This is a genomic window from Bradyrhizobium prioriisuperbiae, from assembly GCF_032397745.1.
GTDB lineage: Bacteria > Pseudomonadota > Alphaproteobacteria > Rhizobiales > Xanthobacteraceae > Bradyrhizobium_A > Bradyrhizobium_A prioriisuperbiae.
On the sequence record NZ_CP135921.1, the window covers coordinates 3578634 to 3693976 of the forward strand.

At 62.0% G+C, this 115343-nt stretch carries 98 protein-coding genes, 1 tRNA gene and 3 pseudogenes (2 of these 102 cut by a window edge); 67 read left to right on the forward strand and 35 right to left on the reverse strand.

Annotated features, from left to right (window positions below; all coding sequences use genetic code 11):
• The 6 genes from RS897_RS16840 to RS897_RS16865 form a co-directional block, all read left to right on the forward strand.
• A protein-coding gene (locus tag RS897_RS16840; protein WP_315837646.1) for an ABC transporter ATP-binding protein crosses the window boundary here: on the forward strand, positions 1-721 show its 3' portion. 38 nt of this gene lie to the left of the window's left edge; the window shows 721 of its 759 coding nt (coding positions 39-759); the start codon falls outside the window, past its left edge; the stop codon is at positions 719-721.
• Positions 714-1433, forward strand: a complete 720-nt coding sequence (locus RS897_RS16845; protein ID WP_315837647.1) for an ABC transporter ATP-binding protein — start codon at positions 714-716, stop codon at positions 1431-1433. The genes RS897_RS16840 and RS897_RS16845 overlap by 8 nt, the downstream gene beginning before the upstream one ends.
• Positions 1434-1480: 47 nt before the next feature.
• Positions 1481-2554: an S-methyl thiohydantoin desulfurase gene (locus RS897_RS16850; protein WP_315837648.1), complete on the forward strand. Its 1074-nt coding sequence runs from the start codon at positions 1481-1483 to the stop codon at positions 2552-2554.
• 101 nt (positions 2555-2655) lie between these two features.
• A complete protein-coding gene (locus RS897_RS16855; RefSeq protein WP_315837649.1) occupies positions 2656-3942 on the forward strand; it encodes a Zn-dependent hydrolase in 1287 nt (428 codons plus the stop codon).
• 32 nt (positions 3943-3974) lie between these two features.
• Positions 3975-5591, forward strand: a complete 1617-nt coding sequence (locus RS897_RS16860) for an S-methyl thiourocanate hydratase (protein ID WP_315837650.1) — start codon at positions 3975-3977, stop codon at positions 5589-5591.
• Between the two features lie 58 nt (positions 5592-5649).
• Positions 5650-6510: a DMT family transporter gene (locus RS897_RS16865; protein ID WP_315837651.1), complete on the forward strand. Its 861-nt coding sequence runs from the start codon at positions 5650-5652 to the stop codon at positions 6508-6510.
• 303 nt (positions 6511-6813) lie between these two features.
• Here the strand turns inward: RS897_RS16865 and RS897_RS16870 are convergent, their stop codons facing one another.
• Complete coding sequence (locus tag RS897_RS16870) at positions 6814-7428, reverse strand: hypothetical protein (protein ID WP_315837652.1); 615 nt, start codon at positions 7426-7428, stop codon at positions 6814-6816.
• A gap of 98 nt (positions 7429-7526) precedes the next feature.
• Here RS897_RS16870 and RS897_RS16875 point away from each other — a divergent pair, with 98 nt between their 5' ends.
• From RS897_RS16875 to RS897_RS16885, 3 genes are all read left to right on the forward strand, one after another.
• On the forward strand, positions 7527-8081 hold the full coding sequence (locus tag RS897_RS16875; protein ID WP_315837653.1) for a TetR/AcrR family transcriptional regulator: 555 nt from the start codon (positions 7527-7529) through the stop codon (positions 8079-8081).
• Between the two features lie 2 nt (positions 8082-8083).
• On the forward strand, positions 8084-8620 hold the full coding sequence (locus RS897_RS16880) for a hypothetical protein (protein WP_315837654.1): 537 nt from the start codon (positions 8084-8086) through the stop codon (positions 8618-8620).
• 96 nt (positions 8621-8716) lie between these two features.
• A complete protein-coding gene (locus tag RS897_RS16885) occupies positions 8717-9169 on the forward strand; it encodes an MBL fold metallo-hydrolase (RefSeq protein WP_315837655.1) in 453 nt (150 codons plus the stop codon).
• Positions 9170-9365: 196 nt separating this feature from the next.
• Here RS897_RS16885 and RS897_RS16890 read toward each other — a convergent pair whose 3' ends face one another.
• The gene (locus RS897_RS16890) at positions 9366-10430 is read right to left on the reverse strand and encodes an aldo/keto reductase (protein ID WP_315837656.1); all 1065 of its coding nucleotides are present in this window, start codon (positions 10428-10430) and stop codon (positions 9366-9368) included.
• A gap of 77 nt (positions 10431-10507) precedes the next feature.
• Between RS897_RS16890 and RS897_RS16895 the strand changes: the two genes are divergently transcribed.
• From RS897_RS16895 to RS897_RS16910, 4 genes and pseudogenes are all read left to right on the forward strand, one after another.
• A complete protein-coding gene (locus RS897_RS16895) occupies positions 10508-11107 on the forward strand; it encodes a TetR/AcrR family transcriptional regulator (protein WP_315837657.1) in 600 nt (199 codons plus the stop codon).
• Between the two features lie 274 nt (positions 11108-11381).
• A complete protein-coding gene (locus RS897_RS16900) occupies positions 11382-11924 on the forward strand; it encodes a TetR/AcrR family transcriptional regulator (RefSeq protein ID WP_315837658.1) in 543 nt (180 codons plus the stop codon).
• 64 nt (positions 11925-11988) lie between these two features.
• Positions 11989-12963, forward strand: coding sequence for an SDR family oxidoreductase (locus RS897_RS16905; RefSeq protein ID WP_315837659.1), 975 nt, complete (start codon positions 11989-11991; stop codon positions 12961-12963).
• 117 nt (positions 12964-13080) lie between these two features.
• Positions 13081-13890: pseudogene (locus tag RS897_RS16910) on the forward strand (NAD(P)-dependent oxidoreductase); the annotation flags it as partial.
• A 197-nt stretch (positions 13891-14087) separates the two neighbouring features.
• Here RS897_RS16910 and RS897_RS16915 read toward each other — a convergent pair.
• Entirely contained in the window at positions 14088-14369 is a 282-nt protein-coding gene (locus tag RS897_RS16915) for an ArsR/SmtB family transcription factor (RefSeq protein WP_315837660.1), read from the reverse strand.
• Between the two features lie 235 nt (positions 14370-14604).
• Here RS897_RS16915 and RS897_RS16920 point away from each other — a divergent pair, with 235 nt between their 5' ends.
• From RS897_RS16920 to RS897_RS42430, 3 genes are all read left to right on the forward strand, one after another.
• Positions 14605-15819, forward strand: a complete 1215-nt coding sequence (locus tag RS897_RS16920; RefSeq protein ID WP_315837661.1) for an MFS transporter — start codon at positions 14605-14607, stop codon at positions 15817-15819.
• Between the two features lie 880 nt (positions 15820-16699).
• Complete coding sequence (locus tag RS897_RS16925) at positions 16700-17836, forward strand: reverse transcriptase domain-containing protein (RefSeq protein WP_425476418.1); 1137 nt, start codon at positions 16700-16702, stop codon at positions 17834-17836.
• A gap of 22 nt (positions 17837-17858) precedes the next feature.
• On the forward strand, positions 17859-18173 hold the full coding sequence (locus RS897_RS42430; RefSeq protein WP_425476419.1) for a retA reverse transcriptase: 315 nt from the start codon (positions 17859-17861) through the stop codon (positions 18171-18173).
• A 187-nt stretch (positions 18174-18360) separates the two neighbouring features.
• On the opposite strand, the gene RS897_RS16930 is transcribed toward RS897_RS42430, so the two are convergent.
• Complete coding sequence (locus RS897_RS16930; protein ID WP_315837662.1) at positions 18361-18984, reverse strand: TetR/AcrR family transcriptional regulator; 624 nt, start codon at positions 18982-18984, stop codon at positions 18361-18363.
• A 216-nt stretch (positions 18985-19200) separates the two neighbouring features.
• Here RS897_RS16930 and RS897_RS16935 point away from each other — a divergent pair, with 216 nt between their 5' ends.
• The 3 genes from RS897_RS16935 to RS897_RS16945 all read left to right on the forward strand — a co-directional run bounded on the left by RS897_RS16935 (position 19201) and on the right by RS897_RS16945 (position 22409).
• A complete protein-coding gene (locus RS897_RS16935; protein WP_315837663.1) occupies positions 19201-19494 on the forward strand; it encodes a hypothetical protein in 294 nt (97 codons plus the stop codon).
• Between the two features lie 142 nt (positions 19495-19636).
• A complete protein-coding gene (locus RS897_RS16940; RefSeq protein WP_315837664.1) occupies positions 19637-20878 on the forward strand; it encodes an NADH:flavin oxidoreductase/NADH oxidase family protein in 1242 nt (413 codons plus the stop codon).
• Between the two features lie 76 nt (positions 20879-20954).
• A complete protein-coding gene (locus tag RS897_RS16945; RefSeq protein ID WP_315837665.1) occupies positions 20955-22409 on the forward strand; it encodes a flavin-containing monooxygenase in 1455 nt (484 codons plus the stop codon).
• 492 nt (positions 22410-22901) lie between these two features.
• Here RS897_RS16945 and RS897_RS42290 read toward each other — a convergent pair.
• The 13 genes and pseudogenes from RS897_RS42290 to RS897_RS17010 all read right to left on the reverse strand — a co-directional run.
• Positions 22902-23060: pseudogene (locus RS897_RS42290) on the reverse strand (sorbosone dehydrogenase family protein); the annotation flags it as partial.
• A 200-nt stretch (positions 23061-23260) separates the two neighbouring features.
• A pseudogene (locus tag RS897_RS16955) lies at positions 23261-24198 on the reverse strand (polysaccharide deacetylase family protein).
• A 138-nt stretch (positions 24199-24336) separates the two neighbouring features.
• Positions 24337-25656: an MFS transporter gene (locus RS897_RS16960; RefSeq protein WP_315837666.1), complete on the reverse strand. Its 1320-nt coding sequence runs from the start codon at positions 25654-25656 to the stop codon at positions 24337-24339.
• A 138-nt stretch (positions 25657-25794) separates the two neighbouring features.
• Positions 25795-26589 carry a YggS family pyridoxal phosphate-dependent enzyme gene (locus RS897_RS16965; protein ID WP_315837667.1) on the reverse strand — a complete coding sequence of 265 codons (795 nt, stop codon included), beginning with the start codon at positions 26587-26589 and terminating at the stop codon, positions 25795-25797.
• Positions 26590-26617: 28 nt separating this feature from the next.
• Positions 26618-28090: a M81 family metallopeptidase gene (locus tag RS897_RS16970; RefSeq protein WP_315837668.1), complete on the reverse strand. Its 1473-nt coding sequence runs from the start codon at positions 28088-28090 to the stop codon at positions 26618-26620.
• 80 nt (positions 28091-28170) lie between these two features.
• Positions 28171-29640 carry a sodium:solute symporter family protein gene (locus RS897_RS16975; protein WP_315837669.1) on the reverse strand — a complete coding sequence of 490 codons (1470 nt, stop codon included), beginning with the start codon at positions 29638-29640 and terminating at the stop codon, positions 28171-28173.
• On the reverse strand, positions 29637-29852 hold the full coding sequence (locus RS897_RS16980; protein WP_315837670.1) for a DUF3311 domain-containing protein: 216 nt from the start codon (positions 29850-29852) through the stop codon (positions 29637-29639). Before RS897_RS16980 ends, RS897_RS16975 begins: the two co-directional genes overlap by 4 nt.
• Positions 29853-29972: 120 nt before the next feature.
• Positions 29973-31271, reverse strand: coding sequence for an aminotransferase class V-fold PLP-dependent enzyme (locus tag RS897_RS16985; protein WP_315837671.1), 1299 nt, complete (start codon positions 31269-31271; stop codon positions 29973-29975).
• 110 nt (positions 31272-31381) lie between these two features.
• Positions 31382-32599: an MFS transporter gene (locus tag RS897_RS16990; protein ID WP_315837672.1), complete on the reverse strand. Its 1218-nt coding sequence runs from the start codon at positions 32597-32599 to the stop codon at positions 31382-31384.
• A gap of 2 nt (positions 32600-32601) precedes the next feature.
• Complete coding sequence (locus RS897_RS16995; RefSeq protein ID WP_315837673.1) at positions 32602-34257, reverse strand: class I tRNA ligase family protein; 1656 nt, start codon at positions 34255-34257, stop codon at positions 32602-32604.
• On the reverse strand, positions 34254-35336 hold the full coding sequence (locus tag RS897_RS17000; RefSeq protein WP_315837674.1) for an NAD(P)/FAD-dependent oxidoreductase: 1083 nt from the start codon (positions 35334-35336) through the stop codon (positions 34254-34256). Before RS897_RS17000 ends, RS897_RS16995 begins: the two co-directional genes overlap by 4 nt.
• Complete coding sequence (locus tag RS897_RS17005; RefSeq protein WP_315837675.1) at positions 35329-35670, reverse strand: cupin domain-containing protein; 342 nt, start codon at positions 35668-35670, stop codon at positions 35329-35331. Before RS897_RS17005 ends, RS897_RS17000 begins: the two co-directional genes overlap by 8 nt.
• Positions 35667-36989 carry a lysine N(6)-hydroxylase/L-ornithine N(5)-oxygenase family protein gene (locus tag RS897_RS17010; RefSeq protein ID WP_315837676.1) on the reverse strand — a complete coding sequence of 441 codons (1323 nt, stop codon included), beginning with the start codon at positions 36987-36989 and terminating at the stop codon, positions 35667-35669. The genes RS897_RS17005 and RS897_RS17010 overlap by 4 nt, the downstream gene beginning before the upstream one ends.
• A gap of 403 nt (positions 36990-37392) precedes the next feature.
• Between RS897_RS17010 and pdxR the strand changes: the two genes are divergently transcribed.
• The 16 genes from pdxR to RS897_RS17090 all read left to right on the forward strand — a co-directional run bounded on the left by pdxR (position 37393) and on the right by RS897_RS17090 (position 54335).
• Complete coding sequence (gene pdxR / locus RS897_RS17015; protein ID WP_315837677.1) at positions 37393-38892, forward strand: MocR-like pyridoxine biosynthesis transcription factor PdxR; 1500 nt, start codon at positions 37393-37395, stop codon at positions 38890-38892.
• A gap of 536 nt (positions 38893-39428) precedes the next feature.
• On the forward strand, positions 39429-41444 hold the full coding sequence (locus tag RS897_RS17020; protein WP_315837678.1) for a peptidoglycan-binding protein: 2016 nt from the start codon (positions 39429-39431) through the stop codon (positions 41442-41444).
• A gap of 32 nt (positions 41445-41476) precedes the next feature.
• Positions 41477-42175 carry a hypothetical protein gene (locus RS897_RS17025; RefSeq protein WP_315837679.1) on the forward strand — a complete coding sequence of 233 codons (699 nt, stop codon included), beginning with the start codon at positions 41477-41479 and terminating at the stop codon, positions 42173-42175.
• Between the two features lie 65 nt (positions 42176-42240).
• A complete protein-coding gene (locus tag RS897_RS17030; protein WP_315837680.1) occupies positions 42241-43401 on the forward strand; it encodes a S8 family peptidase in 1161 nt (386 codons plus the stop codon).
• A gap of 129 nt (positions 43402-43530) precedes the next feature.
• Positions 43531-44007: a lipocalin-like domain-containing protein gene (locus tag RS897_RS17035; RefSeq protein WP_315837681.1), complete on the forward strand. Its 477-nt coding sequence runs from the start codon at positions 43531-43533 to the stop codon at positions 44005-44007.
• A gap of 260 nt (positions 44008-44267) precedes the next feature.
• Complete coding sequence (locus RS897_RS17040) at positions 44268-45530, forward strand: EAL domain-containing protein (RefSeq protein WP_315837682.1); 1263 nt, start codon at positions 44268-44270, stop codon at positions 45528-45530.
• Positions 45531-45661: 131 nt separating this feature from the next.
• Positions 45662-46225, forward strand: coding sequence for a MarR family winged helix-turn-helix transcriptional regulator (locus tag RS897_RS17045; protein WP_315837683.1), 564 nt, complete (start codon positions 45662-45664; stop codon positions 46223-46225).
• A gap of 130 nt (positions 46226-46355) precedes the next feature.
• Positions 46356-46877, forward strand: coding sequence for a flavin reductase family protein (locus RS897_RS17050; protein WP_315837684.1), 522 nt, complete (start codon positions 46356-46358; stop codon positions 46875-46877).
• Between the two features lie 28 nt (positions 46878-46905).
• Positions 46906-48381 (forward strand): 4-hydroxyphenylacetate 3-hydroxylase family protein, encoded by a 1476-nt coding sequence (locus tag RS897_RS17055; RefSeq protein WP_315837685.1) that lies wholly within the window; start codon positions 46906-46908, stop codon positions 48379-48381.
• A 35-nt stretch (positions 48382-48416) separates the two neighbouring features.
• Complete coding sequence (locus RS897_RS17060) at positions 48417-48797, forward strand: cupin domain-containing protein (RefSeq protein ID WP_315837686.1); 381 nt, start codon at positions 48417-48419, stop codon at positions 48795-48797.
• Positions 48798-48823: 26 nt separating this feature from the next.
• Complete coding sequence (locus RS897_RS17065; RefSeq protein WP_315837687.1) at positions 48824-49696, forward strand: branched-chain amino acid ABC transporter permease; 873 nt, start codon at positions 48824-48826, stop codon at positions 49694-49696.
• Positions 49696-50544: a branched-chain amino acid ABC transporter permease gene (locus tag RS897_RS17070; RefSeq protein WP_315837688.1), complete on the forward strand. Its 849-nt coding sequence runs from the start codon at positions 49696-49698 to the stop codon at positions 50542-50544. The genes RS897_RS17065 and RS897_RS17070 overlap by 1 nt, the downstream gene beginning before the upstream one ends.
• Complete coding sequence (locus tag RS897_RS17075; protein ID WP_315837689.1) at positions 50541-51311, forward strand: ABC transporter ATP-binding protein; 771 nt, start codon at positions 50541-50543, stop codon at positions 51309-51311. The genes RS897_RS17070 and RS897_RS17075 overlap by 4 nt, the downstream gene beginning before the upstream one ends.
• Positions 51311-52069 carry an ABC transporter ATP-binding protein gene (locus RS897_RS17080; RefSeq protein ID WP_315837690.1) on the forward strand — a complete coding sequence of 253 codons (759 nt, stop codon included), beginning with the start codon at positions 51311-51313 and terminating at the stop codon, positions 52067-52069. Before RS897_RS17075 ends, RS897_RS17080 begins: the two co-directional genes overlap by 1 nt.
• A 21-nt stretch (positions 52070-52090) precedes the next feature.
• Positions 52091-53281: an ABC transporter substrate-binding protein gene (locus RS897_RS17085; protein ID WP_315837691.1), complete on the forward strand. Its 1191-nt coding sequence runs from the start codon at positions 52091-52093 to the stop codon at positions 53279-53281.
• Between the two features lie 163 nt (positions 53282-53444).
• Positions 53445-54335 (forward strand): DMT family transporter, encoded by an 891-nt coding sequence (locus RS897_RS17090; protein WP_484481519.1) that lies wholly within the window; start codon positions 53445-53447, stop codon positions 54333-54335.
• 52 nt (positions 54336-54387) lie between these two features.
• Here the strand turns inward: RS897_RS17090 and RS897_RS17095 are convergent, their stop codons facing one another.
• Complete coding sequence (locus tag RS897_RS17095; protein WP_407654556.1) at positions 54388-55197, reverse strand: dienelactone hydrolase family protein; 810 nt, start codon at positions 55195-55197, stop codon at positions 54388-54390.
• 207 nt (positions 55198-55404) lie between these two features.
• Positions 55405-56463, reverse strand: coding sequence for a GntR family transcriptional regulator (locus RS897_RS17100; RefSeq protein ID WP_315837693.1), 1059 nt, complete (start codon positions 56461-56463; stop codon positions 55405-55407).
• Positions 56464-56560: 97 nt separating this feature from the next.
• Here RS897_RS17100 and RS897_RS17105 point away from each other — a divergent pair, with 97 nt between their 5' ends.
• From RS897_RS17105 to uraD, 10 genes are all read left to right on the forward strand, one after another.
• Positions 56561-57484 carry a dihydrodipicolinate synthase family protein gene (locus RS897_RS17105; protein WP_315837694.1) on the forward strand — a complete coding sequence of 308 codons (924 nt, stop codon included), beginning with the start codon at positions 56561-56563 and terminating at the stop codon, positions 57482-57484.
• 149 nt (positions 57485-57633) lie between these two features.
• Positions 57634-58791 (forward strand): ABC transporter substrate-binding protein, encoded by a 1158-nt coding sequence (locus RS897_RS17110; protein WP_315837695.1) that lies wholly within the window; start codon positions 57634-57636, stop codon positions 58789-58791.
• A gap of 91 nt (positions 58792-58882) precedes the next feature.
• Complete coding sequence (locus RS897_RS17115) at positions 58883-59758, forward strand: branched-chain amino acid ABC transporter permease (protein ID WP_315837696.1); 876 nt, start codon at positions 58883-58885, stop codon at positions 59756-59758.
• Positions 59755-61530 carry a branched-chain amino acid ABC transporter ATP-binding protein/permease gene (locus RS897_RS17120; RefSeq protein ID WP_315837697.1) on the forward strand — a complete coding sequence of 592 codons (1776 nt, stop codon included), beginning with the start codon at positions 59755-59757 and terminating at the stop codon, positions 61528-61530. The genes RS897_RS17115 and RS897_RS17120 overlap by 4 nt, the downstream gene beginning before the upstream one ends.
• Positions 61530-62261: an ABC transporter ATP-binding protein gene (locus RS897_RS17125; RefSeq protein ID WP_315837698.1), complete on the forward strand. Its 732-nt coding sequence runs from the start codon at positions 61530-61532 to the stop codon at positions 62259-62261. Before RS897_RS17120 ends, RS897_RS17125 begins: the two co-directional genes overlap by 1 nt.
• 74 nt (positions 62262-62335) lie before the next feature.
• On the forward strand, positions 62336-63421 hold the full coding sequence (locus RS897_RS17130) for a malate/lactate/ureidoglycolate dehydrogenase (protein ID WP_315837699.1): 1086 nt from the start codon (positions 62336-62338) through the stop codon (positions 63419-63421).
• Positions 63422-63485: 64 nt separating this feature from the next.
• On the forward strand, positions 63486-64262 hold the full coding sequence (locus tag RS897_RS17135; protein WP_315837700.1) for an HpcH/HpaI aldolase family protein: 777 nt from the start codon (positions 63486-63488) through the stop codon (positions 64260-64262).
• A gap of 78 nt (positions 64263-64340) precedes the next feature.
• Entirely contained in the window at positions 64341-65864 is a 1524-nt protein-coding gene (locus tag RS897_RS17140; RefSeq protein WP_315837701.1) for a UxaA family hydrolase, read from the forward strand.
• A 257-nt stretch (positions 65865-66121) separates the two neighbouring features.
• Positions 66122-67057 (forward strand): allantoinase PuuE, encoded by a 936-nt coding sequence (gene puuE / locus RS897_RS17145; protein WP_315837702.1) that lies wholly within the window; start codon positions 66122-66124, stop codon positions 67055-67057.
• Between the two features lie 8 nt (positions 67058-67065).
• Positions 67066-67953, forward strand: a complete 888-nt coding sequence (gene uraD, locus RS897_RS17150; RefSeq protein WP_315837703.1) for a 2-oxo-4-hydroxy-4-carboxy-5-ureidoimidazoline decarboxylase — start codon at positions 67066-67068, stop codon at positions 67951-67953.
• Between the two features lie 130 nt (positions 67954-68083).
• Here uraD and RS897_RS17155 read toward each other — a convergent pair whose 3' ends face one another.
• Positions 68084-69502 carry a nucleobase:cation symporter-2 family protein gene (locus RS897_RS17155; RefSeq protein WP_315837704.1) on the reverse strand — a complete coding sequence of 473 codons (1419 nt, stop codon included), beginning with the start codon at positions 69500-69502 and terminating at the stop codon, positions 68084-68086.
• A 201-nt stretch (positions 69503-69703) separates the two neighbouring features.
• On the opposite strand from RS897_RS17155, the gene pucL reads away from it, so the two are divergent.
• From pucL to RS897_RS17175, 4 genes are all read left to right on the forward strand, one after another.
• The gene (gene pucL, locus RS897_RS17160; protein WP_315837705.1) at positions 69704-70543 is read left to right on the forward strand and encodes a factor-independent urate hydroxylase; all 840 of its coding nucleotides are present in this window, start codon (positions 69704-69706) and stop codon (positions 70541-70543) included.
• Positions 70544-70676: 133 nt separating this feature from the next.
• Positions 70677-71954, forward strand: a complete 1278-nt coding sequence (locus RS897_RS17165) for an allantoate amidohydrolase (RefSeq protein WP_315837706.1) — start codon at positions 70677-70679, stop codon at positions 71952-71954.
• Between the two features lie 80 nt (positions 71955-72034).
• Positions 72035-72778 carry an SDR family oxidoreductase gene (locus RS897_RS17170; RefSeq protein ID WP_315837707.1) on the forward strand — a complete coding sequence of 248 codons (744 nt, stop codon included), beginning with the start codon at positions 72035-72037 and terminating at the stop codon, positions 72776-72778.
• 42 nt (positions 72779-72820) lie between these two features.
• Positions 72821-73444 (forward strand): hypothetical protein, encoded by a 624-nt coding sequence (locus RS897_RS17175; protein WP_315837708.1) that lies wholly within the window; start codon positions 72821-72823, stop codon positions 73442-73444.
• Between the two features lie 20 nt (positions 73445-73464).
• On the opposite strand, the gene RS897_RS17180 is transcribed toward RS897_RS17175, so the two are convergent.
• On the reverse strand, positions 73465-74517 hold the full coding sequence (locus tag RS897_RS17180) for a YcjF family protein (RefSeq protein WP_315837709.1): 1053 nt from the start codon (positions 74515-74517) through the stop codon (positions 73465-73467).
• Positions 74514-75989, reverse strand: coding sequence for a YcjX family GTP-binding protein (locus tag RS897_RS17185; RefSeq protein WP_315838667.1), 1476 nt, complete (start codon positions 75987-75989; stop codon positions 74514-74516). The genes RS897_RS17180 and RS897_RS17185 overlap by 4 nt, the downstream gene beginning before the upstream one ends.
• 227 nt (positions 75990-76216) lie before the next feature.
• Between RS897_RS17185 and trhA the strand changes: the two genes are divergently transcribed.
• Both trhA and RS897_RS17195 read left to right on the forward strand, forming a co-directional pair.
• Positions 76217-76924, forward strand: coding sequence for a PAQR family membrane homeostasis protein TrhA (trhA, locus tag RS897_RS17190; RefSeq protein WP_315837710.1), 708 nt, complete (start codon positions 76217-76219; stop codon positions 76922-76924).
• Positions 76925-76966: 42 nt separating this feature from the next.
• The gene (locus RS897_RS17195) at positions 76967-77761 is read left to right on the forward strand and encodes an SDR family oxidoreductase (RefSeq protein ID WP_315837711.1); all 795 of its coding nucleotides are present in this window, start codon (positions 76967-76969) and stop codon (positions 77759-77761) included.
• A gap of 29 nt (positions 77762-77790) precedes the next feature.
• Here RS897_RS17195 and mdlC read toward each other — a convergent pair whose 3' ends face one another.
• The 6 genes from mdlC to RS897_RS17225 form a co-directional block, all read right to left on the reverse strand.
• Entirely contained in the window at positions 77791-79416 is a 1626-nt protein-coding gene (gene mdlC, locus RS897_RS17200; protein WP_315837712.1) for a benzoylformate decarboxylase, read from the reverse strand.
• A gap of 110 nt (positions 79417-79526) precedes the next feature.
• Complete coding sequence (locus RS897_RS17205; protein WP_315837713.1) at positions 79527-80378, reverse strand: HTD2 family dehydratase; 852 nt, start codon at positions 80376-80378, stop codon at positions 79527-79529.
• Positions 80378-81505 (reverse strand): CaiB/BaiF CoA transferase family protein, encoded by a 1128-nt coding sequence (locus tag RS897_RS17210; RefSeq protein WP_315837714.1) that lies wholly within the window; start codon positions 81503-81505, stop codon positions 80378-80380. The genes RS897_RS17205 and RS897_RS17210 overlap by 1 nt, the downstream gene beginning before the upstream one ends.
• An 8-nt stretch (positions 81506-81513) precedes the next feature.
• On the reverse strand, positions 81514-82677 hold the full coding sequence (locus RS897_RS17215) for an acyl-CoA dehydrogenase family protein (RefSeq protein WP_315837715.1): 1164 nt from the start codon (positions 82675-82677) through the stop codon (positions 81514-81516).
• Positions 82678-82892: 215 nt separating this feature from the next.
• The gene (locus RS897_RS17220) at positions 82893-84161 is read right to left on the reverse strand and encodes a cytochrome P450 (RefSeq protein ID WP_315837716.1); all 1269 of its coding nucleotides are present in this window, start codon (positions 84159-84161) and stop codon (positions 82893-82895) included.
• Between the two features lie 34 nt (positions 84162-84195).
• Positions 84196-85458, reverse strand: coding sequence for a cytochrome P450 (locus tag RS897_RS17225; protein WP_315837717.1), 1263 nt, complete (start codon positions 85456-85458; stop codon positions 84196-84198).
• Positions 85459-85812: 354 nt separating this feature from the next.
• Here RS897_RS17225 and RS897_RS17230 point away from each other — a divergent pair, with 354 nt between their 5' ends.
• Positions 85813-87294 carry a methyl-accepting chemotaxis protein gene (locus RS897_RS17230; RefSeq protein ID WP_315837718.1) on the forward strand — a complete coding sequence of 494 codons (1482 nt, stop codon included), beginning with the start codon at positions 85813-85815 and terminating at the stop codon, positions 87292-87294.
• 148 nt (positions 87295-87442) lie between these two features.
• On the forward strand, positions 87443-88615 hold the full coding sequence (locus RS897_RS17235; protein ID WP_315837719.1) for an isovaleryl-CoA dehydrogenase: 1173 nt from the start codon (positions 87443-87445) through the stop codon (positions 88613-88615).
• A gap of 134 nt (positions 88616-88749) precedes the next feature.
• Here RS897_RS17235 and RS897_RS17240 read toward each other — a convergent pair whose 3' ends face one another.
• Together RS897_RS17240 and RS897_RS17245 are read right to left on the reverse strand one after the other, a co-directional pair.
• Positions 88750-89484, reverse strand: coding sequence for a DUF2927 domain-containing protein (locus RS897_RS17240; RefSeq protein ID WP_315837720.1), 735 nt, complete (start codon positions 89482-89484; stop codon positions 88750-88752).
• Positions 89485-89690: 206 nt separating this feature from the next.
• Entirely contained in the window at positions 89691-90290 is a 600-nt protein-coding gene (locus RS897_RS17245; protein ID WP_315837721.1) for a L,D-transpeptidase, read from the reverse strand.
• Between the two features lie 349 nt (positions 90291-90639).
• Here RS897_RS17245 and RS897_RS17250 point away from each other — a divergent pair, with 349 nt between their 5' ends.
• Positions 90640-92184 (forward strand): acetolactate synthase large subunit, encoded by a 1545-nt coding sequence (locus RS897_RS17250; protein ID WP_315837722.1) that lies wholly within the window; start codon positions 90640-90642, stop codon positions 92182-92184.
• A gap of 55 nt (positions 92185-92239) precedes the next feature.
• Here the strand turns inward: RS897_RS17250 and RS897_RS17255 are convergent, their stop codons facing one another.
• Positions 92240-93472 carry an ABC transporter substrate-binding protein gene (locus tag RS897_RS17255; protein ID WP_315837723.1) on the reverse strand — a complete coding sequence of 411 codons (1233 nt, stop codon included), beginning with the start codon at positions 93470-93472 and terminating at the stop codon, positions 92240-92242.
• A gap of 315 nt (positions 93473-93787) precedes the next feature.
• Between RS897_RS17255 and RS897_RS17260 the strand changes: the two genes are divergently transcribed.
• A complete protein-coding gene (locus RS897_RS17260; RefSeq protein ID WP_315837724.1) occupies positions 93788-93958 on the forward strand; it encodes a Flp family type IVb pilin in 171 nt (56 codons plus the stop codon).
• A 36-nt stretch (positions 93959-93994) separates the two neighbouring features.
• Here RS897_RS17260 and RS897_RS17265 read toward each other — a convergent pair.
• From RS897_RS17265 to RS897_RS17275, 3 genes are all read right to left on the reverse strand, one after another.
• Positions 93995-94069: transfer RNA gene (locus tag RS897_RS17265), tRNA-Val, on the reverse strand.
• 157 nt (positions 94070-94226) lie between these two features.
• Entirely contained in the window at positions 94227-95498 is a 1272-nt protein-coding gene (locus RS897_RS17270) for a coiled-coil domain-containing protein (protein WP_315837725.1), read from the reverse strand.
• Between the two features lie 202 nt (positions 95499-95700).
• On the reverse strand, positions 95701-96270 hold the full coding sequence (locus RS897_RS17275) for a DUF1134 domain-containing protein (RefSeq protein WP_315837726.1): 570 nt from the start codon (positions 96268-96270) through the stop codon (positions 95701-95703).
• 160 nt (positions 96271-96430) lie between these two features.
• Between RS897_RS17275 and RS897_RS17280 the strand changes: the two genes are divergently transcribed.
• Positions 96431-96895, forward strand: coding sequence for a YHS domain-containing (seleno)protein (locus RS897_RS17280; protein ID WP_407654505.1), 465 nt, complete (start codon positions 96431-96433; stop codon positions 96893-96895).
• A gap of 16 nt (positions 96896-96911) precedes the next feature.
• Here RS897_RS17280 and cysQ read toward each other — a convergent pair whose 3' ends face one another.
• The gene (gene cysQ / locus RS897_RS17285) at positions 96912-97733 is read right to left on the reverse strand and encodes a 3'(2'),5'-bisphosphate nucleotidase CysQ (protein WP_315837728.1); all 822 of its coding nucleotides are present in this window, start codon (positions 97731-97733) and stop codon (positions 96912-96914) included.
• Positions 97734-97980: 247 nt separating this feature from the next.
• Between cysQ and chpT the strand changes: the two genes are divergently transcribed.
• From chpT to RS897_RS17340, 11 genes are all read left to right on the forward strand, one after another.
• Positions 97981-98628: a histidine phosphotransferase ChpT gene (gene chpT / locus RS897_RS17290; protein ID WP_315837729.1), complete on the forward strand. Its 648-nt coding sequence runs from the start codon at positions 97981-97983 to the stop codon at positions 98626-98628.
• Positions 98629-98824: 196 nt separating this feature from the next.
• A complete protein-coding gene (locus RS897_RS17295) occupies positions 98825-101560 on the forward strand; it encodes a hybrid sensor histidine kinase/response regulator (protein ID WP_315837730.1) in 2736 nt (911 codons plus the stop codon).
• A 26-nt stretch (positions 101561-101586) separates the two neighbouring features.
• A complete protein-coding gene (locus RS897_RS17300) occupies positions 101587-102057 on the forward strand; it encodes a chemotaxis protein CheW (protein ID WP_315837731.1) in 471 nt (156 codons plus the stop codon).
• A 64-nt stretch (positions 102058-102121) separates the two neighbouring features.
• Positions 102122-102487 (forward strand): response regulator, encoded by a 366-nt coding sequence (locus RS897_RS17305; RefSeq protein WP_315837732.1) that lies wholly within the window; start codon positions 102122-102124, stop codon positions 102485-102487.
• A 52-nt stretch (positions 102488-102539) separates the two neighbouring features.
• Positions 102540-103703 carry a protein-glutamate methylesterase/protein-glutamine glutaminase gene (locus tag RS897_RS17310; RefSeq protein WP_315837733.1) on the forward strand — a complete coding sequence of 388 codons (1164 nt, stop codon included), beginning with the start codon at positions 102540-102542 and terminating at the stop codon, positions 103701-103703.
• A gap of 20 nt (positions 103704-103723) precedes the next feature.
• Positions 103724-104602, forward strand: coding sequence for a CheR family methyltransferase (locus RS897_RS17315; protein WP_315838668.1), 879 nt, complete (start codon positions 103724-103726; stop codon positions 104600-104602).
• Positions 104603-104970: 368 nt separating this feature from the next.
• Positions 104971-106050 carry a sensor histidine kinase gene (locus RS897_RS17320; protein ID WP_315837734.1) on the forward strand — a complete coding sequence of 360 codons (1080 nt, stop codon included), beginning with the start codon at positions 104971-104973 and terminating at the stop codon, positions 106048-106050.
• On the forward strand, positions 106044-106793 hold the full coding sequence (locus RS897_RS17325) for a LytR/AlgR family response regulator transcription factor (RefSeq protein ID WP_315837735.1): 750 nt from the start codon (positions 106044-106046) through the stop codon (positions 106791-106793). The genes RS897_RS17320 and RS897_RS17325 overlap by 7 nt, the downstream gene beginning before the upstream one ends.
• A gap of 131 nt (positions 106794-106924) precedes the next feature.
• Positions 106925-114133, forward strand: coding sequence for an FG-GAP-like repeat-containing protein (locus RS897_RS17330; RefSeq protein ID WP_315837736.1), 7209 nt, complete (start codon positions 106925-106927; stop codon positions 114131-114133).
• Positions 114134-114195: 62 nt separating this feature from the next.
• Positions 114196-114729: a hypothetical protein gene (locus RS897_RS17335; protein WP_315837737.1), complete on the forward strand. Its 534-nt coding sequence runs from the start codon at positions 114196-114198 to the stop codon at positions 114727-114729.
• Positions 114730-114877: 148 nt separating this feature from the next.
• On the forward strand, positions 114878-115343 hold the 5' portion of the coding sequence (locus RS897_RS17340; RefSeq protein WP_315837738.1) for a hypothetical protein. It continues 26 nt past the right edge of the window; 466 of the gene's 492 nt are visible here — the first part of the coding sequence; it begins with the start codon at positions 114878-114880; its stop codon lies beyond the right edge, outside the window.

Consider the following 115343-nt stretch of genomic DNA (forward strand, 5'->3'; position numbering starts at 1 on the left):
CGGTGGCATCAACGCCGTGGACGGCGCGAGCCTTTCGGTCGAAAAGGGCGAGCTGCTTGGACTGATCGGCCCCAACGGTGCCGGAAAAACCACATTCATCAATCTGCTCACGGGCGTCTTGCGTCCCCAGCGAGGTTGCATACGGCTGCGAGGATTAGACATCACCGGTCTCCCGACCGACCAGCGGGTACGCGCAGGCTTGGTGCGCACACACCAGATCGTTCGCCCGTTCGCGCGATTAAGCGTCATTGAGAATGTCACGCTCGCGGCCGGGAAGCGGCGCACCGCTTCAGCTTTGAGGTCCCTGTTTGAGTTCCGCAGAGAACACGAACTCAAGATTGCCCTGGCGATACTTGACCGTCTCGGTCTTGCCGACGTACGCGATCGCAATCCCACCGAGCTGCCGCTCGGACAATTGAAGCGTCTCGAGGTTGCGCGCGCTCTGGCGCTGGATCCTGAGATCATTTTTCTCGACGAGCCTTTGGCTGGCCTGAACCAGCGCGAAGCTTCGGCCCTGGCCCGCACCATCGTCGAACTCAACAAAGGCGGCCTTACCATCGTCCTGGTCGAGCACAACCTTGCCGAAATCCTGCGGATTTCGAGCCGCCTCGCGGTTCTCAACCGGGGAAGCATCCTCGCTGAGGGACCGAGCGACGTCGTGATCAATCTGCCGGAAGTGAGAGACGCCTATATCGGGGAAACAAGGGACGTGCATGCTTGAGCTTACGAATGTCTCGTGCGGTTACGGCCGAATTCGCGCCGTCGAGGGCTTTTCCCTGAAAATGGAAGAGGGAAAGCTGACGGCACTCCTTGGCCCAAACGGCGCTGGCAAGACCTCCCTTATCATGGCGATCATGGGTCACGTCACTGTTCAGGCAGGCCAGATAAGCTGGATGGGCGAGGATCTCGTACGACTGCCGGCTGTCAAGCGCGCTCGCCTCGGCATCACAATCGTTCCTGAGGGCCGATTGCTCTTTCGCGACCTGACCGTTCGCGAGAATCTTGTTGTCGGCGGCTATTCCTATCCGACGTCGCTCGAAAAGCAGACGATGGATGAGGTGTTCGAACTTTTTCCGCGACTGGCGGAACGGCGCAACCAAAAGTCCGGCCTGATGTCCGGAGGCGAACAGCAAATGCTGGCTATTGGACGCGCCTTGATGGCCCACCCCAAGTTACTCATGGTCGACGAGTTGTCCCTGGGTCTCATGCCGAAGAATGTCGAGATATGTCTCGAAGCGTTACTCAAGCTTCGCGCGAAAGGCATCACCATTCTGCTCGTTGAACAAAATACGGGGCGCGCGCTTGACGTCGCGGATGATGTTTGCGTCCTTGCGTCGGGCAGGACCGTGTACTCCGGTTCGCCCGCCGAACTCAAAAGCGATTCCAGCATTTTCGACACGTATCTTGGCGTTTCTGATGCGCACCACGCCTGATCTGTGCCCCCAGAGTCACACCCGCCAATCCCGTTCGGAGAAAGACCATGAAGCGAAAGCTAAGCGAGACCGACCTCCAGCCGGCCTTGATCTCCGGACTTTTCCTGTCAGCGGGCGGCAGCGGTGTCGATAGCATGCTTGAACGCCACGACCTGGCTGGCCAGCTCGCGCTCGGCCTCGCGGAGGTCGAACTGGTATCACTCGATGAGCTCGCGGATGACGCGATCATCATTACGTCGACCTCCGTGGGAGCCCCCGGCTACGCTGAACCAAGACTGGCTTTGCGGGATTACGCCGAAGCCGCAAATCGGCTGGCCGCCGAAATCGGCATAAAGCCCGCCGGGGTTATCTGTGGCCACGTGCCCGGTATCAACGCGTGGCTCGTGGCGGCAACTTTGGGAATACCCTACGTGGATGCTGCGGCAAACGGGCGCGGTCATCCCACTGTCGAGATGGGCGGCATGGGCCTCGCCTCGCGTCCCGATATTCCGATCATTCAGGTCTGTTCGAGTGGCGGCCAGACGAACGGCAGTCCGATCAATGTCGTCGCGAAAGGCGACATCCTGTCGACCTCCGGCCTGATGCGACAGGCCTCGATACTGAACGGGGGCCTCATCGCGGCAGCGCGCGGGCCGATGACGGCATCGTTCGTGCGCGCCAATGGCGCTGCAGGCGCGATTACGTTTCAGATCGAGCTTGGTCATGCCATGCTGTCCGCAAAGGGAGCCGGTCGCGTCCAGAAGACCGTCGACTTCGTCAAAGGCGAACTTCTGGCCGCAGGCAAAGTTGTCTCAAATGACGTCAGCTATGACGCCGGCTTCGATGTCGGACGCGTGGTGGTTCGCCAAGGTGCGAGCGATATAACACTGGGCGTGTACAACGAGTTCATGTTCGCGGATCGCGACGGACAACGAGTTGCGACATTTCCGGACCATGTCGGCTCGCTGGATTTGCGTACCGGCGACCCCATTGCAATTTCGAGGATGACCGTCGGCCGCGAAGTCGCAATCATAAGCGCGCATCGATCCAACTTGCCTGTCGGCAAGGGAGCGCTTGATCCGGCCGTGTTTCCGAAGGTCGAGAAAGCGCTTGGAGCAACACTTCTTGCCTATCTGCAATGAACCTTGATCGCGTGGTGGCTTCAGGGAACCACGCGGTAACGCATCGCGGGTCTGGCATCTCCTTGAAGCAGGCTGGCTCTTAGAATCGTGGTGAAACGCTCGTGAGTGCTTCTACGAATATTCGCGTCGACGGTGAGCGCCTCTGGAGCGACGTGATGGCTTTCGCCGCATTGACGGACCCAGACAAGCCCTACACACGGCGCTGCTTCACATCGCGGTTTCTCGAAGGGCGCGCGTGGCTTGTCCGCCGTTTCGAAGCGGCTGGCCTTTCAACACACGTCGACGAAGGCGGCAACTTGATCGGGCGCCTTGAGGGGAGGGACCCTGGCGCTGGCACCATTCTTATAGGATCGCATAGCGATACCGTTCCCTCCGGCGGGCGGTTTGACGGAATCGCCGGTATCCTTACCGGCCTTGAAGTCGTCCGCGTGCTTCGGGAGCACGGGATGCGACCGCGCAGCTCGATTGAGCTGGTGGATTTTCTCAGTGAGGAGCCAAGCGAGTACGGCGTCTCTTGCGTTGGAAGCCGCGCGATGGTCCGACAACTGCAACCATCCATGCTGGCTCTCAAAGAGCCTGGCGGCGAAGCGCTTGGTGATGCCATTCTGCGGATGGGCGGCGACACCCGCAAACTCGACACCCCAAGCCGCCGGGACATCAGGGCATTTCTCGAACTTCACATTGAACAGGGGAAGGTACTTGAAGCCACCCATACGGATTTGGGGATCATCACCTCGATCGTGGGTATTGTTCGGCTAGAGGTGATCTTTTCAGGAGACGCCGACCATGCCGGCACCACCCCGGTTGGTCTGCGGCGAGACACACTAGTTGCTGCCGCTGCAACGATCACTGCGGTTCGAAGCGAAGCCGAAGGACGGACAGGAAGTCCTTACTTCATTGCAACGACAGGCGTCATCCAGTGTGAGCCGAATGCGGCGAACGTGGTGCCGTCACGAGTACGCATCGTGATCGAGGCCAGGAGCGAAGAACCAGGTCCGTTGGCAGACTTTGTGAAAGCCATCGATCTCGCCAGCCAAAAGGCCGCCCTTGCTGCCAATGTCAGGCGCGACCAGTTTTTCAAACTATCGGAATCCAGGCCTGCGGCATGCGACAAGCGGCTGCGCGGCCATCTCGTGGATGCAGCTACAGATCTTGGTCTTTCGACCCTAACGATGGCAAGCGGGGCCGGCCATGACGCAGCGTTTCTTGCACACATCGCTCCGGTCGCCATGATCTTCGTGCCCAGCCGTGGCGGCAGGAGCCACTGTCCGGAAGAATGGACCGGTCAAGGTCAGTTAGAGGCTGGGTGCGCCGCGCTGTACCAGACGGTTTGCCGCGTCGACGCGGACGAGAACATTGCTTTGGACATAACCAACCCTCAAACGTGACGAACAGGTGGCCGATGGGTTCGAACAGACGCATGCCTATAACTGCGATGCGCGGCACTGAGCTGCGATGCAAAGGCTGGCGGCAGGAGACCATCCTGCGTCTCCTCGAGAATAATCTTGAGAATGCCGAAAACCCGGCGGACCTCGTTATTTATATGTCATGGGCAAAAGCAGCGCGCGATTGGGAGAGCTTTGATAGAGCCGTCTCGGCCCTTATGCGGCTCGAGGAAGACCAGACTCTGGTTATGCAATCGGGCAAGCCGGCCGGTGTGTTTCCGTCGCAGGGGACGACGCCTCTCGTCCTCATGGCGAACGGAAACGTGGTTGGAGCTTGGGCCGGCGACGATGATTTTCGCGCTCTGGAAGCTAAGGGCCTCACAGTTATGCCGGGAATGACGGCGGCTGCCTGGCAATACATCGGAAGCCAGGGAATTCTCCAAGGTACCTTTGAGACGTTCAGCGCAGTTGCGCGGCGTCATTTCGGCGGAACCCTGGCGGGCCGACTGATAGTAACCGGTGGATGCGGCGGCATGAGCGGCGCGCAGCCTTTGGCGGGCAAGCTCGCCGGAGCTGCGATTGTCGTGGTCGAGGCTGATCCGGAACGTATCAATCGTCGCGTTGCAACAGGCTACTGCGAGCGGATCTCATACAACCTTGACGAGGCGCTCGAATGGGCAAATCAGGCGCGGGGTTCGCAGCAGGGCATCTCCATTGGCCTTGTCGGAAACGTCGCAACCGTGCTCACTGACCTGATTGCAAGGGGCGTAACGCCAGATATCGTTACCGATCAGACCATCTGCGATCCGGTTCGTGGATATATTCCTGAAGGTCTAAGCGTCGTTGAAGCCCAGGCGCTACGTGAAGCCGCCCCGCACGACCTTAAGCAGAAGTCGCTGCTCACGATCGCTAAGCATGTCAAAGCCATGCTCACGCTCAAGGGCAGGGGCTCGATTGTGTTCGAATATGGAAATAATCTGCGCAAGCATGCGCTTGAAGCCGGTGTCTCGGACGCCTTCCAGTTCGGCTCGTTCATTGAGCTCTATATCAGACCGCTTTTTTGCGAAGGCATCGGACCCTTTCGATGGGTTGCGGCTTCGGGTGATCCTTCGGACATTCGTCTCATCGATGATCTGGCCCTGGACCTTTTCCCGGCGGATCATCGGCTCTGCGGCTGGATCAGGACTGCTCGTGACCATGTCCAGTTCACAGGCTTGCCGGCGCGCATCGGCTGGTTGGGACATGGCGAACGCAAGCGGCTCGCTTTGGCCGTAAATGAGTTAGTCAAGCGTGGAGCTTTGAAAGCTCCTGTCGCTTTTACGCGTGATCACCTGGATTCGGGCTCGGCATCCTTGCCGCATCGGGAAACCGAAAATATGGCCGACGGGTCAGACGCTATTTCCGATTGGCCGCTGCTGAACGCGCTGCTCAACTGTGCATCGGGCGCGGATCTCGTTGCCGTACATGGCCTTGGCAACTGGGGACAATCCGCCGGAGTCACGACAATCGCGACAGGCACCGAAGATGCTTCGGCGCGACTATCTCGAGTCATGGACAACGATACCGCCATTGGAATCATAAGACACGCGGATGCTGGGTATGAGGTTGCGGCCGAAAGCGCACTGCGCAACGGCCTCGACCGCGCTTCCTGACAATCATCCAATCCCATTCACGTTTTATGAATATCTCGCTTAGCGAGGGGGCGTTACCGTGCTCGATCTTACAACAGGTTCACTGACGGTAGTTGCGCTCTTCTGCTTTGCGGCGAACTCGATCTTGTGCCGCTTGGCACTCGCGCCCAACCTAATTGACGCATCCAGCTTTGCCACAGTCCGCGTTACGGCGGCTGCGGCGATCTTAACGATGCTGGTCGTTCTCAGTCAGCGGCGACTGCCACGCTTCAATACTCATTGCATCTCATCGATTGTCTCACTCTTCGCGTACATCATCTTTTTCTCGCTTGCCTACACTCGGATAAGTACCGGCGTCGGAGCGCTCGTCCTTTTCGGCTCTGTTCAGGTCACCATGATTGGATTTGCCCTATGGCAAGGCGAGCGACTTCCAACAACGTCCTGGGTCGCGTTTGGCGTTGCTATCATAGGGTTGGCATATCTTGTCTCACCCGGAATGTCGGCGCCCGAGCCGATAGGCGCCATTTTTATGATCTTGTCGGGGACGGCTTGGGCGCTCTTCTCTCTCTCGGGCAGGAGTAAGGTTGATCCAATCGATTCAAATGCCGTAAGCTTTATCGGTTGCGTACCGCTCGCGCTCATCGCTAACGCAGTCTTTTCGAAGGACTTCTCCATTACGACTGAAGGCTTTTTGCTCGCCGTTGCATCTGGAGCGATCGCGTCGGGGTTGGGCTATGCGGTTTGGTACGCCGCATTGCGAAAACTTACCATCACTCATGCCTCCACCGTCCAGCTTTTGGTACCCGCGCTCGCAGCCTTTGGTGGAGCTGTTCTCTTATCAGAGCCCATCACCTTTCGTTTACTCTTGGCCTCAGGCGCTCTCTTAGGGAGTGTGGCAGTTATCATTTTGAAGCGCAGTCGGACGGCTACTTCGCATTAGCCCGTAACATTCTTCCACTGCGTGAGGCGCGGCCTTAAGGCATCAGACACCTGATCTACATTCCCGGCAGATCGGCCCTTATGAGACTTTCGCTTATAGAGTACGTCCGAGACGTAAGTCGATCTCGAAGCGGTCAAGAGACGCGCGGTCCTGATTGATTCAAGGTACTTGCCGATATCAAATGGGCCATGTTGTCGATGATACGATGATACAGAATCGCACCTCGAACCTGGATTTCGATTTTTACAAATACGGGATCTGGAAGGACGGGCGATCGGCCCAAAGCTCGGGATGTGCCATGGTTTAGGTGCCGCCGGCCTCCATCATAACTATGCCGGTGACGAGAAATCTGCGTCCATCGCCCGTGGAGTTCGTCGCGTGGATCCGCTGTCTATGAGACGGATTCTCCCTGGTTCGTTTGGGCCGATCGCAGCCGATCAGGCGCCAGCCCTTGTTGTGAGAAGCCAGCCAAGAACCGGCAAACTGACGATTATCATGGGCACGAGGAAAGCCAGGACCTAGCCAAAAAGGCCCCGTTGGAGCGACGGTTATTGGTTCGAGCCGCCGCCGCACGATGACGACCATATCAACCAATGTTTCAACGATGACCGCCCCGGCCAGCCAAGGGCCTGCGGCGCTCCCAAAACTCAGCGCCACGATTGCCGCTGCCGCTATGGCTGCGCCCAGCAGATCGAGCCAGACGATCTCCACGAGGCCTCCATTCGACAGGGGATAACCTCTGCGACGAGCGGCAATAGCGGAAAGCGCGAGGACCCTGAGCAGATGGATCCCGAGCACCCCGGCCATGAGGCGCGTCGGCGCATGCGCCTGCACCAAGGATAGGAGAAGAACCGCCGCGAAGCCCGAAACGATCAGGCTCAGCAACTGCGTCCTTCGGAGTCGAGACAAGCTGGACATGGGTAGGCTCCTATTTTTTGATAGCGATCGCAATTTATATATTGAAAATAGCGACCGCTATCAATACCTCAAGGGGCCAGAGCGAAGGAGCGGACGAGATGAAGGTTTCAAAGGAAAGGGCCGCGGAGAACCGCGAGCGGATCCTCGATGAGGCGTCCCGCCTCTTCCGCGAACGGGGCGTGCAGGGCGTGGGCGTGGATGCACTCGGCGAGGCTGCGGGGTTGACCCATGGCAGTCTGTACAGTCAGTTCGGCTCGAAGGACCGGCTGTTGGCCGAAGCCGTCGGACGTGCTTTCGCGAGCTTCGGCGCCAAGGTCGGCACCATCGACGACGCTGACGCCTATGTTAGCGAATACCTCTCCGCAGCGCATCGCGAAAATCCCGGAGACGGCTGCGCGGTCGCCGCCCTCGGGTCCGAAATGCCCCGCCAGAGTGAGGCCGTTCGGAAGGTTTTCACCGATGCAGTCCTGCGCAGCAGGGCTCGGGTGGCTAGGCTCCTGCTGAAGCGCCGTGGGCGTGAACCCGAAGACGATGCGCTCGCCATGCTCGCGACAATGGCGGGCGCGATGATGCTGGCGCGCGCGGTCGACGACCCGGAGCTTTCGGATCGCATTCTCGAGGTTTGTCGACAGCATCTGCAAAGGGCCGCGTAGATATGTCAGCCGCCGTGAAGCGAAATATCTTCCGCAGCCCTCTTGCCATCCATTTTATCGGTATCGCGCTGCTGATTGGCAGCCGTTTGGCGGTCATCGTGATCGACCGGCAGACATCGCACAGTGGCCTGCAAGTGTTGGCGCTCGGTCAAGATTTTGCGGGCGACATCAACAAGAGCCTTGGGCCGCTTGGGCTGCTGATCATGGTCGCCACGGGCGTGGCGATGTCCTTCCTGCGTTACGGCCGCCGGCCGCCGATCTGGGTGAGGATCAAGGTCGGTCTCAATCTTTTCGCCTTCCTTGGCGTCGCGCTACTCGGGGCGCCTGCTTTTGCCAGAGTCCAGCTCTGGGCCCATTGGAGCGCCGACCACAATCAACTGGCTCCGCAATTCCAGCCGGCAGCCGCCCAGGCCGACCTCTACAGCGTCATCGTCTTCGCTCTGCTCTTGGTCAACATCCCCGTCGCGGTCTGGAAGCCGTTCCTCTCCGCCAAGTCGCCGAAGCTGCATCCGCCCACCCCCACGACGGCTCAGGGCTAGCGCCCGAACCAGCCGTTCGTGGATGTCCGCCGCCGCCGCACCGCCCTCAACGCGAGCAGCTGAACCCACCAAAACCCAGTCACAGGAGTAGATTCCATGACAATCAAAGCAATATCCGCACTCGCCGCGATCATCGCCACCGGATCGATCGCTTGCGCCGCCCAGGCACAGGGTATCGACTATGCGAAGACCTCCTTCACCGCCCAGAAATTGGGACCTAACGTCTACGTGCTCACGGGATCGCCGGACACGGACCCTATCCATCCGGAGGGAGCAGGAGGGCGCATCGGCCTCCTCGTCGGCCCGGACGGGGTGCTCATGGTCGACTCGTCCTACGCCCCGCTCTCGGACAAGGTCTTAGCGGCGATCCGCAAGCTCAGCCCGGCTCCGATCCGATACGTCGTCAATACCCACCTGCATGGGGACCATGTGGGCGGCAATCCCGCCTTCGCCAAGATGGGCGCTGTCATGCTTGCCAGCGAGGAAACCTGGCGTCGAAAAGCTTCAGGAGCGCACCCGAGAGCGATACAAGGAGCGCCCAAATGTTGATCCCAAATATGCCATTTTCCATTCGGCCCAGGGTCCAGTCACGCAGCTAGCTTCGGTATAGCCCTTTCAAGCAATCGCAAGAATCGTTGGTTGCGAGCCCCCGCAACCAATTTTGTATCCTCCCAATTCCGGGCCGCTCTCGTTGAGTGCGCTGTTCGTTCGACAGCCCGTTGTCTCGTGCTTGGAGCGCGTTGGCTTAGCGGCGCAATTGACGGTTCGACACGGACGCCGCCGTGAAGCCGGTCGCGGCTTCAGCGGCTTTGGCTAGCAGCGCCGGCGTGGATATGCCCTGATAGTCGCGGCGTGGCGTGTAAGGCGCCTCCAGCTTCTTCGTCTCATCATCGGTCAACGTGATCGACAGCGAAGCGACCGCATCATCTATGTGCTTGGTTTTGAGCACGCCGACAATCGGCGCGGCGACAACAGGATTGCGGCGGAGCCAGGCCAAGGCGACCTGCGCCTGGCTGACGCGACGGTCCGCCGCAATGGCGGCCACCGCATCGACGATTTTCTGATCACTATCTGCGGTCGCCGACTCTTGCCTGGCACCTTCGGCTTCAGCTTGTGTGCGGGCGGTGGTTTCGCCCCAGGGCCGCGCCAGACGGCCGCGCGCGAGCGGACTGTAGATCATCGTCTGAACACCTTCGTCGGAGCAGAGCGGGATCATCTCGTTCTCTTCTTCGCGGGCGAGCAGGTTGTAGTTATCCTGCATCGAAATGAAACGCGACCAACCATTGGTCTTTTGGAGATGCAGTGCCTTACCGAACTCCCACGCCTTCATCGAGGAAGCACCAAGATAGCGCACCTTCCCCATCTTCACGAGATCGTGGAGCGCTTCCAGCGTCTCCTCCCACGGCGTCAACTGATCGCGACGGTGGATTTGGTAGAGGTCGATGTAGTCGGTGCCGAGACGACGCAGGCTGTGGTCAACCTCCGTCATGATCGCCTTACGCGACAAGCCGATGGCGTTGGGGCCATTGCGTGTCGGGGCGGCGAGTTTAGTTGCGATCACCACGCTATCGCGATTGGTGGAATCCTTGAGCACCTTGCCGACTGTCTCCTCGCTATTGCCGTTCGAGTACATGTTGGCGGTGTCGAAGAAGTTGATGCCGGCATCGAGGGCGTGACGGATCAGATCGCGGCTGGCGGCCTCATCGAGCGACCAAGCCGGATGGCCCTTCGCAGGATCACCGAAGCCCATGCAGCCGACGCAGATGGGAGAAACCTCAAGGCCGCTGTGGCCGATCTTAATGTATTGCATATAAACACCTTTATGCCTATAAGTGGACAGTTCTCCGCTTATATGTACCGGAGAGTTCTCCGTTTAGCAAGCAGGTGATGAGCGACCTGGAAGCCAAGCTGCGCGCCGATGCACAAGCGAACCGCGACCGCCTTCTGGAGGTCGCGCGCGAAGCGCTGACAGCCGATCCGGCGGCTTCGCTGAATTCCGTCGCTAAAACCGCAGGCGTCGGCGCGGGAACGCTCTATCGCCATTTCCCTACGCGCGAGGCTCTGGTCGTCGCTGTCTATCGGAGGGAGATCGACGAACTTGTAAGGCTCGCCGCAAAGCTGCTGGCGGAGAATCCTCCGCTGCGGGCGCTCCTTAAATGGTGCGACCGTCTCGCTAAGGCGGGCCGGACGAAGCAGGGCATCAATGTCGTACTGCAGGCGGCGATCACCGACGAGGATCATAAGGCAACCTATGAGCCGATAATGAAGGCCACCGGGCTCCTGATGGACGCTTGCCGGGAGGCCGGGGATATCGGGGCGGACATCGATGCCCAGAGCTTTCTGATTCTCGTGAGCTTCCTGTGGAAGATGCCGCCGGGCGCCGCCAGTGAGGCACGGGCGAAGCGGCTTCTCGCCTTTGTCTTTCATGGCATGGGTGCGAACAAAGAAGTGGTTCGGGAATTTTTCCCGGTCAGCGCAAGGGTCTGACAGTTTCGTTGCGTGCTGGGTAATTTTCCGGTCGCGAAACGGCGTCAGAGCCGAGCCCGCAGCAGGCCACGGGGCGGCAGGGAGGGAGCAAAGCGAAAAAGCGCTTGGGCATCGCTCTTGCGGAGCGCCGATCTGGTCGCGGTCGGGGGATGAAGGTGGATAGTCGTGTCGCAAGCGAAAATGTTCTGAGCAGAATTTAGTTGACTGACTGGCCACTCTTTTATTATAGTTGGGTATGGCTCGACCACGAAGTGAGGATAAGCGGAACGCGCTCTTGGCGGCGGCAACGCATGTCATCGCGACGCAAGGCCTGAGCGCGCCTACGGCGACGATCGCCCAAGAGGCTGGCGTGTCGAACGGCTCGCTGTTTACTTACTTCGCCACGAAAGGGGACATGTTCAACCAACTCTTCCTGGAGCTGAAGGCTGATATGGCGACCGCCGCATTGGAGGGCCTGCCGGCAGGAGCTGAGCTTCGCAAGCGGACTTTCCACGCGTGGCGCAACTGGATGCGCTGGGCCGTATCGAACCCCGAAAAGCGCCGTGCGCTGGCGCAGCTCTACCTTTCCGAAGAAATCACATCCAGCGCGCCTTCCGCCGGCCGCAAGCAACCCGCGGAGAAAGTCGCCGAACTCGTGGATCTGATGGAACAGTGTCGCTCGATCGGTCCGATGCAGAACACCCCTTTGGGTTTTGTCGCAGCGATCATGAATGCGATGGCAGAAGCGACGATGGATTTCATGGTTCACGACCCGCCGAACGCGGACAGGCATTGTCGGGCGGGTTTTGAAGCCTTCTGGCGAGTTGTGGGCGGATAATTTTTGCGGAATTAATGACTGACTAGACGCTCAATTAAGCGGTCAGAACGAAGGAGATGGCGCAATGCGCGTTTTGGTAACTGGGGCTACAGGACTAATCGGCTTTGCGACCGTCAAGGAACTCCTCGCGGCAGGGCATGAGGTGACGGGACTCGCGCGCACCGAGGCTTCGGGCAAGAAGCTGACCGAAGCTGGCGCGCAGGTGGCGCTAGGCAGTGTGGACGATCTGGATAGTTTGCGCCGGGCCGCAGCGTCCGTGGACGGTGCGATTCATACCGCATTTTATCACAAAATATCACACGCTCCGCTCGGCACGCTGCTTCGCGTGTTCCTGGGCGGCGCTCCTGGCGGAATCTTCATGAGATTCATGAAAGCCGCGGCGGCGGCGGACCGTCGCGCAATCGAGACAATCGCTGCATTACTGCCGGGAAAAGGTAGCCCGCTGGTGGCCACTTTCGGAACATTGGGCATGAAGCCGGGACGGCTTGCTACCGAGGATGATGAGTATGACCACGATTTTACATCCTTCGGACTAGGGCGGGCCAGAACAGAGGATACGCTCAAGGAACTGGTGGCCTCGCGCGGTATTCGCACCTCTGCAATCAGGCTGCCGCCCATCGTCCACGGCCCCGACGCTTACGGCTTGGCCATGCTGCTCATTCCGGCTGCGCGCAAGAAAAAGGAATCGGCATATGTGGGCGACGGTCTGAATCGATGGCCTTCGGTGCATTATCTCGATGCAGCCCGCCTTTTCCGCCTGGCGCTTGAGAATGGGCCAGCCGGGGGGACCTATCACGGTGTCGCCGAGGAGGGCATTCCGTTTCGTGACATCGCTGGGGTGATTGGGCGGCGTTTGAACGTACCCGTCGTCAGCAAACCCGCCTCCGAGGCAGCAAAGCAATTCGGCTTCATCGCGCGGCCCGTTCAGATCGACAATCCCACCTCCAGCAAACTGACGCGCGAACGCCTTGGCTGGACCTCCACAAATATGGGACTTATCACCGATCTGGAACAGACCGACTTCTTTTCCAAAGTTTAGCATCCTTCGGTCTGGCTCAAACCGCGTCGTTGAGGGCTTTTCCATGGAACAACACTCGATTGGAGCTGGGTCACGACGCCGGTCGAGAACCCAGCCTCGCTATGCGGCTTCGATGCCCTCGTCGCGACGCGCGAGCGCACCCGATTTACACCGGAGCTGTTCGACCAGCTTCCCGACGTCCGGATCATCGCCCAGACGGGCAATCATGCCTATCATATAGATCTCGCCGCTGCGGAGCAGCGCGGCATCGTCATCGGCAAGGCGACGGGTGGCTTCTGCACGGCAGCCGGAGAACTTGCGTTTGGATTGATGATGGCGGCGATGCGGCGCATTCCGAATGTCGATCTGGCCATCAAGAGCGGCGGCTGGCCCACGCCGATGACGCGCGTCCTCCGCGGCAAAACACTCGGCATCGTCGGACTCGGCAATATCGGCCGCTATGTCGCTCGGATCGCCAAGGCATTTGATATGAACGTGCTGGCCTGGGGCACGCGCTTGACGGACGAGGCCGCGGCGGCGGCCGGTGCGGAACGGCGCGAGTTGGACGAACTCTTGGGCGCCTCCGACATCGTGTCGATCCATGCGACACTGAGCCCGCAATCGCGAGGCTTAATCGATGAGCGGCGCATCGCGCTTTTGAAGCCTTCCGCCTATCTGATCAACCCGGCCCGGGGGCCGATCGTTGATGAGGCGGCGCTCCATAAATCGCTCCGGGATGGCCGCATCGCAGGCGCCGGTCTCGATGTCTTCGATCAAGAGCCGCTCCCGACAGACCATCCGTTGAGGACGCTCGATAATGTCGTCTTGACATCGCACCTCGGATGGCCAACCGACGAGATGTACGGCCAATTTGCGGATGCCGCCGCTGACGTGCTTCTCGCATTTCGTGACGGACGGGACGTGCCCCGCTTCGTTTCCGAACATTGATGATCGTTGCGCCGCCGACATCGCCGGTGAATGATTGCTCGTGCAATCTCGCGGCAACATCGCCCACGGGGCACGAGCACGGCAAGAATGCCCCAGATCGCCCGTCTTGCCTATGAGAACGCACTTCCCAGTGTGGCGTGAGTGAGCCACAGACAGGTGCCGCAAGAGCCTTCCTCCGCCTGCATCCGGACGGAGTCTCAGCGCCCACCGTTCGATGATCCAGGCTCCCAGCCTGCAACCAATGTCAGCAGCCCCGGGAATCGCTGGTTCAGATCGTCGACACGAACACGACTGCGACGCTCGAGACCATATTGGCGTTGGCGGATGAGGCCTGCTTCACGCAATGCCTTGAAGTGGTGTGTCAGAGAGGACTTCGGGCGATCGAAGCCGAACCAGCCGCAGGTGTGGTCATAGTCCTCCGATTCCAGCAGAAGCTTTCGAACGATGGTGAGGCGCAACGGATCGGCCAGCGCGCCCATCACCGCCTCAAGCCGCAAGGCCTCGGCGGACGGTTCCGGCAAGGGGGACGGCAGAGCCTCGGCGCTTACGTCGAGAGCGGTGAGCTGAGACGGAGGCATGGACTCCGTTTAGCACGCCAGTACGACTTTTGTCGAACCTTTTATGCGACTTTCTTAGAACAACTATATACGACTCTAATCGAACTATGGTATGTACGACAAAACTCGTACTTATCGGTCTGCCTGGAGGCGTATCATGAATGTCCACACCACATCCGAAGGGATCTCCGCAACGCGGGCCGATCCGCCCTGGCGCATGTGGATCGCCGCCTGGCTGATCACAGCCGTCTTCATCCTCTCGAATTCCGCGACGCCCCTCTACATCCGCTGGCAAGCCGAAATCGGCTTCACGTCCGGGACGCTCACGACCATTTTCGCCGCCTACATTTTCGGTCTGCTGGTGACCCTGCTTATCGCGGGCCAGCTCTCCGACCGGTATGGACGCAAAGTCGTTCTGATACCGGGGTTGCTTTCCGCCATTGTCGCCTGCTTCCTCTTTGCGACCGCTCATGACGTCACGATGCTGGTCATCGCGCGGCTCCTGTCTGGCGTCGCCGTTGGCGTCATCGTTTCGGCAGGCATGGCCTCGGTTGTCGACCTCGGCGGTCCCGAGCGGCGCAAGCTGGCCTCGCTGGTCGCCTCGGTGGCGATGGTGCTTGGCGCGGGCCTCGGCCCTCTGCTCGCCGGCGCCTTGGCGCGGACGCTGACCCAGCCGATCGTCCCGATCTTCTCCGTGGAGTTGCTCGTTCTGGTGAGCGCCCTCGCTATCGCGGCCCTCCTGCCGCTGAAGCGTCCACCACGCAAGGCGGGTGACGCGTGGCGGCTGCATCTGCCCAGCGTCCCGCATGCGAACCGCCGGCATCTGGCCTTGGGCATCGCAGTGTTCGGCCCAGGCATCACGGCGACCTCCTTCGTCCTCTCGCTGGGCCCATCGCTCCTGTCGCGGCTGCTCGGCGTCACCAGCCCGCTCATCGCCGGCGGCATGGCCTGCGCGATGTTCCTGACGGCGACGGGCGTCCAGTTCGCGGTGAAGAGCCTCCCCATACGGACAATCTTTCTTCTCGGATCGATCGCTGCGATCCTCTCGATGCTCGGCGTCATTCTCGCGGTGAACGCATCGATCGCGGCTGTTTTGATCATCGCGGCTTTGCTTGCAGGCGCCGCCCAAGGATTGGGGCAACTGGGCGGCCTGACGCTCATCGGCTTGCATGTGCCGACGCATCGACGGGCGGAGGCGAACTCGGTTCTCAATTTCGGCGGCTACATTCCCGCCGGGCTGCTGCCGGTCGCCACTGGCTATCTCATCGACAAGACCGGGCTCGCGATTGGCGCGAGCAGTTTCGCTGCGGCGCTGGGTGCCTGCGCCGTGATAGCGGCAATCTTTGTCGCCGACAGCCTGAAGACCGAGTGATCCTTCCCCAGACTTTCGCAAAAAGGGGCGGCGGTGGGACAGAGCGTCAACGATACAGCCGGGGGGGGGCGCGGCCTCGGCTAACCCGTGGCTATGCAGCGAGCTTGGGAATGGATCGTTCGACCAATCGCAAGAATCGGGTGTTGCGAGCCCCCGCAACCAACGATTCTTGCGAAACCTCCGCCGGCCCCGCCGCGGAGGTTTTTGCATTTTCAGACCCATTTCGCAGGGACCGGGTGTTGCGTGTCCCCGCAACCAAACTTCGATACTCCCATAGCGCAAGCTGCTGGAGTTTTTCGTTGTACTGGACCGCTGGCCAATCATGAGAGTGGAAAGCTCGGCACGGCATCTGGCCAGGGCCAGCATTTCACCGTGATCACATCCTGAATTGCCGGCTCAACAGACCTCTCCCATCACCTCAAAGCGGCAGTAGGGGAGATTGGCAGCCAAAGCCCGTTCAAACCTGAGTCTCGTCATCGTCGGACTTGAAGCGTGCGAGCGCGATAGGTTTAGTGCACTGTCAGAGCGCCGGGAGACCGGCAAGGAGTAGGTGGTGGAAGTCCACTACGATGAAGGAGTAGCGAACCACATCGGCCCCGAGCCGTGCGTCGCTGTCCGCGAGGACAGAGGCGAAGCGTCGGCAGGGGTGAGCATAGGCCAGCCATTGAGCCGCGAAAGGCATTTCCCGAGCGCCGACGCCGTTGACAGCGCGGAAGGCAACATGGACGGGCGCGGTATCGCGAGCGCCCGTCCAGCTCGGCGTGGTCGCAGACCCTGGCATGTGCAGAAGGTCCTTGCTCGGGAACCGGGAGGTCCCACGCCCGACCGCCGCAAGTATGCTTACGACGGTCCGCATCGGGAAGGCGAGGAGCCGTAGCCGATGGTGCACGTGCGTGGGAAGTCTGACTCCGCCATAGTAGCTGTGAAGCCGGTGAACAAGGCGGAGCAATCCGCTGCGGAACTGGTGGAGCCAAGGGTGGAGACCGAGGGGAAGGCGGATCAGCAAAGCACGTTCCGGGCGCAGAACCGGGCAGACGTGTCACAGGCGCTGGAACGCCTACGGCAAGCAGCAAGACAGAGGAAGAAGGAGCGGTTCACCGCGCTCTTCCACCATCTCAGCATCGAACTGTTCGGGGAGGCCTTCTTCGATCTGAAGAAGAATGCCGCCTCCGGCGTGGACGGACTGACATGGCAGGCCTACGAGGCAGACCTTGAGCGCAAGCTCGAGGACTTGCATGCACGGGTCCAAAGGGGAGCGTATCGGGCGCTGCCGAGTCGGCGGGTCTATATTCCCAAGCCGGACGGTGGACAACGTCCGCTCGCGGTTGCCGCACTGGAGGACAAGATCGTTCAACGGGCGACGGCTGCGGTGCTGAATGCGATCTACGAGGAAGACTTCCTCGGGTTCTCATATGGCTTCCGGCCCGGACGCAGCCAACATGATGGGTTGGATGCGCTCGTTGTCGGGATCACCAGCACGAAGGTGAACCTCATTCTGGACGCCGATATCCGAAGCTTCTTCGACACGGTGAACCAATCATGGCTCATCCGTTTCGTGGAGCACCGGATCGGCGATCAGCGCATCATCCGCCTGATCCGCAAATGGCTCAAGGCGGGCATCCTCGAAGACGGGGTCGTGACGATCGGTGATCAGGGAACGGGACAGGGATCGGTGATTTCACCGTTGCTTGCCAATATTTACCTGCACTATGTCTTCGACCTATGGGCCAATCGCTGGCGACGGCGCGAGGCTGCGGGCAACGTCATCATCGTGCGCTACGCCGACGACATCATCGTCGGTTTCGAGCACGAGAATGACGCCCGGCATTTTCTTGGCGCGATGCGGGAGCGGTTCAAGGAGTTTGCGTTGTCGTTGCATCCGTACAAAACCCGCCTGATCGAGTTTGGTCGCCACGCTGCGGCCAACCGCGAGCGACGCGGGCAAACCGGAGACGTTCAACTTTCTGGGCTTCACCTTCATCTGTGGGCAGACACGCGCGGGCAAATTTCTGCTTAAGCGAAAAACCCGGCGTGATCGCATGCAGGCGAAACTGAAAGCCATCAAGCAGGAGTTGCGACAGCGAATGCACCAGCCAATACCCGTGCAGGGAAAATGGCTGGGGCAGGTCGTCACGGGTTATTTCAACTACCACGCCGTGCCGACCAACAGTCGTGCGTTGGTCACGTTTCGCTTCTTCGTCACCGAACTCTGGAAGCGATCGCTGCGGCGGCGCAGCCAGAAGGACGACACGACCTGGCAGCGGATCACTCGGCTGGCCAACGACTGGCTTCCCAAACCGCGTATCCTTCACCCTTGGCCACAAGCACGCTTCGCCGTCAAACACCCAAGGTAGGAGCCGTATGCCTTAATTGGGCGAGTACGGATCTGTGCGGGGGGCGCTCAGAAATGAGCGTCCCTACCGCGAACCGTAACAGCAACCGTAACCGAAACGCGCGTGCAGGAATCGGCGGCGATGGTGTGGAAACAGGACAGGGCGAACAAGAAGCCGTCTCCGAAAATGACGCTTGCGCACGCTGCCGTCAAAACTGGCCTGCTTCGAGAAGGATCAACATGCGCGCGGCGGCCTCCCGCGCCTGGCGGACGATTTCCTGGTCCTTCGGCTTGCGAAAGCCAAGCAGCGCGTCATCGAACAGAGATGCTTTGAGTAAGCCGGCAAACGTCGTCAAGGCTGCCAGCTTGTTCGATACCGACCATCCCATCTCCGGTGCCCACCTATCCAGATAATCAGAGAAAGCCGCAATGCGCCGCCCCACGGCTTCCTTCAGATAACGGCGTCGGAGCTCGGGAAAGCGATGCGCATCGCGGGCAACAACGCGATAGAGCGCAAGCTGATCCTCGGACAGGATATGTCGCAGATATTCCTCGCCCGCCAAAGCCAACCCCACATTCGGCCGCTTCGCGTACCATGACGGCTCAGCGGCCCCCGTGTCATCCGCTCCCTCAGCGCCGCCTTGATCGTGGGGCAAGCATGCGGCCTGCATCACGGCGCTGAAAAGTTCGTCTTTGGTCTCGAAGTGCCGATAGAGCGTCTTGATCGATACGCCTGCGTCTTCCGCGATCCTGTTCACCGAACTCTCCGCATAACCGCGGTCCAGAAACGCCTTCAGCGCGGCGTCGACGATCAGTGCGCGCTTGCGGGTCATCAAGCCCGCTTTCGGGTCGTCCTGGGACCAAGTTTTGATCATGCGAAAACCGCTCCTCGCGAGCCTTGACATCAATTTCATACGACAGTATCTACTGTCGTGTGAAATGACAGCGATCACTGTCGTTGTTGCCGATCATAGACTGGAGGTGTCCCGCTCGCAATTGGGCGGTGGCAGGCCATCCGGTGGGCAATCGCACGCGAACGGAGAGACCTGATGACTGCCGACGGATCCTGGAAGACCACGATTAATTCACCCATAGGGGTGCAGGAGGGCACGCTCGATATCCTCATCAGCGGTGACACCTTCAAAGGCACGATGAAAGGCCGGGCAGGTGCGCAGGAGATTTCCGGCGCGGTGGAAGGGAACCTCTTGACGTGGTCGGCTTCGATCACCCAGCCCGTGCCTGTGACGCTCGAGTTTACCGTGACCGTCGATGGCGACACGATGAACGGCAGCGTCAAGGCCGGCGCCTTCGGCACCTCGCCTCTAACGGGCGCGCGCGCCTGAAATAAGGGTCGACCCAAGCCTCGTGAGCTACGACCAAGCCCATTTCTGGGCTGGCCTTCGCGCGGGCGATGACCGTGCGCGCCGCCTTCCATCGAGCGTGGCGCGCCTCACCCCAAGGGTAACCAGTTTAAAGGATGCGCCGATGAACGCCATTCTGTCCGAGCCGCTGAAGTTGCCTTGCGGCGCAACGCTTTCCAATCGCCTGTGCAAGGCGGCCATGAGCGAGGGTATGGCGGGGGCGGACAACCGCTCGACGCCGCGGCTCGAAACCCTCTACCGGCGCTGGGCCGGATCCGGTGCCGGTCTCCTGCTGTCAGGCAATATCCAGGTCGATCGTTGGCATCTGGAGCGACCGCTGAACCTGGTCGTCGACGACGAAGGTGGGATGACCGAGTTGGCCAGGCTGGCGGCGGTGGGGCGCTCATATGGCAGCCACTTCTGGGCGCAACTCAATCATGCCGGCCGTCAGACCGACGCTGCGATCAACTCCGTACCGCTGGCGCCTTCGAACGTTGAAGTCGAGGTAATCCGGGGAACCGGCTACATTTTCGCACCGCCAAGGGCGATGACGGAAACTGAGATTGAACACGCCATCGCCCAGTTCGCCTTCTCGGCACGCAAAGTTCGCGAGGCGGGATTCACCGGGGTTCAGCTCCACGCAGCGCACGGCTATTTGATCTCACAATTTCTCAGCCCGCTCTCCAACAGACGGACGGATGGTTGGGGTGGATCACTCGAGCATCGATCGAGGTTTTTGCTACGAACGCTCACGGCCGTGCGCGGCGCCGTCGGTGCCGACTTTCCGATCGGGATCAAGCTCAACGCATCTGATTTTCAAAAGGGTGGCTTCACGAACGCGGAATGCCTGGAACTGGTGAAAGTGCTGAACACGTCAAGCCTGGACCTGTTGGAACTCTCAGGCGGCTCACTCGAACAGCCCAAGATCGTGGGTGTGGCCGTCAGAGACGAGGGCGAAGACAAGCCGCTGGCGAGCACCGTCAAGCGTGAAGCCTATTTCGTCGATTTCGCCGGCGCCGTCCGGGCGGCCGCCGCGATGCCGATCATGGTCACTGGCGGCTTCCGCACGGTCACGGGAATGGTCGAAGCTCTTGAGCGCGGCGAACTCGACCTCATCGGCCTAGGTCGTCCCTTGATCGCTGATCCGGAGACGCCCAGGCGTCTCCTCGCTGGGGAGATAGACCGCGCACCCGCGCCCGAGGCCGGACTGAATCTGTTCCATCTCCAGCAGTGGAACAACATGCAGCTTGAACGCCTGGGCGACGGGCTCGATCCGGACCTCTCGCTCGATAGCGCATGGGCCGCAGCGGAGTTCACGGCGATGGAGAAACGCAATACCGCGGCGGTCCTCGAGCTCCGGCGATGAGTGATCATCAGTCTGTCGCTGCGTGGTGCCTTGGGAAACAGCACGAACAATTTCCAACATCGAACGGATGCATGACATGACCAAAGTCAGGAAACTGCGGGTGGCAATCATCGGGGCCGGCGTGTCGGGCATAGCCGCGGCGATCAAGATGCGCAAAATCGGTATCGACGATGTCGTGCTGTTCGAAAAGGCGAGGGATCTCGGCGGCACCTGGCGCGACAACAGCTATCCAGGCCTGCAGTGCGATGTACCCTCGCACCTGTACCGCTTTTCCTTCGCGCCAAATCCCGATTGGAGCCACTTCTTTTCCCCGGGATCGGAAATACATGCCTATCTGAAGAACGTTGCGCGGGATCATGACGTCATTCCGCTCATTCGTTACGGGCAGGAAGTGAAACGGCTGGCGTACACATCGGGTAGCTGGCGAATCGAGACCAGCGTAGGCGATCAGGGCGAATTCGACGTGGTGATCGCAGCGACCGGCATTCTACACCATCCGGTTTACCCCGATATCGCCGGTGTCAAAGATTTTGAAGGCGTAGCGTTTCATAGTTCGCGCTGGGATCACGGCGTCTCGCTTAAAGGGAAGCGCGTCGGAATCATCGGTACGGGGTCGACCGCCGTGCAGATTCTGCCGGCAATCGTCGACGAGGCCGCCAAGGTCTTGCTATTCCAGCGGACCGCACAATGGATCCTCCCGCAACCAAACATCCCGATCTCGGAAGAGGAGCGATCGAAGTTTCGCGCCGAACCGCAATTGCTGCAGGCCCAGTACGACGGAGTCGCGCAGATCATCAACAACGTCTATGGCGCCGCGCTGGCCGGCGAGAACGCCGAGTTCTACAATTCCATTGCGCAGCGTTGCCGAGACAATCTCGCCACCGTTCGCGATCCGGACCTACGCGCCCGGCTCACACCCAACTACAAGGCAGGATGCAAGCGTCTGATCGTCTCCGACTTGTTCTATCCTGCCATCCAGCGGGAAAGCGCCGAGTTGGTGACGACCGCGATAGACCGCATCGAGGCCAACGGAATCCGGACGTCGGACGGCGTTCTCCATGAACTCGGCTTGATGGTGTTCGCGACGGGATTCAACCCGCACCAGTTGTTCCGCCCGATGCAGGTGATCGGGCGCGACGGCCGGTCGCTGAACGAAACCTGGGCCGACGGCAACGAAGCCTATCGCGGCGTCAGCGTACCCGGATTCCCCAACTTCTTCACGCTGGGCGGGCCGAATAGCCCAATCGGAAATTTTTCGTTCATCATGACCGCCGAGCGGCAACTGGACTATGTACTGCAATTGATGGACAAGCTTCGGTCCGGCGAGGCCCGCGAGATATCCGCCAAAGCCGAGCCGACCGCCGCTTACAATGCGTCGGTGAAAGAAAAGATGGCCGGCTCGATCTGGGCGTCCGGATGCAAGAGTTGGTACATCGACAAGAATGGAAATGTGGCGTCGTACCCATGGTCTTACGAGGTCTTCGAGCGTGACATGCGCGCACCGGTACTGGAGGATTTCGAGATCTCCTAGAGCCGCAGCCATCAAGGCCGAAACTGGTCGTTGGCCCGGGTTGAGCGAGAATGCGGTTCTGGGATCGTGAAGCACCATTGTGGTGGGTGGTGCGCCTTCACGTTGTTTGGATGCGCGTGTATGGCCCTGCTCTGAATTGCCGATGCGTAAGGGCCGGCAAACTGCCATTCTGACAAAGAGAAATTCTGTAACGGTCTCAATGGGCCAAAAACGCCGAAAATGTCAGAACGGCATTTAAAAGTTTCCCCGACTTCCAAGCTGAATACCGCATATCCCGCCGCTATTGAATCAGATGCTCAAGCCGCTGTTTCGAATAACAATTTGAGACGGTTGCGCGTCCCCGCAACCAAACTATCAGCCCTCGAAAACGCGCCGTTTTCGAGGGCTTTTTGCTGCCGCGGGCTCGTCACCGCTCGTCCATCACGCACCAGATCAGATCGCTGACATCGCCGGCCACCGGAAGAGAGCCGTCGGGATCGAGCGTGACCCCGACCGGTCGTCCACCGCTGCCCCCAATCGCAAACCGCCGTCGCGCACCGAGGTCAGATAATCGGAAGGTGTCTCGTCGCCCAGGCGATCGCGCTCGCTGGCCACGATACGGAGCTCGCCGGTTGCCGGGGCCCATGCAAGGCCCATCGGGGTGCGCAGGCCGCAGAGACGCGGCGCGCAGCCAGGTCGGGCAAGGCCACCATGCCGTCGGCATAGAAGGTCTCGCCGAGTTCGCGCGGTCTGTGCTGTCGATGCGCTCCGGGCCCCTAGTCCTGGGTCGAGGGATTTGAAGGGCGTTGCCCCTCAAATTCCCGGCAAGACGTTCTTCGTCGGAAAGGGCCGGCTAGTTAATGCAGCTTTGTTCACGCAGGCACGGAGTTTTCTCGTGCGAAACTCGCCACCTCCGCATGCGTTGCGAACCAGACGTCGCCTTTGGATTTGGCATGCCGGATCAGTTCGTCGATGATCCATATCGCGAGCGATAGCCGATGATATGCGGATGGGTCGTGAGCTGAAAAAGGCCGCCTTCCTCGTAGGCGGCATCGAATTCCCGACGGAAGATGTCGAACACGGCTTCGGGCGGAGTGTACGGTCGCAGCGACTGGAAACGGTGCATCATGAAATACACTGCGTCGTCGCGAATCCACTCCACTGGTAATTCCACGATACCGGTCGCCTCGCCGTCGAGCAGGAGCTCGTAACAATCCTCGTCCGCCATGAGCGATGAATCGTACAGCAGGCCCATCTCCTTCTCGATACGAAGTGTGTTCGGGCTGAAATCCCAGGACGGCGTCCGCAGGCCGACAGGCCGGACACTGGTAATGCGCTGGAGGGCGTCCGCCGAGCGGAACATGAGATCGCGCTCCGCCTCATAGGGCAGGACGGAATTGAGTTCATGGATCCAGCCATGGATCCCGATCTCGTGACCCTCTGCCACCACGCGACGCTGTTCGTCCTGGTGCAGCAGGGCGGCGACGGCCGGAACGTAGAAGGTGGCCGGCACGTCGTGCTTGCGCAGAAGGTTTAGAATCCTGGGCACACCCACGCGCGAGCCGTACTGTCCCCAGGCCAGGCGCCCGATGGACTTGCCGCCGTCGCGAAGCTCGTTGGTCTCATGGTCTGCATCGAACGACAATGCGAAGGCGGCGCGAGCGCCATTCTTCCAGGCTGCCGGACGATAGCTTTGGCCAGCGCGCACCTGATCGACCAGCCCGCGCCAATGCGCTTCTGGCCATTGCCATGGCTCGGCCGGAACAGCGGACGCTCCAGATGGTGTCGCAGATGATGTTTCTCCGCTCATGGCGCCCGCTCCCGATTTTGTACGTCAGCGAACTTTCGCGCGGATCATTTGCCATCGTCAACGGAGATAACCCGTCCGTTGACGCTACGCGCGCGATCGAGCGCGAGAGCCGTCTTGCGATCTCCTCACGCTCCCCTTTTAGAGCAGCTTCTCATGCGCGGTTTCGCGAAAGCTGGAGATCACTATGCCTGAAACGACAGCGGAAAATATCAAATAGTAAGTCGGCGAGATCGGCGAGCCTGTCGTGCTGATCAACCATGTTGCGATAAACGGTGCGAAGCCGCCGAAAATCGCGACGGCGACACTGTAACCGGTCGACATCAGCGTGGTGCGAGAATGTGTCTGGAACAGCTCCGAAAGTGCCGCCGGTCCTGCACCGGAGAAGGCCGCGATGAATACGTTAAAGACGATCTGGATCGCCACGATCGTCACCAGCGAAGGGCCCGAGAGGATGATGGAAAACAAGGGGTAGGGCAGAATAACGAAAGCGAGGCAGCAGACCAGCAGGAGTGGCTTGCGGCCGATCCTGTCCGACCACCAGCCGAAGAACGGCATCGTCATGACGAGGACCATCAAGGCAATGGCGTTGCACCAGAGTGCCTGCGTCTGCGATACCCCGGCATGCTTTGTCAGAAAAGTCGGCATATAGCTCAGCATGATGTAGTAGCAGACCGTCCAGACCACCGTGAAGCCGATGGCCTTGCCGAGCAGCACGAGCGGGCTTTCGAAATCATCGACCGTGTGGGACTTGGGCGCCCGTTGCGCCTCGATAAAGGCCGGAGTTTCCTTGATGTTCCGACGCATGTAAATTCCGACCGGAAGCAACACGCCGCCAAGTAAGAAGGGAATGCGCCATCCCCAGTCCTGCATCTGGTCCGGGGTGAATGTTTCCGCGATGACGGCGATGACGATGGTGCTGAGCAGGTACGAACTGGCGATCGATGCCTGGCCGATACCACCGAACAGACCACGCCGGCCTTCGGGCGCAGATTCGATAATAAAGGCGGTCGCGCCACCCCATTCACCTCCCGCGGCCAGGCCCTGGATCAGGCGCATCACGACAAGGAGAATGGGGGCCGCGACCCCGATCGTCGCATAGGTAGGCAGCAGACCGATGGCGATTGTTCCGATTGCCATGCCGAAGATCGTCAGCAACAGTGCAACCTTGCGGCCCTGTTTGTCGCCGATCCGTCCGATGACAATGCCGCCGAGCGGCCGAGCCAGGAAGCCGACGCCAAAAGCCGCGAAGGAGGCAAGCAGCCCTGCGGCCTCGCTTTCGCTGGGAAAGAAGTTGCGTGCGATCGTCGGTGCCAGAAACGCGTACACGATGAAATCGTAATATTCGAGGAGGCTGCCGATACAGGCGGCCATCAATTGGCGCCGTCTTTCGGCGAACGACATCTTGACGCTGACACGGCCCGGCAGCGTTTGAGCGATCACTCCTGCATCGGTCGTCATATTGTTGGCCCTCCCCGCTGTATTTTGCTGACCGGCGGCGACGAGCCTTAGTGGCTTCTTACGTCCGTCGTCAAAGTCATTGCGACAATTTCCGTCGTTGGTTAGCGGAGGCCCCGACAATTGCCACTAGCCTGTGAATTACGCTTGCTCCGAACTGCCGCTCGAAGGAATTAACCCAGGCCAATAGTGCCCATCCTTGGTTGGTCGTCGACCGAAAATTGCCTGGCCAACGCGGACGACGTCGGCGCCTTCCTCAATGGCCATTTCAAAGTCTCCCGTCATGCCCATCGAGAGCTGGTCGAGTCCGCTGGTGGGCATCGAAAGGCGCAATTGATCGCGAAGGCCGCGCAGCGACCGAAAGCATGCGCGCACACGATCGGCCTCGCCGGTCAGCACAGCCAGGGTCATCAGTCCCTGCGGTTTGAGGGTAGGGAACTCCGGCAGACGGCGCGCGAACGCTTCGACCTCGTTCGGCGGAAGACCATATTTGGAGGCCTCATTCGATGTGTTGACTTGAATGAAGACATCGATCTGGCGACCTGCTGACACGAGATGGCGATGAAGGGCCTCGGCAACTCGCAGACTGTCCAATGCATGAAACTCGGATGCGAACGTTACAAGCTGCTTGGCCTTGTTTGTTTGAAGGTGTCCAATAACGGCCCAGCGAACCTCCAGGTCTGATAGAGCATCAGACTTTGCAGCCGCCTCCTGGACTTTATTCTCTCCCAGACAATGAAGGCCCAGGCCGACGGCAACGCGGACGATACTGGCGGGGACGGTTTTCGTCACGGGCAAGAGCTGAATGGCAGAGCGCGGCCGATTGGCGCGTGCGCAGGCGGCTGCAATACGGCTCTCGAGTTGTAACAGATTTTGGCGAAATGTCGTCTCCGGATCGTCGCCAAATCGTTCGCGTTGAATTTCCGCTTCAGGCATCGTGATATAGGTCCGGTGGATGTCACTCTCAGAGAGCATCGAGAGGATACACCGGCCGCTTCAAATTCTCATACGAAAAAAGTGAGCTGTCCGAGCTCGTGACACCACGGCTGTCACATTCGACAAGCGCGGAACTGATCGGCTCAAACACCGGGCGGCAGTACATTCGTGACTTGAGTATGATGAAGCGTGCGCGGCGCGGATCGACGCCGACGCTTTCAAACACACCAAGATCCCACGGTTCGTGCCTGCGCTCGGATATCACGACGGTCGCGGCGCCCATATCCAGTACGGCGCAGCGGCCCATATACCCGCGCTGTCCGGTATAGGTCGGGCCCGTAATCGTATATTCACCATCAGTGATGGCCCGCACGATGCCGCCAACCCGCGTTGGACGGTTTGCAACACCGATCTTGGGGATCGCGCACTTGTTGCCCAACTCGATGTTCACCTGCGCGCCAACGCCGGCGCTGATGAGCTGGGCAACAGCATCCGGATCGCACAGCGGGCCGGCTATGATGCCGGAAAGCCCCAGCCGCAGTGCTTCATCCAGAGTGGTCATCGTGTCGCAGGTGCCGCCGGACGTGCAGTTGTCGCCGTGGTCGACCAGCAGCACCGGGCGCGTCGCGCCCTCCGCCAGGCTGAACGCTCTCGAAACCGATTGCGCCATCGGCTCGCTTTGGTAGATGAAGCCTTCGCGCTCGTCCCATACCTGTCGGGCAATACGTTCGGCGACCGCATCGGCGGCATCGCGGTCGCCGTTGCCCACCACCACGACGCTGAGATAGGGCGCTGCGATATCCGCGAGCGGGAAACCTGACAGGATCGACACCGCGAGCATTCCGTCGCGTTCAGCCTGGCGCGCGGCCTCCACCGCACGATACATGGAGCCGTGCGCTGTCGCGCTTTTCAACGTGTGCGTTAACAGCGGTGGTTGCCGCCATGCGATGACCGGCTTTGCCCGCCCTCCAAGCCGGGCGAACAGAATACGCGCCGCGTGTTCGCCGCACTCGTACATGTCGATGTGCGGAAAGGTCTTGAAGCTCACGATTACATCCGCATTGTCGATCATGTGCTGCGTCACATTCCCGTGCAAGTCCAGCGCCACTGCGATAGGCGTGGCGGGCGACTTGGCGCGCAGGCGTGCGAGCAAATCACCCTCGCCGTCGTTCGTTTGCTCGGAAACCATCGCTCCGTGAAGGTCCAGCAACACAGCGTCGCAATTGTGCGAAGCCTCGACGATTGCATCGCACATCACCGTATACGCTTGCGCCGCGACAGGGCCACTCGGGTTCGCCGTCGCGGAAATTGGTGTTACGATCTCCGCACCAGCTTGCTCCGCCGCATCGATGAACGCTGACATCGCAGTCCGCATCCCCTTCTGCTCACGATAGGCCTCCTCGCCAAAGGTGGGACCCGTGTTGCCAAACGCAGAAAGTGGAGTTTGTATCGGAGAAAAAGTGTTTGTCTCATGGTTCATCCGCGCGATTAGAATTTTCATCGTCGATCCTTCGTCCTGGTGCGCCGCTAAAGCTTCAAGAGGGACAGAGTTGTCCGGTCTGCGTCGCGGCTGAGCGGGAACTAACTATGCGGAGATAACTCAGCGACAGCGATCGGCTTCGTAAAACTGCTCACGAGCGCGCAAGTGAAAACATTCATGGCGAGCGCGAGGAAGCCAATGTTGATGTCTTTGACCATATCCGGCAGGAATGGAAACAACTGTGCGACGTTGGTGCGGGTAACTGTCGTTGCTGCTACCACCAGCACACCCACAACAATCCCGGCCATCGCGCCTTGCTTGGTCGCCAAGTTGCGCCTCGCGAGACTGCAGGCAAGCGCAGGAAAAAGCTGGGTGACGAAATTATATCCCATCAACAGCAGCGCCACGATCGTCTCCCCGCCCTGCAGCGCCAACACAACGGCCACAAGCGCGATGATCGGTACGAGAATGCGAGCCAGGGTGGTCACATTTGCATCGGTTGCCTGAGGTCGCACGGCGCCTCGATAGACGTCGTTGGCAAGGAGGGTCGAAGCTGAAATGAGCAGCATGGAACCGGGGACAAGCGCGGTCAGCACCCCGGCCGCACCGATCAGGCCGACGAACCACGGATCGAAAGTTTTAATAGACAGTTTGAGCAATGCAAGGTCGATATCGGGTCCGGCCAAGCCCGGCACGGTGAGCGTTGCCGCAAAACCGACGAAGAAGGCGAAAAGCAGAATCAACTGATAGAGTGGAAGCATTATCGCGTTTCGACGGAAGATACCCTCGTCCTTGGCCGTAAACACCGACCCGAATGTGTTCGGCCACATGTAGAATCCCAGCGTCGTGAGAAGGACCGTCGACTGAAACCAGATGACACTCGTACCTGTGGCGGGAAAAGTGAGGAAGTCAGGCTTCGCTTTCGCGATCGCCTCGAACATCGGGCCTATACTGCCATAGTAGTGAATCGGCAGGTAAATGCCCAGGAACAACACAATCGCCAGGATCAACAGATCCTTCAAAGCGGAATTCCAGGCGGAGCCGCGCACTCCGGACACGATCACATAAACGGCGACAACCACGGCTCCGATCCAGATAGCCACGGTAGACGAGATCGCACCGTAGGAGGCAACTGAGACGATAATGCCGAGTCCTTTGAGTTGCAGCATCAGGAAGGGGATCACCGCGGCAACGCCAACCAGCGCAACCAGCACTCCGAGTGCTGGGCTATCGTATTTATGCGCAAAGAAATGCGACTGCGAGACGAGTTGATGCGTTTTCGCATAACGCCAGATCGGTGGCATGAGCCAGTAAGAGAGAACGTAGGCGAGCGTCGGGTAGGCGAGGATGTAATATACAGGTGCGCCCTTCCCATAGGCGAAGCCGCTGCCGCCAAGGAATGTAAATGTTGTATAAATCTCGCCGGCCAGCAGCAGGAATACGAATATCGTCCCGAAACTGCGGCCACCAACTGCCCATTGTTCGAGATCCATGACGTGCCCGCGCCGTGCGCGTACGCCGATGTATAACGCCAGCGCTGTGACGATGCCGATGATGTAGAGCGCGCTCATGACTGTGTCTCCCCGGATTCAATGCCAGTCTTGGCGTTGGCGGGATCCAGCCAGTAGGTGATCGCCATGATGCCCGCAGTCAGGACGACCCATAGTACCATCCAGGCAAGTATCAGAGGCATGCCAAGGATCATCGGCTCGACGCGATTGACGAAGGGAACGCCTAGCAGAATGCCGATGAATGGAAGAGTTGACAGTAATCGAAGGGCCATGGGTGCGAAGCTCCGGATATGGTTGGTCGCGATACCTCGGTGGATACCCCCGCAGGAATCGCAGGCGCGATCAATGGTGGGCCGAGACAAATAATATCGGAAACGGTTCGAAGGCTTACCTCATCTGTGTCGACGACAAAAATCTCCGAGAGCATCCACAAAGAGATCAAGCTCCGCCTCACAATTGTAATAGTGAAGGGAGGCCCTCAGAACATTGTCCAGTTGCCGGTTTTCCATATCCAGGCGTGTCAGCGCCCTCTCAGAGATGCTGACATTGATGCGTCTGTTTGCCAGAAAGGTCCTGACTTCAGAAGGTTCGGAACCAGCAACCGAGAAGCTGACGATCCCGCAGCGACGGGTGCCGGTATCGTGGAGGCGAATTCGGGATACCCCGTGAAGCAGAGTGCGAAGCTTCTCGGCCATGTCGCCTGTGTATTTTTCGATGTTGCTTATGCCCCAGCCCCTGGCATGATCAACGGCAACCCCAAAAGCAATCTTTGCGGAGACGTTTGTCTCCCACGTCTCGAAGCGGCGCCCGTCGTCGTAGACGTCGTAGCCGTCCCGGGACGTCCACCCGGCGGCTCTCACGTCGAGCAGCATGGGTTCCTGGGAACGGCGCTGCTCGAATCGGCCGCCGCGGACGTAAAGAAGGCCGATCCCCCGTGGCCCACGCAGATACTTGCGGCTGCAGGTGGTCAAAATGTCAAATCCTCCCTCCTGCACGTCGATGAAAATCTGGCCCGCAGATTGGCAGGCGTCGAGGATATAAAGCGCTGACTCGTGAAGGAGTCCGCTCACTTTTGTTTCGCGTACGAGCCGTCCGATTTCGTTGACGGAGTTGACGACGCCATTGTTTGTTGGGACGTGGGTAATGCTGATCAATCTGATGGCTCGTCCGTGCTCAACAATGATGTCCATCAGAGAATCCATCGACAGCTCGCCGGTCGGGGTATTTTGCGCCACAACAACGCGGAGGCCGTAGCGGTGTTTTGCCTGAAGGATCGCCATGTAGTTGTTGGCGTATTCAAAATTGGACGTGACGACTACGTTTCCCTCTTCAAATTTGATGCCGGCGAAAATCAGACTCCACGCCCTCGAAGCGTTTTCCACGATTGAAATCTCCGAGACTGAACAGTTCAGTAACTTGGCGCAGGTCTCGTAGACGTGCTCTAATTCACGTGTGGCAGATTCGGCGGCTTCATACGCGCCCATACGCGCTTCGTCTCGCAAGTGTTTTATCGCCGCCTCCACGACACAATCAGGCATCAGCGAGGCGCCGGCATTGTTCAAATGAATAATGCGGTTGCACCCGGATGTCTGGCGGCGCGCCAGCATCCAATCGATGACGGGCTCACTGCTTGTTAGCCTCGGAGGAGCGAGCTCGCTGCGCATTGATTGAAGCTCCTTCAGGTCTGTCACGGTGCTACTCCATCGACGGTGGATTACGCGTTGTTGGGCCTGGGCTAGTTGATTTTCGCATGGCTAAGCGAGTTTCAAGTGTGGTGGTCAATCGGCTGAACTGGCCATGGTTACGTTCGCTCTGTTGGAGTTGGCTTGTGTACAAGGCCAAGCTCAGCCGAGGTCAGGTAACGCCACGTGGCCACGGCGAACTCCAGGCCAGCCATTACGAGCAGTGCGAAGAGCAATGCCTGGTAGCCGCCGCTGACGATGATGAAGCCTCCCAGTTTTGGAAAGGCGAATACACCGAGGAAGTAAAACAGGGAGAAATAGACGAGCGTGCGGGAACGAAGGTGTTCGTCTGATGCGTTGACGGCCTGTGCCTGGATGAGTGGATAGACGAGACCGTAGCTGAGGCCGAGAAGCAGTGAGCTCGCGCCATAAAGGATTTCGTTGTTCGATACCATCGAGAACATCGCCAGCGACAAGCACATAAGGGCGAGGAGCGCGATGGTGGTCTTCATCGGCTCGCGTCGATTGACAAAGCCGCTGACGAGAAAGCGGGCTCCGATGACTGCTGCCGTGTAACAGATAAAGAAGATGGAGAAGTTCAGCCCTTTCGAGGCAGCGAAAGTCGTTTGGAAATTCATCATGGAGCTGAATACACAGGCGCCGAGAAACACCATGACCAGCGGATATCTCGCCGGCGAGAGCATGATCATGCGGAACGCGGCCTTCTCGCCGCCTGGAAGCGATTCGCGTGTCGGTGCGTTGATGTGCAGACGTCGGCCGGCGGTGTAGAAGAGCAGGGCGCTCGCTGCCGCAAAAAGCATTGCGCCGATGAAAAGCTGCCAGTGCGCCACGCCGATTTTCAGAAGCTGCTGCGCCAGCACCGGCGTGAGCCCCATCCCTATGGCGTAGAATGCGGACAAAATGCTGAAGAACACCCCTCGATTGGCGTCGGTTACCAGGCCGGACAGCATGATCGGTGCGATGGTGAACGTCAGTCCCCAGCCGGCGCCGAGGAGAAATCCCGCGACGTAATAGAGTGGTGATATGGCGTGCACAAAGGCGAAGAGCGCTGCGCCTGCCGCATAACAGGAGGCGCCGATCGTTATGCTGGCGTGCAGGCGCCAGAGCTTCATCATTTGATTGGCGAGCGCCACGCACAGAAGTGTGCCGAACGCACCAGCAAAGAGAATGTTGCCGACCACCGCCTCGTTTCCTCCAAGAGCCTTGATGTAGAGTGGCAAGGTGAAGAACAAACCGTAAGCGGATGCGATGCACAGGCAGGCGAGGTAGACCAGCGCCCTAAGAAAGCTCTGCGACATCGGAGCGGAAGATGTCATGATCAGTCCTCTTTCTGCAGTGCGGTGGCCGTCAGAATTTCTTCGCGCGATGTTGGCGTATGTCGATAGTTGAGGGGGCGGCGAAGCGGCTCGGTCTCGTCGAAGAACTTTGCCATTGTCGGCTGATCTGCATGGCCTAGCTTTTGCCAGAGGTCTTCGCCGAGGCGAGGCATCAGCGGATGTACGAGCAGAGCGAAGCTCTTGAGCCACCAATATGCGCGGGCGGGTGTATCACAGTAGGACATGCCCGATGCCAGCCAGTCCTCGATAGCGCGCACGGCTCGGCGGAGCGAGAAATTGTTGGGAGAGAGAGCCGCGATCTGGGCCTTGAGCGCCTCCACGAAAGCATCCATCAGGGCTGGCGGGGGAGAGGTCGGCTCGACCTCGCATTCAATCTGGCGGGACGCGGCCGCGAGAGTTGCCTGGAGGCTGGCGCCGAAATCCTCGTTAACGAAGGAAACGAGCTCGTCGATATCGAGATTGCTCACCCACTCTTCGGGGCTGATCCTTGCCAGGAACATGCGAGCGAGATCGCTTGATATCGATGTGCGGCCCACCAGGTCGGACGCCCAAATGACATGGTTCCGACTGGTTGAGAACTTATGGTTCTCCAGATTGAGGAAGTAGTTGCCCAGATAGTGATCGAACGGTCTGTAGGCAGTGTGCTCGAGCGCGCTGCCGAGTACGCCGATCAGATAGAATGAAGCGTTGTCGAGGCCGAACGTCGCGATGGTGACAACGTTGGAGTCTGGATGGAATGGATGGACCGGATCCGATGTGAGCTGCTGATAGACGCTCCCGCACGTGAGTGAGTAACTGAAGAGACCCGTATGGCTGTACACGACATGGGGCAGATCACCGGCGGCCACCGGCCATGCAACGCCCCAGCGCCCTGGATTGGTTAGCCGCACATCCGTCTTGTGTTGAAGATAGACATCCGCCGCCCGTGTGAATGCATCGGGTAGATGCATGCGGGAGACGATTTCCCGGATTTTTTCCGGATCCGATAATTTGAGGAACAGGCTCTCCACTTCGACCTCCGAAGTGGCACCGCCACCGCGACTGCGCGGACTTTGGATCTCTTCAGGGCTGAAGTGCGCGCCGCAGTTCTCGCAGCAATATCCGCCTGCGTTCGCTCCGCAAACCGGACAGCGTCCGAGCAGCCAACATCCCATGATGAAGCGGTTGTCTTTCGGATCGTATGGTACCTTTTCCAACCGCCGCACGGCTTTTCCAGTTTCCGTGAAATGGCGGAGCACATCGAGCTGCATGCCGTCATGGAGGTCCTTCCACTGCGGATGCAGCGGAGAAATCCATTCGTCGTAGACGATGTCGAGGCTATGCAGGTCCTGATCAATCAGGTGGTGGTTCATCCGGGCGATCTCGGCGGGAGTTTCGCCGGTCTGCCCGCTCTTCAGCAGCACGTAGGATTCGTATGCATCGGATCCGGAGATAATCCAGACTTCGTGTCCCGCGCGTCGGAGGTGTCGCGCCAGTACATCGCATTTCAGGAATGGCCCGGCGACGTGGCCGAGATGCAGCCGGCCGTTCGGCGTCGGCATCACGGGGATGATCAGATGTCGACGCGGTTCGCCGGTCAATCTGCGGGCCAAGTGAGTTCCTGGGGTCTGGTGGCCGTCGGGACTGGCTGGTGTCATTGCAGGGTATCTCCGAGGAGGTCGAGCGCTGCTTCGGCAATTGCCGGCGATAGGCGATAGCCGGATCCGGAGCAGGCGAGGGCGTGTGCGACACGCGGCGACTGCGGGTCGCGGGCAATGGCCGGCACGCGTGTGGGGCTATAGGCATCGCAGAAGACGCGGCCTCCCCGGGTTCGGTCCAGCAGTGCCGGTGCGTAACGTGTCAAAGTGCGAGCCGCCGTGGCGCGGTCGCGTGCGCTGAGGGACAGCCGAGAGATCTCTGGCTCAACGTCCCAGTCTTCGCTGGCAAAGCAGAATATCCAGCGCCCGTTCTGGGGATCGGGAAGGAGATAGGCGTCGTCTTCCGCGAAGTAGACGATAGGGTCGTCAGTCGTCGCCGCAAGATCGGCGTGCAGGGCAGCAACCTTTTTGATTCGCAGCCCGTTCTCCGGAAGGCGCTGCTGATGCAGGTTCAGCCAGGGACCGGTGGCGCGCACCAGATGGCGGCTGCGAATGACCTGGCCGTCGGCTGTGAAGATGTCGCAGCCGTCGGGGCGGTCAGTGAGCGCCGTCACGTGAACTCCCTCGTAACAGGCGACGTCGGGGAGTTGCCGGAGTCGGGCGAGCAGATGCATGACCGTTTGGCTCGGATTGCCATGCCAGGCCGCCGTATCGACAAGAATTGCATCGTCGGGGGAGAGGGACAGGACCGGCAGGCTGTGTTGCAGGGCAGCCATCTCGTCCGCTGTCGGGGAATGTGCGGCGTCGCTCGTCAACAGCATGCGGAACGCGGCCATGCGATCTGCCCCGGCAACCCAGAACACGGGAATTTTGCGAGCCGGCAGGGGGCCGGCCCAGCGGTCCAGATCTGCGAAGATTTCCTCGCTGCGCCGAACGAAGCGGCGATGTGTATCTGTGATACCGAACGGAATGCGGACGGCGCCGCCATAGAGAGACGTGCCACTGCCGGCGAGCGATCGATCGAGAACAGCGATACTGAGGGCAGGATGCGTTCGCTTGGCAATGCAGGCAACCATCATGCCCACAATCCCGGCGCCGACCACCGCCAAGTCGAATTCGTTGTCGAATTCGTCAGCCATGCGCGTTCCACCACACGGAGAAGAGCTTCAACTCCTGATCACCGACATTGCGTAGCTGATGAGGGCGTTGGGACTGGAAATAAGTGACCGACCCCGGCTCAAGCTGCACGGTTTCCCCAGCCGAGATGAGTTCACCGCGGCCGGAAATGACGACCCAGCATTCGCGCATCGCGTGTTCGTCCATGGGCGTGGTGGCGGCGGGCGGGACAGTGACGATGCCCGCCTTGAATGGCGCTGCCCAGGTGTCGCCGTCGTTGAAGTCAAGTTCTTTGAGGCGCGTCCCGCCGGGGTAGTCCTCAACGTGGTGGACCGACATCAATGAGCTTTTGATCATAGGGCTTGCTTCACTTGTTGCTGCGATATGAGCGACAACGTCCTTTCGATGAACTGGTCGCTCTGCGGGGTCTGGAAATGCTCATACCCCAGCAGGCTGTTGATAATCGTGGCGCTGCGCCAAGCCATGAGACTCAGATTGGGGTCTGCGACGCCATGGGTCTGTTGCGCCGCGTTCTGCAGGTAGAGGCGGTTGCTGCATGGCATGCGCCACTGTGCTGAGAAGTCGCGCCGGAGGCGCAGGTATCCGTCCTCGATCTCGAACATGTGTGCGATGTTCTCAAGGAAGGGCGGAATGAAAGCCTCGTAACCCGTCGCCAACACCACCAGGTCGGAAGTGAGACTGGTTGGTGCGCCTGTCTTCGTATCGGAGAAGGTCAGCTGCGATTCCGCACCGACGCGCTGCAGATCTGTTAGCTCCTGATCGACCAGGAGTCGCAAATTGACATTGCGGCGTTCGAGGTATTTTGCCCGATAGATCTCCTGATAGATCTCACGCAAGGTGCTGGACGAGATGCCATCGCTCGCGAGTTTTTGCGTTGCAAGGGCATCCCGGCGGCTGCCGAGATCCATGCCGTGGAAATATTCCGCGTATAATGGTGTGAAATACTCGTTCGTGAAGGGCGTTTCGTCGAGCGGACTGAAGTTGTAACGGCGTGTCACCCAGTTGATGTTGACCGGGGCGCCGCTGCCGTTGCTGCGGACGAAGTGGAGGAAAATCTCGGCCGCGCTTTGTCCGCCGCCCACGACTGTTACGGTGCGTGGCGGTGGCACGTTTGCGATGCGTTCGAGGAATCTCCCGGCGTGGAAGACGGAGGCACCGAGATGTTGCCTGGCGCAGGCGGGGATTCGGTCACGGCGGCCGATCCCGACAACGACGTGCTTGCACAACACCTCGAGATTGGGCTCGATGCGGGCGACAAACAGGCCGTCGCGATGGGTTAGCTGTTCGACGCCTTGTCCGAAGTGAAGATTGGGCAGGCGTGACGCCACCCATGACATGTACTCAGTGAACTCCGCTCGTGTGATGCGGTCGAAGTCGGCATTGATGAATTGATGCAGGCGCCGATGTGAATGCAGAAAGTTGATAAAGGAATGTCGGCTCGTCGGGTCGGCAAAGGAGACAAGGTCTTTGAGGAAAGATGTCTGCAAGAGGGCGTCACGGAAGAGGAGGCCTGGATGCCAGGTAAAAGCGCTCTTGCGTTCGAAAAATGCACTGGCAAGATGCGGAACGCCATCGAGAAGAGCTGCAGTGCTCAGATTGAAGGGTCCTATGCCGATACCGATAACATCGTAGATGCCGGCTGTGGCAGCTGCCATGATTCCAACCCTTTTCCGCTGCGCGGGTTTGTTAGTTTCGATGAGTAACCATCGGCCACAGTCTGACGCCCGGCTCAATGGCGACCGCGATATCGTTCAGCCTTGAATGCTGTTTAGCTTTGGATGTTGTTTAGCCTTGCCTATTCGGCAGCGCCGATGACGGTACCCTGCATCTTCGTGACATTGCGGGTGTCGATCGATCCGCCAAGGACGACCGCGGGCATAGGCTTGCGGGCCGTGAGATCGGCATCCGTCATAGTATTCCTCCCCAGCAAATGTTCGTGTTTTGATTGTTAGAAGGTAGCCCTTAGTCTAAAACTGGGTCTATCATTCAGCGATTGTGGGCAAATAGACAGATCCACTTCGATTTGTCTCCACGAACCACTTGCGATTGGGGGAAGTGTTGGCAACAAGCTCGCGCCGGCGAGAGGACAGCGGTTATCTGGTCGATATCGCTGTTGATCGGTCGTCCGATCTGCCGGTTGCTCGTCAACTCTATCTCGCGATACGCGCGGCGATTCTCGGGGGGCGCTTGCAAGCCAATGCGCGGCTACCTTCCACCCGCACCGCGGCGCGACTCTGGAACGTCGGGCGAGGGACGGTCATCGAAGCCTATGAGACGTTGTTGGGTGAGGGCTTTGCCGATGGTCGGCTGGGTTCGGGCACCTATGTGGCGGCCGATGTGCCGAACCGAGCGAGCCGCCCGAGCCGTCCCAGCCGCAGTGGGCCGGCGGGCACCGGGTTGGAATGTTCTCTTTCTCGTGCCGCCCTTGCGATTATCAAGGAGCCGAGGTTGCTCGATGTGCCACCTCAGGACGCCTTCGTTATGGGCCGAGCCGTGCTGGATGAAAGAACGCGCGGAATTCTCAAGCGCATTGGTAATCGCCATCTCGCGGTCCTGGCGGGCCACTATTGCGATCCACAGGGAGAGGGGTGGCTCCGCGAGGCGGTATCCATCTATCTAAGGGCGGCCCGCGGTGTACGCTGCGAGCCGGACCGTATCTTCATCACAGCCGGCTCGCAGCAGGCGATCGATCTCGCCATTCGCACCTTGATCAATCCCGACGACGTGATGGCCATCGAGAATCCGAGTTATCCGCCGGCTCGGCTTGCGGCCATGGCCCATAACGCCAGGCTCTCCCCCGTGCCAGTCGATGACAATGGCATCGACGTTTCGGTGCTTGCCGGCCTCGCTGAAAAACCCCGTGCGGTCTATGTGACACCTTCACACCAATATCCAACCGGAGCGGTCCTCTCCATGGCTCGGCGTCTGGCGCTCCTGGATTGGGCGACGTCAACGGGTGCCTGGATCTTGGAAGACGACTACGACAGCGAATTCCGTTATGACGAGCGTCCCCTCGCCGCACTGCAGGGGATCGATGAGCACGACCGAGTCATATATATCGGAACCTTCAGTAAGGCTCTGCTGCCCGGCTTGCGCATCGGGTATCTGGTGGTGCCGATCGACCTGGTACCGGCTTTCCGGGCAATGCGAGCGCTGCTCGATCGTTTTCCTGCTCCTTTCCACCAATTGGTCGTCGCGGATTTTCTGGCCGAGGGCCATTTTTCAGGCCATCTGCGGCGGTTACGCGATGCCTACCGAGCCTCCCGCGACATGCTCGTGCCCTTGCTGCAAGAGCGTCTCGCAAAACATTTGCACGTTAGTTTACCGCGCCAGGGGATTCATCTCCTTGCGCGGCTCCGGGCGGGTCGCAAGGATGTCGGCATCGCGCATGCCGCCCTGCGGGCAGGGGTCACGGTCATGCCCGTGTCTCCAATGCATATTGGACCGAAGCCTCCCCAGGGGCTCGTGTTTGGTTTCGCGGGGCTTACAAGCCGGGAAGCGGATCTCGGCACAAAGAGGCTGGCCAAGGTGTTTGAACAGAGCGCGACCACTGGCTGAGGTTTCTGTCGGGATATGTCGCTAGCTTGCAGCAGGGCCCTGCGGATGGGCGGCTCTTGCGGCCATGTTGCCTCGCCGCGCAGCCTTCCAAGTGAGGTTCGGACGATGTCGATCCGGTGGTCGGAACGATCACCGCCGTTCTTTTGCCGATTCCGATCAAGTGTGATGTACATCACGCATGCGCGTTCATTTCGGACTTATCGTGCGAAGCAAGCACAAGCGTATCCGTTCGCACCAGGCACTGGTTTATAGCGCTTTCCAGCGTCTTTATTTGACTATCTCATGTCCGACATTGCGCGCCGTCATGGCGATCTGCTGTTGCTTCCATTCGTTTGATGAGGTGTCGGTGGCCCGTCATTCGCGCTGATGCGGCCCCTCTTGCTTTGGGAACACGCTCCCGTCGACGGATGATCGAAGGTGATCGATCTGATTAACGGCTAGCTCGCGGGCAGCAAGCCGTCGTCCACGCCATGGATTGAGTACGCCAACACATTCGTTTTGAAAGACATTCGTTTTGAAACAGCTGGGAGATTGACATGTCCGATGGCTCGACCGCATCGCCTGATGATCATCTGGGGCTTTCAGCGGCGGAGCTCGACGCCGTTACAGCTTTACTCGCCTATCGGGAGCGAGAGGAGATCGCCGCCGAAGCCGCAGTGGCCGATCTCTCGACGGTTACGGTTGCGGCGGATTTGCCGCAGGCGGCGATCGAGGCCGCAGCGCGCGTCTCCGATCGCGCGTTCCAGCTCATCGTCAACTACGAGACCGGCGGAAAACCCTATTATGAGCGCGTGATCAAGAGTCGCCCGATCTGGCCGAAGGCATCGTCAGGCATCACAATCGGCTTTGGCTATGATCTCGGTTATGTGGGGCTCGACGAATACCGGCGTGACTGGGCCGCTCTGATCGCCAAGCTGACGCCGCAGCAACGCCATGCCCTCGACGCTTGCGTAGGGCATCACAGCGGCAAGGATTCCGCGCAGACCATGCAGGCTCTGCTGGCGTCGGTGACCGACGTCATCGCGTCGTGGTCCGATTCCGAAGTTGTGTTCAAGGCGAAGACGCTGCCCAAATTCGCCCTGATGACCGAGAAAGCGCTGCCGAACTGCAAGTCGCTGAATGGCGATTGTTTCGGCGTGCTGGTGTCGCTGACATTCAATCGCGGCGCCTCCTACGGCTTGGCGCATGATCCGGCGAAGGATCCGCGCGACCGCTATCGCGAGATGCGCGCGATCAAGGCTGCCATGGTCGCGAAGAGTTTCGCGGACATTGCCGGGCAAATCAAAGCGATGGTGCGGATCTGGGCCGGCACGGATATCGAGACCGGCATGAAACGCCGCCGCAGCGACGAAGCCGACTTGTTCATTGCCGGTCTTGGCTCGGGGCTTCCCGCGCCGGCGATAGCCGCTATCGAGGTGACGGAAGCGAGCGTCGACGCACGGTCCGGCGACGACGATGTCTGGGAAGACGTGACGGATGACGATATCGCAAACGCGGCGATCGCCGGGACGATGGTTACTGCGGCCGCCGCCGGCGCCAAATGGGCCGCGGACAATGTGCAGCCCGACTATGCGCATCTCGGCTCAAATCTGCCGACGGGGCTCGCGTTCTCGCTGACGTCGGATGACCTCGCGCTGCTGGTGACGCTCAATGACTTCGATGTCGCGGCGGCCGGAGACACGCCGATCCTGTTCGGGCTTCGCGGTGCAGGCATTGTCAAGGACCACACCAATCCGCAGGGTATCGTGCTGGTCGATCAGCGGCCGGATCATATCCTGCCCCGATGCGTCATCGGCGTCTGGAGCCGGACAGCCAAAAAAGTCAGCGTATTTCCGGCATCGACGGTCCCCAACCAGGCTGCCGTTGCGCTCTATTTCAACACGCGGTCGGCCGGCAATCTGCTGCCGACGGGATACTACGGCTACGTCTGCGGTGCCCATACCACCAAGAACCGGAGCACGCCCGGATGTTTCGTGCTCCGGAACGCAGACATGTCCCATCGTATCGCGCTGGTGCGGCGCTCGATCGATGACCTCGTTTATGAGAAGAGCGACATGGTCGATCGCTGCGGACCCGGCGACAACATCCACCCCACATTCTTCAGCCAGCCTACCGGCTTCAGCTCGCTGGGGTGCCAGACGGTGGTCGGCAGTTTCAAAAACGGCGCCCATGCCGGGCCCTGGGCGGATTTCCGCAAAGCGGTGGGTTTCACGGAGCCGGCCGGAAACCCGGGCAAACCGTTCAACTACATGCTGCTGACGGGCGCGGAAGCGCGTCTTGCGTCGGGGTTGCGCAAGGACGGCCTCGCCTCCGACAAAATCGCGCAACGCCGCCTGCGTCGGTTACGGGCGGGTTCGCATAGCGATGCCGTGAAGATCCTGCAACAGCGCCTGAACCTTCCCAGTCCAGACGGCACTTTCAGCCCGGCCACGGGCGAGGCGCTGCACAGGTTGCAGAAGGGCCTGCCTGGATCGAACGGCTCGGACGGTATTTTCTCTCCAGACCTGAACGATACGCAGGGCTGGCAGGTGTTCAGCGAAATCGGGGTGTAGCCGGCCGCGTGCGATCGACAGACGAGCGAGGCATGTTGGAGACCGGAATGCAGGACACGCTGAAGAAGACCTGGTTTGTCGTGGTCGTTGCAATCGCCATCCTCGCGGCTGCCGGGCTTGGCAAGGCGACCGGCCTGCAATTCAGGCCGAACATTCTCGGTCAGGTGCTGCCGTCGTTACTTGCCGGGCTTCTGGTGATCACTGCGATGAGCGAGCGTGCGATCGCCGTGGTGAATGATATCTGGTTCGGCGCCCAGCATACCGAGGCGGAAGACAAACTGCTGCTGGCAAATCGCAAGTTGCAGGCGGCCAGCGCTGATGTGCGGACCACGAAGGAGTTGGCCAAGGACGCGGTCCGCGCCGGAAACAACGACTTCTTCACCACGCGTGCTGCGGCCTCTCTGTCCCTGGAGGCCCCCACGAAAGCTTACGCGGAGGAAATCCAGGCGTCCGAGCAGGAGCTTGCCGCGGTTCGCAAGGATGAAGCGCGTGCGCGTCTGTCGCTCGGTTTTATGATCGCGCTTGTGGTCAGTGCGGTCGGCGTTCGAACGCTGGAGTCGTTGCTCGATATCGATGGCCTCACGCATGAGCAACATCACATTTTTCAATGTGTGGATATTTTGCTGACGGCGGCGGTGCTTACCGGCGGCACGTCGGGAGTCAGTGCGATCACGGACCTGCTCGGGACCTATGTCAGTGCCTCGCGCAAGCGTGCATTGGAACACTCCTGAGCCGGGCAGGCGTCGAGTTGGTTTCGACCGGACGTCAATTCTCAAACGTCGATGTGGAGGCCCGCATGCCTGAGTTTATTGTGCTGAAAAAGATCGGCGGCCATTCGTCCGATGGGCTGGAGAGTGTTGAGGCGGGGGCCAATGCGCCCAAGCACCAGATCGAAGTGCATGACATCGGAGCGGAGGAAGCCCGCGACATTGCGCAGGATGCGGACGTGGCGGCGATTGCCCGTCCGATGCCGGTGACATTGATCCGGCCCTTCGATGTGGGCGCGGCGCCGGCGAGCGCCGACGTTTGGGGCCTCTCGGTGGTAAGGGCCGACACGTCGGCATTCAGCGGCGACGGCGTGGTGGTCGCTGTGCTGGACACCGGGATCGACAGATCTCATCCGGCCTTCACTGGGGTGAATATCGTCGAAAAGGATTTCACCGGGAGTGGGGACGGCGACAGGCATGGCCACGGCACCCATTGCGCGGGCACTATCTTCGGCCGGGATGTCGGTGGAACGCGGATCGGGATCGCGCGCGGCGTCAAAAAGGCCTTGATCGGAAAGGTCCTGAACGACACGGGAGGCGGAACGTCCGAAATGATGTTTCGCGGATTGCAATGGGCGCTCGATCAGGGTGCCCAGGTCATTTCGATGTCGCTCGGCTTCGATTTTCCCGGTGCGGCGAAGCGCATGATCGCGGCCGGCCTGCCGGAAGAGGCGGCTGTATCCAACGCGCTGGAGTCCTATCGCTCCAATCTGAGATTTTTTGACGCCCTGATGCAGCTCGTCAAGGCGCGCGGCGCGTTCGGTGACACGGCCGTTGTGGTCGCTGCAAGCGGGAACGAAAGCAACCGACCGAAGTTCACCGTCGCCGCCTCGCTGCCCGCGGCGGCGAGCGATGTCGTCTCAGTCGCGGCGCTGGGGCGGGACAACGATGGCAAACTGAAGATCGCCGATTTTTCCAACACCATGGCCCGGATCGCTGCACCCGGCGTCGACATCGTGTCGGCGAAGGTCGGCGGCGGCCTGCAGTCCATGAGTGGCACCAGCATGGCTTGCCCGCACGTCGCCGGCGTGGCCGCGCTGTGGTGGGAGGCCCTGAAAAAATCAGGCGCCGTCAAGCCGACCGCCGATCTCGTCGTTGCCAAGATGATGGCGAGCGCGATGACTGAGACGGTGCTGCCGGCGTTCGGGCCGAACGACCGCGGGACGGGCTCGGTGACGTCGCCGCAATAGCGAGCATTGAAATTTCCCCCGATTGGCGCACAGGTTGCTTCATTGCCATGACCGATGGAGTAACCTGTGTTTGATGTCCAATTGTTTCAGCGCGCTTTTGTTTTCCGCGTGTGCCGTGCGGCCTTGATCTTGGCGATAGGTCTCGGAGCCTTGCCGGCCTCGGTCGGTCCGTCGGTGGCCGGCGATGCGGCATCGCAATTTGTCGGCGTCTGGAAAATGATCAGCTTCGAACGTCGGCAAGTCGGTGTCGACAAGGTGGTCAAGACCTATGGTGAGCACCCCAAGGGTTATCGCGTCCACACCGCGGCAGGGCGTATGATCTACATGTTCTTCGCCGAGGATCGCAAAGCCAGTGTCGGCGAGATAACTGATGCCGACCGGATCGGCTGGTCGAAAACCATGGCCAGTGCCGCCGGAACCTACAAGCTGACCGGAGACAACAGGCTGGTGTTCTATCCTGAAGTCTCCGCGGTCCAGTATCTGCAGCCGATCCTCTCCGGTTTCGAAGTAACAGATAACGCGCTGATCATGACGTCGGACCCGATCAAGGATCCCGCTGGCGGTCCTGATCTTTACTTCCGCTCGACTTACGAACGGGTCGAATAGCCGGCTGCGCGACACACCGAAGCATTGATCTTGTGGATATCAGGCGACCGCTTTGGCGCGATCGCCGGTTCGTTCGATTTGTCACGATATTCCGAACCCATTTTTAGACACGCTCCTGTAGCCCTTGGAGAATGGGGCGTTTCGAGCGTCGTGCATACCATTTCGGGTGAGTAAAACGCGTCCAATCGAGAATCTGAAGCTCCGTTTCGATCTGATTGAAACAAAGGGGCTCTGCGGACAGAGCACGGTTACTTCTGCAAGTGAGCGTCGGCGTCGACCGATGGCTTGAAATTAAAAAGATCATCCGTTCAGGGGAGGAGACTTTGCGCACGCTGTCTCAAAGTGCCCAGTCCACGCCGGTTATCTGCGTGGTGGACGACAAGAGGCACACCCGTGCATTTCTTCGTGACGAGATTGAGGATCTGGGCTTCAGGACGCAGGAGTGCGCGAGCGCCACCGAACTCGCGGCGATGCTCGACAGGGCTCCGGATGTCGTGGTTTCACGGATATCCGATGACCCGCATGAAACGATCGAAGTCTTGAATTTGCTGCAAGCTCATCGTTTTCGGGGAGATATCCTGCTGGTCGGCTCGATTGATACGACAACGACATCGACGGTGGAGTCTTGCGGCCGGCAGCTTAATCTGGCGATGCTCGCGCCGCTGGGGACGCCCTATCGTGCGGTCGATCTGCATGACCGTCTGCTTAAATTCTTGCCGCCACGACAATCGCGCAGTTGGTCGGTGGACATCGCCGAATCGCTGCGAAATAGGTTGTTCGAATTGTGGTACCAGGGCAAGGTCGATGCGCGGCGCCTCAAAATCTGCGGGGCCGAAGCCACCATCGTGTGGCGTCATCCCACTGAGCGCGCGGTGTCCCACGTGCATTCGCTGGGCAGGGAGGATCATCCCCATCTCGACCAGCTGTCGGAATTCGTGCTGAAGGCGGCGATGCGGGATTGCAGTTATTTCTTCGGCGATGAGCCGCGGCCCGGATTTGTCGTCAACCTGCCGGTTCTGGGCATTCCGGATCGGCGGCTCATCGATCAGATCGATGGGCTGGTCTCCAGCCATCCGGCAGGGCCGACGCTGCTGCTGCAGATCCGGGCTGCGGAACTCATCGCCAACCGTACGAAAATCGCGGCGCTTCTTCGCACCGTCAAGCGCAGCAATGTTGGCATTTCGATCGATGATTTCACAGATGACACCGTGGCGCATAGCGTGTTCGACGAGATCCCGGTTCTTGAACTCCGGGTTGATCACGCGTTGCTGCCCGATCACCCCAATGATCGCCGCCGATACGCGCGGTGCAACAAGATCCTGGATCTGGCCCGGCGCTTTGGGCTGCGCGCGGTGGTCAAGGGCATCGATATGCCCCATGCATTTTCCCTCGCGCAAGGCATCGGCTTTGATCTTGTCCAGGGGCCGTTGTTCGGGGCGCCCGTGTCCCGCGAAAAATTCACTCGGGCGGTACGTCTTCGCAAATCCGATCCATCCCGCAGACAATCGATGCGTCGGCACTGAATGGCCGGACGGTCCCGGAAGGCGGTCAGATCGGCGATCCAAGATCGCTCTTGTAAAATCCGGCGTGGCGATGATTGTAAGGACCTAATTCGTCCAACGCCGACCCGGGCCTAGCCAAGGAGCTGATCACTGTGCCACTGCCGACCGTCACGAAACCGGAGTTGATGCCTGGTGGCGACGATTCCACGTTTCGCAGCTTCATTCACAATTTCCTCGCGTTCAGTGCGCGGGTCGATCAGTGCAGAAGCGGCTTCGGCGAGCGTCTCGGGATTTCGGGAATAGCCTACACGACCTTGATTTCGATTGCGCATCTCCAGGAGGAAGACGGTGTCGGCGTCAGCCGGATCGCCGAGCACCTGCATCTGTCGGGTGCCTTCGTCACCATTGAGGTGTCGAAGCTCGTCAAGTCGGACCTGGTCAGGAAGCGGACCAACAAGACCGACCGCCGGCGGGTGCTGCTGACCGTGACGCCCAAGGCCCGCAAGCTGCTGGACGGTCTGGTCGCGCTGCAGGCCCCGGTCAACGACGCGCTGTTCGATTGCCTGAGTGCCGAGGAATTTCGGCAGCTGTCCTCGATCGTGGCGCGGCTGGTGCCGTGCGGCGACAAGGCGATCTCGCTGATGACGTTCATGGCGCAGTCTCCAGCCGTTGCCGAAGCGGCGGTGCGTGCCGCGCAGCCCGCGCGCAAGGCCTAAGCTTCTCTCGATTCCGCAACCGTCTCGTTTTTTGCGCTGCCGCATTAAGCGGCGGTCGACGGCGCGCGTTTGGGCTTGACTGACTTTCTATAATAGCTTTATAACAAAGCTATTATTTGGGAGGCCGGCTTTGTTCGTCGACCAGCGCAGCTTTCGCAAGGCCCTGTCGCAGTTCGCGACCGGCGTCGCCGTGATCACGGCGCGCGGCGAGGCCGATGAGGCGATCGGCCTGACCATGAGTTCGTTCAACTCGGTCTCGCTCGATCCGCCTTTGGTGCTGTTCAGCGTCGACCGTCGCGCTCTCAGCCTGCCGGCGATGATCGCGGCGAAGGGCTATGCCGTGAATATCCTGGGGCGGCAGCAGGAGGAGCTCTCCAACCAGTTCGCGAAATCGCTCGGCGATAAATGGAGCAACGTTCAGCATTCGCTCGGGCATGCGGAAGCGCCGCTTCTGCACGGGGCGCTCGCGCATTTCGAGTGCGAGCCCTACGCCCACCACGACGGCGGCGATCATGTCATCTTCATCGGGCGGGTGGTGCGTTTCTCGGCCAGCGAGGACGACGATCCGCTGGTGTTCTTCCGCGGCAAATACCACAGCCTCAGTCCACACAATCCAAGCGTGCCGATGTGGCCGCTTCCGATTCACTACTGAACACGAGACGAAACAGCAGGGAGCAATCATGAAAACCGGTGAACAACACATCGCAGGACTGCGCGACGGACGAACGGTGTTCATCAACGGCCGTCGCGTCGATGACGTGACCCGGCATCCGGCATTCGAGCGCTCGGTGCAGTCGGTCGGCAAACTGTTCGACTTCGCCGCCGCTGCCGATAACCGTGATCTGATGACGTTTGCGACGCCGTCGGGCGAGCGTGCCAACCGTATCTGGCAGCTGCCCGAAACCTTTGACGAGCTGGTTGAGCGCCGCCGCGCGCTGGAGGCCTGGGACGGCCTGCATGCCGGCTTCCTTGGCCGCGCCCCGGATCACGTCGCGTCGTGCATCGCCGGCATGTATATGGGCCTCGAGGTGTTCGACGCCTACGACAAGGACCGCGCCAAGGCGCTGTCCGACTATTACGCCTATGCGCGCGACCGCGACCTGTATCTCACCTATGTGATCATCAATCCGCAGGCAGACCGTTCCAAGGGCGCGGCGCAGCAGAAGGATGCCTTCCTCACGGCCGGCGTGGTGGACCAGGATGCCGAGGGCATCACGGTGCGGGGCGCGAAGATGCTGGCGACCGGTGGCATCATGGCGGATGAAGTGTTCGTCACCTGCATCCAGCCGCTGCAGCCCGGTGACGAGAACTACGCCCTGTCGTTTGCGATTCCGATGAACAGCAAGGGGCTGACCATGCTGTCGCGTAAGTCCTATGAGGCAGCGGCACCGTCGGTGTTCGACAATCCGCTGGCAAGCCGCTTCGACGAGAACGACGCCGTGCTCTATTTCGACGACGTCAAGGTGCCGTGGGAGCGGATCTTCATCTTCAAGAATCTGGAGATGTGCCAGAAGCAGTTCCACGCGACCCCGGCGCATGTCTATCAGAACTACCAGGCGATGATCCGCCTGTCGGTGAAGGCGCGTTTCCTGATCGGGCTGGCGCGCCGCGCCGCCGAGATCAATGGCGTGCTGAATTTTCCGCAGGTGCGCGAGACGCTGGGGCAGCTCGCTGCCGAAGGCGGCATGATCGACGCGCTGGTGGCGGCGATGGAAGCCAAGGGTTACCAGCACGGCCGCTATTTCGTGCCCGACCGGCATACGCTGTATGCGGCCCAGACCCTGACCCAGCAGCTCTATCCGAAGATTCTCAACACCATCCGCGAACTGTCCGGCGGCGGCCTGATCATGCTGCCGTCATCGGTCGATGATTTCAGGAATCCGGAGATCGCGGCGCTGGTCGAGCGCACGCAGCAATCGCCGGCGGCGAGCGCGATCGAGAAGGTGAAGTTCTACAAGCTGGCCTGGGATGCGGTTGGCTCCGAGTTCGCCTCGCGTCACCAGCAGTACGAAATGTTCTATGCGGGGGCGACCTTCGTGACCAAGGGACATTCCTTCCGCTGCTACGACTGGAATGCGGCCAACACGCTGGTGAGCCGGATGCTCGCGGACTATGAGCTCGCCGACGAGCTTAACCGCCCGCAGGCGGCCGCCTGATCCCGACGCGCCTTGATCCCCCTGGAGACATCATCATGCCCGTGAACAAGATCCACGACGAATTCCGTACCCTCGACATGTCGGCCGGATGGGAGGTGCCCGCAGGCTATCCCAGCGGCATCCAGCAGAAGATTCTGTCCGGCGCACTCGATGAGAGCAATCGCCGCGGCAGCCGCAGCCGCCTGCTGCGGTTCCAGCCCGGTGTCTACACCACCAAGCCTTTCGTGCACGACTACTGGGAAGAGGTGTTCCTGGTGTCCGGCGACCTCACGGTCGGCAATGACGAGAGCGGCCAGGGCGGCGAGAGTTTTCAGCCCTTCACTTATGCCTGCCGCCCGCCCGGCGCAGTGCATGGGCCCTTCAAGTCGGAGAAGGGCTGCATCCTGTTCGAGTTGCACTATTTCGATCCGGTCTGAGCGGCGGCGAACGCGGGGGCGTCGACATGATTGCACAGCAGATCATCAACGGCGTCATGCTCGGCGCGATCTACGTGCTGGTCGGCGTGTCGTTCACGCTGGCGATCGGCATTCTCAACTTTCTCAACTTCTCCATTCCTGGCCTGTTCATGGTCGGCGGCATGGTGACGTGGGTGCTGTTGAAGGGCGGATGGCATTGGAGCCTCGCCATGGGCGGAGCGCTGTTCACCGCGGCGCTGATTGCGCTTTTGGTCGAGCGGCTGGCGTACCGCCGCAGCCGCAATAGCGATCCTGAGGTGCCGCTGGTCTCGTCCCTCGGCTTCCTGGTGCTGCTGGAGAATCTCGCCCTTGTTACCGTGGGCTCGGACCAGCAGGCGTTTCCGGCGCTGATCGCTGATTTCAACCTGCGTATCGGCAGCCTGGTGATCGGCACCGCACAGATCATCAGCCTCGTGGTCGCGCTGGCGCTGGTGATCTGGCTCTCGGTGATGCTGCATCGGACGAGTTTCGGCCGGCAGATCCGCAGTGTCGCGGAGAGCCGCGACACCGCCATCCTGCTTGGCATCGATGTCGACAAGCTGATCCCACAGATCTTCGTCTTCAGCGCGCTGTTCACCGCGCTGGGCGGCATCCTGTTCGCGCTGACATATCTCCAGGTATCGCCGTTCATGGGCGAGGGGGTCGGCTTCAAGGGCATCGCCGCCATGATCGTTGGCGGCATGGGCAATGTCTGGGGCGCGGTGATCGGCGGCCTGCTGATCGGGCTCGCCGAAGTGCTGTCGATCCGCTTCCTCGGCGCCGACATGGTCAACATCGCTGTCTACGGCCTGTTGCTGGCGCTGCTGATCGTGCGGCCACAGGGGCTGCTCGGCCGCCCGCCGGCGCGGGAGAAGCTGTGATGAGCGGCTATCAGCTCGGCCTGCTGGTCATTCTCTGTTTCAACGTGATCGCGGCCTATGCGGTGTACCTGCCGCTGGCGGCGGGGCAGCTCAATCTCGGCATTGCCGGATTCATGGCGATGGGCGCCTATACGGCGGCATATCTGACCAACGAGATGGGATGGAGCCTGGGTGCGGCGATCCCTGCGGGAGGCGCCGCGGCGGGTGTGCTGGCCCTGGTGGTGGCGATTCCGATCCTGCGGATCCACGGCATTTATCTCGCGCTCGCCACCTTCGCCCTCGGGCAGGTGATTTCAGCGGTGTTTCTCAATCTGGAAGTCGTCGGCGCCGCCGCCGGTTATCAGGTGATTGCCTATGCGCAGCCGGCCGTGGTCATTTGTGTCACCGCCGCGGTCGTGCTGTTCGTGTTCGTTCTGTCGCGGACACGGTTTGCGCTGTATCTCACCGCGATCAAGAACGACACGGTGGTATCCGATCTGCTGGGCTTGAACGTGCGCGCGTTGCAGGTCGCGGCGTTTGCGATTGGCGCTGTCATCGCCGGCATCGGTGGCGGGCTCTACGGTCATCACTTCAGTTTCGTCGAGGCGCAACACTTCAGCGTGACGCTCAGCGTCTACACCGTGCTGTACGTGCTGCTCGGCGGCACCCAGACGGTCTGGGGCCCTCTGGTGGGTGCCGCGTTCTTCACCCTGATTCCTGAACTGCTGCGGGCCGGCGGCGGCTGGCGTTATGCGCTGTTCGCCCTGTTCATCATCGGTTTTATGGCCTGGCGACCACAGGGGCTGGTGACTCCGGCGCTGGGACGTGCGCTGACGCGAATGGGTCGCACGCGCGAGGTGCGGCCATGACGGTGTCGGCGCCCATTCTCACCCTCGATCATGTGAGCAAGTCGTTCGGTGGCCTGCAGGTGATCCGTGGTCTCGATTTCTCGGTTCGCCAAGGCGAAGCCACCGCGCTGATCGGCCCCAACGGCGCCGGCAAGACCACGGTGTTCAATATCATCAGCGGGGTTTATCAGCCGACGTCCGGCCGCATCCTGCTGGCGGGGCAGGACATCACCGCCCTTCCGTCACGGCGCAGGATCGGCCACGGCGTTGCGCGCAGCTTTCAGAACGTGCGGCTGATGCCGCATCTCACGGTGTGCGAAAATCTGATCGTCGGCCAGCATGTGCGGGCCACCGGGCTTCTCAATCTGCTGACGCCGTTCCGCCTGCTGCCGAACCATCGCTGGCGCTCGCAGGCGATCGATGCGCTCGCGGAAGCGGGCCTTGCCGCCTATGCGGATGCCATGGTCGGTGAGCTCGCCTACGGCATCCGCAAACGGATCGACCTGGTCCGCGCCACGCTGGCGGGCGCGTCGCTGCTGATGCTCGACGAGCCTGCGGCCGGACTCAATCCGACCGAGACCGCTGCGCTGCGGGCGCATCTCGAACTGCTCAAGGCGCGGGGCGTCACCCTGCTGGTGGTCGAGCACGACATGCACTTCGTCGGCCAGGTCTGTGACCATGTTGTGGTGCTGAATTTTGGCGAGAAGATCGCGGAGGGATCCTTGTCGAAGGTGCAGCAGGACGCGCAGGTGCGCGCGGCCTATCTCGGATACGACGAGGCCGCGTGATGACCCTGCTTTCGGTATCCGATTTGACGGTGGCCTACGGACGGGTGACGGCGCTGGACGGCATCTCGTTGTCGGTGCGCCAGGGTGAGATCGCGACCGTGCTCGGCGCCAACGGCGCCGGCAAGTCGACGCTGCTGCGCGCCATCGTGGGCGCGGAAAAGCCGGTGCGCGGCGCCCTCCGATTCGATGGCCGCGATGTCACGGCCGATCCCGTGCACAAGCGTCTGGCGCAGGGCATCGTGCTGGTGCCGGAAGGCCGCCGCATCCTGATCTCGTTGACCATCGAGGAAAACCTGCTGGTCGGCGCGCATTTGCGTCGCGATGCGGAGGGTATCAGGCGCGACATAGCGGCGATTTATGAGCGGTTTCCCAATCTGGCGACGCGCCGGCATATGGCGGCGTCGTGCCTGTCGGGCGGCGAGCAGCAGATGCTGGCCATAGGCCGTGCCATGGTCGCGCGTCCCCGGCTGATGATGCTGGACGAGCCGTCGCTCGGCCTGTCGCCGTTGTTCGTCTCGCGGCTGTTCGACCTGATCCGGGAACTGAATCGCGACGGGCTGACCATCCTGCTGGTGGAGCAGAAAACCGCCAAGGCGCTTGCGGTGGCGCACAGCGCCACCGTGATCGAACTGGGGCGGGTGGTGATGGCGGGCGATCCGCAGATCCTGCAGGCCGATCCACGGCTGCAGGAGGCTTATCTCGGCCGCAGTCCGCAGCCGGCGGAGGATCCGCGTCCGATCAGGCAGGCGATCTCTTAATCACAGTGAAGGGGTGAGGACATGAAGCGAAGCAAATTTTTCCTGTCGGGACTGGTCTCGAGTTTCGTCCTGGCGATCGTGGGGCAGGTGGCGATCCCCTCACATGCGCAGGAACTCGTTCTCGGCTTCTCGATGGCCAAGACCGGACCCTATGTCAGTCTTGCCAATACCAACGAGGTGGCGGTCGATCTTGCGGTCGACGAGATCAATGCCAAGGGCGGGATCGACGGCAGGAAGATCAAGCTCGTCAAATTCGACACCGGCGGCGATCCGAAGCAGGCTGCGCTCGCGGTGCGCCAGTTCGCCGAGGATAACAAGGCGCTGGCGGTGATCGGTCCGTTCAGCTCCGGCGAGGTGCGCGTCGCGTTCCCGGCGGGGGAGCGGCTCGGCATCGTCCAGATGTCGATGTCGTCATCAGCGCCGGCGCTGACCAAGGACTTCTCCTACGCCTTCCGCAACACCCGCGACGAGCGCATCGTGATCGACCAGGTGCTGGCCGCGCTGAAGGACAAGAAGCTGCCGTTCGCGACCGCGGCCACCGCCTATGCGACCGACGACACCGTCTCGAAATCCGTCGGCACCATCGTGCTGCCCGGGCTGTTCACAAAATACGGACTCACTCAAAAGGGCGCTGTCGACTTTCAGTACAATGCTTTCGACCTGTCGCCGCAGGTCTCGCAGCTCGCCCAGATCAAGCCGGATATCATCGGCCTCGGCGCGCCGCCGGAAGCCGCCATCAACCTCGCTAAGGAGCTCAAGCGCCAGGGCGTTGTGGCGCGGGTGATCGGCGGCACCACGGTGGCCGATCCGGATTTGCCGGCCCGGATGGAAGGCGCGGGCGATTCCATGACCATCGGCACCACCTTCTTTGCCGACCTGAACGACCGCACCCGTGCCTTCGCCAAGGAGTTCGGCACCCGCGCCACCAAAGCTGGAATCGCGCGCCATGAGCCGAACCAGCAGGACGCGTCCGCCTACGACATCGTCTATCTCTATGCGGAAGCCCTCAAGCGTGCCGCCGTCACCGGTGCGGCCGACAAGGTCGCGGCCGAGCGCACCGCGGTGCGCGACGCCCTTGCCAGGCTCAAGGGGTATGCGGCGCTGGAGGGCGAGATCTCGTTCGGTGAAGACCGCGACTCCATCAAGCCGATCTATGTGATCGAGGCGAAGGGGGGCCGCTGGATGCTGCTCGATACACGGCGTGGAGAGTAAGACTTTTGGACCGAGTTGCCATCGCGACGGTTACGGGATCGTCGCGATGGCCGCCCAATGCGGGGCTGCTTTGAGAATGCGACCTAGCTGGTGCACGCGTTTTGGGGCATAGGAGCGGCCGGAGGATCGCCTGCGCGATCGAACAATAAAGAAGATCACCGGCTTGCCGCCAGCACTTCACGTTCAGCAATCCTATCTCAAGGCCGCCCTGTGGGTGGGCGGCTGGCTTTTCCTGATGCTGCTCATGCTGGTGGCCGGCCGCGAGGCCGCCCGGGAGCTGAGCGTGTTTCAGATCACCGAGCTGCGTTCGCTGATCGGCTTCTGCATGTTCTATCCGCTGGTCCGCGCCCACGGTGGTTTTCGCGCAATGGCCACGATGCGGTTGCCGCAGCATCTTGGCCGCAATGCCGTGCACTATGGCGCGCAGTACCTCTGGTTTCTGGCGCTGACGCTGATTCCGGTCGCGCAAGTGGTGTCGATCGAGTCCACCATGCCGATCTGGACCGCCATTTTGGCCGCGCTGTTTTTGGGCGAGCGGATCACCGTGCGCAAAAGCCTGGCCATCGTGCTCGGCGTGATCGGTGTTGTCATCATTGTTCGCCCTGGTGTCGGCGAGAGCAATGTCGGTCAGTTGATCATGCTGATCGCCGCCGTCGGTTTCGGCATCTCGATCGTGCTCATGAAATCGCTGACCCGCACCGATCCCGTAGTGGTGATCATCTTCTGGATGCTGGTGATCCAGTCCGCCATCGGATTTGGTCCGGCGCTTTACACCTGGACCTGGCCGTCGGCCCATGTCTGGCCCTGGGTCGTGGTGGTGGCGTTCTGCGGTACCTTTTCGCACTACTGCATGACCAATGCCATGCGTTATGCGGATGCGACCATTGTCGTGCCGATGGATTTCCTGCGCGTGCCACTCAGCGCCGCGGTCGGCTGGCTGGTCTATGCGGAGCGGCTGGATCTCTACACCATCATCGGCGCGGCCATCATCCTGGCCGGCAACATGCTGAATCTCACCAGCGGCACACCGGCGCGGGCGAAAGCCGCGGCTTAGGTCGCAGCCGCCGCGCCACAAGAGCGGATCTCGTGGCGCGGGACATGCGTCGTCAGCCCAGCACGCCGTTCTTCTTGAACCAGGCCTGCATCTGCGCCCAGCCGTCTTCGGCCGCCTCCTTGCGGTAGCTCGCACGATAATCAGCATGGAAGCCGTGGGGCGCGCCCGGATAGATCTTGAACTCGGCGGTCTTGTGCGCGGCCGCAAGCGCGGCCTTCAAGGCCTCGACCTGCGCCACCGGGATGCCCTGATCGGCCTCGCCATAGAGACCAAGCACCGGCGCTTTCATCTCCGGCACGAGCTGTGTAGGGCTCTTCGGCCACAGCGGATTGGGCGCATCGACCGGCGGGCCGTAGAACGCTACCCCCGCCTTGAGCGCGCTGCTGTGCGCCGCATATTCCCAGACGGTCCGTCCACCGCGGCAGAAGCCGACAATGCCGAGCCGGCCGGCATCGCCGCCCTGGGACTTTGCCCAGGCCACCGTGCTGTCGAGATCGGAGAACAACTCAGAGTCCGGCTTGGCGTTGACCTGCGGCAGCAGCTGCGGCATCTCGGTGATCTTGGTCAGGTCGCCCTTGCGGAAATAATAATCCGGCGCGACCGCGAAAGCGCCGAGCTTGCCCAGCCGCCGCGTCACGTCCTTGATGTATTCGTGCAGGCCGAAGATCTCCATGGCGACTATCACCACCGGCGGATTTTTTACGCCGGCCGGCCGGGCGAAATACACCGGCATCTCGCCGTCGGTCACTTTGACCTTGGCCTCGCCGGCGTCGAGCCCGCTGGTATCGGTCTTGATCACATCGGCGCGCACCGGACCCGCCGCCAGCGTGTATCCCGCGGCCGCGGCGGCGGATGCCGTCATGAAGGTGCGCCGCGACAGCGGGGCCGTTTTTGTCAGTCCGATGACATCTGGTGTCAGCATGTCTTGAGAGGACATTCTCTTTCTCCGGTGGACGAAGGGCGGGATACGCCGGGGATTTCGGAAGGATCGGCAGATGGCGGCACGTCATCGTGCGCCGTCACGGACGGTAGTCTATCGCCATGGAGGATGTCTTCAAAATTGCGAGAGCTACACGATGTAGGGCACGCGCGAGATCAGATTGAGGGCGCGAAACTCCTCGACCCACTCCGCGACCTTTGCCTGCGAGAGCTCGAGGTGGTGGCGGAGCGAAGCCGCCGCGGCTGCTCCGTCGCGGCTGCGCAGGGCCTCGATGATGGGCAGATGCTCGTCCATGAAGGAATCGATCTGCGGCCCCTTGCCGAGCGCTGCACGGATGTGCTTGCCGATCACAAAACTGCAATGGGTACGTTTCAACGCTTCGATCATTTCGCGGTTCCGACCGAATCCCAGGCAGCGGATATGCAGGTCGCTCTCTAACTCGTCCAGTTCAGCGACGCCCACCGTGGGGCGCGAGGGAATGGCTGTGCGGAGCCTCTCGGTCATCGTGTCCAGCATGTCCGCCGGAATGCGCGCCGCTGCAGTTTCCGCAAGCGCGGGCTCCAGCTTCAAACGCAGCTCGAAGATGTCGCGCACGCGATCGGTGTCGAGCGGCACGAGATACCAGTGCGCCTTGGCGCCCTTCTCCAGGATACCGACGGCTTGCGCGCGCAACAGCAGATTGCGCGCAACCGTGCGCCCGACACGAAAGTGACGCGCCAGCGCCAGTTCGTTGACGCGAAAGCGGCCGAAGATGGAACGATAGATGATATCGCGCTCCAAGTCATAATAGAGCGTGTCCCAGGCGTCGTTGCGCACGGCCTCGAACGGGCCGTCGGTCAGGCCGAGCATTGCCGGTGTGATCGCGATCCGCTGTGGTTCGACCTGGCGTCGCCCCGCGATCACGCCGCGGCCGTCGAAGCGGCGGACCAGACCGAGTTGTTCGAGCTGTTCGAACGCCTGACGCACCGGCGAGCGGCTGGAGCCGAACAGCGCGGCGATTGCGTGCTCGGACAGCACCACGCCGGCAGGCACGTCGCCTGTTCTGATGCGTTTCGCCAGCGTGTCCTTGATCAGCGCGTAGGCCGGCTGCTTGCGCCGGGTTTGTGGCCGAGCCTTCGGCGCCGGGATGGCCGATAGTTGTCCGCGGCGCCCCGGATCGCGACCATTTCGAGGACTTCGGACGGTCATCGAGCAACTATCCCCCGCCAAAGGGCAATCTTTGGCTATTGCATGCAATGTACAGTCATGATTAGGTGCGGGCAAGTCAAGGGTGGGACACGGTGGAATGAAGGCAGCGCGGCCTTACAAAGGTGTATTTCCTGTTGCTCCCACCGTCTTTGACGACCGCGGGGAACTTGATCTCGATGGTCAGCGCCGCTGCATCGACTTCATGATCGATGCCGGCTCGAACGGCCTCTGCATCCTGGCGAATTTTTCCGAACAGTTCGTGCTGACCGATGACGAACGCGAGCGGGTGATGGACGCCGTGCTCGCCCACGTCGATGGGCGCGTGCCTGTCATCGTCACCACATCGCATTTCTCATCGAGGATTTGCGCCGAGCGCAGCCGCCGTGCGCAGGATGCCGGCGCTGCCATGGTCATGATCATGCCGCCGTACCATGGCGCGACATTCCGTGTGCCTGAGCCGGGCATCTTCGATTTCTTCAGGACGGTTGGAGCTGCGATCGAGATCCCGATCATGATCCAGGACGCGCCAGTCGCGGGAACCTTCCTGTCCGTCGGTTTCCTGGCGCGGATGGCGAAAGAAATTGAAAACATCCGCTATTTCAAGATTGAAGTGCCGATGGCTGCGGCCAAGCTGCGCGACCTGATTGCGGCCGGCGGCGCCGCGATCGAGGGCCCATGGGATGGCGAGGAAGCGATCACCTTGATGGCCGATCTCGACGCCGGGGCGACCGGCGCGATGACCGGCGGCGGTTATCCCGACGGCATCCGGCAGATCATGGATCCGTATTTCGCCGGCCGTCGCGACGAGGCGATGGATGCTTATGCGCGCTGGCTGCCGCTAATCAATTATGAAAACCGGCAGTGCGGTCTGCAGGCCTGCAAGGTGCTGATGAAGGAGGGCGGCGTAATCCGCTCGGACGCGGTGCGTCATCCGCTGCAGACTTTGCATCCCTCGACACGCGCAGGCCTGATCGAAATTGCGCGCCGGCTCGACCCGGTGGTGCTGCGATGGGGGCGCTAGTGCGCTGTTTTCAACAGCGGCGTGCGACGCAGCATGACCAAGGTTTAATCATCACGATGTTGTAGCGGCAGTGGACTTGCTCTGGAGTTTTCGCATCTAATTCATCGCAACAAGCCGACAAAAAAGTTCGGCACAGCAGGGAGGATGAAATGAAACTGACGAGACGTGATTTTTCCGCCGTCTTGGCGGCAGGTATCGCAACAAGTGTCTCTGCCCCCGCATTGCTGCGAAGCGCCCGCGCCCAGGGCGCGACGATCAAGATCGGCATGACGGTGCCGATCACGGGCCCGGCGGCGGAGCAAGGCAAATATGCCGTCAACGGGGCGAAGCTCGCGCTGGAAGCCGTCAACAAGGCCGGCGGCGTGCTCGGCAAGCAGGTCGAGCTCATCACGGAAGACGACCAGACCACCAACCCCGGCATTGTGCTGGCGTTCTCCAAGCTGGCGGCACAGTCCGATATCGTCGCTTTCCTGGGGTCGATCCGCTCGACCCAGGTCCACGCCATGGCGCCGGACGTGCTCAAGCTCGCCAAGCCGGTGATGTTCGGCGGCACTGATCCGAACCTGACCAAGCTCGGCAATCCCTGGCTGTTCCGCTTCCGCCCCAACGACAGCTATTCCGGCCGCGTGATCGCCGATTACGGCGTCAAGACGCTCGGCAAGAAGAAGTGGGCGATCGTGCATTCCACCGATGCCTTCGGCACCGCCGGCGGCAAGGCGTTGACCGAGGCGCTGGTCAAGCTCGATGCGCCGCCGGTGCTCGATCAAGGCTATGCCAACCAGAGCCAGGACTTCACGCCGGTGGTGCTGGCGATCAAGCAATCCGGCGCCGACGTACTCGGATCGTATTTCACCTTCGAGAACGATCTTGGAATCTTCGCCCGGCAGTTGCGCCAGCTCGGCGTCAACATTCCCTGGGTCGGCTCGCCCTCGATCGTGGCCGTGTCGTCGACCAAACTCGCCGGCCCCGCGTTGTTCGGCACCTACGGCGTTGCGGACTATGCTGAAGATTCCAGCCCGGCCGCGAAGGCTTTCGGCAAAGCCTATCGCGATGCCTACAAGATTGCCCCGGACAATCAAGGCTCGTGGCCGTTTGACGCGATGACTGTGTTGTGCGCGGCCGTCAACAAGGCTGGTTCGACCGAGCCCGAAAAAATCCGCCAGGCCATCCTGGCCACCCAGAAATTCCCCGGCGCCGAGGGTGAATACAATTTCGACAAGAATGGCGATGGACTGCACGGCTACAACATCGTCAAGAACGAAAAAGGCAATATCGTCTTCGACAAGCACATCGAGTTCGATAACTGATCGCGCGCGGCCCCTCTCACGGAGGGGGCCGTCGTCATTCGTTCTGCGTGCCGCCGCGCGCGCCATGATCTCCTCGAACAGAGCGCCCTTCATGGATCTCGCTTTGCAGCTGCTTTTTACCGGTATCGGTATCGGCTCCGTCTACGCGCTGGTGGCGCTCGGTTTCGTGCTGATCTTCCGTGCCACCAATGTGGTGAACTTCGCCCAGGGCGAGTTTTCCATGGTGGCAGCGTATTTGATGGTGGTGTTCGCGGTCGACCTCGGCTGGCCATACTGGCTGTCGTTCCTGATCGCGCTCGCCGGCATGGCGCTGCTCGGTGTCATTTTCAATCTCGGCGTCTATTATCCACTGCGGCACCGCACCTTCCTGCCGGTGATCATCGCGACCATCGGTGCTTCGATCCTGCTCGCCAATTCGGTGCTGGCGATCTACGGCCCGCAGCCGCAGGTGCTGGAGGGCTGGTTCGAAACGCCGGGCATCCAGCTCGGTCCGGTTTATCTCGATAGCCAGTACCTCCTCATCATCGCGGTGACGATCGTGCTGGTCATCTTCAACTATTGGTTCTTCGAACACACCATGCTGGGCAAGAAGCTGCAGGCCACCTCCCAGGACAAGGAAATGGCCTCGCTGCTCGGCATTTCCGTCTCCAGCATGATTATGATCACTTTCGTGTATTCGGCCGTACTGGGCGGGCTCGCCGGCCTCCTGGTGGCGCCGATCCTGTTCGTTTCGATCCAGATGGGATCGACCATCGCGCTGAAGGCCTTCGCCGCTACCATTATCGGCGGTTTCGGTGATGTCGCCGGCGCCATCATCGGAGGCCTCGCACTCGGCATCATCGAGACGTTCGGCGCGGCCTATATCTCGGTGCCGTACAAGGATGGCTTCGCTTTCCTGGTGCTGGTGCTGTTCCTGGTGTTTCGGCCGCAGGGCATCTTCGGCGAACGCGTGGCGGAGAAGGCATGAGCAGCGACAACCTCTCTTTGTCGACGCCCAATTCCCGCGCGACGCCGGCGCTGGTGCGTCACCTGCCGTATTTCATCGGCTGCGCGCTTGCGGTCGTGCTTGCGGCGCTGGTCCCGTTCGACGGCTACATTCTCAACATCCTGATGCAGGCCTCGACATTCGCGATCGCGGTGTTCGGCCTCTCGGTGGTGCTGGGGTTGTGCGGCCAGATCAATCTGGCCCAGGCCGCGTTTTTCGGCTTCGGCGCCTACGCGGTCGGCATCGGAACTGCGGATTATCAGCTGAGCTACTGGCTCTGCCTCGCGGCGGGGGCGGTATTCGCGCTGGCTGCCGGCGCAATGCTGGGCATGTCGACGCTGCGGCTTGGCGGCCACTACCTTGCCATGGTGACGATCTCGTTCCAGCAGATCATTACCCTGGTCATGATCAACGCCATCGGTCTGACCCACGGGCCCGATGGTGTCAGCAAGATCGGCCGTCCCTGGCTGTTCCAGTCTTCGCAGTCGTATCTCGCCTTCTGTGTCGCGATGCTGGCGCTGGTCGGCTATGTCGTCTGGCATCTGCCCGACACCCGGATCGGACGCGCCATGCGCGCAGTGCGCGACAATGAGCTCGCCGCCAGTATTGCCGGCATCGACGTTTATCGTGTCAAGGTGACGGCCTTTGCGCTGTCAGCGCTGCTTGGCGGCATCGCCGGTGGCCTGTTCGCTGGTGGCTTTGCCTATGTCAGCCCGGATCAGTTCTCGTTCGCGGAATCGATCGTGTTCCTGACCATGGCGCTGCTGGGCGGCGTGGCGTCACCGATCGGCTCGGTGATCGGAACTGGTCTTCTGATCCTGATCCCTGAATGGCTGCGTTTCCTGAAAAGCCTGCCCGGGCTCTATCTTGCGATTTACGGCCTGTCGGTGATCCTGATCGTGCGTTTCATGCCGGATGGCATCTGGGGCTTCATCCAGGCCATTTTCGACCGCTGGCGCAGCAAGCCCGAAGCCGTGCCGGCCACCCAGTTGCTGCAACTGGCCCCAGCCAGGACCGGTGGCGAAGTCGTGCTGGAGGTGAGGGGGCTTTCGAAGTATTTCGGCGGCCTGAAAGCTGTCGACGGCGTCGATATCGATGTCCGGCGCGGTGGCGTCCATGCGCTGATCGGCCCGAACGGCTCGGGCAAGACCACCACCCTCAACGTGCTCTCCGGTCTCTACAAGGCGACCGCCGGCAAGGTCATGCTCGACGGTGTCGACATCACCACCATGTCGGCGCATGCCCGCACCATTGCGGGGCTCGGACGCACCTTCCAGAACATCCGTTTGTTCCGCTCGATGACCGCGCTGGAGAACGTCATCATCGGCGCGGAGCGACCCGGAAACACCTTGATGGGTAACGCGAGCCACGCCGCGCTCACCGAGCGGGCGATGGCGGCGCTGACCTTCGTCGGCCTTGGTCGCCGCGCCAATGAGCTGGTCACCAGCTTTTCCTACGGACACCAGCGACTGATCGAGATCGCCCGCGCGCTGGCCGGCAATCCCACCTTGCTGTTGCTCGATGAGCCTGCCGCCGGCCTGAACTCCAGCGAGAAGGTGGAACTGCACGAGCTGCTCAAACGCATCGCGGCGCAGGGCCTCACCATCCTGATCATCGATCATGACATGACGCTGGTGCGTGAGGCGGCGCAGCACATCACCGTGCTGAATTTCGGCCGGCGGATCGCCGACGGTGAATCGCTGGCGGTGCTGCAGCACCCCGACGTCATCTCCGCTTACCTGGGGAGCGAATAATGGCGCTGCTGGAAGTCAGGGATCTCAACGTTCGTTACGGCGAAATCGAAGCGTTGCGCGGCGTATCTTTCACCGTTGAAGCGGGACAGGTGGTGACGCTGCTCGGCTCCAACGGCGCCGGCAAGTCCACCACGCTGCGTGCGATCTCCGGCCTTGCCAAGCCTGCGAGTGGCGAGATCGTGTTCGATGGGCAGTCGATTTCGGGGCGCAGCCCCGAGCAGATCGTTCGCCTCGGCATTTCCCATGTGCCGGAAGGCCGGCGGGTGTTCCCGGGCCTGACCGTGAAAGAAAACATCATGCTCGGCGGCTCGAACCGCCGCGCCGCGAAGGCGGAACTGTCGCGGGAGGCGGACGCGATGTTCGACTTGTTCCCCGATATCCGCCCGTTCTCCAATGCGCTGGGCTGGACCCTGTCGGGTGGCCAGCTGCAGATGGTGGCGGTGGCGCGCGGCCTGATGGCGAAACCGCGGCTGTTGCTGCTTGACGAGCCCTCGCTGGGGCTGGCCCCGGTGATTGTGCAGGCGGTGTTCCGGATCATCACCGAAATCCGCCGCCGCGACACCACGGTCTTGCTCGTCGAGCAAAACGCGCGCATGGGTCTGTCAGTGGCTGACCAGGGCTATGTGCTGGAAACCGGACGCCTGGCGCTCGGTGGCAAGCCGGATGAGCTCTGGAGCAACGAAGCCATCCGTGCGGCCTATCTCGGCGGTCACGCCAAAGCCGCCGTCTGATAAGGTTCGGGTTAGAGCAACGGCGATCCAAGAAACTTCAAGACAAATTTCAAGTCAAACTTGCAAGGCAAACCATGGTTACGATTCAGTCCCAGAAGCTCATCGATTTCGTCGCCGATATCTTCGCCCATGCCGGCTCGTCGGAAGCCGAAGCCCGGCGCATCGGCACCTATCTGGTGACGGCGAACCTTACCGGTCATGACAGCCATGGCGTGATCCGCGTGCCGGTCTATATGCGCTGGCGCAACAATGGCAACATCGTGCCGGATCGCACCGTGAAGCTTCTGGTCGATACGCCCTCGCTCGCGGTGATCGACGGCTGCTGGGGATACGGCCAGACGGTCGGACCGCAGGCGGTCGCGATCGGTATCGAGAAGTGCAAGGCAGCCGGTCTTGCCGCCATCACGTTGCGCAACTCCGGGCATATCGGTCGGATCGGCGACTGGGCGGAGATGGCGGCGGCCGAAGGATTGATCTCGATCCACTTCGTCAATGCCGCGGGTTCGATCCTGGTTGCGCCCTTTGGTGGCGTCGATCGCAGGTTGTCGACCGCGCCATATTGTGTTGGCATTCCGCGCGCCGGCAAATCGCCGATCGTGCTGGATTTCGCCACCTCGCTGGTCGCCGAAGGCAAGGTGCTGGTGGCGAGCCGCGGCGGCAAGAAGCTACCGAAGGGGGCACTGATCAGCCCCGAGGGCGAGCTCAGCGAAGACCCGTCGCAGCTCTATGGCGCCTATGAGGCGGAAGGCGCGCGCGATCACGCAAAGGGCCAAGGCGCCATCCGCGCATTCGGCGATCACAAGGGCTCCGGCCTGGCGCTGGTCTGCGAATTGCTCGGTGGCGCGCTGTCCGGCAATGGTGCCACCAGTTCGCCGCGAAAATTCTCCAACGGCATGTTCGCGGTCTATCTCGATCCCAAGCGCGTCGATGTCGATCAGTTCTTCGACGGCGAAATCACCCGCTATGTCGATTATTTCAAGGCCAGCAAGCCGATTGCGGGGCAGGGGGAAGTGCTGGTGCCCGGCGAGCCGGAGGCGCGCACCCGCGCGGAACGCACCAAAAATGGCGTGCCGCTGCCGGACGAAACCTGGGCGGCGATCATCGCCACGGCCCGCGATGTCGGCATAGGTGACGAGCGCATCACGCGCGCAGTGGGATAGCTCAGGACGTGGAAATCGCTATGCTTGCTGCAGCACTTCAGCAGGCCAACAACAGGAAACAATGATGGCGAACAAGGTCAAGGAAATCTGGGCATCCGGCAAGGCGGTGGTCAATGCGTGGCTGGCGATTCCGTCGGGCTTCTCGGCGGAGGTCATGGCGCAATGCGGCTTCGACAGTGTGACCGTCGACCTGCAGCACGGCGTGCAGGATTATCACTCTATGGTCCAGTGCTTCCAGGCCATGAACGGCCATCCGGTGACCCCGATGGTGCGCGTGCCGTGGAACGAACCGGGTATCATCGGCAAGGTGCTCGATGGCGGCGCCTATGGCGTGATCTGCCCGATGGTCAACACCAGGCAGGAAGCCGAGGCTTTTGTCGCGGCCTGCAAGTATCCACCACGCGGCACCCGCAGCAACGGCCCGATCCGCTCTGGGCTCTATGGCGGCGCTGGCACCTACCAGCAGACGGCCAACGCCGAGACGCTGTGCATTCCCATGATCGAGACCAAGACCGCGGTGGAGAACATGGAAGCCATTCTGGATGTCGACGGCATCTCGGGAGTCTATATCGGACCATCGGACCTCGGTTTCTCCTATGGCCTCGTGCCAAAGCTCGACCGCGACGAGCCGGAGATCCTGAAGATCTACGACAAGCTCCTGAAAGAGTGTGACAAGCGCAAGATCTATCCGGGCATCCATTGCAGCGGCGCGGAAGGCGCGGCGCGCAACGTCAAGATGGGCTTCAAGCTGGTGACGCTGCTGAACGACAGCGGCCTGATGGCGCAGTTCGCCCGGTCCTCGGTGGCGCAGACCCGCAAGGATTCCGAAGGTCGCGCCTGATATTGGAGCCCCGGTTCCGACTCCTGTCGGAACCGGGGCTCTTATTTGTTGTACTGCTCATCCTGATCGGAGGTTCTCATGGCTCCCCCACCCGTCATCCGTCTGCATCCCGACGATGGTGTCGTAATCGCACGTGCGACGTTGCTGCCGGGCGCCGTGGTCGCTGATGGCATCACTGCCGTCGATCGCATTCTCGCGGGTCATAAGGTCGCGGTGAAGCCGATCGCGGTGGGCGAGCCGGTGCGGCGTTATGGCCAGATCATCGGCTTTGCCACTGTGCCGATTGTACCGGGCCAGCATGTGCACACGCAGAATTGCGGCATGGGGGACTTCGCCAAGGACTATGCGTTCGGTGTCGACGTCAAGCCGACGCCGAATTTCGATCTGCCGGCGACCTTCGAGGGCATTCGCCGTCCCGACGGCCGCGTCGCCACCCGCAATTACATCGGCATTCTCACCAGCGTGAACTGCAGCGCACACGTGGCAAGCGTGGTTGCCGACGTGTTCAAGAAGAATCCCTTCACCGGCGACAATCCGCTGGCGGATTTTCCCAATGTCGACGGTGTGGTGGCGCTGACCCACAAGACCGGCTGCGGCATGACCCAGGACGAGCCGCTGGCGTTGCTGCGGCGGACGCTCGGCGGCTACGCGCGCCATGTCAATTTCTCCGCGGTGGTCGTGCTCGGGCTCGGCTGCGAGGTCAACCAGATCGGCGGCCTGATGCAGGAGCAGAAGCTTGCGGGGCGGCTGCGCGAACTGGAGATCCAGAGCATCGGCGGCACCCGCAAGACCGTGGAAGCCGGCGTCGCCTTTGTGCGCGAAGCCTTGACTGACGCGAACAAGGTCAAACGCGAGCCGGTGCCGGCCAGCGAACTCACCGTGGCGCTGCAGTGTGGTGGCTCCGACGGCTATTCCGGTGTCTCGGCCAATCCCGCGCTCGGTGCCGCCAGTGACCTGCTGGTGCGCCACGGCGGCACGGTGATCCTGTCGGAAACGCCGGAGACCTATGGCGCCGAGCATCTCTTGACCCGCCGCGCGGTCAGCCGCGAGGTCGGCGAGAAACTGGTGGCGCTGATGCGCTGGTGGGACGATTACACCGCGCGCGAAGGCGCCGAGATGAACGCCAATCCAAGCCCCGGCAACAAGGCGGGTGGTCTCACCACCATCCTGGAAAAGTCGCTGGGAGCCATGGCCAAGGCGGGTTCGACCAATCTGGTCGACGTGGTGAATTATGCCGAAGCCATCACCAAGAAGGGCTTCGTGTTCATGGATACCCCCGGCTACGATCCGGTAGCGGCGACCGGGCAGGTCGCCGGCGGCGCCAACCTCGTCTGCTTTACCACCGGCCGCGGCAGTGTGTTCGGCTGCAAGCCGTCGCCCTCCATCAAGCTCGCCACCAACACGCCGATGTTCAAGCGGATGGAAGACGACATGGACGTCAATTGCGGCACCATCCTCGACGGCGACGAGAGCGTGCAGCAGTGCGGGCAGCGGATCTTCGACCTGATGCTGCGAGTTGCGTCCGGCGAGCCGACCAAGAGCGAAAGTTTTGACTTTGGCGGCGCGGAGTTCGCGCCCTGGGTGCTCGGGGCGACGATGTAGGCCCGTACAGGCGCGGGAGGCCGGTCCGCAGCTTGCATATTGAGGCTGCGGCCTTCAATGTATGGCCGCTCAAACTAGTACCGCCGATCTGAAATTCCTGCACCATTTGCGGCAAATTCGCCCCAGGAATTTCAGATCGGAAAAGCGGTACTAGAATCATAGGTTTACTAGTGCCCCTCATGCATCCGAAGTTCGTGTCGGAGGGTGCTTCGACGGTGCACGAACTTCGGATGCGGGGCACTAGTGTGCCATTTGCGATGACCGACGCCAAATACCCTCGTGATCTGCGCGGCTACGGCCGCAATCCGCCCGATCCGCGCTGGCCCGATCGCGCCCGTGTCGCCGTCCAGTTCGTGGTCAATTTCGAGGAAGGCGGCGAGAACAACATCCTGCACGGCGATCCGGCCTCGGAGGCGTTTTTGTCCGACGTGCTGGGTGCGCGGCCCTGGCCCGGGCAGCGCCATGCCAATATCGAATCCATGTTCGAATACGGCTCCCGCGCTGGCTTCTGGCGGCTGTGGCGTATGCTGACGCAGCACGACGTCGGCGTCAGCGTGTTCGGCGTGGCCAGCGCGCTGGCGCGCAATCCGGAGATCGTCGCGGCGATGCGCGAGGCGAACTGGGACATTGCGAGCCACGGACTGAAATGGATCGAACATCGCAATATGACCGTCGACGAGGAGCGCGCCAGCATTGCGGAAGCAATCGCTGTGCACACCCAGGCGACGGGCGAACGTCCCATCGGCTGGTACACCGGCCGCTCGTCGATCAATACCAATGCCCTGGTCATGGAAGCCGGCGGCTTTCTCTATCTGTCGGATTCGTATGCAGACGATCTGCCGTACTGGGTCACGGGCGCCAACGGGCCTCATGTGGTCATTCCCTACACCCTCGACAACAACGACATGCGTTTCATCAATCCGCAGGGCTTCAACACCGGCGAGGACTTCTTCACCTATCTGAAGGACAGCTTCGATGTGCTGTATGCCGAGGGCGACACCGCGCCGAAGATGATGTCGATCGGCTTGCATTGCCGGCTGGTCGGGCGTCCCGGCCGCGCCGCGGGCCTGCAGCGCTTTCTCGATCACATTGCGCGGCATGATCGGGTCTGGACGCCGACGCGGCGACAGATCGCGCAGCACTGGCACGACCATCATCAAGATCTCGCGGCGAACGCGCCGTCATTGTCCTGAGAGCTGTCATGAAGCCCATCACCCTCGAGGACCTCAACGCGGCATCCAAGGCGGACTTTGTCGCGGTTTTGGCCAATGCTTTTGAGCATTCACCGTGGATCGCGGAAGCCGCCGCCGATCAGCGCCCGTTCGCGACCATCGCCGAGCTCCTGGCGGCGATGATACAGACGGTGCAGCAGGCCCCGCTTGATCGCCGGATGGCGCTGATCAAGGCTCATCCGGATCTCGCGAACAAGACCCAGCGCGCGGCGGGGCTGACGGCGGACTCCAACGCCGAGCAAAATGGCGCCGGGCTCGACCAACTGTCGGACGCCGAATACGCAGCGTTCGAGCGGGTCAACACCGCCTATCGCAATAAATTCGGCTTTCCCTATATCGTCTGCGTGCGGCGCCACACCAGGGATTCGATCCTGCGCGATTTCGAGCGCCGTCTGCCGAATGAGATGGCGAAGGAGATCGAGCAATCGATCGCCGAGATCTGCCGGATCGCCGCGCTGCGGCTGGACCAACTGGTCAGCGGTGGTGAGCGGCTTGCCGTCAATGGCCGGCTCTCGACCCATGTGCTCGATACCCACAGCGGCAAGCCGGCGGCCGGCATCCCAATCGAACTGATCGAGATCTGTGCGCTTGGCAAAAACCGCGTGATCGCCCGCGCGGTCACCAACGCGGACGGCCGCACCGATCAGCCGCTGATCCACGGCCGGCCGCTGCCGATCGGGCAGTATGAACTGAGTTTCTGCACCGGGCTCTATTTCGCGAAAAAGCAGGTGCCGCTGTCCGACCCGCCGTTCCTCGATCGCATTCCGATCCGCTTCGCCATCGCCGAGCCCGAAGGCCACCTCCACGTGCCGCTCTTGGTGACGCCGTGGAGTTATGGGACTTATCGCGGGAGCTGATGTTCAGCAGTTGGCGTAGCGCGTAGCCCGGGTGAGCGTAGCGACACTCGGGAGCCAATGGTATGGTCGTTTCCCCGCATATCGCTGGCGCTCATGCGGGCTACTCGTGTCATCGTGAAGTTGCCATCTCTCACACATGCTTCGCAGCGGCCGCACTGCTCGCCGCGCCTGCCCGTGCGCTCTCGCCGCTGCCGATGCCGTTGAAGAAGGCGTTCAGCACCACGGCCACCAGCGCCGCCAGCAGGATGCCGGATTCCAGCAGCGGATGCAGGTCGTGCGGCAGCTGCTTGAAGAAGTTCGGCGCCACCAGCGGGATCATGCCGAAGCCGACCGCGATTGCGACAATGAACAGGTTGAAGCGATTATTCTTGAAGTCGACATTGGTCAGGATGCGGGCGCCCGTTGCCGCCACCATGCCGAACATCACGAGGCCGGCGCCGCCGAGCACCACCTGCGGAACCGCTTCGATCAGCGCGGACATCTTCGGCACGAGCCCGAGGATCAGCATGATGGCGCCGCCGGCAATCGTCACCCAGCGTGACTTGATGCCGGTGACGCCGACCAGGCCGACATTCTGCGAGAACGAGGTATAGGGAAACGTGTTGAAGATGCCGCCCAGGAGTGTGCCGACGCCGTCGGCGCGCAGGCCGCGTGACAGCGCCTCCTGATCGACCTTCTTTTCGGTCATGTCGCCAAGCGCCAGGAACATGCCCAGCGATTCGATCATCACCACGATCATCACGACGCACATGGTGATGCAGGGGATGAGATAGAATTTCGGCATGCCGAAGTGGAATGGCGTCACGATGTCGGCCCAGGCCGCGGCCGCGACCTTCTCGAAATGCATCACGCCGAGCAGGCTGGCGAGGATGGCGCCGGCGATGATGCCAAGCAGCACGGCCACATTGGCGACGAAGCCCGAGCCCCATTTGATCAGCCCCAGGATCACCAGCAGCACGAACAGGGCAATGCCGAGCCCCTGCAATTGGCCATAATTGGGGTTGGGGAAGGCGCCGGGCACGCCGTCGACCATCTTGGTCAGCGTCGGCAGGCCGCCGCCGGCCCAGTTGACGCCCACCCGCATCAGCGAGATGCCGATCACCATGATGATGGTGCCGGTGACCACCGGCGGGAACAGCGGCAGCAGGCGGCTGATGAAGGGCGCGGCAATGATGCTGAAAATGCCGGCAACGATCACGGCGCCATAGATCCCGAGCAGCCCCACGTCGGGCGCCGCCGCCATCGACAGCATCGGTCCGACCGAGGCGAATGTCACTCCCATCATCACCGGCAGGCGGATGCCGACGCCGGGAAAGCCGATACATTGGATCAGGGTGGCGAGGCCGCAGGCGAACAAATCGGCGCTGATCAGGAAGGCGACGTCTTCCGGCGGCAGCTTCAGGGCGCGCCCGATGATCAGCGGCACCGCCACCGCGCCGGCATACATCACCAGCACATGCTGCAATCCCAGCGCGAACAGCCGCGGATACGGCAATATCTGATCGACAGGATGCAACGCCTGTCCGGCCGAGGAAGTGTCGCTGCTCATGATAGCCCCCCGTTCTGACTGCCCCCCGGCAGTGACCTCCGATCTAAACGCATAATCAAATCGCATGCCAGATCGCGTCGCTTGGATGCATTGCAACAAACTGGATTTCTTGGAAGGATGGGGATGGGCCGGAGGGCTGGCGCGACCCGCCGACACGGCTGACGTAGCAAAATTCCCGCGACATGACCGGAGACCAAAGACGTGGCACTCGTTCAGAACAAGTACGGCAAGGGCCGGGTTCGTGTGATGCGGATCAACAAGTCAGCCGAACGGCACGAGGTCAGCGAACTGACGGTCAAGGCGATGATCGAGGGCGATTTCAGCCGCGCCTATACCCACGCCGACAATGCCACCTGTATCTCAACCGACACCGTGAAGAACGTCGTCAATGTGGTCGCGCGTGAAAATCTGGCGTTGTCGAACGAGCTGTTCTGTCAGGCGGTAGCAAAAAAACTGTTCGACAGCTATCCGCAGGTCTCCTCCGTCAAGGTCAGCGCGCACGAGACCAAATGGACGCGACTGGCCGTTGGCGGCAAGCCGCATGCCCACAGCTTTCTGCTTGATGGCAATGGAAAGCCATCCACGGAGGTTTCGGGCGTGCGCGGCGGCGAGATGGTGGTCCGGTCCGGAATCGACGGCTTCACGTTCATGAAGACCACCGAATCTGGCTGGGCCAGCTACGCCAAGGATCCGTATACGACCATTCCGGAAACCCACGATCGGATGTGCGCCACCAGCATGGAGGCGTCCTGGCGCTGGCGCGCCGCGCCACAGGATTATGCGGCGACCAACGCCAAAATTCTCGACACCATGCTGGAGGTATTCGCCACCACCTACAGCGCGAGCGTGCAGGACAGCCTGTACCGGATGGGAGAGGCGGCGCTGGCCGCGGTGCCTGAGATCCAGGACATCACCATGGCTTGTCCCAACAAGCATTATCTGCTGATCAACCTGTCTCCGTTTGGCCTCGACAACAACAATCAGGTGTTTCTGCCGACTGACGAGCCGCACGGCCAGATCGAGTGCACCGTCGGACGCTGAGAGCATCAGCCAGCCGGCCGACTGCTGTGGCCGCAGATCAGGCCGGCGTTTGATCGCGCGTCCGCGCTTGCTATAAGCTGGCGAGGCAGCAACCGAGGTCGGCCCTGCCGTCGTCTGGAGACCGGTTCCCGGCATGGAAGCACAGTCCACCACCCCTGCAGCCGTGTCGCTGGGCACAGAGATCACGGAGCGCATCGACCGGCTGGCATTGATTTCGGCGGATGAGGGCGCGATCACGCGGGTGTTCCTGTCGCCTGAACACCGCCGGGCCGCGGATCTCCTGCTGTCCTGGATGCGCGAGGCCGGCATGAGTGCGCATCTCGACGCCATCGGCAACGTGGTAGGACGTTATGAGGGTGATCGGCCCGGCCTGCCTTGTCTGATGCTGGGCTCACATTATGACACCGTGCGCAACGCCGGCCGCTGGGACGGCCCGCTCGGGGTAATCACCGCGATCTCCTGCGTAGCGGCGCTGCACCGGCGTGGCCGGCGCTTTCCGTTCGCCATCGAAGTCGTTGGTTTTGCCGACGAGGAGGGCGTGCGGTTCGCCTCGACCCTGCTCGGCAGCCGTGCGATTGCCGGCACCTTTGACGACAGTGCACTGGGTGTCAGGGATCGTGATGGCGTGACCATGCGTGATGCGCTCACGCAATTCGGGCTCGATCCCGGGCATATTGGCGCGGCCGCGCGCGCGGGGCGGGAGGTGCTGGGTTATGTCGAGTTGCACATCGAGCAGGGGCCTGTGCTTGAAGCGGAAGGTTTGCCGGTTGGGGTCGTCACCGCAATCAGTGGGGCGACGCGGCTTGTGGCTTCATTGGAGGGCATGGCCGGGCACGCCGGCACCGTGCCGATGCCGCTGCGCCGCGATGCGTTGACGGGCGCTGCGGAATGCATTCTCGCCATCGAATCCTATTGCCGGGCGCGTCCGGGGCTGGTCGGCACCGTCGGTCACATCCTGGCGGAGCCGGGCGCGACCAATGTGATTCCGGGCCGGGCCACGTTCACCATGGACATCCGCGCCGCCGGCGATACCGGCCGCAAGGGAGCGGCCGCGGAATTGATCAAGGCGATTCAGGAGATCGCGCAGCAGCGCAAACTGATTGCCAACATCACCATTACCCACGAGAATCGCACGGTGGCCTGCGCCGACTGGCTCAAGGCGCAAATCTCCGACGCGGTGGCCGCGGAAGGTTATCGCGTGCTGGACCTGCCGAGCGGGGCCGGCCATGACGGCATGGCGATGATCGACCTCACCGACGTGGCGATGATCTTCGTGCGCTGCCGCGGCGGCATCAGCCATCATCCGGATGAACACACGGAGCTCGCCGATGTCGAAGCCGGCGCCCGCGTCCTGTTGCGGGTGATCGAGAATTTCCAACCCAAGGGCCTACAAGCCGATACGCAGACGTGAAGACTCCCAGCCGCGGCATGCGCTAGCTTGCGGCCGATATCCTGCCACTCCATTGCAACAAAAAACCGGGAACGAAACAGATGGCCTCAACGAAAAAGAAAATCGCATGGATCACCGGCGGCGGCAGCGGCATCGGCTTGGCCGGCGCGCAGGCGCTGGCCGCGGACGGATGGACCGTGGTGATTTCGGGCCGTCGTGCCGACGTGCTGGATCAGGCCGTGAAGGAGATCGGTGGTGATGCATCTGCCATGGCGCTGGATGTGGGCAACGTGGCCGATGTCGAACGCGTGGCCCAGGCGATTCTGAAGCAGCAGGGACGCATCGATCTGCTGGTCAACAGCGCGGGGCTCAACGTCCCCAAGCGCAGCTGGGCCGATGTCTCCACCGAGAGCTGGGATCATGTCGTCGACATCAACTTGAATGGCCTGCTGTATTGCATTCGCGCGGTCTTGCCGGCAATGCGGGCACAGAAGGATGGCTGCATCATCAATATCGCCTCGTGGGCCGGACGCTTCGTATCCAAGATGACTGGCCCGGCCTATACCGCGACAAAACATGCGGTGGTCGCACTGACCCATTCGCTCAATATGGAAGAATTTCAGAACGGCATCCGCGCCTGCGCATTATCGCCGGGCGAGGTGGCGACGCCGATCATGAAACTGCGGCCGGTGCCGCCGAGCGAGGCCGACATGGCGCGCATGCTGCAGGGCGATGATCTCGGCCGCACCATCGCCTTTGTCGCAAACATGCCGCCCCATGTCTGCATCAATGAAATCCTCATCAGCCCGACATGGAATCGCAGCTATGCCGGTGCGGGCCCATAGTGCGGCCTGATGAAGCGGTCCGGATATGATACGGAGTTCGATATGCGTCGTGCATTGATGCATGTTCTGATTGTGGTGGGTGCGGTATTGGCGGTTTCCGCCGTGCCGGCCTCTGCCATGGACATGAGCCGCGCGGTCGCGCAGCTTTATGCCGATGTGTCGGCCTATCCGCCGAAGCCGGGCCAGTTGACGGTCTGCTACGGCCTGATGTGCCGGCGTCGCATGGAATTCGCCTTCACGTCGGGCGATCGCGGAGCTCTGACCGGCATCATGGCGGCAGGCAAATCATCCGCCGCGGCCGAGCGCGCGGCGGTGCAGAAAGCCGTGATCTGGTTCGATCGCCGGCTTGGCCCGATCCTCGGCACCAACAAGCGGGTCGCCAACGCCGACTTTCGCGCCAAGGATGTCACCACCAACTTCGACTGCTGGGACACCACGCGCAATATCAGCGGCCTGCTGGTGATCATGCAGGATTGGGGCCTGCTGAAGCATCATCGGGTGGGCGATCCCCGCTATCGCGGCAATCCGCTGATCGGCCAGACGCCGCACAACACGCCGGTCCTGGTCGATCGCAGCAATGTCGAATGGGTCGTCGATCTGTGGACGCGCGGGTATGGCGAAGCACCTGAGGTGATGACCGCAGATGTTTGGGTGAAGCGGGATTAACGCGCAGGCACGCTGGACAATCAGCTCTTTCGGTCGGTCAGGATCTCTCGGGCCTCCGTGTCTTCCCGCTTGCGCAGCAGATCGGTGGCGAGGTCGGACAGCGCCGGGCGTGGCAGTGCCGTGAACGGCAACGGGCGGGTCACTTCGATGGCCGCGAGGCCGAGCCGGGCCGTCAACAGGCCGTTGAGGATGCCCTCGCCGAGGCGTGACGACAGTTTGGCAGCGATGCCGTGCCCCAGCATCTGCTGGATCAGGTTGTCGCTGGCGGCGAGGCCGCCGGTGATCGTCAGGTGCGCGATCACCTGCCGCCCCAGCTTGATCAGGCCCAGCGCGCCGGGGCGCCCCCCATAAAGCCGTGCCAGTTGCCGGACCAGCCGCGCGGAGGCGGCGAATACGAACAGGACATCGACCACGGCGCGCGGGCTGACCGCGGTGACGATCGACACCCGTTGCGCAACGCTCGAGATCATGCGGCGCGCTTCCTGATCGAGCGGGCCCATCAGTTCGCGCTCGGCCAGCCGCAGCATGTCGGCGCCGTCGATGATGTCGGACCCCAGGCCTTGCAGCGTTCCGCGCGCATGGGCGAGGCGGGGATTGCCGTGCGCGATCTTCAGGAGATCGCGGACGATCGCGCCGGCGTCATTGCGATCGTCGCTGGCGAGTGTCGCCGCCGCCCGCGCATGCAGTTGCTCGATGGTGGCGAGCCGCAGCAGTCCCAGAATCTCCCGCACCGCGATCGCGACCAGCGCGACCGCGAACACCAGCGCGAAGCCCAGCCCGATGAAGCCGAGGCCCTCGCTGCGGTTGAACAGGTCGTCGACCAGATTGCTGATGCCGAGGCCGAGGCCCAGCAGCACGAGGCCGCCAAGCGAGCCCCAGAACCAGCGGCCCCAGCGAATGCCGCGCGAGGGCGCGATCATGGTGTCATCGAGCGGCACCGGCAGCGCGGGCTCCGGCTCCGGCACCACATGCACGGTGCCGCGTGAGGGGCGGCTGTCGTCATCGGGCGAGGTCACGACCACATGCGGATCGTCGAGCTTGAAGGTCGCCGGCCGGCGGGGGCGTTCGCTCATTGCAGTCGGTCTCCGATCAGGAATTGGAGCGCGCGGTCGAGGCGAATGTGCGGCAAATATGGGGTGTCGCCGCCGCTGCTCTCGAGCCGCGGCGGTCGGAGACGCAGGAAACGATAGTCGGCATGGTCCGCCGTACCATGGCTAAGGCCCTTGAAATCGGGCGCCGCGCCGGTGGCAAACAGCTCGTCCAGGTTTGTCGGCAGGTCGCCGGGAAAGGTCGCGACTTCGGTCGCGCCGTCGAAGGCCTCACCATTGGCGACTTCGCCCTCGGCCGGTGTGCCGACGATCGAGGGCAGCTGCTCATGGCCGCGCTGGACACGGGCCTCGCGGGTGGCGCGCACGGCTGACAGCGCCACCACGTCGACCGCGGCGCGGGAGAATTCAGCCTGGCTCACCGCCCGCTCCACCATCCGTTTGAGGATGGCTTCGAGGCGGTCGTGGCTCGTATGGTGCAGATGATCGGCCTTGGTGGCGGCAAACAGGATCCGGTCGATCCGCGGCCGCAGCAGCGAGCTGAAGAACGTGCTGCGGCCGATCCTGAAGCAGTCGAGAATGCCCGCCAGCGCCGCCTGCAGGTCGTGCAGCGCCTCCGGGCCGGCATTGAACGCCGCCAGCGCATCGACCAGCACGATCTGGCGGTCGAGCCGTGTGAAATGATCGCGGAAAAAGGGACGCACCACGACGTCCTTGTAGGCCTCGTAGCGCCGCTGCATCATCGCCCACAGCGAGCCGTTCGGCGCGGTTGCTTCGTCAGGCACGCTGAGCGGTGCAAAGGTCAGTGCGGGTGATCCCGCCAGGTTGCCCGGCATCAGGAAGCGGCCCGGCGGCAGCAGGCTCATCGCAAAGCGTTCATCGCGGCAGGCGCGCAGATAGTCGGTGAAGAGACGCGCGGATGTGAGCGTCGCCTGCTCGTCGGCGCGCGCGAGCGGATCGAGGGTTGCGAGGTGCGCGTGCCACTCGGTCGCAAGTCGTGCGCGTGGTCCCGCGCGCGACAGCGCAAGGCTTTCCACCGACCAGGCCTCGTAGCTTTTGGTCAGCAACGGCAGATCGAGCAGCCATTCCCCGGGATAGTCGACAATGTCGAGGGTCAGCGTGCGGTCGGCGCCGTTCGGCCGCTGATAGTCAATCACCAGCCGCAACTCGCTGATGTCGGTGGTCGACTGCGGCCATTGCCGCTGCTCCGTCAAGGTACGGACATGGCTCTCATAGGCGAAGCGCGGCACCGCGTCGTCGGGCTGCGGTTCGAGCCGGGCCCGGGCGATCCGTCCGGTCGCAAACGCCTCGAACACCGGGAAGCGTCCGCCGCGCAGCAGGCCGTGGATCAGCGCGGTGATGAATACGGTCTTGCCGGCGCGTGACAGGCCAGTGACGCCGAGGCGGACGGTCGGGTTGAACAGATGATCGCCATAATCGGCGATCGCCTGCAGCGACAGCCGGGTCTCTTCGACAAGATCGGACAAATTGAAAGCCATCGGCCGGATCAAACGTGGATATTCGAAGAAAATCAACATGTGAGCGTCCTGGCCCGGCTTTTGCTAGTCTTCAGGCGAGCACTTTGCCGCGGACCGCAACAGCGTACCGGCCTGTGCCGGGGAGACACGGAACGTTCACGACGCTGTGCTTGATTGACGCAACCAAGAACCCAATTGCCCCATGAGACGACAAATTTTTGCCGCCTCGCTGTTGGACCAAGCGCCCCATGACGATCTTTCGGTTGAAGCAAATGGCCACCAGCGCGTTGCAGGGCGCCCCCAGGGGCGTGACCTGGAACTATGACCGCGCGGAGCTGTGGGCCGATGGCGTCGTTCATATCGTCGGTGTCTGCTGCGGTCTGATCGCGGCGGTGGTTTTGATCGTGCTCGCCAGCATCTATCTCACCGGAGCACAGGTTGCGGCCGTGGTGATCTACGCCACCGGCCTGCTGACCATGCTGGGGATTTCGGCCACCTACAATCTGCTGCCGGTGTCGCGCTGGAAATGGCGGCTGCGCCGCCTCGATCATTCGGCGATCTACGTCTTGATTGCGGCCACCTACACCCCGTTCATCGTGCAGATGAAGGGCAGCATTACGGCAATCGTTTTGCTGATCGCGGTCTGGTCGGTGGCGGCCGTGGGGATTGTATTGAAGATTGCGTTGCCTGGCCGCTTCGACAAGCTGTCGATCGGGCTATATCTCGCCATGGGCTGGAGCGGAGTCATGATCTACGACACCGTGGTGGCCACGCTGTCGCCCTTGACGCTCGGGCTGATCGCCGCGGGCGGCGCGCTGTATTCGCTCGGCGTTATTTTCCATGTCTGGGAGCGACTGCGGTTCCAGAACGCGATCTGGCACGCTTTCGTTTTACTCGGTGCGGCCTGCCACTATACTGCGGTGCTCGATCTGGTTTTGGTCCGATCCTTGGCCTGATCGCGGCGTTTTAAACGTCTGGTCCAACCGCAGGATGAATACATGCAGGTGCAGGGTAAAGTCGTCGTCGTTACCGGCGGCGCCAACGGGATCGGCAAGGCGCTGGCCGAAGTTTTCCATCGCGAAGGTGCGGCAAAAGTTGTGGTCGCGGATCTCGATGGCACGGGGGCTGATGTGGTCGCCGCCGGGATCGGCGGCGCCGCGTTCCGCACCGATGTCGGCAGCGAGCAGGACATCAGGCATCTGATTGCGGAGACCGAGCGCCAGTTCGGTCCCATTGCGTTGTTCTGTTCCAATGCGGGTATCGGCGGTGGCTTCGATCCGCTGTCCGTCAATGCAGGCGGCTCGTCCGACGATCCCTGGATGAAGAGCTGGGCCGTCAATGTGATGGCCCATGTCTATGCCGCGCGCCATCTGGTGCCGCTGATGAAGCAGCGTGGCGGCGGCTATTTCCTCAACACGGTGTCGGCCGCGGGCCTGTTGTCGCAGGTCGGCAGCGCGGCTTATTCCACCACCAAGCATGCGGCGGTGGGATTTGCCGAAAACCTGGCGATTTCGCACAGGGCGCATGGCGTCAAGGTCTCGATCCTCTGCCCGCAGGGCGTCGACACCAACATGCTGCGTGGCCTGCCGCAGGGGCCGCAGTCGGCTGACGGCAATCTCAGCCCGGAGGCGGTGGCGCAATCCGCTCTGGAAGGCATCGGGCGCGAGCAATTCCTGATCCTGCCGCATCCTCAGGTCGCCGGCTACATGCGTGCCAAGCTCGATAATTACGACCGCTGGATTGGCGGCATGGCCAAGATCCAGGCCAAGCTGCGGGAGGCATCAGAAAGTTGATACGCCAGCTCCTCACCATGAGGAGCAGGTCAATGCTTCTGCCCGTAGAGAATCGGCACGGCTGAATCCACCATGATCTCGACGAGGCTCGTGCCTGAATGCACGAAGCTTCCCGCCAGCGCGGCGGCAAGATCCGCCGCGCGCGTGACGCGGACCGCGTGGCAGCCGAACCCTTCGGCGATCTTGACGAAGTCGATGCCGGGGAGGTCGAGGCCCGGCACATTGCGCACCTGCATCACCTGGCTGAACGAGCGCATGGCGCCGTAGCCGGAGTTGTTGATCACAACCACCGTCAGCGGCAGCTTGCGTTGCGCCGCGCTCCACAGTGCCTGGATCGAATACATCGCCGAGCCGTCACCGATCAGGCAGACCGTGCGCCGGCTTGGCTGCGCCAGAGCGATGCCGACCGAGGCCGGCAACGACCAGCCGAGCCCGCCGCTCGCCATGGTGTAGAAGCTGTCCGCGCCACGCATCGGCAGGAATTTCTGCATTGCCGGCCGATGCGAAGGGGCTTCTTCCACCAGTGCCGCATCCGCCGGCATGGTGGTCGACAGCGCGTGCATCAGGAACTCGATCGGGATCGGGTCGGCTGCTGCCGGCGCCGGTGGCAGTATCCGGCCGGTGGGAAAGGCACGGCGCGTGTCCGGCAGTTTGTCCAGCAGCATGGTCAAAGCCGGCTTCATGGTGGCGAGGATGCTGGTGCCGACCGGCGCGACAGCGGCGGCGGTCGGATCGTCGGTGATCTGGAACAGCGTGGTGCCGTTCTCGAAAATGGTGGCGTGGCCCTCGACATGGAAGGTGAACACCGGCGCGCCGATCACCACCACAAGGTCGTGGTCGCGCAGGGCGTCGGAGAGCTGTGCCGGCGAGGCGTGCAGGAAGCCCGCGAATTGCGGATGCCGCTCGGGGAAACTGCAACGCGCCGAGAACGGGCTGACCCACACTGCGGCGCGGCTGCGTTCCGCCACCTTGACCGCGAGATCCACCGCCTGCGCGCGGTCGACGCCGGGGCCAATCACCAGTGCCGGCGTCTTGCTGTTGGCGAGCGCTGCAGCCAGGGCATCCATCGCTTCGGGATCGGGGCCAAGGTCGCGGCTGACACGGCGGGGCTCGATCGGTGGCGTCTGCCGGGTCCAGTCGTCGATCGGCACCGACACGAAGGTCGGGCCGCAGGGCGCCTGCATGGCGGTGTAATAGGCGCGGGCGACCGCGGCGGGCACGTCTTCCGCCCGCGCCGGCTCGACGCTGTATTTGACGTAGGGCCGCGGAAATTCGGAGGCACGTTCTGCATAAAGGAAGGCCTGCAGCGGCAGGATGCTGCGGGCCTGCTGGCCGGCGGTGATCACCATCGGTGTCTGGTTGCGGTGCGCGGTGTAGATGTTGCCGAGCGCATGGCCGACGCCGGCGGCCGAGTGCAGGTTGACGAACGCCGCATTGCGTGTCGCCTGGGCATAACCATCGGCCATGCCGATCACGGTAGCTTCCTGCAGCCCCAGCACGTACTCGATGTCGTCGGGCCAGTCGCTCAGGAACGGCAGTTCGGTGGAGCCGGGATTGCCGAACACTTTCTTGATGCCGAACGCGCGGAGCAGATCGAAGGTCGCCTGCTTGACGCTGACCGGTGCGTGATTGCCTTTTGTGGTTTTCGTGGACACGGCTCACCTCGCTGTTGCATTGCACCGACGCGAGCCTGTCGTTCCTCAAGCACCGGCGCGTCTAACTACCCGCGGCAGGCGTCGGCAGGCAAGGCCGGGTTACGCACGAGTTACCAGGCCGCCGTTCCCTTCATGGTCGGCACGCCGGCATTGTTGGCGCTCCACACCTCGAGGCCGGAACCGGTCTCATTGGCATTGAGGCTGAACTCGGCGCCATCGAAAAGCGGATTGACGCCACGATAGTTGAAGCTGCGCGGGCTGGTGTCGGCGCGCAGCGTGGCAGCATATTCGACCAGCAGCGAGGCCTGCAGCGGGCCGTGGACGATCAGGCCGGGATAACCTTCCACCTTGGTCACATAGTCGCGGTCGTAGTGGATGCGGTGGCCGTTGAAGGTCAGCGCGGAATACCGGAACAGCAGCACGGGATCGGCCAGGTGGGTACGGCGATGCTGTCCCGGAGGCGCCGCGGCAGGGGCTGCCGGCGCGGCCGAGGAGGGGCCGGGCGCGTCGCGGTACACGATGTCCTGCCGTTCGCGGATGGCGACGCCACGAGAGGTTTCGATGGTGTGAGCCACACTGACAAAGCAAAGCGTCCCGGTGCTGCCGGTCTTCAGCGTCACATCGGTGATTGTCGAGTTGCGCGTGACCTCGTCGCCGACCCGGATCCGGTCCTGAAATTCCAGCAGTCCGCCGGCCCACATCCGCCGCGGCAGCGGCACCGGCGGCAGGAAGCCGCCGCGGGTGGGATGGCCATCCGGGCCCAGCGCCGACATCGGCGCCACCGGCTGTGCCAGGCACCAGTGCGTGGTCAGCGGTGCCACGTCGCCCAGTGCCGGTTTGCCAGGATCGATAAACAGTGTCGCGCGCAGGCCGCGGACCAACTGTGGCGTGACAAGATCGGAGGCGCTTTCGCTGCGGCCGATCCAGCTGCGCAAATGATCGAGATCGAGGGGCTCGCTCATCAGCTCTTCCTTTTGCTCAGGGTCTCTTGAATCACGTCGGTATGTTCGCCGACCGCAGGCACCGCTGTATACGCGCGGTCCTGATCCACAAAAATGGCGGCGGGTGCGGGGTAGGCGACAACGCCTTCCGGCGTGCCGACCTCGATCCGCCGCAGATGCGGATGCGTGGTCAGGTCGGCCATGGTGTTGACTTCGGCAAAGGCGATGTCGGCGTCGTCAAGCCGCCGCAGCAGCGTGTCGCGCGTATGAGCCGCGAAGATGTCGCCAACGGTCTTGTCGGTGAGCGCGCGGTTGCGCACCCGTTCCACCATGTTCTGGAAACGCGGATCGCTGGGCAGCTCCGGCACACCGAGCACGTCGGTGCAAAGCTTCTTCCATTCCCGCTCGCTCTGGATCGAGATCAGGATGTCCTTGCCGTCTTTCGAGCGGAACACGCCATAGGGCGCGATCGAGGGATGCGCCAGGCCCATGCGTTTCGGCGGATTGCCGGCTTCTGCATTGAGCAGCGGCACCGTCAGCCAGTCGGCCATCACGTCGAACATCGAAATGCGGATGTCCGCGCCCTGGCCGGTGCGCGAGCGTGCGATCAGCGCCTCCAGTACGGCGGCGTGCGCGGTCGCGCCGGTGGCGACGTCGACAATGGAGACCCCGACCCGCGAGGGGCCTTCCGGGCCGCCTGTGATGGAGGCCAGGCCGCTCTCGGCCTGGATCAGCAGATCATAGGCCTTGCGGTTCGCATAGGGGCCATCATCGCCGTAGCCTGAGATGGTGCAGCAGATCAGGGATGGATAGTCCTTGCGCAGCCGCTCGAGCGTAAAGCCGAGCTTGTCCATGGAGCCCGGCTTGAGGTTCTGCACCAGCACGTCGGCGCCGGCGATCAGCGCTTCCAGCGTCTTGCGGCCCTCGCCGGTCGCAAGGTCGATGACCACGGATTTCTTGCCGCGGTTGAGCCAGACGAAATAGCTGCTTTGTCCCTTCGCGGCGGCGTCGTAGCCGCGCGCGAAATCGCCTTCCGGCCGTTCCACCTTGATCACGGTGGCGCCGGCGTCCGCAAGCCGCGAGGTGCAGAATGGGGCCGCGACCGCCTGTTCGACGGCGATGACGGTCAGTCCTTCGAGCGCGCGCATGGCCGGCCTCAATACGAGCGCGGCATGCCGAGCACATGCTCGGCAACGTAGGACAGGATCAGGTTGGTCGAGATCGGCGCCACCTGGTAGAGCCGCGTCTCACGGAACTTGCGCTCGACGTCGTACTCCTCGGCAAAGCCGAAGCCGCCATGGGTCTGCACGCAGGCATTGGCCGCGTCCCAGGACGCATCGGCCGCAAGCATCTTCGCCATGTTGGCTTCAGCGCCGCAGTCCAGTCCGGCCTCATACTTGCGGGTGGCCTCGCGCACCATCAGTTCGGCGGCGCGCATCGCCGCATAGGCCTTGGCGATCGGAAACTGGATGCCCTGGTTCTGGCCGATCGGCCGGCCGAACACCACACGCTCGCGCGCATAGTCGGTGGTCTTCTTGATGAACCATTTGGCGTCGCCGATGCATTCCGCAGCGATCAGGATGCGCTCGGCATTCATGCCGGAGAGGATGTAGCGGAAGCCCTTGCCTTCCTCACCGATCAGGTTTTCCGCCGGCACCTTCAAATTGTCGAAGAACACCTCGGTGGTGGCATGGTTCATCATGGTGCGGATCGGCCGGATGGTCAGTCCGTTGTTCCGCGCCGCTTTCATGTCGACGATGAAGACCGACAAGCCGTCGGTGCGCTTGGCGGCCTGATCCTTCGGCGTGGTGCGCGCCAGCAGGATCATCACGTCGGAATGCTCGGCGCGGCTGGTCCAGATCTTCTGGCCGTTGACGATGTAGTGGTCGCCTTCGCGCTTCGCGAAGGTCTTGAGTGACGACGTATCGGTGCCGCTGGTCGGCTCGGTGACGCCGAATGCCTGCAGCCGCAGTTCGCCGCTGGCGACGCGCGGCAGCCATTTCGCCTTCTGTTCGTCATTGCCGTGCCGCAGCAGCGTGCCCATGGTGTACATCTGGGCGTGGCAGCCGCCGCCGTTGCAGCCGGCGCGCTGGATCTCTTCCAGGATCGCGGCCGCGGCCGACAGCTTCAGCCCGGCGCCGCCATATTCTTCGGGAATGAGGACCGACAGATATCCGGCCTTGGTCAAGGCATCGACGAAGGCGCCGGGATAGGCCATCTCGCGATCGAGCTTGCGCCAGTATTCGCCGGGAAACTGCTCGCACAGCTTGCCGACGGCTTCGCGGATATCTCGGAATTCATCAGTCTCGGTGTCTGTCATCGAAGTTGGCGATCCATCCCGGCAGCGCGCATTGTCTCGGCGCCCATATGTTAGTCGTGCGTTTAACGCCCTAGTTCTGAGAGATCACTTCGCGCTTTGCAATGCCAATCGCCCCGCGCGCCTGCATGGGGCTATGCCCGCGGAACAGGATACATCCGCAGGGGACGGCAGGGGATAAAATCGAGGAATAACAGTTATAAGCCGCCGATACCTTTTCAGGACGGGATGCGAACCGGCAGGTCCTCATAGCCCCTGACAAAGCTGGAATAGACCCGCTTCGGCTCGCCGACCACCTCGATGGTCTCGAACCGCTTGAGGATCTCTTCCCAGACGATCTTCAGCTGCAGTTCGGCCAGCCGCATGCCGACGCAGCGGTGGATGCCGAAGCCGAACGACATGTGCTGGCGCGGCCGGGCGCGGTCGATGATGAAGCTGTCGGGGTTCTCGATGACCTCGCCATCGCGGTTGCCCGAGATGTACCACATCACCACCCGGTCGCCCTTGCGGATGGTCTTGCCGCCGAGCTCGGTGTCCACGAGGGCCGTGCGGCGCATGTGCGCCAGCGGCGTCTGCCAGCGGATCACTTCAGGCACGAAGCTGTCGATTAGCGCCGGGTTGCGGCGCAGCTTGTCGTATTGATCCGGGTTTTCGTTCAGCGCCAGCACCGATCCGGTCATGGTGTTGCGGGTGGTGTCGTTGCCGCCGACGATCAGCAGGATCAGGTTGCCGAGCAGGGTGTCCTTGTCCATGTAACGCATGGCATCGCTGTGCGCCATCATCGAGATCAGGTCGCTGCGCGGCTCGACATTGAGGCGCTCGTTCCACAGCCGTGTGAAATAGTCGGCGCATTCGCCGAGCTCGGTGAGCCGCTGCTCCTCGCTGTCGTAGATCATGCTCTTCGGCAGGGCTGTGGCGAGATCCGACCATCGCGTCAGCTTGCGGCGGTCGTCCCAGGGGAAATCGAACAGTGTCGCCAGCATCTGGGTGGTGAGCTCGATCGAGACCCGGTCGACCCAGTTGAAGGTTTCGTTGCGCGGCAAGTTGTCGAGAATCAGGCTGGCGCGTTCGCGGATCAGGATCGCAAGCTTGTCGAGATGTTTCGGCGTGAACATCGGCGACACGGTCTTGCGCTGCGGCGCGTGCATCGGCTCGTCCATGGCGATGAAGCTCGGCCAGGCGTAGTCCGGTGAGACGTCGCGCAGCCCGATGCCGCCGAGCTTGACGTCGGACGAATAGATCGCGGCGTTGGTGTCGACATGCATGATGTCGTGATACCGGGTCACCGACCAGTAGTTGCCGACCGGACTGGTGGAGCAGAAATGCACCGGCTCTTCATTGCGCAGCCGTTCGAAATAAGGCCACAGCGTGTCCGAGCGGAACAGCTCGGGATGGCCTGGGTGGAACTCCGCAAGCGGCATCGCATAGGCTTTTTCACGCGCGTCCTGCTGAACCTTGCGCTGCGCGCTGTCGATGGTGCCGTGCATGTGGAATCCCTGAGTTATTGCGAGCGGCAGTCTATCACCCGGGAATCCGCACCGGTAGGGTTTCGTAGCCCTTGACGAAGCTGGAAAACACCCGCTTCGGCTCGTCCACCACCTCGATTGTCTCGAAGCGCTTGAGGATCTCTTCCCATACGATCTTGAGCTGCAGTTCCGCAAGCCGCAGCCCGACGCAGCGATGGATGCCGAAGCCGAATGAGAGATGTTGGCGCGGACGCGCCCGATCGATGATGAAGCTGTCGGGATTGTCAATCACGGTGTCGTCATGATTGCCCGACACGTACCACATCACCACCTTGTCACCCTTCTTGATCTGTTTGCCGCCGAGCTCGGTATCCTTGAGCGCGGTGCGCCGCATATGCGCGAGCGGGGTTTGCCAGCGGATGACTTCCGGGACGAAGCTGTCGATCAGTGCGGGGTTGTCGCGCAATTTGCGATATTGATCGGGGTTCTCGTTCAGCGCCAGCACCGAGCCGGTCATGGTGTTGCGGGTGGTGTCGTTGCCGCCGACGATCAGCAGAATGATGTTGCCGAGAAACGTCTTCGGATCCATGTCGCGGGTGGCGTCCGCATGCGCCATCATCGACAGCAGGTCGCTCTTGGGCGGTGCGTCGACACGTTCATTCCAGAGTCTGGCGAAATAGGCGCCGCACTCTTGCAGCTCGGTCTGCCGGCGGTCTTCCGCGGCCTGGTCCGCCGGGATCGTGGTCGCCACGTCAGACCAGTGCGTCAGCTTGCGGCGATCCTCCCAGGGGAAGTCGAACAACGTGGCGAGCATCTGTGTGGTCAGTTCGATCGAGACGCGATCGACCCAGTCGAATGTCTGGTTGCGCGGCAACGCATCGAGACACTCGGCGGTGCGTTGCCGGATCGACGCCGCGAGTTCATCGAGATGGGTGGGGGTGAACATCGGCGCGACGGTCTTGCGCTGCGCGCTGTGCTTGGGCTGATCCATCGCGATGAACATCGGCCGGCGGAATTCCGGCCTGGCGTCGCGGATGGTGATGCCGCCGAGGCTTGCCTCCGACGAATAGGTCTCGTGGCTGGTTTCGACCTGCATGATGTCGTTGTACTTGGTCACCGACCAGTAGGGGCCGAACATACTGGCGCGGCAGTAGTGCACCGGGTCTTCGCGGCGCAGCCGTTCAAAGTAGGGCCAGAGCGTATTGCTGCGGAATAGCTCCGGATTGCCGACGTCGAAATCCTCCAGCGGCGTCGCATAGGCCTTGTCGCGGGCGATCTGGATGTCTGAGGCGGGGCCGGCCTGAATCGCGAGGTCCATGGTGTTTCTCCCGAACTGCCCCGGTGAGGCAGGTTGCCGTCGTTGCGGCTGTTGCCGGTCCTCCGATGGGGCCCGGCACGGGCGATTACAGCGGTTCAAACCGGGGAGGGCAAGTCACGGGGGGCGGTGCGATGTGAAGCCGGGCGGCGCTGCCGGCGGGGATCTTTGGCACCTGTATTGAGGGTGATAGAGGCCGTCGCTGCGATCTCGTAGAGTCTATATTTACCTATTATGTCGCTGTTTTTACTTAATAAAAACTTTGACAGTTGGATAAATTTGAACCGAGATTTTTAAGAGTTTAGGGCTCGTATACCAAGACTTGAACCTGCAACCGGGTCAGCTGAGGAACGCAGAATGCGACTTTTCAACTCATCACAGGATGTGAAGGCCAAGCTCGAGGCGATCAACCGCTCCCAGGCCATGATCGAATTCAATCTCGACGGCACCATCATTACCGCGAACGAGAATTTTCTGAATGCGCTGGGTTACCAGCTTGATGAAATCCGCGGCAAACATCACAGCTTGTTTGTCGACGATGCCACCCGCAACAGCGCCGAGTATCGTGCCTTCTGGGATTCGCTGCGACGGGGGGAATACCAGGCGCGCGCCTACAAGCGGGTCGCCAAGGGCGGGCGGCCGATCTGGATTCAGGCCTCCTACAATCCGCTGTTCGGCCGCAACGGCAAGCCGTTCAAGGTGGTAAAATTCGCCACCGACATCACGGCGGCGCGGATGCTGGCCGCCGATCATGAAGGACAGATCCAGGCGATCCACAAATCCCAGGCTGTGATCGAATTCAATCTCGATGGCACCATCATCACTGCCAACGAGAATTTTCTCAAAACCATGGGTTACCGGCTGGACGAGATCCAGGGCAAACACCACGGCATATTCGCGACGCCGGCCTACCGCAGCAGTGTGGCCTATCGCGACTTCTGGGATGCCTTGCGACGGGGTGAATACCAGGCCGGCGAGTATGAGCGGGTCGGCAATGGCGGCCGTTCCGTCTGGATCCAGGGCGCCTACAATCCGGTCAGCGATGCCGACGGCAAGGTGATCAAGGTCGTCAAATTCGCGATCGACACGACCCAGCAGGTGCAGGACCGAATGCGGCGTGGCGAGATCCAGAAATCGATCGACAGCGATCTCCAGCAGATCACGCGCGCTGTGACCACGGCCTCGGAGCGGGTGACGTCAGCGGTTTCGACCTCCACCCAGGCCTCGTCCAACATGCAGGCGGTGGCCACCGGTGCGGAGGAACTGGCCGCTTCGGTCGGAGAAATCAGCCGCCAGGCGTCCGATGCCTTGAGCATCTCGAAGCAGGCGGTGAACCAGGCCAACGAAACCAGCGCCATCGTGTCCGGTCTTGCGGCGTCGGCCCAGAAGATCGGCGACGTGGTCAAGCTGATCAACAACATCGCCGATCAGACCAACCTGCTGGCGCTCAATGCAACCATCGAGGCGGCGCGCGCAGGGGAAGCGGGGCGGGGCTTTGCGGTGGTCGCGTCGGAGGTCAAGAGCCTCGCGACCCAGACCTCGAAGGCGACCGATGAGATCAGCGGCCAGATCGCCGAGATCCAGGGCACCACCACCAACGCGGTCGATGTGATCGAGGCCATCACGCAGACGATTTCCCGTGTCAACGAAATCTCGTCGGCGATCGCGGCATCGGTCGAGGAACAGGCGGCGGTCACGCAATCGATCTCGGCGAACATGCAGGATGCCGCTCGCGGCGTCGTCGACATCAATGCCAACATGAATGAAATCGCCGCCGAAACCAGATCCGTGGACGGTGCAACCCGCAAGGTCGCCGAAGCGGCCCGGGCGCTCGCCTAAGCGGCTCATCTCTCAGAGGCGGCTAATCTCAGGGAGTGTCACCTAGCGCCCTTCTCTTGTGATCTGGCCCGTGGCAGACTCGGGCCAGATCACAAATTCAAGAGCGGGCGCAGTCTTCTGGCGCCGCTCCGGGGGAGACCGGCGAGAGATGATTCCCAACGCACAGCGCATATTCAATTTCGATCTCGGCGAGACCGCGGATGCGATCCGCGAGACGGTGCGGGATTTTTCGGCGAATGAGATCGCGCCGCGCGCCGACGAAATCGACAAGAGCAACCTGTTTCCGCGCGACCTCTGGCCCAAGCTGGGTGCGCTGGGCCTGCACGGCATCACCGTGGAAGAGGACTACGGCGGATCGGGGCTTGGCTATCTCGAGCATTGCATCGCCATGGAAGAGATTTCGCGGGCCTCGGCGTCGGTCGGGTTGTCCTATGGCGCGCACTCTAACCTGTGCGTCAACCAGCTGCGGCGCAATGGCACCGACGCGCAGAAGCGCAAGTACCTGCCGAAGCTGATCTCCGGCGAGCATGTCGGGGCGCTGGCGATGTCGGAGCCGGGTTCCGGCTCCGACGTGGTGTCGATGACCACCCGTGCCGACAAAAAGGGTGATCGTTATGTGCTGAACGGCAGCAAGATGTGGATCACCAACGGTCCAGTGGCGGAGACCCTGGTGGTCTATGCCAAGACCGATCCCGCGGCGGGGCCGCGGGGCATCACGGCCTTCATCATCGAAAAGGGCATGAAGGGATTTTCCACCGCGCAGAAGCTCGACAAACTCGGGATGCGCGGTTCCGACACCGCCGAACTGGTGTTCGCGGACTGCGAAGTGCCGGAGGAGAATGTGCTCAGCGATGTCGGCCGCGGCGTCAATGTGCTGATGTCGGGTCTCGACTATGAGCGCGCGGTGCTTGCCGCCGGTCCGCTGGGCATCATGCAGGCCTGCCTCGATGTGGTGATGCCGTATGTGCACGAGCGCAAGCAATTTGGTCAGCCGATCGGCAGCTTCCAGCTGGTGCAGGGCAAGGTCGCGGACATGTACGTGACGATGAACGCCGCGCGCGCCTATGTTTATGCGGTGGCGAAGGCCTGCGACCGCGGCGAGACCACCCGTGAAGATGCCGCCGGCGCCATTCTCTACGCCGCCGAGCGGGCGACCCAGTGCGCGCTCGATGCCATCCAGCTGCTCGGCGGCAACGGTTACATCAACGACTATCCGACCGGACGACTGCTCCGGGATGCCAAGCTCTACGAGATTGGCGCCGGCACCAGCGAGATCCGCCGCATGCTGATCGGGCGCGAGCTGTTCGAGAAAACGGCGTAGGCGACGAACTTTGCTCCTCATGGTGAGGAGGCGCTCCGCGCCTTCTCGAACCATGAGGCCTCGGCCTCATCCTTCGAGACGCCCTCTACGAGGGCTCCTCAGGATGAGGTGGAATCGTTTCGAATAAATCGAGGCTATGGTCCGAGATTGTTGACCTTGGTCACCCACGCCCGAACGCTGATCAGCACGTCCGGCAGGACCTCGCGCACCTCGTTCACCGTCATTCCGGCGCGGATCCGCGGGTCGTAGAGGATGTTCATGATGTACTGGTCGTAGATATCGAAGAATCCCATCTGGACGTTGTCGTTGAACATCGTCCATTGCACCGCATTGGTATCGTTGATCGGGCCCAGGGCCTGCAGCAGCTCTTCATAGGCGCAATCGAAGAATGTGAAGTCGCCATTGTCGATGGTCAGCAGCACGTCCGAGTTCAGGATTTCGAAGCTGTCGTTCTTGCGAAAGCCGGACAGGCACTGCGGATCGAGCGAGGAGCGGATTTCACGCGCCTTGTCGGATCCGTAAAGCGACGTCATGGTGCGGAACAGATCGCGGTCGCGCACCATCGTGACCACCACATTGGCGTCGTCGCGCGTCTCGGTGACGGCGATGTCGAGATGCTGAACCCGTAGCGCAATGTCGGTGACCACGCCGACGAGCTGGGTGCGGCGGTCGGGACGGTTCGCGGCGTCAATGAAGACGCGGATCGGCTTTTCATATTTGCGGATGCGGTCGACGCGCCCGGAGAGATGATACTCCGCGCCGAACGCGGTCCTCAGAAAGCCGTTGATGATGTCGGCGTTGGTGAAGGTCTTTTTTTCGGTGCGCTGGCGCTGCGCAATGGCAGGGACGTCGCCCGGAGCGGGCGGCATGGTTGCGCCGCCGACGATGCATCCGGAGACAAGCACTGCAAGGCCCTGGAGGGCTCGGCTGGGTTGGAGACGTCCGCGCATTCGGACGACGTTGCCGGATGACGTCGCGCAGCGCAAGGGCGTCGCTTTGCTGAAACGGGCCGAAACGAAAAAGGCCGGCGAGAGCCGGCCGTTTTATAGGCAATCCGAATCAGATCACGGATACGTCAATTCTTCACGATCACCGTAGCGCCGACCGACACGCGATTGTAGAGGTCGATCACGTCGTCGTTGACCATCCGGAAGCAGCCGGAAGAGACGGCCTGGCCGATCGTTTCAGGTTCGTTGGAGCCATGGATGCGGTACAGCGTCGATCCCAGATACATGGCGCGGGCACCGAGCGGATTGTCCTCCCCACCCTTCATGTGGCGCGGCAGATCAGGCCGACGGCGCAGCATCTGGGCCGGCGGCGTCCACTCCGGCCATTCCTTCTTTGCAGTGACCCGGTGCACGCCACCCCAGCGGAAGCCGTCGCGGCCGACGCCGATGCCGTAGCGGATCGCCTGGCCGTTGCCGGTGACGAAATAGAGCCGGCGCTCGGCGGTATTCACCACGATGGTGCCCGGCGCGAAGTTGCCCGGGAAGCTGACGTTGGTGCGGGCGACGGGACCGCTGCCGCTGGAGCTTCCGAAGAAGCCGAACTGGGAGCGCCGGCCCAGCGGCGCGCCGCCGGAGGCGAAATCCTCATAGAAGCTCTGGGCGGTGGCGACAGTGGTGCCTGCGATAATGGCGGCGCATACAATAACAAAAGCGGCAAGACGAGTCATAAAGTCCTCGCGAAATGTCCATTCCGTTGGCCGGTCCCGACGACACCCGAGGGCCCTTGTCACGGGCATCGGGAGCCCTGTGGCCCGCCAACCTGGACCAAGAAAGGCCATAATTGAGCCCGCTTCGCAAGTTGCCCGTCGCGACAGAGTTTATTTTGCCGCCGGCCGTTGCCCAAAAACGTCGGTTGGCGACGCATCCGGATCAGATTTGCAACCCGCCCATGACGTTGCCGCACGGTAATTGGCGGGAGAGGCTTTGACGGAGACGTCGAAGGATGGTTGTTCTGTTCCATCGGTCGAACAATGTCCCAAAAATGTGACAACAAAACCCGGCAACAAGGAAGAAACGATGAACGGAGCGGAAAGTCTGGTGCGGACCCTGGTCGCAGGCGGCGTGAACGTCTGCTTCGCGAATCCCGGCACATCGGAAATGCATTTTGTGGCGGCGCTGGATCGCGTCGAGGGCATGCGCTGCGTGCTGGGGCTGTTCGAGGGGATCGTGACCGGAGCGGCGGACGGTTACTACCGGATGACCGGCAACCCGGCCTCGACCCTGCTGCATCTCGGACCCGGTCTCGCCAACGGTCTCGCCAACCTGCACAACGCCAAGAAAGCCAACTCCGGCATCGTCAACATCGTCGGCCAGCACGCCACCTATCACATCGGTTACAACGCGCCGCTGACGTCGGATATCGAAGGCCTGGCGCGGCCGATGTCGGGCTGGGTCAAGACCTCGCCCAATTCAAAGACCATCGCGCGCGATGGCGCCGAGGCGATTGCCGCCGCGAAGGGCCGGCCGCCGCAGATCGCAAGCCTGATCCTGCCCGCGGACACCGCGTGGAACGAGGCCGACGGCATTGCACAAGTGCCGACCCCCGAACAGCGCGCGGGCTTCTCAACAGAAGCGGTCGACGAGGCCGCGCGCGCCTTGCGCAGCGGCGAGCAGACCCTGCTGCTGCTGACCGGCAGCGCTCTGTCGGAAAAGGGATTGGCGCTCGCCGCCCGCATCAGTGGCAAGACCGGATGCAAGGTGCTGAGCCAGACCTACAATCCGCGCATGGCGCGCGGCCGCGGGCGTTTCTTTGTCGAGCGGATTCCTTACGTAATCGAGTCGGCGCTGCCGATTCTGAAAGATTTCCGGCACATCGTGCTGGTCGAGGCGGCAGACCCGGTGGCGTTCTTCGCCTATCCCAACAAGCCCAGCCGGCTGCGGCCGGAGGATTGCGCTGTGCATCGCATGTGCGAAACCGGCGACAATTCGGTGGCGGCGCTGGAAGCGCTGGCGGACGCGCTGGGAGCGAAAGAAGCCGATGCCAAGCCGCAGAAGCTGGTCGAACTCGTCAAGCCGACCGGCGCGCTGAACCACGCCTCGATTGCGCAAGCGATCGCCTGCGCGATTCCGGAGAATGCCATCGTGGTGGATGAATCGGTCACCACCGGCCGCGGCTTCTTTCCGCCGACGGCCGCGGCGGCGCCGCATGATTGGCTGCAGAACATGGGCGGCTCGATCGGGTTCAGCACGCCGGTCTCGACCGGTGCGGCGGTCGCCTGCCCGGACCGCAAGGTGATCTGCATGGTCGGCGACGGCAGTGCGATGTACACGCTGCAGTCGCTTTGGACCCAGGCGCGCGAAAACCTGGATGTCACCACCATCGTGTTCGCCAACCGCACCTATCAGATCCTGAAGGGCGAGTTCGCCGGCGTCGAGGCCGGCGAGCCGGGCCAGCGCGCGCTGGACATGCTCAATATCGATCGGCCGGCGCTGGATTTCGTGTTGCTTGCCAAGGGCATGGGGGTTGCCGGCCGCTCGGTGAGCAATGTGGACGATTTCAACGCCGCGCTCAGCGAAGCCAATGCGCAGAAAGGTCCTCGCGTGATCGAAGTCCAGATGTAAAATGACAACGGCGCAGCGAGACTGCTCGCTGCGCCGTTTCAGTTGCCAGCCTGCCTCAATCGGTGCTGTCGTCGGTGAGGATCGGTCCGAAGCTCTCCCAACCTTCGCCCTTGAAGCGGATCATCTGTAACTGCTTGTTGACGCGGTAATCCGTCGCCGTGGTGTTGGCGATGATGCCGGGCAGCGCCAGATCGAGCTGAACGTTCTTCAGACTGGCGGCCTGCTTCATGATGTTGTCGCGGGTGAGATCGTCGCCGCACTGGCGCAGCACCACTTCGAGCAATTGTGCGGTGCTGTAGCCGTAGGTGTTGAAGCTGCTGTTCTTGTCGCCATCGGGATAATATTTGTCCATGAAGGCGCGCCATTTCTTCATGCCGGCGTCGCTGTCCCAGCTCGAATCGCCGGGGTCCTTGCCGTAATTGACGCTGATGATGCCCTGGGAGTTCTCGAAGCCCGCGGGCTTGAACACTCCGCCGACCGATTGCGAATTGATGTCCAGGATATGGACCGGTTTCCAGCCAAGCTCTGCAACCTTGCGGATCGCTTGAGCCGAAAACTTGGGAGTGCTCATATCATAGAGCAGGTCGGCGCCGACGGTCTTGAGCTTGACGATCTGGGAGTCGATGGTCGGATCGGTCACCTCGTAGGACGCTTCCGAGATGATCATTGAAGCGGCCTTGGCGCCCAATCCATGTTTCAGTCCGGCGAGATAGTCCTTGCCCATGTCGTCGTTCTGGTACAGCACGCCGATTTTCGCACTCGGATAGTTTTCAAGGATATAGCGCGCGTAAATCCGGCCTTCGGTCTGGTAGTTGGGATTGAAGCCCATGGTCCAGGGATAGTTTTTCGGATCGGTGAAGCGGGACGCGCCGGTCGACGCGAACAGGTGCGGCACCTTCTTGCCGTTCAGGTATTTCTGCACGGCCGCGTTCGGCGCGGTGCCGAGGATCTGGAAGGTCAGCAGGACCTCGTCGCTTTCCACCAGCTTGCGCACCTGCTCCACGGTCTTCGGCGGGTTGTAGGCATCGTCATACTGGATCAGATTGACCTTGCGGCCGTTGATGCCGCCTTGCTCGTTGATCATGCGGAAATAGGCAGCCTGGGCCTTGCCGATGGTGCTGTAGGCCGAGGCCGGTCCGGAGAACGGCATGGTCTGGCCGACCCTGATCTCGGTGTCGCTGGCGCCGGGGTCGTATTTCTTCTGCGCCAAGGCGGTGGATGCGGTGCCGACCAGGGCCACCGCAAGGCAAGCTGCGGCGATCCGGTTGACATGGTCGTGGTGGTTCATCTGCTTCTCCCTGCCGCGCTCGTTTGCCGGCGCATGGTCCCGATTCAATTCGGGCCTTTGTTGCGAATGAAGACTGCGTCATTCCTGCAGGGCGGACAAGGCGATCCTGGATGTTGCGACGCGGTAGTCAACGGTGCTACCGCCGGACAGTGGGTTTAGAGCGGCTGGAGCTCGCTATCTGGATCAGAGATTCGTCTCTGGATTCCACGGAACGGGCTTAACCCATCTGAGGGTACTATCCGACCGCGGCATTAAAGTTTCGGCAGTCATTCCCGCCTAGATTGCGCTGCGGCAAGCGGCGCGGGGAGGCGACCTATGAAGACGGTGAAACGGTTTCTGCGCTGCGAATCCGGCGCAACCGCAATCGAGTACGCCGTGATGGCGGGCGGGATCGCGGTCGCCGTCGCTGTCGTCGTCTACGAGATCGGCAGCACCCTGAATACCAATTATTTCGCCCGGATCGCGAGCGCTTTTCCGGGGCAATGACCGGCCGCGTAATCGCGCGTCTCGCGGGCCGGACAATGGTGGGCGCACAAGGGATCGAACCTTGGACCTCTCCCGTGTGAAGGGAACGCTCTCCCGCTGAGCTATGCGCCCGGAACCGGTCCGGTCTGGCCGAAAATCGGGGTCTTTCGCAGGCAACCCCCGCCGATTTTCCGAAGCCGCGATTTACGGAACGGGGGGGTGGGGTGTCAAGCGCCGAACCCCTGACAATTCAACAAATCGGGCCTTGATCAGCCGTGGCTGGCCGCAATCAGCCGGTTTGCCGGGCTCGCGAAGCGTGGGACTGCAGCGCCCGGATGCGGTCGGCCAGGGTGCCGCCGGCGCTGACGACGTTGCCGGCATGGACCGCGGCGCCATCGGCTGGAGCCGCTCTGGTCTCTGTCACGGGCTCCGCGGCGAGGATGGCCTCGATCGGGGAATTCGGTCCTTCGATGGCCGAAGCCAGCTTGGCGACTTCAGCCGCGATGTCGTTGATCCGCTCGCGCAGCAGGGCGTTCTCCATCCGCTCTGTCGCCCAGGAGCTTTCCGTCTGCTGATGGACCGCGTTGAGATCGCGCTGCAGCTTGGCACGATCGTCGCGTGCCGCCTGCAATTGATCCTCGAGCGCGGTGTTCGCGGCGCGCAGCTTGTCGACCGCCGTGGACTTGCCGGTTGCCGCGAGCTCCTGCCGCAGGGCCTCCTCGACCTTGCCGGAGGCTTCGGCCTGCTGCCGCAACTGGGTGAGTTCCTGCTCGCGCTCGCCCAGCAATTTGCCTTGCACGGCGACATGGCTTTCGAGCTCCGCAACCCGGCCACTCAGCGTTGCAGCTTCGCCGGCGTGAAGCTGCAATTGCTGCTCGAGTTCGCCGGTGCGCTGGGTGAGGTTTTCGGCGCGGCTGCGTGCTTCGGTCAGATCGCGTATCGCGGTGTCGGAATTGCCGCGCTGTTCGACGAGCTTTTGCTGGGTGGCGCCGAAATCGCGTTCGGCGTCGCCGACCCGCAGCTTCAACGCTTCGACCTGGGCGTTGACGGCGGCGAGTTCCGCCCGGCGGCTCTCGGCCACCATCGAGCTGGAGGACAGATCATGAGTGAGTCTGTCGAGTTCGCGCTGCTTGTCGGTAAGGGCGTGCTCGGCCGTGCGCAGGGTCTGCGTCTTGGCCGCGAATTCCTCCTCGGTGGCCCGCAGTTGATCCTTGATCGCCTTTTCGCGGGCCTCGAGGGCGAAGATCGTGGCGCTCTTCTCGCCCAGTTCGATCTTCAGCCGGTTGATCGCATCGGACTTCTTGCCGAGCTCGGCAAGCTGGCTGGTGGTCTTGTTCTTGAGCTGGTCGACGCTCATTTCGAGCCGCCGGGCCGACATGGCAAACTCGGCGCGCAGCTGATCCTTGTCGGCCTGGATTTCGGCCATCGACAGCGGGGTCGCCGCTTCCAGCCGTTTGGTCGTCAGCCGCACCGCCCGGTTGTGCACCAGTGGAACGATCATCAGGCCAAACAACATCGAGATCAGAAAACCGATCGCCAGATACATGATCGGTTCGACCATCGGGCGGACTCCTGCACGAGAAACTCTTTGTTCACCATGCCATGGCGGTCAGGCACAAATCCAGCAGGACCGCGGATTATCGTGAATCGCGCAGACTTTCCAACGGGAAAGCAAGTTCCCGGGATGTTCGTGCGGGTCCCAAAACGGGACGTCACAAACGGACAGGTCGCAATAATCCTGCGCGTGGCGGACCAAACCAGGGTCAGAATGGGTTCCAGGTCGCCCGGGGGGTGAATTTCAGGTAGCCGACATTGGCGCCGAGCCGAAGCCCGAGCCCCGAGCGGATCGGGACCAGCACGATGTTGTTGGCGGTCAGCGCGGTCATGCCAAACCCCCCGACCACATAGACCGAGCCGGCGACCCCGGCGAAGCGCTGGTAGATGGCATTGGTGGCGGGCAGATTATAGACCAGCATCATGGTCCGGGCGCCGTCGCCGCCCCAGTCGAGGCCCAGCGAGGGGCCCTGCCAATACACGCGCAGGTCGCCGGCGTTCTTGGTGTAGAGGGTGCCTTCGCCGTAGCGGAGGCCGGCGACGAACGCGCCACTGCCTTCCTCGCCGAGGACATAGCCGTTGGGCAGGCCCCATTGGCTGACCGCTTTTTCGATCACCGAGGCAAGTTCGCGCGAGACGTTGCCAAAAAAGCGATGTCCCGCAACCGTCAACTCATCTGAACTATACGTGCCACCGCGCGGCTGTTGCGCCGCCGCCGGCGCTGTCCAGCAAACGATTGCCGCAAACATCACCGCTGCCAGTCGCGAAGCGAAGGTCATGAAGGCCTCTCGTCCCAATCGATGAAAAATCGTGGTCCCCAATTTAACCGGATGCTGAAGAAGATGGACTAAACATCAGCCCCTTAATTCTCGACTCAACCGGTTATCCTCATCAACTATGACGGCACAACGGCAGGAAATAAAAGGGCGATGGCCTGAATTGGCCCGGATTGCGGCGGTTTGCGGTCTTGCCGCCGGCCTGTGCGGTGGTCCGGTTGCGCTCGCGGCGACCACGGAACGCTTGGTGGTGGACCGTGTGACGGGGCTGGCGCTCGGCGGTACCGATCCGGTGGCCTATTTCACCGATGCAGGGATGCTCGCCGGCCGGGCTGATATCGAATTGACGGCGGAGGGCGCGGTCTGGCGCTTCCGCAACGAAGATAACAGGGCGTTCTTTCTCGCCGCCCCCGAAATCTATGCACCGCAGTTCGGCGGCTACGATCCGGTGGACGTGGCGCGGGGCGTCGCGGTGGTCGGCCGCCCGCGGCTGTGGCTGATCCATGATCAGCGCCTCTATCTGTTTTCCCGCGAGGAGAGCCGGGATGCCTTTGCAGCCGGGCCCGGACCGATCCTGCGGGCGGCCGTGACTGGCTGGTCCGGCCTGCGCGAGACGCTGGCGCAATAGAGCGCCGGCCTTCGGCCTATGCCGCCCGGGAGGGGTCGCCCCAGGCGATGAATTCCGGAATGATGAAATCCTCCCGGGTTTCGCCGAAGCGGATCGGCTGTCCCTGTGAGTCGCTGATTGTCCCGCCGGCCGCGATCAGCACCGCATGGCCCGCGGCCACATCCCATTCGCAGGTGGGCGCCAGCCGCGGATAGATGTCCGCTTGCCCTTCCGCCACCCGGCAGAACTTGACCGCGGAGCCCATGGCCTGCCGCACGGCGCCCGGGTGAGTGTCGATGAATGCTTCGGTGCGCGGGTCGCCATGAGAGCGGCTGACCGCTGCAATCCAGGGTGCCGGGCCTGTCGGAAACGGGCGGGTGCGGATCGCTGTGGCCAAGCCGACCGTGCCGTCGGCGGCCACCGGCAGCCGTTCCGCCCCATGCCCGACCACGCCGCGCCAGATCAGCCCGAGCGCCGGGGCGCCGACGATGCCGAGCAGCGGCTGGCCGTCGGTGATCAGCGCCAGATTGACGGTGAACTCCGCGTGACCGGCCACGAACTCCCGGGTGCCGTCGAGCGGATCGATCAGGAAAAAGCTGTGCCGGTAGGGCGGGGTGGCGAGGCCGACCCGTTCCTCCGACAGTGCCGGCACGCCGGGGGCGAGCCGGACCAGCCCCTCGGCGATGACCGCGTCCGCCGCGAGATCCGCTTCCGTCACCGGAGATCCGTCGGTCTTTCCCAGCACCTCCATGGCCCTGCGGTTGACGTTGAGGATCGCCGTCCCGGCGCGGGCCACGAGGTCGGTCAGGGGGGCGAGCAGCGTCAGGGCGGCGTCGCGGTCGAGCACCAGGGGGGTCACGAATGTCCTTCTTATGTCATGTGGTCGGACCGGATGGCCAGATCGATGCTCCAGGTGGCCTGCAGGGCCACACACGTCCGGCATATCAATAAGTCGCCGGCATTGAAACCGCCGCAGCTCTGGGGCCATCGCCATTGGTGCGGTGGTGGCAGCAGGGCCATCTGCAGTGTATCAAACCTGTAGCAGGCTTGATTCGCCGCGTTTGCCTTGCGGCTGCGCGCGGCATGAAACCCGAGGAACGACATCCATGTCCGGCACCCCCGCCACCGGTCCCGCTCCCGATGCGCTCGAACTCGCAGCGCTATTGTGCTCGCGCGTCTGCCACGACCTGATCAGCCCGGTCGGCGCCATCGTCAACGGTCTCGAGGTGCTGGACGATAATCCGAAGGACGAAGACCGCGAATTCGCGCTCGATCTGATCCGCAAGAGCGCCCGCACCGCCTCGGCGCGACTGCAATTCTGCCGGCTTGCGTTCGGCGCCGCGGGCTCGGCGGGCGCCCAGATCGATGTGGGGGACGCCCAGAATATGGCGCGTGGCCATTTCGAGGACGCGAAAACCAAGCTGACCTGGAATCTGCCGCGCGTGCTGCTGCCCAAGAACCGGGTGAAGCTGCTGCTCAATATGCTGGTGATCGCCCAGCAGACCATTCCGCGCGGCGGCATGCTGACTGTCGACCAGGTCGGCGAGGGCGATGCCGTGAGCTTCCGCATTCGTGCCGCGGGACTAAACGCCAGGATTCCGCAGGCCATCGCCGACATCCTCGCAGCTTCGACCACGGGTCATGTCGACGCCCATGCGGTGCAGCCCTATTACACCCGGCTATTGGCGCAGGCATGCGGCCTGAACGTCACGCTGACGGCGGATGGCGACGACATTCTCATCGCCGCAGCCTGAGCGCGAATGCGCGCGCGGGGATCGCGCGTTAAGGATTGATTGACGGATTGCGTCCAACTCGGCGCAAATTCGCTCATCTCCTTGTCGACGCCGTTCTTTTCCGGTTACTCAACTAAAATTAAACGCTTTGCACCGAAACTGAACAAGCCCTGAAAGGCGCGCTGCGGTCGCGCGCCTCATGCTCGAAGGCCTGTTCATGGACGATCTTCTCCGAGAGTTTCTGACCGAGACCAGCGAAAGTCTCGATACCGTTGACAATCAGTTGGTGCGTTTCGAGCAGGATCCCAACAACGCCAAGATTCTCGATAACATCTTCCGGCTCGTTCACACCATCAAGGGCACCTGCGGTTTTCTCGGCTTGCCGCGTCTGGAAGCGCTTGCGCACGCTGCTGAGACGCTGATGGGTAAATTCCGCGACGGCATGCCGGTGACCGGACAGGCCGTCACGCTCATTCTGACCACCATCGATCGCCTCAAGGACATTCTCAATCAGCTCGAAGCGACCGAGGCCGAGCCCGAAGGCGCCGACCACGATCTGATCGAAGAGCTGCATCATCTCGCCGAGCACGGCGCGGAGATCGTCGCTGTCGCACCGCCCGCCGCCGAACCCGCCGCGCCGAAAGCCGAAACCGGCAGTCTGGCCTATCAGGTGCTGGAGCGGCCGTTGCGCCCGGGCGAGGTCTCGCTGGATGATCTTGAGCGCGCGTTCCGTGAAACAGAAATCGAAGTGATGTCGCCACCGCTCGCCCCCGTCGCGCAGGCCGAACCCGTGAAAGACGTCAAGCCGGTGGCTGACGCCGCCGCAAAGGACGCCACTGCGTCGAAGCCCGCAGCCAAGACCGCACGCAAATCCGCGGTCGAACAGGATATTCCCGTCGGCGAGAGCGACAAAATTTCCAACCAGTCGATCCGGGTGAATGTCGATACCCTCGAGCACCTGATGACGATGGTGTCCGAGCTGGTGCTGACCCGCAATCAACTGCTCGAAATCAGCCGCCGCAACGAAGACAATGAATTCAAGGTTCCGCTGCAGCGCCTGTCGAGCGTCACCGCCGAGCTGCAGGAAGGCGTGATGAAGACGCGGATGCAGCCGATCGGCAACGCCTGGCAGAAGCTGCCGCGCATCGTCCGCGACCTGTCGAGCGAACTCGGCAAGCAGATCGAACTCGAGATGCATGGCGCCGACACAGAGCTCGACCGCCAGGTGCTTGACCTGATCAAGGATCCGCTGACGCACATGGTGCGCAATTCGGCTGATCACGGGCTCGAAACCACGGCCGAGCGCGCCAGGGCCGGCAAGCCCGAGCAGGGCACCATCCGTCTCTCCGCTTATCACGAGGGCGGCCACATCATCATCTGCATCGCCGACAACGGTCGCGGGCTCGATACCGACCGGATCAAAGCCAAGGCGGTGGCCAACGGTCTCGTTTCCGAGGCCGAACTGGAGAAGATGACGGAATCGCAGATCCACAAATTCATCTTCGCGCCGGGCTTCTCCACCGCCGCTGCGGTGACCAGCGTGTCTGGCCGCGGCGTCGGCATGGACGTGGTCCGCACCAATATCGATCAGATCGGCGGCACCATCGACATCAAGTCGGTGCCGGGCGAAGGCGCCAGCGTCACCATCAAGATCCCGCTGACGCTTGCCATTGTGTCGGCACTGATCGTCGAGGCTGCCGGTGACCGGTTCGCGATTCCGCAATTGTCGGTGGTCGAACTGGTGCGCGCGCGGGCCAATTCGGAGCATCGCATCGAGCGGATCAAGAACACGCCGGTGCTGCGGCTGCGCAACAAGCTGCTGCCACTAATTCATCTGAAGAAGCTGCTGAAGATCGACGACGGCGAATCGAACGATCCGGAAAACGGCTTCATCGTGGTTACCCAGGTTGGCGGCCAGACCTTCGGCATCGTGGTCGACGGCGTGTTCCATACCGAAGAAATCGTGGTCAAGCCGATGTCGACCATGCTGCGCCATATCGGCATGTTCTCCGGCAACACGATTCTCGGCGACGGCGCGGTAATCATGATCATCGATCCGAACGGGATCGCGCAGGCGTTCGGCACCGCGATCGACGCGCATCACCAGATCGCCGAAGAGAACAATGCCGCTCGTCACAATATGGCCGATCAGGCCACCTCGCTCCTGGTGTTCCGCGCCGGCTCGGCGCAGCCGAAAGCCGTGCCGCTCGCGCTGGTGACGCGACTGGAAGAACTGCCAATCGACAAGATCGAGCATTCGAACGGGCGCTACATGGTGCAGTACCGCGATCAGCTGATGCCGCTGGTGCAGATCCAGGGTGTCGAAATCCGCACCACCGGCGTGCAGCCGATCCTGGTGTTTTCGGACGATGGCCGCTCGATGGGTCTGGTCGTCGACGAAATCATCGACATTGTCGAGGAGCGCCTCAACATCGAGGTTGCCAGCGCCCGCGAGGGCGTGCTGGGTTCCGCGGTGATCAAGGGACAGGCCACCGAAGTGATCGATGTCGGCCACTTCCTGCCGATGGCGTTTTCCGACTGGTTCAGCCGCAAGGAGATGCGGGTCTCCGCCACCTCGCAGACCGTGCTGTTGGTCGATGACTCGGCGTTCTTCCGCAACATGCTGGCTCCGGTGCTGAAGGCGGCGGGCTATCGCGTTTCGGTTGCGACCAACGCCCAGGAAGGGCTCGGCGTGCTGCGCTCCGGCCAGAAGTTTGACGTGGTTCTCACCGATATCGAAATGCCCGAGATGAACGGCTTCGAATTCGCCGAGATGATCCGTGCCGACCGCAAGCTGAGCACCACGCCGATCATTGCGCTGTCGTCGATGATTTCGCCCGCGGCCATCGAACGCGGCCGGCAGGCCGGCTTCCACGACTATGTCGCCAAGTTCGACCGGCCCGGCCTGATCGCCGCGCTGAAAGAACAGACTTCCGAAATGCAGGCCGCTTGAGGATTGAGCGAGTTTAGGATTAAGACATGGCACCCAAGACCGATGCAATCCAGAGCAACATCACTGAATACGTGACCACCATGATCGGCGGCCAGCTGTTCGGCCTGCCGATTTCGCGGGTGCAGGACGTGTTCATGCCCGAGCGCCTGACCCGCGTGCCGCTGGCATCCAGCGACGTTGCCGGCGTCCTGAACCTGCGCGGCCGGATCGTCACCGCGATCGACATGCGCTCGCGGCTCGGTTTACCGAAGAACGACGACGGTCGGCCGCCGATGGCCGTCGGCGTCGAGTTGCGCGGTGAATCCTACGGCCTCTTGATCGACACCATCGGCGAGGTGCTCAAGCTCGCCGACGACACCCGCGAGGTGAATCCCGTCAATCTCGATCCGCGGATGGCCAAGCTCGCCGCCGGCGTGCATCGCCTGGAAGGCCAGCTGATGGTCGTGCTCGACGTCGATCGCGTGCTGGAGATTTCGACCGACAAGCTGGCGGCGTGAGACGCCGTCGAAACGAGAACTGCAAAGTCGCCCTGATCGGGCCTGGAAGAAACCGAGGTTGAAAATGAAGACGTGTCTGGTCGTCGATGACTCCAGCGTCATCAGAAAAGTCGCGAGGCGAATCCTCGAAGGTCTGGATTTCCAGATCACCGAAGCCGAGGACGGTGAGAAGGCGCTCGACGCCTGCAAGCGTGGGCTGCCCGATGCGGTCCTGCTGGACTGGAATATGCCAGTGATGGACGGCTACGAATTCCTGCGCAATCTGCGCATGATGCCCGGCGGCGACCGGCCGAAGGTGGTGTTCTGCACGACTGAAAATGATGTCGCTCACATTGCCCGCGCGCTGCATGCCGGCGCCAACGAGTACATCATGAAGCCGTTCGACAAGGATATCGTGACGGCCAAGTTCCACGAGGTCGGGTTGCTCTGAGCCTTTGTTTGTCTCGTTCGTTTTGTTGTGTTCGGCGTTTTTTCGGTGAGTAATGAGTACTGTAGCTGCGACGTCGCGCACGTCGGCCCCGACCCAATCGGGCCCGATCCGTGTCATGGTGGTCGACGATTCCGTCGTCATCCGCGGGTTGATCGCCCGGTGGATCGAGGCGGAGCCGGACATGGCGGTTGCCGCATCGATGCGGACCGGTCGCGACGCGGTCAACAACATCGAGCGCTGTGATCCGGATGTCGTGGTGCTCGACATCGAAATGCCTGACCTCGACGGCATTTCGGCGCTGCCGTTGCTGCTCGCCAAAAAGCGCGATCTCGTCATTATCATGGCCTCGACGCTGACGCGCCGCAACGCGGAGATCAGTTTCAAGGCGCTGTCGCTCGGCGCCTCGGACTATGTGCCGAAGCCGGAAAGCACGCGCGAGCTCAACGCCGCCGACACCTTCAAGCGCGACCTGCTGTTCAAGATCCGCAATCTCGGTGCGCGGCTGCGCCGCTCCGTCGTGGCGGCGCCACCGCTGGCGCCGGTCGCGCCGCCGCCCGGCCCGGTACGCGCGGCACCGCCGCGCCCGGCCGCGTCCGACGCACCGGTGGCGCTCCGTCCCTTCGGAATGATCGCGCCGCGTGCGCTGCTGATCGGCTCATCGACCGGCGGTCCGCAAGCTTTGCTGACGCTGGTGGCCGAGATCGGTCCGGTGATCGACCGGGTGCCGGTGCTGATCACCCAGCATATGCCGCCGACCTTCACCACCATTCTGGCCGAACACCTGGCCCGTGCCAGCGGCCGCCCGGCGCACGAAGGCGTCGATGGCGAGATCGTTGAGCCGGGCCGGATCTATCTCGCGCCGGGCGGGCTGCACATGCGCGTGGTGCGCAAGGGGGCGGGCGCTGCGATCGCACTCGACGACGGTCCACAGGTCAATTTCTGCAAGCCCGCGGTCGATCCACTGTTCTCCTCCGCCATCGATGTCTGGCAGGCAGGTCTGCTCGCGCTGGTGTTGACGGGCATGGGAGCCGACGGCATGCGTGGCGGCAAGGCCATCGTCGAAGCCGGTGGAAGCGTGATCGCGCAGGACGAAGCGACCAGCGTGGTCTGGGGCATGCCCGGGGCTGCGGCGCATGCGGGGATCTGCGGGGCTGTGCTGCCGCTCAATCAGATAGGCCCGAAAGTGGTTCGGATGTTCTCGGGGGCGCGCGCATGATCCAGCCCACAAGCCAACCGATGTCGCCGCTGGATTACGAATACCTGCGCAAGCTCCTGAAGGATCGCTCCGGTCTCGTGCTGTCCTCGGACAAGCAGTATCTCGTGGAGAGCCGGTTGGTGCCGCTGGCGCGTAAGGCCGGTCTGTCAGGCATCGGCGAACTCGTCTCCAAGATGAAGGCGGGCTCCGAGACGCTGACGGTGGATGTCGTCGAGGCGATGACCACCAACGAGACCTTCTTTTTCCGCGACAAGGTGCCGTTCGAGCATTTCCGTGAGACCATGATCCCGAAGGTGATGCAGGCGCGGGCCAACCGCAAATCCCTGCGGATCTGGTGCGCGGCGGGCTCCACCGGGCAGGAGCCGTATTCGCTGGCGATGGCGCTGAAGGAAATGGGCTCGCTGCTGTCCGGCTGGCGTCTTGAAATTATCGCCACCGATATCTCGCAGGAGGTCCAGGAGAAGGCGAAGGCCGGGATCTACAGCCAGTTCGAAGTGCAGCGTGGCCTGCCGATCCAGCTGCTGGTGAAGTATTTCAAGCAGGTCGGCGAGATGTGGCAGATCAATCCCGAGATCCGCGCCATGGTGCAGCACAAGCCGCTGAACCTGCTGCACGACTTTTCGCATCTCGGCGTTTTCGACATCGTGTTCTGCCGCAACGTGCTGATCTATTTCGATCAGGACACCAAGATCGGCGTCTTCAATCGCCTGGTGCGATCGATGGAGTCGGATGGCTTCCTGGCGCTCGGTGCCGCTGAAACCGTGGTCGGATTGACCGATGCGTTCAAGCCGTATCCGGACAAGCGCGGGCTGTACTTCCCCAACGCGCTCCCGGTGCATGCAGCGCCACGACTGGCCACGGCAATGCCGGCGACTGTCAGGACGGCAACGACGGGCTGATCGCCAGGCTGCAGCCCGCACGGCGGTGCCCGGTCTCGGGCGCGATGGAGCCGCGTTGAACGGGCTTTTCCGTGCCTGAGCCTCGTCTCGCGCCGCTGCCACGTCGATCGAGGCCATCCAGCTATAACCACGGCCGCATCAGGCTCGCGCTCAGAAAACGCCTGCAAGTCAGGGTCCGTTTGCTGCGGTCCTATCCTGATCGGATCAAGGAACCCACGTACGGTCCCGGCTTCGCCCCCGGATTTGCGACGCCAACAAATGCGCATTTATGCGTAAGTTAAAACGCATCGGGAAATGATAGGAGCAATCCCGTACGTCGTTTGCCCGTGAAGTTCGGTGCTGGGAGAAAATTGATACAATGCAGAGCGATGTTCGTCATCGCAGTGTCATGCGTGATGGTTGAGGCCATGAAGCTACCGATTGTGGATGCGAATACCAGGCGTCTAATTTTATTCTGTATTCTTTTTACTTACCTGATGGGTTTCATGGCGAGGGTTCCGACCTACGACGATGTCTGGGTCGGCGCAGCATTTTCTCTCGGCATGGACACGCTTCTGGTGCTGCTGATCCTCGGTTTCCTGTGGATTATCATGAGCCTGGAGACGGACGAGATCAGCGTCCCCACGCTTCTGATGATGGTCGCCGCCGCCGCCGCGGGCACCGGCCTTCTTCTGCTGGTGGGCAATGCGGCTCGTCTTGTGGTACCCGCGGTCTCGAACAGCTTCCAGTCACGACCATTTCTGGTCTTTGTTTACGTCACACTGCTGTTCGGTCTCTATGGCATGGCGGCGCTCTGGATGAAGAGCCAGATGAAGGCCGCCCAAGCAGCCGTCAACGCCGCTGATGCGGAGCGCGCCGCTGCGATGTCGGAGCTCCGACGCCTGCGCATGCAGCTCGATCCGCATTTTCTGTTCAACTCCCTGAATACGGCGCTGGTCGAGGTGGTCCACCGTCCCAAACGCGCGGTGCTCATGGTGCGCGAATTGAGCGAATACCTGCGTTATTCGTTGGATACGGCGGATATTCACTTCGTACCCGTCGCGGCGGAACTTGCGATGGTCCGCTGTTTTTTGCGCGTGCAGAACATTCGTTTCGGCGCGAAGTTGAATGCAAGTCTCAAGGCCGAGAATGCCGTAAAGCAGCGGCTGGTCCCTTGCTTCATGCTCCAGCCGTTGGTCGAAAATGCCATCAAGTATGGCATTCCGGACGACCGCGACGTGCTCAAGATCTCCCTTGATGTTACCGGGGTCGGCGAGGATCTGGTCGTGACCGTGACAAACGGCGGGAGCCTTTGCCTGTCCGATCGACCTCGACAGGGAACGAAGACGGGGCTGAACAATCTCCGTGCCAGGCTTGCGCTCCACTACCCGGAACGCCATGCTTTCGAGATCAAGCAGGTCGGTGAGACCGTTTGTGCGACTTGTGTGTTGACGGGGCAACCATGTTGAGGGTCGTTGCCGTTGATGATGAGCCGAGCGCGCTTGCCAATATTGTCCGCCACATCGATAGCGATCCACGGCTGGATCTGGTTGGTCAAGCAGGTTCGGCGGCCGCAGCGCGTCGGCTGATCGAGGCGTTGCGGCCTGATGCGGTTTTTCTTGACATTGAAATGCCGGGTGGCAATGGCTTCTCGATCATCGACGGGATCGATAACGCGCCGAAGATCGTCTGCGTCACCGCTCACGCCGGCCATGCCGTAGAGGCTTTCCAGATCAGTGCGATCGATTTTTTGCTGAAGCCGATCATGCGCAGCCGCTTTGACGCAGCTGTTGGCCGCCTTGAGAAGGCGGCCACGCTTGATCGATTGATCAGGGACGTCGCGCGGCGTTCGCAGCTGGAAACCACCATCATGTTGAGCGGACATCGTGAAAAGCAACTCGTCCGCACGAACGAGGTCCGGTTGCTGCTCGCCGAAGGTGACTACACGCGGCTGTACCTGGCGAAATCATCCTCAGTGCTTTCGGGGCAGTCGCTTGGCCATATGGCGCAGATGCTGCCATCTCCGCCGTTTGTCCGATTGAGTCGCTCCGTCATGATCAATCTCGCGCGGGTCGTCGCGGTGCGATCGTTGAAGGCCACGAAAGTCACCGTGCGTCTGGATGACCGCGAAGAGCCATTCCTGCTCGGGCGAGCCGCGGCGACGAAGCTAAAGCAATATCTTGCCCGTCACGCGGTGGAAAAGCGCATATGAGGATGCAGCCGCGAACCTGCGCAACGTCGTTTCACCGATAAGATTAGTCGTTTCATCGACTTCTTATTCAACCCAAAGAGTCTTCGGCATATCCCGGTACTGAGGAAAATCTCTCAAGGCTGGGGGTCAAGATGTCACGACGTCTTCTCGCCATCGCTAGTCTGCTTGTGTTGATCACGGCGTGCCTCAGCGGGTTCGCCACGGCCCAGACCAAGACCAGGATCTCGCAGCCCACGCAACCGTCGGGGGTGCAGCCAAGTTCTCAAAAATCCGTTGCCCAGGCTCAGCAGGGTGGCTCCTCCGCTAACAGTCGCAGTGCGGCCTATCATGTCAGCGCCAACGGCGCGGCGACCTATGCTCTGCCGATCCGTGTGGCGCCTGGAACGCAAAAGCTGCAACCAAACCTGTCGTTTGCCTACAGCAGCCAAGGTGGCAACGGATCGCTCGGCGTCGGCTGGGGCCTCAGCGGATTGTCACAAATCACGCGCTGCGGCGCGAACTATGCTACGGATGGCTTTGCCAGCGGCGTGAACTACAACGCCAATGATCGTTTCTGTCTTGACGGCGCACGCCTTATGAACGTCGCCGGAGCAAAAGCGAGCCCCTATTATCAGGACGGCAGCGTCTATCACACCCAGATCGAGAGTTGGCGAAATGTCGTCGCCAATGCGATGAACGACAACGGCAGCGCGTGCGGCTCGGGGCCGTGCTGGTTTGCGGTCACGCTCAAGGACGGCACTCAGCTCGAATACGGCCGTGCCAACGGCGCGCAGTTCCTGGCGCTCGATGCCGCCGGACAGAATCTGTTCGGCTCTGGCGGCAGCAAGCAGGGCTCGGTTCGGGCCTGGGCGCTCAACAAGATCACCGATCGCAACGGCAACAGCATCGCGCTCAGCTATACCAGCGCGCCGATGGCGCTCGATGGCACTCCCATCGCCGGCGCTGGCGGGGTCGGCGCATACTATATTTCGCGCATCGACTATACGGCAAACGCCTCGGCTAGCCCTGCTACCGTGGCGCAGCGCTCCGTGCAGTTCTTCTACGCCGGCCGCCCCGATCCGACGACGCAATACCAGGGCGGCGCGCGTGTGACGACCGGCGCGCGGCTTGCAAAGATCATGTCCTGTCTGAACGCGGGGGCGATCTCCTTGCTGTCCTGTTCGGCGAGCGGCGTCTCGCAGGTTGCTTCCTACGCCCTGACGTACTGCGACCAGGACACGGCCTGCATGGCGGGATTCAGCACGCGCACCGGCCGCAGCGTGCTCTATTCCCTGGTGGAATGCGGTGCCGACGGCACCACGTGCCTGCCTGCCAATCTGTTCACGTGGCAGTCGGGGCCGAATACGGTCCAGAACGTCAACGGCGCGACCAGCAGCCTGAACACCGTCAATGCCGTCTGTGCCAGCACGGCGGTCACGAGCTGGGCGGATTTCAACGGCGACGGTCTGCCGGACTGGATCTGCAACGATGCCTACAACACCGGCACGGTCAAGGTTCTGCTCGCGTCGCTCGGCGGCGCGGCGACACTCGTTGCACCCACGGGCGCGTCGCCCGATGGAACGCTGACGGGCGTGACGGCCAAGTGCAGCAACGGGTCGGTGCAATGGACCAGTTTCACGGCCTCCGGCGATGTCGATTGGGTGTGCTATGACAACCAGGGTTACTTCTACGTTCTGGAATCAAACGGCTCCACCGTGCTGCCGACGAAGAACGGGGATCCGAGTGGCAGTGCGACGCCTGGCCGGTTGAAGGGCAACGACAGCGCCAACTATGTGCAGGCGTTGTGTCCTTCGTCCGGCAACGTTGCCTGGGCCGATTTCAACGGCGACGGATTTGCTGACTGGATCTGCACCACGGGCACCAGCGGCAACCTTCTCGTCTACGTCCTGCTGTCGAACGGAGAAACCCTCTCCACCATCCAAGGCGCCACGCCGACGCAGCTCTCGAACATTACCCCGATACAAGTGCCGGCTATTTGCGCAAACACGCCGGTCTATAACTGGGTCGATTTCAACGGTGACGGACTTGCGGACCTCACCTGCAGCGATCCCCTCGGCGGTGGGGTGAGTGTATTTCTGTCGACCGGCACCGGGATGGTCAGCGCCAATCCCGCCAACACCGCCGGGCAAGTGACCGGTAGTGCGAGCTGTCAGGGCAACGCCGCGATTCAATGGGCTGACATCAACGGTGATGGATTGCCCGACTGGACATGTGTCGCCACTAATCTATCCAGCGTGTCCATGCTGGTGGCGACGGGTGCCAATCTGGTCAATCCCGACCCCGCAGCAGGTTCGCCCGGCAGCCCGGCGACCGCCTCGCTGGGGTGTGGCGGCGACACGCGTGCGATGCCGGCCTGGGCCGATTTCAACGGTGACGGCCTCGCCGATCTGATCTGCTATGCGCCCTCTTTCAGCTCGATCTATTTTCAATTGTCGTCCGGCACCGGGATCCAGGCCGCGCCGTCTTCACCGATGACAAGTGCGGCATCCTGCAGTGGCACTTCGGCGTGGATGGATTTCAATGGCGATCGCCTGGTCGATTGGGTCTGCACGACATCGAGCACCGGCGGCGTGAACGTATTGGTCGGGTCGCCGTCGTATCCCGATCTCGCCACCACCATGACCAGCAGCCTTGGCGGCCAGGTTTCCGTGAGTTACGCGCCTCTCACCAATGCGGCTGTGTACGGCCAGCTGGCGGTGCCGGAATATCCCAGCGGAAAGGTGCTCGGCTTTCCGCAGCTCTACATTCTGGATCGCGTGCCGCTCTACGTTGTGTCCAGCTATACTTTGAGCAACGATGCCGCGCGCAACGCATCGAACTACAGTTATCGGAATAATCTCTATTACACCAACGGACGTGTCGGATTGCGCGGGCTCGGCTGGCAGGGCTTCGAGACCGTTGCCGTCTACGACGCATCCGTCGGAAACAACCTCACGCTCAGCTTTCTGCAGAACTTTCCCTTCACTGGCAAGATCAGCAGTGCCGTCGCATGTACGGCTGCATCGGCGTCACAACAGTGCAGCAATGCGGGCGGCACCCAGAGCACGCTTTATACCGTGCGGCAGGCCTATTTCTGCGAGGCAGGAGCTGGAAGTTGTCAGCAGGATCCGCGCTATGCGCCGCTCGGTCCCGATGCCGGCGTTGCCCAGGTGTTGCTGGTGAAAAAAGGCGCTGCGCATGCGAGCTTCGGGTATCGGCTCGAGCAGCTCTATAATTACGACAGCTACGGAAATGGCATCTATCAGGCGAATTTCGGCGATATCGCCAATGGCGTCAAACCGCTCTACACCTGTTCCAGTTATTCCAATTCGCAGTCGCCGTGGCGGATTGGTTTCATGGTCAATCAGAAGCAGTCGATCAGTCCGACTTGCCCGGCCGCCGACGCCTGGTCGAGTTATCAGTACGATTCCTCGACCGACCTGAGCTGGACGCAGACCGCTTACGACGGCAAGCAGAACGTATCCGCAAGCGTCCGCTGGGACGATCGCAACAATGGCTGGCTCGGCAAGGTGGTCGGCCGCGACGCCGCCGGCATCGGCAACATCACCTCGGTCGCGACAACGAATCAGTCGGGCGGCTCGCCGGCGACCGTCGCCAATACCAGTTTTGCGATCGGGTACGATCCGATCTTCAACACCTTCGCGCAGACCGTCACGACGCCGCTGGCCGATCCCGCCAATTCCGGCTCGGCGTTGATGACGACACTTGCTTACGATGCCCGGTTTGGAACACGGGTCGGATCGAAGGGCCCCAATGGTGTGGTCAACCTGTCGTGCGTCGATGTGCTTGGCTCGGCCAGCGTCACGCAAGGACCGCTGGGCGACGGTGGTGCAAGCGGTACTGACGTCAACTGTCTCGGCGACCAGTCCGCGTTCTATGGCTCAACCGGTGTCTCGGCCGATTTCACCGGCGCCACCGTCACGACACTGAGCGCGACCACCTGGTCGGCCGGCAACGCTGCGATTGTGCAAACCACGACCTCGCGGACCGATTGGGCCAATGCCTTCGCCAGCGCGAAGACGCGATGGATACAGACCTTCCTGGACGGGCTCGGCCGACCCTACCGCCGCATTGCGCAGGGCGACAATAACCAGAACAGCGCCATCGATATTTCCTTCCTGACCCGCAAACGCATCAAGCAGGTGTCGTTGCCTTATGCCGCCGGCACCTCGCCCGCGTCATGGATCAGCGCCGCCTACGACCAGTACGGCCGCAAGAAGCGCGTGACGGTGCCCTATGCCGGCCGGGATGCCAGTGCGCAACCTGCAGCGCAACCGTGCAGCGCCGACGATATCGCGACCACCTCGACGATCTGCTGGGACTATGCGGCGCCCAATACCACGATGCGCACCGCCGCTGCCAACACCGATGCTCCGGACATCTCGAGCACCGAATTCCTGTTCTTCAACGGCGGCCGGAAGACGACGACGTTGACCAACCAGGGCGGCACGGCAGTCACCAGTTATAGCTTCGACAATCTGGGACGGCCGATATCGGTGGTCGATCCGCTCGGGGCCGTGCTGACGGTCAAGCGCGATTCGCTGGGGCGCGCATGGTCGGTAACCGACAACGCCAATGGCACTGCGACCACGAGCTACAATACGCTCGGACAGTTGCTGACCCTGACGGATGCGGTCGGAGGCGCCTCGCAATTCACTTACGACGGCCTGGGCCGCACCAAGACCACGTCGATCTCCGGCGCGCTCGGCGAACTGGCGGAGGTGATTTCCTACACTTATGACGCGGTCGCTCCATCGGCTGCGCCCGGCGTCGGTTATGGCAATCTCAAGGGACGCCGGAGCGGCGTGTCGGCGGCGAAGCAGCGTGGTGGCGAAGCCACCTCAGCCTATGCCTTCGGCTACGACAGCTATGGACGCGCCAACGTCGGCACTTTGACTTCTGGAGCAGGGACAGCGACCGTGACCGGCACGACGACACCGCTCGGCGCGCCGCTCCAGGTCAGCTATCCCGACACAGCCAAGACGACATTGAGCTATGGCTACACAGCGACCGGATGGCCTGCGTCCGTTTCGCTCGCGGGAAGCGGCGCGCCGCTCGTCTCTTATTCGAACTATACGATGAGCGGGCAGCCGCAGACCGTCACCTACAGCAGTGGGGTGGTGGAAAAATTCAGCTTCACCCCGCTAGGCCAGGTTCAGAATCATTCCGTGTGGGGAAAGGGCGCTTCGGTGCCGAATCTGATGGCCAACACCTATGTGTGGTCGCATCTCGGCCATGTCGCGCAGCTCGTCGATTGCACCAGCTCCGCGAACGCCGGCAACGGGCTGTGCAACGGCTTCCCGACCGGAACGTCTGCAGGCTCGACGAACCTGACCGAGACTTACAGCTATACGTTCGATCGCCTGACCAGCGCGGTCAGCGCGCAGTACGGCAGCCTCGGCTACCAGTACCATACCAACGGCAACCTGACGCAGACCAGCGGCGCTGCGACGACGACTTACCAATACAAGTCGGTCGGAGCTGCCGAGACCTACCAGGTGCTGAGCGGCAGCAATGGCTTCAACGCCAGGTACGACCGCCGCGGCAACATGACATTCAAGCAAACACCGTCCGGCGACAAGTGGAGCTATGTCTACGACGCGCGTGGACGCCTGATCGAGGCTCGCAAGAACGGGAAGCTGGTCGAACGCTATCTCTATGACTATCGCGGCCAGCGCCTGCAGAAGATCACCTACGCGACCGACGGCAAGACCGTTGTTGCGACCACTGATTACATCGGATCGTTGATGGTGACGACGTCAGGCAGTAGCGCAGGATCTGTCGCGCAGAGCCTCAACCTGCTCGGACCAAGCGGTTTCATCGGCACGCGATCGAGCGGCGGCACGGCGTCGAAAGGAATTTATTTTCATCGCAATCCGCTGACCCAAAGCACGCGCCTTGTCACCGATGGGACCAGCGGCATGTTGCTGTCCAGCATGCTGTATCAACCTTATGGCGCGACGGTGCAGGTGACGCCCGGCAACTCCGGCGCCTACCGGTCCAAGTTCCAGAGCCACGAACTCGATCAGGCGACCGGCCTGTATTACTTCGGCGCGCGTTATTACGATCCGGCGATCGGCCGCTTCGTCACCGGCGACAAGCAGCTTGGCGGCAATCCTCTGCAGCAGGATGCGTTCAACCGCTATGCCATGGTGTTGAACAATCCGGTGATGATGTGGGACCCGGATGGACGTCAGGCTGGCTGTAACGCCACAGGCGCCGTCTTGGGTGTCGTCGGTTTTGTTGCCGGCGGCGTGCTTGGTGGAGCTTCCAGTGGGATCACGGCTGAGGACAACAAGGCTTTTCTCGGGATCGCTGGCGCTACACTTGGCGCGGCGACCTTGGGAGGCCTCGGAGGGATTATCGCTCCCCTGTGTAATGCGCTCGTTTCGTTCAAAAACCGGGTGACGGGCCGTGGCGCTGCCGTCGATGACCCGGATGCGTTGTTGAACGGAGCGCTCGAGCAGGTCAACCAAGGGATCGCTGGATTGCGACAAGAGCGCGATACAGCGCGTCAAGAGCGCGATGCGGCGTATCAACAGCGTGATGCAGCGAATCAGGAGCGCGATCAGGCTTTGGACCAGCTTGGAGATGCCAACGCCGAGCGCGACGAGCTGCGCAACCAGCTGGGAACGACGGTCAATGAGCGTGACATCGCGCAGGTGCAGGCCAATCACTACCGAGGTATCTGCGAGCAGAACGGATTTGAGATGTCGCTCGCGCACGATACCCCCATTTCGGTGAATGGCGGCATCAGACCGATCAGTGACATCCGCATTGGCGATAAGGTCTGGGCCTTTGATGCCGCCCTCGGCAGGCCCGGTCTTTATCCGGTCACACGCCTGCACGAGCGAACAGCGCCGGGTGTGCTGCGCGTCACCATCGAGGATCAGGTGACCGAAGTAACAGCCGAGCACCCCTTCAAGGTTCAGGGACGCGGCTGGGTCAGAGCCCGGCATCTCAAGGTCGGTGACCGGCTTGTTGTGCTGAGCGGAAGCGATCGCGTGGTTACGAAGGTCGAGCCGGTGCCCGGTGCGGTGAAGGTCTATAATTTTGAAGTGTCCGCGGCTCACTCCTACTACGCAGGCGGCGTGCTGGTGCACAACGGCGGTGCGAGTTGCGACGCTAAAAGCTCCGACAAGGAGTCGCTGACCGGCGATGCGGCAAGCGAATCGGCCGCAGCGGACGATGTCGCTGCCAGCGCGGTGGGCGACACGGTCGAAGCAGGCGTCGATGTGGCCGCCGGAGTCGAGGTTGGCGTCGATACGGCCGCGGCCGCCGGCGGCAGCGCGTCGTTCGCCGACGTTCTTGTGAGCTTCCTGGCGTTGCTCGCGTTGTAGCGGGTCCGTCAGCAAGGAAAGGTTTTCATCACCATCGTTCAATTTAAAAGGGAGAAGCGGTTATGGCGACCAGCGCGTGTAATGGAATGCAGATCAAGGTGACGAATTCAAACGTCACCTATACCGATGGAAGCGCGGCCCCGATTACGATCACGGCGGCGGGACCGGCGTCGGACGGCAGCGGCGGGACGCTGACCGATGCGGGCGGCAACAGCCCGCCAAAAGTGCCGATCGCCGTCGCCAACAATGGCAGCTATACGTTCACGGCATCGTCGTCCGAAGGTTCGGGCGGCTGGGCCAAGGGCACGCTCACCATCCAGTGCATGTATGCGCCGAACGGCACGACGCCGGGTACACCGCAAATCCTCACCGTCAGCTATTCCGGCCAGCCTAGCGCGTTTCCCAGTCATGCCAGCAATTGCACCGGCTCCGGTACGGATTCGGTCCAATCCGCGAATTTCACCGTGCAGGGCAGCGGATCACAAGGCCAGGGCAGCGCGTGCGGCGTGAGCTTTACGGTCATGAACGGCGGCTCCAGCGGTTCTGGCACATCGAGCTCGAGCACAACGGCCGCTGCATCTGCGGCAGGCAGCTGATTTCGTCGACGAAGACCCGGCGCCCCCTTGCGAGTCCGATCTCGAGCGATAACCACTGACCGGCCTGCAAGGGTGCGAGACCTCGTTATCGATGACGCGTGAGTTCGCGCGCGGCGATCTGGATTTCACGGCAACAGGAGAGTGAGACATGACCACGAGTGCGTGTGAAGGAATGCTCGTCAAAGTCACAAATTCCAACGTGACCTATACCGATGGAAGCCCTGCCGCGATTACAATCACCTCGGCAGGACCGTCGTCCAACGGACAGGGTGGTACACTCACCGATGCGGACGGCAACAGCCCGCCCCAAATGCCGATTTCGGTGGCGCAGAATGAAACTTATACATTCACCGCGGGCTCGGCCGAGGGCACCAACGGCAATGCCGGCGGCACCATCGTGATCCAGTGCATGTATGCGCCCAACGCGACGACATCGGGGACGCCGCAAACCTTGACGGTCAGCTACACCGGCACCTGCGCCATCGTCAATTCCAACAACTGCACCGGCGAAGGCACCGATTCTGCGACCTCGGCTAACTTCACCGTGCAAGGCAGTGCCACGCAGGGCAAGGGCAGCGATTGCGTCGTGACGTTCACGGCGATGAACGGTGGCA

Coding starts and splice junctions, on each gene's coding strand:
- trhA (WP_315837710.1), top strand. CDS start 76,217: ATGACGATCTTTCGGTTGAAGCAAATGGCCACCAGCGCGTTGCAGGGC.
- RS897_RS17155 (WP_315837704.1), bottom strand. CDS start 69,502: ATGAGCAGCGACACTTCCTCGGCCGGACAGGCGTTGCATCCTGTCGAT.
- RS897_RS17180 (WP_315837709.1), bottom strand. CDS start 74,517: ATGAGCGAACGCCCCCGCCGGCCGGCGACCTTCAAGCTCGACGATCCG.
- RS897_RS42430 (WP_425476419.1), top strand. CDS start 17,859: ATGCAGGCGAAACTGAAAGCCATCAAGCAGGAGTTGCGACAGCGAATG.
- RS897_RS17165 (WP_315837706.1), top strand. CDS start 70,677: ATGGAAGCACAGTCCACCACCCCTGCAGCCGTGTCGCTGGGCACAGAG.
- RS897_RS17255 (WP_315837723.1), bottom strand. CDS start 93,472: ATGAACCACCACGACCATGTCAACCGGATCGCCGCAGCTTGCCTTGCG.
- RS897_RS17075 (WP_315837689.1), top strand. CDS start 50,541: ATGACGGTGTCGGCGCCCATTCTCACCCTCGATCATGTGAGCAAGTCG.
- RS897_RS17325 (WP_315837735.1), top strand. CDS start 106,044: ATGTTGAGGGTCGTTGCCGTTGATGATGAGCCGAGCGCGCTTGCCAAT.
- RS897_RS16920 (WP_315837661.1), top strand. CDS start 14,605: ATGAATGTCCACACCACATCCGAAGGGATCTCCGCAACGCGGGCCGAT.
- RS897_RS17135 (WP_315837700.1), top strand. CDS start 63,486: ATGGCGAACAAGGTCAAGGAAATCTGGGCATCCGGCAAGGCGGTGGTC.
- RS897_RS17220 (WP_315837716.1), bottom strand. CDS start 84,161: ATGCACGGCACCATCGACAGCGCGCAGCGCAAGGTTCAGCAGGACGCG.
- RS897_RS16895 (WP_315837657.1), top strand. CDS start 10,508: ATGAGCGACCTGGAAGCCAAGCTGCGCGCCGATGCACAAGCGAACCGC.
- RS897_RS16915 (WP_315837660.1), bottom strand. CDS start 14,369: ATGGGCGCGCTGGCCGATCCGTTGCGCCTCACCATCGTTCGAAAGCTT.
- RS897_RS17330 (WP_315837736.1), top strand. CDS start 106,925: ATGTCACGACGTCTTCTCGCCATCGCTAGTCTGCTTGTGTTGATCACG.
- RS897_RS17025 (WP_315837679.1), top strand. CDS start 41,477: ATGTTGGAGACCGGAATGCAGGACACGCTGAAGAAGACCTGGTTTGTC.
- RS897_RS17080 (WP_315837690.1), top strand. CDS start 51,311: ATGACCCTGCTTTCGGTATCCGATTTGACGGTGGCCTACGGACGGGTG.
- RS897_RS16935 (WP_315837663.1), top strand. CDS start 19,201: ATGACTGCCGACGGATCCTGGAAGACCACGATTAATTCACCCATAGGG.
- RS897_RS16870 (WP_315837652.1), bottom strand. CDS start 7,428: ATGTCCAGCTTGTCTCGACTCCGAAGGACGCAGTTGCTGAGCCTGATC.
- RS897_RS16965 (WP_315837667.1), bottom strand. CDS start 26,589: ATGCCTGAAGCGGAAATTCAACGCGAACGATTTGGCGACGATCCGGAG.
- RS897_RS17205 (WP_315837713.1), bottom strand. CDS start 80,378: ATGAGCGAGCCCCTCGATCTCGATCATTTGCGCAGCTGGATCGGCCGC.
- RS897_RS17300 (WP_315837731.1), top strand. CDS start 101,587: ATGGCACCCAAGACCGATGCAATCCAGAGCAACATCACTGAATACGTG.
- RS897_RS16990 (WP_315837672.1), bottom strand. CDS start 32,599: ATGACATCTTCCGCTCCGATGTCGCAGAGCTTTCTTAGGGCGCTGGTC.
- RS897_RS17125 (WP_315837698.1), top strand. CDS start 61,530: ATGGCGCTGCTGGAAGTCAGGGATCTCAACGTTCGTTACGGCGAAATC.
- RS897_RS17130 (WP_315837699.1), top strand. CDS start 62,336: ATGGTTACGATTCAGTCCCAGAAGCTCATCGATTTCGTCGCCGATATC.
- RS897_RS17140 (WP_315837701.1), top strand. CDS start 64,341: ATGGCTCCCCCACCCGTCATCCGTCTGCATCCCGACGATGGTGTCGTA.
- RS897_RS17230 (WP_315837718.1), top strand. CDS start 85,813: ATGCGACTTTTCAACTCATCACAGGATGTGAAGGCCAAGCTCGAGGCG.
- RS897_RS17310 (WP_315837733.1), top strand. CDS start 102,540: ATGAGTACTGTAGCTGCGACGTCGCGCACGTCGGCCCCGACCCAATCG.
- RS897_RS17060 (WP_315837686.1), top strand. CDS start 48,417: ATGCCCGTGAACAAGATCCACGACGAATTCCGTACCCTCGACATGTCG.
- RS897_RS17250 (WP_315837722.1), top strand. CDS start 90,640: ATGAACGGAGCGGAAAGTCTGGTGCGGACCCTGGTCGCAGGCGGCGTG.
- RS897_RS16970 (WP_315837668.1), bottom strand. CDS start 28,090: ATGAAAATTCTAATCGCGCGGATGAACCATGAGACAAACACTTTTTCT.
- RS897_RS17000 (WP_315837674.1), bottom strand. CDS start 35,336: ATGGCTGACGAATTCGACAACGAATTCGACTTGGCGGTGGTCGGCGCC.
- RS897_RS16860 (WP_315837650.1), top strand. CDS start 3,975: ATGCCTATAACTGCGATGCGCGGCACTGAGCTGCGATGCAAAGGCTGG.
- RS897_RS17275 (WP_315837726.1), bottom strand. CDS start 96,270: ATGACCTTCGCTTCGCGACTGGCAGCGGTGATGTTTGCGGCAATCGTT.
- RS897_RS16905 (WP_315837659.1), top strand. CDS start 11,989: ATGCGCGTTTTGGTAACTGGGGCTACAGGACTAATCGGCTTTGCGACC.
- RS897_RS17305 (WP_315837732.1), top strand. CDS start 102,122: ATGAAGACGTGTCTGGTCGTCGATGACTCCAGCGTCATCAGAAAAGTC.
- puuE (WP_315837702.1), top strand. CDS start 66,122: ATGACCGACGCCAAATACCCTCGTGATCTGCGCGGCTACGGCCGCAAT.
- RS897_RS17100 (WP_315837693.1), bottom strand. CDS start 56,463: ATGACCGTCCGAAGTCCTCGAAATGGTCGCGATCCGGGGCGCCGCGGA.
- RS897_RS17070 (WP_315837688.1), top strand. CDS start 49,696: ATGAGCGGCTATCAGCTCGGCCTGCTGGTCATTCTCTGTTTCAACGTG.
- RS897_RS16845 (WP_315837647.1), top strand. CDS start 714: ATGCTTGAGCTTACGAATGTCTCGTGCGGTTACGGCCGAATTCGCGCC.
- RS897_RS16980 (WP_315837670.1), bottom strand. CDS start 29,852: ATGGCCCTTCGATTACTGTCAACTCTTCCATTCATCGGCATTCTGCTA.
- RS897_RS16930 (WP_315837662.1), bottom strand. CDS start 18,984: ATGACCCGCAAGCGCGCACTGATCGTCGACGCCGCGCTGAAGGCGTTT.
- RS897_RS17335 (WP_315837737.1), top strand. CDS start 114,196: ATGGCGACCAGCGCGTGTAATGGAATGCAGATCAAGGTGACGAATTCA.
- RS897_RS16995 (WP_315837673.1), bottom strand. CDS start 34,257: ATGACACCAGCCAGTCCCGACGGCCACCAGACCCCAGGAACTCACTTG.
- RS897_RS16890 (WP_315837656.1), bottom strand. CDS start 10,430: ATGCAATACATTAAGATCGGCCACAGCGGCCTTGAGGTTTCTCCCATC.
- RS897_RS17110 (WP_315837695.1), top strand. CDS start 57,634: ATGAAACTGACGAGACGTGATTTTTCCGCCGTCTTGGCGGCAGGTATC.
- RS897_RS17215 (WP_315837715.1), bottom strand. CDS start 82,677: ATGACAGACACCGAGACTGATGAATTCCGAGATATCCGCGAAGCCGTC.
- RS897_RS16880 (WP_315837654.1), top strand. CDS start 8,084: ATGTCAGCCGCCGTGAAGCGAAATATCTTCCGCAGCCCTCTTGCCATC.
- RS897_RS17185 (WP_315838667.1), bottom strand. CDS start 75,989: ATGGCTTTCAATTTGTCCGATCTTGTCGAAGAGACCCGGCTGTCGCTG.
- RS897_RS17105 (WP_315837694.1), top strand. CDS start 56,561: ATGAAGGCAGCGCGGCCTTACAAAGGTGTATTTCCTGTTGCTCCCACC.
- RS897_RS16850 (WP_315837648.1), top strand. CDS start 1,481: ATGAAGCGAAAGCTAAGCGAGACCGACCTCCAGCCGGCCTTGATCTCC.
- RS897_RS17170 (WP_315837707.1), top strand. CDS start 72,035: ATGGCCTCAACGAAAAAGAAAATCGCATGGATCACCGGCGGCGGCAGC.
- RS897_RS17010 (WP_315837676.1), bottom strand. CDS start 36,989: ATGGCAGCTGCCACAGCCGGCATCTACGATGTTATCGGTATCGGCATA.
- RS897_RS17210 (WP_315837714.1), bottom strand. CDS start 81,505: ATGCGCGCGCTCGAAGGACTGACCGTCATCGCCGTCGAACAGGCGGTC.
- RS897_RS17240 (WP_315837720.1), bottom strand. CDS start 89,484: ATGCCGCCCGCTCCGGGCGACGTCCCTGCCATTGCGCAGCGCCAGCGC.
- RS897_RS17175 (WP_315837708.1), top strand. CDS start 72,821: ATGCGTCGTGCATTGATGCATGTTCTGATTGTGGTGGGTGCGGTATTG.
- RS897_RS16940 (WP_315837664.1), top strand. CDS start 19,637: ATGAACGCCATTCTGTCCGAGCCGCTGAAGTTGCCTTGCGGCGCAACG.
- RS897_RS17065 (WP_315837687.1), top strand. CDS start 48,824: ATGATTGCACAGCAGATCATCAACGGCGTCATGCTCGGCGCGATCTAC.
- RS897_RS17030 (WP_315837680.1), top strand. CDS start 42,241: ATGCCTGAGTTTATTGTGCTGAAAAAGATCGGCGGCCATTCGTCCGAT.
- RS897_RS17245 (WP_315837721.1), bottom strand. CDS start 90,290: ATGACTCGTCTTGCCGCTTTTGTTATTGTATGCGCCGCCATTATCGCA.
- RS897_RS17085 (WP_315837691.1), top strand. CDS start 52,091: ATGAAGCGAAGCAAATTTTTCCTGTCGGGACTGGTCTCGAGTTTCGTC.
- RS897_RS16885 (WP_315837655.1), top strand. CDS start 8,717: ATGACAATCAAAGCAATATCCGCACTCGCCGCGATCATCGCCACCGGA.
- RS897_RS17225 (WP_315837717.1), bottom strand. CDS start 85,458: ATGGACCTCGCGATTCAGGCCGGCCCCGCCTCAGACATCCAGATCGCC.
- RS897_RS17095 (WP_407654556.1), bottom strand. CDS start 55,197: ATGACGGCATCCGCCGCCGCGGCCGCGGGATACACGCTGGCGGCGGGT.
- RS897_RS16875 (WP_315837653.1), top strand. CDS start 7,527: ATGAAGGTTTCAAAGGAAAGGGCCGCGGAGAACCGCGAGCGGATCCTC.
- RS897_RS17055 (WP_315837685.1), top strand. CDS start 46,906: ATGAAAACCGGTGAACAACACATCGCAGGACTGCGCGACGGACGAACG.
- RS897_RS17315 (WP_315838668.1), top strand. CDS start 103,724: ATGTCGCCGCTGGATTACGAATACCTGCGCAAGCTCCTGAAGGATCGC.
- RS897_RS17115 (WP_315837696.1), top strand. CDS start 58,883: ATGGATCTCGCTTTGCAGCTGCTTTTTACCGGTATCGGTATCGGCTCC.
- chpT (WP_315837729.1), top strand. CDS start 97,981: ATGTCCGGCACCCCCGCCACCGGTCCCGCTCCCGATGCGCTCGAACTC.
- RS897_RS16925 (WP_425476418.1), top strand. CDS start 16,700: ATGGTGCACGTGCGTGGGAAGTCTGACTCCGCCATAGTAGCTGTGAAG.
- RS897_RS17295 (WP_315837730.1), top strand. CDS start 98,825: ATGGACGATCTTCTCCGAGAGTTTCTGACCGAGACCAGCGAAAGTCTC.
- RS897_RS17270 (WP_315837725.1), bottom strand. CDS start 95,498: ATGGTCGAACCGATCATGTATCTGGCGATCGGTTTTCTGATCTCGATG.
- RS897_RS17020 (WP_315837678.1), top strand. CDS start 39,429: ATGTCCGATGGCTCGACCGCATCGCCTGATGATCATCTGGGGCTTTCA.
- uraD (WP_315837703.1), top strand. CDS start 67,066: ATGAAGCCCATCACCCTCGAGGACCTCAACGCGGCATCCAAGGCGGAC.
- RS897_RS16945 (WP_315837665.1), top strand. CDS start 20,955: ATGACCAAAGTCAGGAAACTGCGGGTGGCAATCATCGGGGCCGGCGTG.
- RS897_RS17120 (WP_315837697.1), top strand. CDS start 59,755: ATGAGCAGCGACAACCTCTCTTTGTCGACGCCCAATTCCCGCGCGACG.
- RS897_RS17195 (WP_315837711.1), top strand. CDS start 76,967: ATGCAGGTGCAGGGTAAAGTCGTCGTCGTTACCGGCGGCGCCAACGGG.
- RS897_RS16975 (WP_315837669.1), bottom strand. CDS start 29,640: ATGAGCGCGCTCTACATCATCGGCATCGTCACAGCGCTGGCGTTATAC.
- RS897_RS17260 (WP_315837724.1), top strand. CDS start 93,788: ATGAAGACGGTGAAACGGTTTCTGCGCTGCGAATCCGGCGCAACCGCA.
- RS897_RS17235 (WP_315837719.1), top strand. CDS start 87,443: ATGATTCCCAACGCACAGCGCATATTCAATTTCGATCTCGGCGAGACC.
- RS897_RS17320 (WP_315837734.1), top strand. CDS start 104,971: ATGTTCGTCATCGCAGTGTCATGCGTGATGGTTGAGGCCATGAAGCTA.
- RS897_RS17005 (WP_315837675.1), bottom strand. CDS start 35,670: ATGATCAAAAGCTCATTGATGTCGGTCCACCACGTTGAGGACTACCCC.
- RS897_RS16960 (WP_315837666.1), bottom strand. CDS start 25,656: ATGACGACCGATGCAGGAGTGATCGCTCAAACGCTGCCGGGCCGTGTC.